Raw genomic sequence first — 115,343 nt, forward strand, 5'->3', positions numbered from 1 at the left:
TCGAGGGCTTCTCGGCGTCATTGTCGCAAGAAGTTGCCCCGCTTGGTATACGGGTCACCGCGATCGTTCCGGGGCAGTTCCGGACGGATTTCCTAGACGACACGTCCGTCCGTAAGAGCAGTAGTGAAGACACGGCTTATGACAACACCGTGGGTGCGACCATGGCGAAGCTGGCACAGGTCAACCACAAGCAGCTGGGCAATCCCGACCGTGCGGCGCGTGTCATCGTCGAAGCCGTCAAATCCGACAATCCGCCGCTGCATCTACTGCTCGGCTCTGATGCCTTGCAGCGCGCGCGGAGCAAGCTGGAGGCGGTCGTCCAGGAGATGGAGGATTGGGAAGCCCAGACCGTCAGCACGGACTTTGCCGCTTCGTCGTGAAGGCTCGCCAAAGCCTGCGGCAGGTCGCACTCGCGGTCCGTGACCTGATCAGTCATTTGCCCAACGTGTGGGTCGGGGTCCGCATCCGCCGTCGAAACGAGCGCGGACTTTCGCCGGTCTGCATCGAGAAAAACCGCGTAAAGTAAGAGGGTGTTGAGAACTTCAACGCGTAGGCGATCTCCGAGATGGAGGTGTCGGTGAAGACGAGTTGCCGTTTCGCCTCGAGCATCACCCTGTCGTGAATGATCTCGCCCGCCGTCCGGCCGGTAACCGACTTGACCGTGCGCGACAGGTGGGTCGGCGTTACCGATAGCATGTCGGCGTATTCGGCGACCGAACGCAGCGTGTTCACGTGGCGGTCAAGCCGCTCCTGGAACTGGTTGACTAGATGCTGCCGCCGGTCGGTGATGCCAGTCTTCGCATTATGTGCAACTGCAAGCCCGCGATGGAGGTTCACCAGAGCGAGCAGAAATAGCGACTCCAGAACAATGTTGCGCTCCTCGCCATGGCTTCGGTGCTCGCGCTCGATCCTTCTGGACAGGCGTTCGGCTTCGGCTAGTTGCTCGCTGTGTTGCTCCCCGCACAGCATCTGTGGTCGGATGATCCATCCTTCCAGCCAAACACGCCCGGCAGCCAGCCGGGACACATCGGCAGTGGGAACTGTGATGACCCAGCCTTCCATATCCTTCTGGTAGCTGAAAGCATGGCTGCAAAGCGCGGGAAGCCAGGCAATGGCGGGGGCGTCGATCGTGCGCGGCGTGTAGTCAATGCGGCTCTCGACATGACCCTGACCGAAGACGAACAGTTGCGACAGGCCCTCGTGGTAATGCGTGTCGACCTCCCATCCGTGAATGTGGCTGCGTTCGGAGATTCTCTCGCAGTTCAAAAATCCCACATGGGCGGATGCATCCCCCAACACATATTTGTCGCGATCGAGTTTGGTTTGGTTCATCGCCGGCACGAAAGTTGAAATTGTGCTATTTTATATCATGGGTGTGGATTGTTTTCGCGCCTGAAAGTCGCAGAATCCCAATGAGAGCAACAGGCACAGCAATGCCCTTCCAATGGCGGCTAGTGTCAGCTCTGTAGTACACAAGGGAGGACGCGCGGTGATCAGGATCGCGATCGCGGGCGCCGGTATTGGCGGCTTGACGGCGGCTCTTTGCCTGCATGAAGAAGGTTTTGAGGTCAAGGTTTTCGAGGCGGTGCCGGAGATCAGGCCACTTGGCGTCGGCATCAATGTGATGCCGCATTCCTCCAAGGTGCTGCACGATCTCGGCCTGGGCCCGGCTCTGGACAAGATTGCGATCCGAACCCGCTGCATCGAGTACCGCACCAAATACGGGCACCTGATCCAGTCGGACCCACGCAGTATCGAGGCGGGTTTTGCGGCTCCGCAATACTCGATCCACCGTGGCGAGTTTCAGTTTCTGCTGCTCGATGCCGTCCGTGAACGCCTCGGAGCCGATGCGATTGAAACGGGAAAGCTCGTCGAGGGCTTCAGCCAGACGGATGACAAGGTCACTGTTAGGTTTGCCGATGGCAACACCCATGAGGCCGATCTTCTGTTCGGGGCGGATGGGTTGCGTTCAAAGGTGCGCGAGCAGTTGCACCCCAATGAAGGACCGTTGTGCTACGAGGGCACCATGATGTTTCGTGGCGCTGTCGAGATGGATCAAATCGGCGACGGTCGCACGATGGTGATCGCCGGCAACCACGACGTCAAATTCGTGATGTATCCGATCAGCGAAAAGCTGCGCAAACAGGGCAGGGCGCTGACCAATTGGGTGGCGGAAGTGCGCATCGACAAGCCGCGGCACATCCAGGACGCCGATTGGACCCGTGGCGCGACGCTCGATTATATCACGCCGTTCAAGCAATTTCGGATGAGCGACATGGACCTCGTCCAGATCATGCAGGCGAGCGAAGGCGTGACAGAATTCCCGATGATCGATCGCGACCCGCTGCCGTTCTGGACGCAGGGCCGGGTTACGCTTCTGGGCGATGCCGCGCATCCGATGTATCCGATCGGCGCCAACGGCGCGAGCCAGGCGATGATAGACGGCCGCGTTCTGGCCGATTGCCTGGCCGAGAATGCCGCCCCTGAAGGGCTGAAAGCCTACGAGGAAATCCGCCTGCCGGTGGCCACCAAGGTGGTGCTCACCAACCGCAAAGGCGGTCCGGAGCAGGTGCTCGACATTGCCGACGCGCGCGTCAAGGGCCCTGACGACAAAATCGAGGATTTGATCACGGCGGAGGAGCTGGAACAGGTCGCGGCCTCTTACCGCGACATTGCCGGCTTCCAGAAGAAGACGGCCTGATCCGATGCCGGTCTTTCACGCTGGTTTCGATCCTGCGGGGCAGGTTGTTCGTGTCCGCTTTGAACGGGGCGCACGCCGCGATCTCGGGCAGGAAATGGACGCTCTGGGCGTTTCGCGCGCATTGATCCTGACAACGCCGCAGCAAGTCGCTCAGGGACAGGAAATCGTTCAGTCGCTGGGTGACCGCGCCGCGGGCCTGTTCTCGGGTGCGGCCATGCATACACCGGTGGAGGTCACGCAAGAGGCGATGGCGGAGATCCGCGCCAGCAGGGCGGACTGCACAATCGCGATCGGCGGCGGATCGACCATCGGGCTTGGCAAGGCCATCGCGTATCGCACCGACCTGCCGCAGATCGTCCTGCCCACGACCTATGCGGGTTCCGAGGCGACGCCGGTGCTTGGCCAGACCGAGAACGGGGTGAAGACGACCCTGAAATCACCAAAGGTCCAGCCGGAAGTTATCGTCTACGACGCCGATCTGGTGGCGACGCTGCCGGTGGACATGACCGTGACGAGCGCGCTCAATGCCATGGCCCATGCCGTCGAAGGCTTATATGCGCGGGATGCCAACAGGCTTTCCTCCACCCTGGCGCTGCAGGGCATCCGCGCTTTCGCGGTGGGCTTGTCTCGTGTCATCGCGGCGCCGGCGGACGTGGCTGCGCGCGAAGAAACATTGTTTGGAGCCTGGCTCTGCGGAACCGTGCTCGCCCAGGTCGGGATGGCGTTGCATCACAAGCTCTGCCACACGCTCGGCGGCGCCTTGAACCTGCCCCATGCGGAAACGCATGCGATCGTGCTGCCGCATGCCACGGCATTCAACGAATTCGTTGCGGGCGACCGCCTCAGGCCGGTCGCCGATCTTCTGGGGAGCGATACCGCCGGCGGGGGGCTGTTTGACTTGGCCGAGAAGCTGGGGGCGCCGCTGGCGCTCAAATCGCTGGGCGTGTCGGAGAGCGATCTGGATCGTGTCGCCGAGCTTGCCGTGCAGAATTCCTACTGGAATCCGCGTGCCATCGAGCGAGACGCGGTGCGCGCGCTGCTGCAAGACGCCTACGAGGGCAAGCGTCCGTAACGGGAGGTTTGAGATGACACAGTTTTTCACCGAGGAAGGTTCAGTCGACGCCGTGAACGCGCGCATGGGCAGCGATGTCGATCCGCGGCTGAAGGAGGTTATGGCGTGCCTGGTCAAGCACCTGCACAATTTCGCCAAGGAGATTCATCTGACCCAGGAGGAATGGGAGATTGGGATCGATTTCCTGACGAAGACCGGCCAGATCTGTTCGGGCGAGCGACAGGAATTCATCCTGCTATCGGACGTTCTCGGCTTCTCGATGCTGGTCGATGCCATGAATAATCGTCGTCCGATGGGCGCGACGGAGAATACCGTCTTCGGCCCATTCCATGTGGCCGGCGCGCCGGAACGGGCGATGGGGGAGAACATCTCGCTCGACAAAAAGGGGGAGACCTGCCTCTACGAGGGGCGCGTCGTCGATCTTCAAGGCGAACCGATCGAGGGCGCCAAGATCGATGTCTGGTCCGACAACGCCGAAGGGTTCTACGACGTACAGCAGCCGGGCATCCAGCCAAAGTGGAACAACCGCGGCATCTTCACCACAGGCGAGGACGGCAGGTACAGCTTCATCGGCATCAAGCCTGTCAGCTATCCGATCCCCGATGACGGACCGGTCGGCAAGATGCTGAGGGCGCTGGGACGGCACCCCTATCGGCCAGCGCACATGCACTTTCTGGTGACCGCCCCCGGATACCAGAAACTCGTGACCCACACATTTGTCGGCGACGACCCCTACATCACCTCCGATACGGTATTCGGCGTGAAGAAGACGCTGGTCGCTCCGTTCGAGGATATTGGCGGTGACACGGAATGGCGCTCGCATTTCAATTTCGTCCTGACGCCGATTGCTCGGGACTCCTGATGCCGAACGCCATCGTCATGGCAATCCATCGGGAACAGACCTGCCCAGCGGGGCAGCAAAACATCTATATTAGATTTGTGTATTGCTAATATAGATGGCTTCGATTAGATCATGTTCGAGCAGATCTGGGGCGCTCCTACCCCGGCCATCTGCGACCAAAGGGAGGAAGCGATGAAAATCGATATGCTTTTAGGTGGTGAGTTCGTTGCTTCCAGCAACTCGAACTACTTCGAGCGCAGGAACCCGGTCTCGGGCGAAGTCGTCACGACTGCGCCGACGGCTACCAGAGCCGATGTGGACAAGGCCGTTGCGCGTGCGTCCGAGGCATTCAAGACGTGGTCGAAGGTTGGTCCAAGCGCGCGGCGGGCTATCCTCCTCAAGGTCGCGGACGAATTCGAGGCGGCAGCTTCCGAGTTCATGGAAGTCGCAGCCAGGGAAACCGGCGCCACGAAGATCTGGCTCGGCTTCAACGTCAAGCTCGCGGCAGGAATGATCCGCGAAGCGGCGGCGATGACGACGCAGCTGAAGGGTGAGGTCATCCCCAGCGACAAGCCGGGCAGCCTGGCCATGGCGGTGCGGCGTCCGGTCGGCGTTCTGGTGGGCATGGCGCCCTGGAACGCGCCTATTATTCTCAGTGTCCGGGCCGTCGTCATGCCGATCGCCTGCGGAAACAGTGTCATTCTGAAGGCATCGGAACGTTGCCCGCACACGCACCGGATGATTGGCGAAATCTTCGAGCGGGGAGGGCTGCCGAAGGGGGTGCTCAACGTTATTACCCATTCAGCTGAAGGTGCGCCCGAAGTCGTTTCCGCGCTCATCGCGCATCCGGATGTCAAACGTATCAACTTCACCGGTTCGACCCGTGTCGGGCGCATCGTTGCGGAACAGGCCGGAAAGCATCTGAAGCCAGTTCTGCTCGAACTCGGTGGAAAGGCGCCGATGGTCGTGCTCAAGGATGCAGATATTGGAGCGGCGGTGAATGCGGCGGCGTTCGGCGCATTCATGAATCAGGGCCAGATCTGCATGTCGACCGAGCGCGTGATCGTCGACGAAGCCATTGCGGGCGAGTTCGTCAAGCGCTTCGTTGAAAAGGCCAAGTCGCTTCCGTACGGAGATCCCGCCCAGAATGTGGTGCTTGGCTCGGTGGTCGATGCCGACATCATCGAGAACGTTCGCTCTCTTGTCGAAGATGCTGAGAACAAAGGGGCGAAGGTCGTTACGGGCGGCGTCCCCGAAAGCGGAACGATCATGCCGGCGACGATTGTCGATGGTGTCGTCAAGGAGATGGAGCTTTACAGCGAAGAAAGCTTCGGTCCGGTCGTGGCGGTCTTGCGTGCAAGGGACACCGAACACGCCATCGAATTGGCCAACGACAGTTCCTACGGCCTCGCCGCCTCGGTATTCGGATCCAATATCAACGAGACACTTCGTGTTGCCGAGTCGATCGACTCCGGCATCTGCCATATCAACGGTCCGACGGTTGCCGATGAGGCCCAGATGCCGTTCGGCGGGACAAAGGCGTCCGGTTACGGAAAATTCGGCAGCCAGTCCGGGGTGGAACAGTTCACGGAATTGCGTTGGATCACCATTGAAGATCCTGATCAGCACTATCCGTTTTAGCCATTTACCTGGCCGGTTGGCTCGGCGGCGCCATCATCCGGTTCGCCGGCCGCCCGTTCGTGGCTGCAATTCCAAACTCATCCAGAGAATCCCATCGTCCATGAATCTTCAAAGTGCATCTGAAATGCGTTCCACCTGGACAAGCGTCCGGGAAGCGACCTTCGATTTCCTTCGCTCGGTTGGCGTGGATACATTTTTCGGGAATCCGGGTTCGACGGAGTTGCCGATGCTGGACCGCTGGCCGAGTGACATACGCTATGTTCTAGCGCTGCAGGAAGCATCCGTTGTCGGCATGGCCGATGGCTACGCGCGGGCTACCGGGAAAGCTGCATTCGTGAACCTCCATTCCGCCGCGGGTCTCGGCCATTCTTTGGGCAATGTGTTTACCGCGTACAAGAACCGCGCGCCGATGGTGATCATCGCCGGTCAGCAATCGCGTGACCTGTTGTTAAACCAGCCTTTCCTCGGTGCTACCGACGCACCGAGCTTCCCGAAACCCTATGTGAAATACAGCATCGAGCCGGCGCGGCCCGAGGACGTTCCAGTGGCGATCGCGCAGGCCTACCGGATTGCGATGCAACGTCCGTGGGGCCCCACATTCGTATCCGTTCCGGTGGACGATTGGACGGCACGCTGCCGGCCGGTAAGGGACCGCGAAGTTTCGATCGACACCGCGCCGGACCCATCGCTTGTCGAGAAGGCCGCAGCCATGCTGCTCGGCGCCAAGGCGCCCGTCCTGGTCGTGGGGCCCGAAGTCGACGAAGAGAATGCCGGGCCGGCATTGGTGGATCTTGCCGAGCGGATGAACATTCCCGTTCTTGCGGCCCCGTTCGCGGCCCGGGTCGTGTTTCCGGAAGACCATCCTCTTTTCGCGGGCTTCCTGCCCGCGGCGCCCGAAAGGGTCTCCGACGCGCTGGAGAAATACGACGCCGTCGGTGTCATCGGCGCGCCGGTCTTCACGTATCACGTGTCCGGGCAATCCCGGCTGGTCGAGAGCGATATATCGCTTTTTCACTTGACGACCGACCACATGACCGCCGCATCCGCGCCTTTGGGCCTGAGTATTCTCGGCAGCCTGAAATTCAGCGTACCCGCGCTGGCGGCGCTTCTGCCCGAGACCACAAATCCGGCGGGCAGCAGGAAAAGTCCGCCAACAAGCCCAAAGGTCGTCAAGGAAATCACGCCGGCGCATTTCTTCTACTGTCTGGGAAAACTTTGGGCGCCTGGAATGGTCATGATGGAGGAGTCGCCGTCCACCAGGCCCATCATGCAAGACTTCGTCCGCATTCGAGAATGGGGCGGCTTCTACACGATGTCGAGTGGCGGCCTTGGTTATGGTCTGCCCGGCGCAGTCGGCCTCGGTCTTGCCAGGCCCGAGCACAAGATCGTGTGTGTCATCGGTGACGGCTCGTTCATGTATTCACCCCAGGCTTTGTGGACCGCCGTCCAGCACAATGTGAATCTCACCGTTCTGGTCCTGAACAATGGTGGCTACGGCGCCATGCGCTCGTTCAGTCGCACGCTGCAGGTGCGGGATGTCCCGGGTATCGATGTGCAGGGATTGGATTTCCTCCACCTTGCGAAGTCCATGGGGTGCCCCGCGCAACGGGTACGGACTTCCGCCGAGTTGGAGGACGCCTTGAAGAAAAATTTGGAGAATACGGGGCCGGGGCTTTTGGAGGTCGTCGTCGATCCGGAAGTCCACATACTCTACTAGGCCGTGTGGAGGAACCGTACGCAACGTGTTGAACAAAGGGAGGAAGAACATGTCTAGCTGCATATCGAATGGAACAAAATCAAGGTGGCACCCTTCGCTGACGGGCTGGTTACAGCGTAAGCTGGGCCTTGTCTTGGGCGCCTTCGGGGCGGTGGCCCTGATGGCGATGCCTTCGGTGGCGCAGGAGTTCACCTTTAACCTGCATCACTTCCTCGGTCCCAAGGCGCCCGCGCATCATGCGATGCTGGAGCCTTGGGCGAAACGGATAGAGGAAGCGTCCGACGGACGGGTGAAGATCGAAATCTACCCGGCTATGTCCCTCGGTGGGACGCCCCCCGAACTGATCCGGCAGGTTCGCGATGGCGTGGTGGACTTGGTCTGGACCCTGAACGGATACACGCCGGGCCTGTTTCCACGCACGGAAGCCTTTGAACTGCCGAATGTCCACTTCAATGACCCGGTCGCCACGAACCTGGCGCTCGCAGAGCTGTTCGATGAGCATCTTGCCGAAGAGCATGTCGGCGTGAAGGTTCTATTCCAGCATGTGCACGCCGGGCAGGCCATTCACACCGCGGACACCGAGGTTCATTCGCCGTCCGACCTTCAGGGCAAGACGCTCAGGACCCCGACCAGAACCGGAGCTTGGGTCGTCGAGGCGTTGGGTGCGAATCCTGTTTCCATGCCAGTTCCCGATTTCCCTCAGGCTCTATCGCGGGGCGTGGTCGATGGCGGTCTGGTTCCGTTTGAAATCGTGCCCGCCCTTCAGCTGCAGGATTTGACCGATTATCAGATCGAACTTGCCGATGGCGGACGGCTAGGCACCAGCGTCTTCCAGGTTTCAATGAACCTCGATCGCTGGAACAGCCTACCCGAGGATATTCAAAAGGTATTCCTCGACAATTCCGATGAGGAATGGTTGCGCGAAGTCGGCCAGATTTGGGCCAGTTTCGAGACGGTGGGCCAGAAGATCATCGGGAATGCGGGCAATAGCCACATCAATTTGACCCCGGAGGAAAGCGCGGCGTTCACCGTCGCCATGGACACCGTGGTCAATCGTTGGATCGAAGAAGCCGGTTCAAAAGGCATTGATGCTGAGAATCTGGTCAAGGCGGCGCAGGAAAAAATCGCTGCACATTCGAAATAGGCTACCCAAAGCATAGGTGTTCCAAAATGGCGGCCGCGACTTCCCGACAGGATCTCTTCGTCTCGTTGACGCGCAATATCTGTAAATGGTGGGCGCTCGGCGGTGGCGTCGTTCTCTTCGGGCTCGTGGCCGTCAATGTGGTAAGCGTCATGATGGCTGCGCTGATCAACAAACCCGTACCAGGCGTCTATGAACTGGTACAGATGGGGGCGGCCATCTCAATGTTCATGGCGCTGCCGTATTGCCAGGTTTCGGGTTCGAACGTGACCGCGGATATTTTTACCGCCGGCCTCAAGAGGCGTGTGATTGTGTTTCTTGGCGGTATAGGCGCGCTGTTTGGATCGGCTTGGGCTCTCTTTCTGCTTTGGCGCATGAGTGCCGGGTTTGAAGACGTCTATGAATATCAGGAAACGACGGCAATCTATCAGATTCCTATCTGGTACGCCTATGTGCCGGTCCTTGTTTCATTGCTGCTGTTCGCTTTGGCTGCAATAGCGAATCTCATTCAGGCAAAGCAGGGAAAACTGCCCGAGGAAGTCGAGGCAGGAATGAGCGGCTAGCCCACAGGCGTTGCGTCAACTGTTCGCACAGATTTTGGGAGGGTGTTGTGGCCGGCGAATTTCTGGTCGGAATAACGGGGCTTGTTGCTCTTGTTGGGCTCATCGCAGTCCGTGTGCCAATTGCCTACGCGATGACGGCGGTTGGACTGGCCGGCATTTGGATGCTGTCCGGGCCCGCAATATTGCTCTCGCAGATGAAGTCGCTGGCTTACGGCACCTTCTCAAACTACGATCTGTCAGTCGTGCCGCTGTTCATCCTGATGGGGCACCTCGCATCCAGAGCCAACTTGTCCTACGGCCTGTTCAGGGCGGCAAATGCATGGCTTGGCCATTTCCGGGGCGGGGTGGCGATGGCTGCGATTGCCGCTTGCGCAGGCTTTGGAGCCGTTTGCGGTTCTTCACTGGCCACCGCATCGACAATGGGCAAGGTCGCGCTGCCCGAATTGAAGCGTTACAACTATTCTTCCGCGCTCGCGACCGGCACATTGGCGGCAGGCGGCACCCTGGGCATTCTCATCCCTCCCTCGATTGTCCTCGTCGTCTATTCGGTGATCGTCGAGGCCAACATCATCCAGATGTTCTCCGCGGCGATGTTCCCCAGCCTGCTCGCGGTGCTTTTCTTTGTCGCGACAATCTGGCTCTACACCTTGTTTGTCCCAGATGCGGGGCCGAAAGGCAGTGTCGTCACTCGGAAAGAACTGGTTTCGGCGACGCTTGGAGCTGTACCTGTTACGCTTGTCTTCGGGATCATGCTGGGCGGCATGTATGCCGGTTTCTATACCGCGACAGCCGCGGCCTCGATCGGCGTGTTCCTTGTTCTCGCTTATGGCTTCGCCGCCAAGCTCCTGACGCCGGAAGACATACTCGAGGCCATTCTCGCTACGGCGAGAAATGCGGGTATGATTTATCTCATCGTCCTGGGTGCGGAGCTTCTGGAAATATTCATGTCGCGAGGCGGCGTGCCGCAGGCGGCGGCACAAGTGATGCTCGAGTCGGGACTGCCTCCGTACTTCCTGCTTCTGCTCGTTCTTATTGCTCTGATCGTTCTCGGAATGTTTATGGATTCCCTCTCGATCGTCCTGCTGACCTTGCCGTTTTTCTGGCCGGTGATTTCCGAATTGAACTTCGGGCTGACCGAGAATGAAACCAAACTTTGGTTCGGCATTCTCGCGTTGATCGTGGTTGAGTTGGGGTTGATAACGCCACCGGTTGGGATGAATGTCTTCGTCATCAACGCCATGGCCAAAGACGTTCCGATGATGGAGACCTTCAAGGGTGCATTCCCCTTTTTTTCTGTCGAGCTCTTGCGTGTTGCAATCATCCTTGCGTTTCCAGCGCTTGTGCTGTTTTTCCCTGCCTGGATAGGCTGATCAATGTTCCTCGGGACAGGAGCAAATCGTTGCCGCGCGCGACCGTTCAAAGACATGAGATCGCCTGCATCTATCTTTGAACGGCGTTCTGCGGATGGTTGGAAGGCTGTCTGCGTTGGAGTTCGGATCGCCTTTGCTTTTACGAAGGGCCGTCGCATAGTTGGGCCAGGGATACATGAGCGAGCAACTGAATAACTCTGTTTTGACGGCGTTCGAGATCCTGTCGCTGTTCTCGAATGGGCGCCAAAGCCTGACCAGTCAGATTGTCTGCAAGGAGTTGGGACTCAAGCCCATAACCGCACATCGTTTTCTTCGCACTTTGGAGGTGGCCGGCGCCCTGGTATCCGAACGTCGCGGCCAGTACCGGCTTGGGCTTGCGCTTGCCCACCTGGGTTCGATCGCCGCGTCATCGGACGTTATTGCGAGAATTGCGCAGCCTTATCTTGACGATCTGGCCTCCCGTTTCCGGGAGACGGCGATCGCCACCACCTACCGCAACAATCGGATGGTCGTGATTGCGAGCGCCAATTCCTCGCGGTCCTATTCACTCAACATGGGCGTGGGCGAGCCACTGGAGATGCATTGCACGGCAAATGGCAAGCTGTGGCTCGCCAGCCTGACGAATGAGCAAGTGGAGAGCTTTCTTTCCAGCCAGGAACTGCAAGCCTACACGCCCCGAACTGTGGTCGATGCACAGCGCTTGAAAGTCGAAATTGAGCAGGTCCGCAAGGACGGCTACTCGTTCTGCAAAGGGGAGCGCGAAGCGGAGATTACGGCGATTGGAGTGCCTGTACTGTCGGGCGTCGGGCGCATGATTGCAGGAATCTCCCTCGTGGGCGCCAACTCGCACTTCGGTGAGGAGTTCACCAGGGAAGCCTTGGAAGCGCTCCGAAAGACGGCGGAGGGAATTAGTGCCTCCGTGGCCGGTGAGTCGGATTCTTACGAGCATGATTAGCGAGGCTGTCGCGGCCGATGCTCACGTCCTCGCGGAACACATCAGTTCGCCATCGTTTGCGATGTGACAGGCCAAGGTGAACCCTGCTGAATGGCGGCTAGATGAAACCGACTTCCTAGGGCCTCGCGACAGTCCGGAAAACTTCCTTTAGCCGATAGTGGGAAGCTTCGAGGTCGGCAAGCATGATGCCGTCAGATGCCGACAGTACTTTCCGTGCAGCCATATGGTCCCCAGGTCTATTTACAGTCTCGACTGCACAAAGGCGTTCGGCGCTAAATCCGAAAACGGTAAGACGACCGGTCTCATCATCGCGCTTTGCTACGAGCTTGTCGGCGTGTTCAATTAAACCCGCAATCTGGAGCTTGTCGGCGCCCTGATCGCTCCAGAACCACGGTAACTTGTCATAGGGCTCGACAGCGCCTGTCAGGCGCCTGGCGACGCAACGCGCTTGGTCCGCTGCATTCTGCACGGATTCAAGCCGCAGGCGCCTATCGCCTAGTGGGAACGACACGCAGTCCCCAACGGCGGAGATGTTCGGCGCACTGGTCAACATGGTGCGGTCAACCGCAATCCCATTCTCTATCTTCAGGCCCGCCGCGTAGGCGAGCTCACAATTCGGCACCACCCCGGCTGCGACGAGGATAAGGTCACTGAAAACCCTCTCCCCCGTCGAAAGCCGGACCGCGAAAGCGTTTCCAGAGGAATCGGTTTCGACTGCAAGAACCGTTTGGCGAAGCCGTATATCAACTCCGTTCCGTCGATGTGCTGCCAAAAAGAACTCTGAGACCGGCTCCGAGACAGCACGGGCCATAAGCCGGTCCTGTGCCTCGACGACGGTCGGCTTCTTACCTAGCTGTTTGGCGGCGGCGGTAAACTCGAGACCGATGAAGCCTCCACCGATAACGACGATTTCGCTGGTCATCTCCAAGCGATCGCGAATGCGCGACGCATCCTCGAGCGTGCGCATTCCGAATACGTTCGGGGCATTGAACCCGGGAATGGGAAGTTGCCTGTTGCGCGTACCGGTTGCGAGGACAAGGTGGTCGAAATGATAGGTATTTCCTCTTTCTGTGGTCACAGATCGCTCGCTCGGGGACACTGAAGCGATCGGCGTGTTCGACTGGATCTCGATCCCATTTGCAGCGAAGAAATCGGCGTTGCGAAATAACAGTCGTTCGGGATGACCTTCTTTGAGGAAGGTTTTCGACAAGGGGGGGCGCTGATAAGGGAGCCCGGCCTCATCCCCGAACATGAGCAGGCGACCCTCATATCCTTCCTGCCGAAGACTGGCCGCGACCTGAAAACCTGCTTGTCCTGTTCCGATAATTACGATGTCGCGAAGGCTCACGCCTGAGTCTCCGGCAACTCTACGACAAGTCCCTCGAGCTCACGGCTTAGTCTTATCTGGCACGAAAGACGACTGGAGGCTCGGCGTGTCGATACCGTGCATTCGAGCATTTCGTTCTCGACGTCATTCATCGGTGGCAGGAGGTTCACAAACGCTTCGTCCACGTACACGTGGCAGGTAGCGCACATGGCCGACCCGCCACACTCACCGACGATTCCGTCGATGCCATTGCTAAGGGCTGTCTGCATCAGGCTGACGCCTAATTCGCCGTTGACCTGTACCGTGCTTCCATCGTGGCTGCGAAATGTCACTGACGTCACTGTTTGGTATCCTCCAACCTCACCGCCTATTGAAGCGGACGCGCATGCTGTCCAATGCGTGAATGGCGTGATTCGGGCGCCAGACTGGTTCGCCGATGATGTCTATCGAGTAGACCTTCTGCGCGATCGCAGTCAGAATCGCCTCTGCCTCAGCTCTCGCGACGATCTGCCCGACACAGCCATGGATACCTACGCCAAACGCCAAGTGCCCCGTGGGGCGCCGTTCTATGTCAAAGCGATCGGCATTGAGCCATTTCCGCTCGTCAAGATTGGCTGCGCCCAGGACACAAAGGATCTTCGTGTCCCTAGAAATGGGAACACCGCCGACCGTTGTGTCAACGCTCGCGGTTCGGCAGAAGGAATGGACAGGGGACGTGTACCGAAGAGCCTCCTCGAAGGCCGGACGCGCCAATTTTGGGTCGCGTTTCAGTTTCTCAAACTGTTCGGGGTTTCGCCCCAGGCACCAAATGGTGTTTCCGATGCCTGTCACTGTCGTGTCGATCCCTGCGGAAAGCAGCGAGCGGACGAGCATTCCCGCTTCTTCTTCGGTCAGTTCGTCAGCGTCGGCGGCCGCGTAGATGGTCGCGCCGAAGCCTCCAGGACTAAGGGACTCGCGCTTGCATTGCTCCATGATCCACGGAACAATCTCGGATGCCTTTTCAAGCCACTTTGATCGGCGCTCGTTTTCGGGTCCGAGCGCGTTGAAGGCCATCGCTCCGTAATCAACGAGCATGCGCTTGCTGATTTCCCGCATCCCGACAGCAGCCGGAAACACACTTACTGGAAACGCTTCCGCCAGGTCGTCTACGGCATCGAACTCGCCGAGATCGAGCAATTCCGTGATGAGGGCATCGGCTTTTGCAGCAAATGCGTCCTTGAGATCATTTACCGCGCGCGGAGACAACGCCCGCGAGATGACCGTGCGCGTTCGCGTGTGATATGGCGGATCGACCTCAAGGACGATAGATGGCGCTCGCCAAGGCTTAGCGACGTGGAAATCCGCTAGCCCTACACCTCGCGATGAGACGAAACGCTCCCAGTCGGAAAAGACCTCTCTCGTCTCATCGTAGCGCCCGCATGCCAGCAGGGCATAGCGGGGGATATAGACGAAGGCACCTTTTTCTCTCAACTCAGTGTAATACGGCTCCGGGGTTTGCAGAACCTCGGTCGCGTATGGATCGACATCCCAAATCGGAATGTCTGCGGCTATCAGGGTCCTGATGTGATCCTCGACGAGTTGCATTGCCAAGCCTCCCAGGCTTACCGTCGTTCAGTGTGCGACCGCGATCCCAAGATGGCGATCGAGCATTGCCCTGTTTGCTTTGAGTTCCCCCGCACTTGCCTCCAGAACGATTGCGCCCTGCTCGACAACCAGGATGCGATCCGCAAATTCGAGTGCAAGAGCCGTATGCTGCTCCACCAGAATGATCGTGTGACCTCTCCTTGAGAGTTCGTGAAACACCTCGACGAGCATCTCGCAGATCACTGGCGCCAGACCTTCCAGCGGCTCGTCAAGCAAGACGATATCCGGCTTTCCCATAAGCGTCCGCGCGATGGCGAGCATCTGTTGCTCTCCACCCGAAAGCTGTCGCCCACCGTTTCGCCTGCGTTCCTTCAACCGTGGGAAAAGGTCATAGGCTTCGTCGATGCTTGAGCCATTGCGTACGCCGGCGACCAGGTTCTCTTCGACAGATAGCGACGGAAAGATGTCGCGCGTCTGCGGTACGAGGCCGATACCAAGGCGCGATCGTTTATAAGGAGGGAGACGGTCGATTAACTCGCCCTTCAACCGAATGGCGCCCGAATGCTGCCGTGTTAGCCCCATCACGGTCGCCAGCGTTGTGGTCTTGCCGACGCCGTTGCGTCCTACGATCGCGACGCGTTCACCTTTGCCAATCTTCAGCGACAGGTGGTGCAAAATATGCGTGTCGCCGTAGCCGGCAACAACGCTGTCCATCTCCAGCATTGTTTCAGGCATGTCCGGCTCCGAGATACAGTTCGCGGACGCTGGGATCGCTGCTGATCTCATTAGGAGCTCCCTCGACCAGTATTCCACCATTGACGAGTACGATGATCCTGCTGGCCACCTCGAACACAAGCTTCATGTCGTGCTCGATAACCAGTACCGTCAGATCGGCGGGCAGCCGCTTGATCGCGTCGATGACCAGATGACTGTCGGATGACGGCACGCCTGCCGCGGGTTCGTCGAGAATCAGGATTCTTGGCTTGAGCGCCAGCGACAGCGCGAGTTCCACGAGCCTTTGTTGCCCATAGGCAAGGCTGCGGACTTCCTGGTCCGCGAGTTCAATGAGCCGGAAGTCCGACAGCAGTCGTTCAATCTCGTCCTCGATGGCCTCGTCGTCATCATACCGTCCGAACAGTCTCGACGTTCTTCGCTCTCTCTCCAGAACGGGCAGGCGAAGGTTGTCCCGAACCGTGAGGTGCCGGAACAGGTTGGTGATCTGGAATGTCTTGGCGATGCCAGCGCGTACGCGTGCGGCCTCCGATAGAGAACTGATATCTTTTCCATCCAGATGAATGCTGCCTGCGCTTGGCTGAAGTGCCCCGATGACAAGGTTCGCGAAGGTCGTTTTTCCGGCTCCGTTCGGGCCGATGAGGGCCGCCCGTGCGCCGGTTGGGAGGTCGACCGAGATGTCACGCGCGACCTGCAGTCCGCCGAAATTCTTCGATAGGTTCTTGATCTGGAGGCCTGCAGTCATCTTACGGCTCCGATCATGCGTCTGATGCGTTTAGGCAGCGAGATCAGACCGTCGGGCAGGAAAAAGACAATGCCAAGAACCATGAAGCCGATAGCAAATAACCAGTTGAAAGGGTCGATGCTTGCAGCAACATGATGAACTGTCATGAACACCAGCGTGCCGATCAGGGCTCCGTAGAGACGCCCGCTGCCTCCCAGGACAAGCATGACCATGACTTCTGCCGACAGGGCAAAGTTGAACACCTCTACACTGACGAGGCTGGTGATCTGCGCGGACAGCGCGCCGGCGATACCTGCGATCGCTCCGGCGATCACATAGGCAGTAACCTTCCGCCAATAGACCGGCGTGCCGATTGCACGCATGCGGCTTGAACTGTCCTTTATGCCTCGCAGAGCGAGCCCGAACGGCGACGCGACCAATATCCGCAGGAGCGCCAGTATTACGAACAATGCGCAGAACGCGTACCAATATGCCGTTTTGCCGATGAAATCGAATTCGAAGACGCCGAGAATGGGACCCATCGATATCCCTGTCAGCCCATCGGCACCACCTGTCACATCGCGTGCTTTTGAAGCGATCTCCTGCAGCACCATCGTCACCGCGATCGACAACATCAGGAGGGATAATCCGTGAGCACGCATCAGGAGAAGGCCTGAAACGAAGGCGATCAAGGCGCCCATGGCGGCACCGGAAGCAAGTCCCAAGAGAGGATCGGGCGAGATATGAACTGCAAAGAGGCCAGCTGCATAGGCACCGCACCCGTACATCGCCGCATGGCCCAGAGTGGCGATACCCGCATATCCGAGGATCAGGTCGAAAGAGATCACGAACACCATCATAATCAATATTCGGGTCATGAACCCAAGATCGTAGGGAAACAGCAAGAATGCGGCACAAGCGCCGAGGGTCAGGAACACAAGCGGCCAGTGCGTCTTCGCGATTGGCAGCGATGTGCGCACGTTATCGATGGTAGATTCCCTGCTCACGACGGCTTTACCAGCAATCCGTTGGGCCGTACTGCTAGGAGCGCCGTGATCGCGAGAAAGAAGAAGATCGTACCCATATCAGGGAGCAGGTACCGACCGGCCGTGTCTAGGATGCCGAGGCTCAGCGCTGCCAGGAAGGATCCTACTATGCTTCCCAGACCGCCGACAGCAACGACGATCAGAAAGAGAACCATGTAGCGAAGCGGGTAGTAGGCCTCGATCGGTAGCAGTTCCGCGCCAAGAATCCCACCAATCGCCGCCAAAGCGGCTCCCAGCGCGAATGCCGCCAAATATACCTTTGAGGTATTAATGCCGAGAGACGCAGCAGTGTCCTGATTGTCGACGGCAGCGCGCAGGTAGATCCCGAACCGCGTTTGCTCCACGAGTAGATAAAGAGCCGCCACGACCGCCAGCCCAGCAAGAATGACGATAATCCTGTGGAGGGGCAGCACCTTAAATCCGATATCCACCGGGCTGCTGACTTCCGGCGGCATTCGGATCGGCAGAAGCGTGGAGCCGAGGAAAAGATTGACGCCAGCTATCACGACAAAGACGATTCCGATCGTTGCAAGGACCTGTTCCAATTCGCCGAAACGATAGATTCGACGGTAGACAAGCCGCTCGAGGGGTATCGCCAGAAAGGTTACCGCCGTTACGGATATCGCAAGCGCCGCGATGAACGGCACCGAATACCAGACCGTCAAAACGTGGGCGAAGGCGCCGCCAAGCAGTGCGAAGCCGCCATGCGCCAGGTTGACGATCCGCATCAAACCCATCGTTACCGACAAACCGACAGAGATCATGAAAAGGATCATGCCGTAGGCGACCCCGTCGACAAGAATACTGAGCGCAATCGTCATGCGATTTCTACCGTCCAGAGAACAAGTTAGAACCCCGCACCCCGGCGGACAGTTGGTGCGCGCCGGGGGGGTGGGGCAGTGCTCTACCGACTGAACCCGAGGTCGGGGACGTTTTCGACTGTGTCGAACTCACGGTTCACCAGGGAACCGTTCTCCGCACGTTCAACCCGTCGGATGTAAACGTTCTGGATGACGTGCCGCGAGTCTGGATCAATGCTGATCAGGCCACGGGGACTTTCCCAGGAAAGTCCTTTTGATGACTCAATCGCCTTCTCGCCGTCTGTTCCTGCAGCCTCGATCATCTTGTAGATGAGGTGCACACCATCATAAGCGCCAACCGAAGCAAGGTTCGCCCTGGATTGCGGAAACATTTCTTCAAGTTTGGCCGTGAACGACCGGTTAAGGTCGGAGTCATGTACGCCCGAGTAGTGATAGGCCGTCGTCAGCCCGATCGCTTGATCACCAAGAGCGTCGATCGTCGTCTCGTCAGTCTCTCCGGTTCCATAGAAAGTTATTCCGGCTTCTTTCAAGCCGTTCTCATTATATGCTTTTGTGAACGCGAAGGTGGCTGGTCCGGCTGGTAGAAATGCAAACACCGCATCAGCACCCGAATTCTTGATCCGCTGCATGAAGGGTGCGAAATCCGTTGTCTGAAGCGGCATTCGAATCTTGTCGACAATCGTGCCACCTTTCTCCTCAAAGGCGCTGACGAAGGCGCTCTCGGCGTCAACACCCGGATTGTAATCAGTGACCGCCGTGATCACCTTCTTCGCGCCGTTGTCCGCGGCCCACTGGGCAATCGGCACCGTTACCTGCCAAAGAGTAAAGCTGGTCCGCAGGAAGTATTCCGACTGCTCGTTGATCGCAGATGTGGCGGCGTTGAATATGACCGCCGGCACCTTCGCCTGATTGATAAGCGGGGCGACCGCCATTGCGTTGGGTGTGAAGTCGAAGCCGGCTAGGTACTTTACGCCTTCCCGGATGAGCAACTCCTGTGCAGCCGCCTTGCTGGCATCGGGGTTCGGACCACCAACATCTTTGTAGATGAACTCTACCGTGTTGCCGTTCACCTCGGTGCCGTGCTCGGCCGCATAGACTTGTATCGCCTCCCGGAACTGCTTTCCCCAGATGGCATTCGGACCGGAGAACGTGGCAATCACGCCAACCTTGATCGTTTCCGCTGACGCCGCTCCCGCAAAGGCAAGCACAGCGAACGAAGACGCAAATAGCCCCCAACGCAATTGTCTCATTTGAGCTCCTCCCTAGAGCGATGGACACTGACAAGTCTGCATCGGTGTTGCCGAACACTTGTCAACTGTTCCTCCAACAATATTGGTAAGGAAACACGACTAATATGTCAAGCTGAGTGGCGGCAGGTTTCGGGGTGCGCTCATGTACACGAAGGAATACGAGTTGCGTAAAAAATTGCATAATAGTGAAGTGGACGTTGCTCTTCCTCCGGTTCAGAGGCGGTGCCTCTCTTACGGAATAAGTCGAAAGATAGTCAGGCTATAGAACTAAATATAGATTTGTGTGGGACATTTCCCCTGAGAGACGGAGTCGCTACGCCGAGGTTGGAATCTCAACAGCGAGGAAGCCGGCATACGCCCTGATCGTGTTGACCATCAGCACCAAGCGTTTTGCCGGTCGAATGAGAAAAATATCGTTACACAAACCGCGCGCGGTATTTGTCTAACCACTCGGCGGTTTTCGCAATGCCGCCGAATGGATAGAAATGTATATAGGTTTCTCCGTGCACGGCTCGATCTATAAGTTGCGAGTAGTCGTCGATTAACTTGTCGGGCCCTGCACTGGAAAGCAACTGCCTGAGAGAAAGCCCATACTTCATCAGCACCGAAGTCGAGGCGCCGACGCCGCACACTGCCGCGAAACGCACAAGTGTACTTACATTCGCCGGACCGGGAACGCCGATGCGAATGGGAGCCTCTATGCCATTCCGTCTCACGGCCTCTATCCAGCTCAGGACGGGCTCCGCGCCAAACGCGAATTGCGTGATGATCGAGCAGTCGATGCCGCTATCCGCCAAAACGGCCTGTTTCTCACGAAGTGCGGCAGCAAGGTTTACCTTTTCGAGCCTCGGATGACCCTCGGGATGGCCCGCAATGGCGATATGCCGGACGCCGTACTTCTCCATCAGGCCGCTTCGAAGCAATGTTGACGTGTCTGGAAACGGGCCGAGTGGTCGCTCAATATCTCCTGCAAGAACGAGCAAACTCTCCACCTGCGCTTGCTCTGCCAGCTCTGCAAGGAAACTCTCCAGTTCCATGGCCGATTCGAAGCGACGCGCTGCAACATGCGGTACCGGCTCGTAACCCATATTCCGGATCATACGTGCTGCTCCAACTCTCGCATCACTCTCTTGAGAAGGCAGATGAGGGATCGACATGATGGCGCGTTCTGAAACGATGCCTTTGAGAAGGTGAAGCCGATGGGCATCACGCGCGGTTAGCTCCAGCGAAAATCCGTCAAGGACGCGTCGTTGTGCATCTTGATGATCACCAAGTATGGAAGCTGTTGTCATAACACCGATCCTGATCTTGATCCGTGCGGCCTTGCTGCGTCGGTTCAGCTAAACACCACGGTCTTTCGGCCGTTGAGGAATATGCGGCGCTCTGCTGCCGCACGAACCGCTCGGGCAAGTACGAGCGCTTCCGTATCGCGCCCAATCCTGATGAGATCCTTCGCCGTGGCGCGAACCGACTGCAACGCGATCTTTGGCGCGGAAGGTCAAACAGGTAATTGGGTCGAGATACCACGCGGAGCCCCTACTGCAGAGTGTTCAGGTAGCCGTATCCTCCCTTGTTGGGGAGGATGCGCGGCGCTTGGAGGGGAGGCGGCAGCTAGCTGATAGCCGCGCGTTTCAGCTTCTGCACCGACTGAGCGTAGGGAACCGGTGCCACCGTTGCGCGAACCTGCAACTGCTCGTGACGTTCGACATTCGGCTTGCGGGAGCCGCCTGCAGGCTCACCCCAGATTAGCAGGACCTGGGTGCCCAGTTCGGCGCTTGATGTTTCAAGCATCGCGAGTGACAGCATTTCGCCTTCGTTCGCGCTGTATCCGCAGTGACAGGAGTGCCCTATCAGGCGGCCATCGGCAGTTCTGACCTCGTCGAACTGCGGCCATCCGTAATATGCGACCGGAAAGTCTAGGGCCTTGTATCTTGGCCCATCACCAAGCTGCGAGGCGAATATCTTCGCGACATCTTCTCTGTTCCAGACAAGGGTAACCTTCTTGCGCCGCTTCTCCAGGGGCAACGCCTCCAGCGCGTTGCGACCGATGAAGTCATGATCCAATTTTAGGATGTGCCCGTACCCGAGATCCCAGGGCGTCACATAGTAGTCTTCGATGTTGTCGACCAGGAAGCTGCCCGCGAGCTGCGCGTTGGCCTCCCACCCATTGCCGGAAAGCCATTCGCGGTAATCGCGAAGTTCCTCGCCCGTATAGATTCCCGGGAGAGGATACGGCATCCAGCCGAACTCGAAAATCGTACTGAAATAGGTCTTGGTGCCTCCCTGCTTCAGGCCATACTTCTTCCCTGCGGTGAGCAGGGTGGATCGCACCGTGTCCATCTCGTCGTAAGGGCCGGAAAGCTCTGCTCCGAGATGGCCGGCCATGCCATGGCGCAACACAAGAACTTCGCAGCCCCCGATCTTGACCTTCGCAGTCCGAAAGAACGGGATCTCAGGCGCGCCGCCCTCTACGGCATCGTGGAAGATCTTCCCGGCGTGGGGACCTTCGAGCTGGAACCGATAGAACCACCGCCTTCCAGCAGGATTGTAGGGGGTCGGATCGTCGCGCTCGATTGTGACGTCGTAGCCGTCCCGCTCGGCATTGTACTGAACCCAGTTGAGCACCGGCATCCCGCTGATGAGCTCGAAAGTCTGATCCTCCAATCGATAAATCACGCAATCGCCGATAACGTGTCCGCGTGGCGTGCAGGCGACGAACTGCTTGGCGCGATCCGTCGTAAAGTTCGACAGGCTATTGATGCCCAAACGCTCAAGGAGGCGAAATGCATCGGGACCCTTGAGCAGCATCTCCGGCATATGGTGCGACTGGTCGAACAGGATCGCGGACTCTCGCCATGCTCTCTGCTCATCACGCCAGTTCGTGAACTCGGGAGGGATATATGCCGCCGTCAGGCTCGTCCTAGCCCGGTAGTGAGGAGCCAGCGTGTCGTTGTAAAAGAACTCGACGAGGTTCGGTTTTTCGTCGATCAGATTCTGCAGCGACTTCCCGCCGTTTGCCTTTACCATGATGATCGATCCCGCTCGATGTGACTAGTGCCTTGCCAAGGCCCATCAGGACAAGAGATCCTGACGGGATGATTTGACGCCATGGTCCACGGATCGGGAGGCTGTCGAAGCCGAAAGGCTGAGACGCTTTTGCGTCCAGCGGACCAGACGAAATCAGATGAGCGCACGCGTCTGAATGAACGCACCTGTTCGGCGCGGGATCTATGGCGATGCATCTCTCCTCCCGTAAGCAACAGTTAGGTTGCATATCCGATTTCGTTCGGATACCTGACTATATCGTTGTCGGAATCGACGTGTCAATCCTTTCGCCGCCGGAGTGGAAAAATCCGCACGATCGGCCTATCGGTAAAGTCGGAGCGATCGAATTCGGCGAAACCTGATTCAAGAAGAGCAGCGATGAAACTTAGGAATTCCTGGCGTCGTAACAATATCGGGCGTCGAATGAATGAAGCCGTTCGGATATTTGAAGCGCGTATTGTGGAAAACCTGCGCGCAAATGGGCATGACGAACTTACGGTTGCGCATATCAACCTGACACGAAACCTCGACGAGGAGGGCACGCGTCTTACGGAGTTGGCACGACGTGCATCGATGACGAAGCAATCCATGAGCGAACTCGTCGATCAGGTCGAACGAACCGGCCTCATCGAGAAGAGACCAGATCCCACGGATGGCCGCGCAAAACTCGTTTGCTTCACCGATAAAGGATTTGCATGGCTGGAGGTGTTCCATCGCAGCCTTGAGGTTGCCGAAAGTGAAATGCGCGCTGAACTTGGCTCCGCGATGGTCGATGTGATGGTGGAAGTGCTTGCCAAGTATGTCGAGTCTCGTGAGAGCCAACCAGAGGAGGGGATCGAGCCCTGACAAATAATCCGGTACCCTTACCAACTCCGCGGAGCTTGGGGGGAAGTGTTGTTGACGGTGACCATGTTCGATCTCGCTGTTTCGGGAGGCGAGCGTTTGGTCTCACGATGGGTTCCACGATGCCCAACAACAGCACAAAGCCAGCGCAATTGATGAGGGCATCAATCCCGAGTGTCTGAAACGCTTCGATTGATAATGTAGTTTAGATTCAATAGTTTCGTGACCTTTCGGACACTTCGTCCTTGAAGATTTTATTGCTGCTCAACGCGGCGCGATGGCCGCCGTGGTTGGCTTCATGAACAGGACCGGATTTGCGGGCTGTTCCTTGCCCGTCTCGTCGGTGTGCGCCTTATAGTTATACGCCACCCTGAAAATTCGTGGACGTTCGACCGGGCAAAGAACCTTTACGGAACTTGCCTCGTCTAGCTCACCTGTTCGGCTTATCTTGTCGAAGGGTGACCCTTCGAGCCGTTCAAGGGTTCCGTCATTTCCCACAACGCCATAAGAGACACGCCCCGCGACCTATATCTGACAATCTTCACTTTTCGCTCAAGGAGCGGGATCACCCAGGACCGCCGATCGCGGAGCGCGATCACTCCCACGACCGCGCCGGAAGGATCATGGAGCGGCCTACATCAGCAGTTGCGGCACGATCAGAACGATCTGCGGGACGAATGTCAAAAGGAACAGGATACCGAGCAGAGTGAGGAGGAAGGGCCAAGCCTCTCTGACATAGTCCTCCAGCTTCACATTGGCGATGGACGTGGTGATGAACATCATCGTTCCGAAGGGCGGCGTGAAGCCGGCGATCGTCAGGTTTATGGACATGACGATGCCGAAATGCACCGGGTCTATGCCCGCCGCCTTTATGACGGGAACGAAGATCGGCGCCAGCAGGATCATCGCCGCGCCGCCCTCGAAGAAGCAACCCACGACCAGAAGGATGAGGTTGATGACGAGAAGAAGCATCCATGGATTTTCGATATTCTCCACCAGAGCGGCGGAGATTGCGTTTGGGATCCCCTCCCAGGTCAGATAGCTGCCGAAGGCGGCAGCCGCGCCAATGATGAACATGACGCCGGCCGTCGCCACCACCGATTCCAGCAGGATGGCCGGGATGTGTTCCCATTTCAGCTTGCGGTAGACGACGATGCCGACGATGACGGCGTAGAGCACCGATACGGCACCAGCCTCCGTCGGCGTGAAAGCGCCGAAGCGCAGCCCCATGAGAATGCCGAAGGGCAGGAACAGCGCCCAGATCGAATCGAGCGCCTGGCGGCCTATCTGGGCAAGGCTGGTCCTCTTGTCGCGCGTGGCCGCATAGTTGCGCCGCCGTGCGACGATAGACACGGTGATCATCAGGCCGGCGCACAGGATCAGGCCGGGCAGGTAGCCGGCGAAGAACATGCGGGCGATGGAAACGTCCGACACGAGCGCGTAGAGAATGAGAATGATGCCGGGCGGAATGATCGGCGTGATGCAGGACGACGCTGCGGTGACGACCGTGGAGAAGCCCCTGGAATAGCCCAGCTTGGTCATTTCCGGCACGACGACCTTGGTCTGCATGGCAGCGTCGGCATTGGCCGAACCCGACAGGCCGCCCATCAGCGCGCTCAACAGTACGTTCACCTGTCCCATGCCGCCGCGCATGTGGCCGACCAGCATTTCCGCCAGTTTCATCAGCTTCTCGGTGATGCCGGCATAGTTGAACACCACGCCGGCGCAGGCGAAAAAGGGAATGGCCAGATAGGGAAAGGACTCCGTCGACGCCACCAGCCTCTGGATGACCAGTTCCACCGGGAAGGTCGTGTTGATGAGCGCAAAATAGAGGGCCGTCGAAATCACCATCGCGAAGGCGACCGGGATGCGCATGAAGAACAGGACGAACAGGACGATTGCCGGGATATAGGGGGTCATGGCCTTGCCGGATGCGTGTGGAATTTCGACGGTGTACACCGGTTGAATGGGACGGACCTAAACATTCAGACGGCTCTCGGTTTCATCCGGTTCGGCCAGCGCCAAATCCATTTCTGCGCCGCCGCTAATTGCCTGAACAAGGAATACGGCGCTGTAGACGGTCATGAGGCCGAAGGCGGTGGTCGGCGCGATGTTCACGTAGAAATAGGGGTACTCGAGAAAGGCCGAGCGGCGCACCCAACTGCCCTGTGAAAGGTACCAGCCCAGATAGCAGAAATAAGCATTTGCGGCAGTCAGCAGGGCGAAATTGAACACCATTACGGCATGGCGAATGCCTTGCGGCAGACGGTCGACAAGCACGGTCACCGAGATCAGCCCGTGGCGGCGGTAGAGCCAACTGGCGCCAAAAAACACGGAGTACGCGAAACCCAGATAGGCGATCTCCTCGGCGAAGGGCAGGGAGATCAGGAGGAAATAGCGCAGAAGCACGTTGACGATGATGATGCCGAGCATCAGCACAAAAGCGATTTCGCTGATCATCAGATCAAAGTTGCGCAACATCCACTTCATCGTTCGCCCAATCCTCGTCATAACCGTTCTGCCTGCGCGCGAACGAACCACCCACAAGCCATCTCCCGCCGCCGCGACGGGCGGCGGGAGAGTGCATTGTCAGTTTGATTTGATTGCTTCAAGCATCTGGTCGTACAGGCCGGGCGTCCACTCGGGGAAAGCCTCGCTGACATTGGCGGCCGCTTCGATGAAGCCGGACTTGTCCACATCATCGTGGAAGGTGACGCCTTCGGCTTCGAGCTTCTCGCGGTATTCTTTTTCGATACCCCGGATTTGCTCCGCGCGCACGGCCGGGTAGGAGCGACCCACCGTGTCGAGCGCTTCCTGCGCCTTGGGCGGGAGCGAGTCGTAGAGCTGCTGCGACATGATGATGGAGGTGCTGGCCACCAGATGCTCCGTCATGTTGATGTGCTTGCGAAGCTCGTGGAACTTGGTGGAATAGAGCACGTTAAGGGGAGATTCTGCGCAGTCGGCCACGCCTTGCGACAGAGCGGTATAGACCTCGGTCCAGGCCGTGTTGACGGTGATGCCGCCAAGCACCTTGCCGACCTCGTTCCACATCTTGGTGGGCGCATTGCGCACTTTCAGATCGGCCGCCTCCTCGCGCTTCAACACCGGCTGGTCGCACATCAGGTTGCGCGTGCCGAAATAGACGAGTGTGAGGATGCGCAGGCCCTTCTCGTTCAGCTCCTTTTCCATGCGCTGGCCGATTTCCGACTTCCATGCCTTCTCGATGTCGCGGGGTTCCTTGAACAGATACGGATTCATAAAGACCGCGTAGTCCGCCACATAGTTGGACAGGTGGCTCGGGTCGGAATCCTGCAGGACCGGCGCGCCGCGCGAGATCGCCTCGATCATGTCGGTGGTCTTGCCGAGCGTTTCAGTCGGGTAGACCTCAACCTTGAGTGTGCCTTCGGAGGCTTTCTCGATGTCCTTGGCGAAGTCCTGCCAGTAGGCAAAGACCGGGTCCTGATTGGAGATCACCAGGTTCATCTTGAGCGTGGTGGGCTCCTGTGCCTGGGCGGCAAAGCCGCCGAAGGCGACGGCCAGGCAAAGGCCGGCTGCGGTGGCCATGCGGCCGAACATACGTCGGGTATATTGCATTCTTCTCCTCCACAAATGTCACGCAGCTCACGATTGGAACGGCGCTGTTCCGGTTCATTCCGTCAACTTGGAAAGACATGTCGGGCCATAGGCCTGCGAATGTACAATTCCTCCCATCCGGCGCCAGAAAGACTGTTGGCCTTCTTGCGTCTCGGTGCCCGTTCATACGCAAAGCAAGACAGGGCGATCCAGCGACGATGCGGGTCTTATTGAATCCTTTTCACCGTTCGCCTTGTGATGACGCCGATGCGCTCCCACCCGACATCAATGCATCATGGAGGATATATGATGCATGATATTCCCTTGAGTCAAGGAATAATGCGCACCCTTATGGGCAAGTTGCGATGCGGCTTGCGGAGTGATGGTGGCCCGTACCGCGCCTGCGCGGAAAGCCGTCAGGCAGGGAAGCGCGTATTTTCCATGGAAGGGCGCGCGGCGAAAGCGCTGTTCCATGCAGCCAGTCTGGGTCGCGTCGCCGACCAGTCGTCGCCGGGATGGCGAAACGCGACATAGTGGAGCGCGCAGGAAATCGCGATGGTTCCCAGATCGACGCCGGCAAGCCGGTCCGTCGACGCTTCGAGATGGTCGAGTATCTGCGTCATCGAGCGGATATAAAGCGCCAGCCTTTCCGGCGATTGCTGTTCAGCCGGCCGCATTTGCTCGCCGCGGCGCGGCACGGCGGCATCCATCAGACCATCGCCCAAGGCTTGCAGTGTCAGAACTTCCCAGCGTTCCTCGCCGGAGGCGGGCAGCAGGCGCGGGCCATAGGTTACGTCGAGATATTCGCAGATGACCGGGCTGTCGAAGAGCACGCGTCCCGTATCGAGCTGGAGCGCGGGAACGCGATGCACCGGATTGATTGCGCCGTAATTACTCTCCGGCGCGGCCGCGTTGGTTTCCACCAATTCCAGATCGACGCCCAACTCGGCGGCGGCAACGCGCACCTTGCGCACATAGGGCGATGTCTTTGCATAAAAAAGCTTCATGAAGTCTCCTGCGGGTTGATCGGCAGGCCTCAGACGGCCGTTGTGCCTTCAACCTCGAGTTCGGCTTCGAGCGCGCGGACGAGTTCCTCGCCCCATTTGATGTCTTCCTGCATGGCGTGCCGGCTATCCTCCGGATTGCGGGCCTCCAGCGCGGCCAGAAGGTCGAAATGCTTGTGATTTTCGCTGGAAAGCTGCCTGACGGGCGTGCGGTCGTGGAACATGCGCAGGAACGGCCCCATGAGCACCCACATGTTCTCGCAGATTCCCTCCAGAATCGGCATGTCAGCAACTTTGAGGACGGCGAAATGGAAATCGCGGTTGAGAATGCTGGCCTGGGCCGGGTCCTTGGCCGCGGCCTTGATGAACTTGGCATTGATCGCTTTGAGGTCGGCCAACTGCCGCTCGGTGATGACCTCGGCGGCGCGATAGGCGGCAAGGCCTTCGAGCTCGATACGGATCTTTTGAACCTCGCGCAGCCTCTTGGGGTCCATGCTGGGCACTTGGACGGAGGTCGCGGCGCGCATGTCGAGCGCTCGCTCGCTGACCAGACGAAAGATGGCTTCGCGCACCGGCGTGATGCTGGTGCCGTATTCCTCGGCGATACCGGAGATCGTCAGCCTCTGACCCGCTGCATATTGCCCGTCCATCAATGACGTGCGCAGATTGTCGTAAAGCTGCGTCGACAGGCTGGCTCTGGAAATTGGCTTGGCCACCATGTGTATGTCTCCCGAACCGTTCACCCCTTGCTGAGACCAGCCATATGTCAGTTACCGCGGTAGTTCCACTAATTCGATCATGATTCCATGCGGATCGCGCATGTATAGGCCGCGCAGTCCCTTGGCCACGCCTTCCGTGATTGCCACGAGTTCTCCCTGCAAGCCGCCTCCGCCCGCCAGCATTCGCGCGCGCCAGTCTTCCACGTCGGGCACGCGCAAGCAGATATGCGCCACGCTCGGCTGGTTGGCGGCCGGATTGACCGGCTCGCCGACGGGGCACTTGAATTCGATGAATTCGATATGGGTGCCCAGGCCGAACAGGTGGACGAGCTCCACGTCGGCACCGGGCACGCCCATGAATGTCGAAACCCATTCCTGCCGGCGTGTACCCACCGGCTGCGCCTCGAAACCCATCACCTTGGTCCAGAATTCGACCGAGCGCTCGATCGACGGCGTGATGAAGCCCACGTGATCGAAACGCGCCTCCGCCCGTGATTTGCTCATCGCATCAGCCTCTCATGTCGTGTCTTGAATTTCGCCAGGTCCTCCCAGTTCACCGCGAGGCCCGCGCCCGGCGTTTCGTCGGCGCGCATCATGCCGTTCTCGATGGCGGGGCGGTGGAGGAAGAAATCGTCGATGGGGTCGGCGCCGACCTCCGGCATGATCATCTCGATGGCCTGCACATGCGGATGGGCGAGGGCGAAATGCAGGTGCAGGAACGGGAAGACGTGCGGAATGACGCTTCTGCCATGCGCCCTTGCGAGCGCCAGGGCCTCCAGCGTTCCGCCTATCCCGCCGCTCACCGACGCATCGACGCGCAAGATGCTCGCCGCCTCCGTCAGGTCGCGGAAACCGTTGATGTCGGTCACGTCCTCGCCCATGGCGAGCGGCGTGTCGAGACGCGCGGCGAGGCCTTTTGCCACGCGCCATTCGCTCGGCGCGAACGGGTCCTCTATGAAGACCGCACCGAGCCTTTCCGCCAGCCGGCAATGGGGTAGAGCCCCGGCCTCGGTCGTCCACGACCAGTGCGCGTCGATGCCGAAGCGGCAGCTTTCCGGCAGGGCACCGGCGAGCGCTTCCATCACCTTTTCGTCAGTCGCGTAGTCTCGCCCGTCGATCATCAACTTGATAGTCTTGAAACCTTGCGCGGAAAGTTCCGCCGCTTCCGACGCGGCCTTGTCCGGCGTCATGCCGTAGCCGATGACGGGCATTACCGGTACCGCCTCGCGCGCTCCGCCGAGCATGGCCCAGAGCGGCAGTCCGAGCGATTGGCACCAGGCGTCCCACAGCGCGACGTCGAACAGGCTGACGCCACGGGTCATCGCCGCGCGCGGGGCCGGCGTCGATCCCATGGCGATCCGGCGGGTCTCGTTGCGCAGCGCCGGGGTCGTGCCGAGATAGTGCCGGCCAGCGACGAGGGCCAGGTCGAAGAGCGGCAGGCCCCGGTCATAACCAATGGCGTAGCCTTGCGCGCCGCTCTCGAGATCCAGCCGCACGACGACATAGTCGCGCCGTTCGATGGTTTGCGCGCCGAGTTGCACGGGCTCGCGCAGCGGCACACATGCCTGCATGACTTCGATTTCGGTGACGCTATAGGGTGTCGTCATCTAGCTCGCCAATCCCAGGTCTGCGGTCGGCACTAGGAGGGCGTTCGACGTCATGCCGCCGTCCACCATCAGCACGTGACCGGTGACAAAGCTCGCCGCGTCCGAAGCGAGGAAGATCGCCGCTCCCTGCAACTCGTGGGGATCGGCCCAGCGCGCCAGCGGCGTGCGGTCGATCACCTGCTGCTCAAAATCGCTGCCCAGCACGTGCTTGTTCATGTCGGTCAGGATATAGCCCGGCCCGATGGCGTTGACGGTGATGCCGTCCGGCCCCAGTTCCGCCGCAAGGCCGCGTGTCAGGCCGACCACGCCGTGCTTGGCCGCCACGTAGGAGATCACGCCAGGCCGCGAACTGACGCTCATCACAGAGCCGGTGTTGATGATGCGACCATATTTCTGCTTGCGCATGTGGCGGGCACACTCGCGCGCCACGCCGTAAAGCGAGGACAGGTTGATGTCGATCACGCGCTGCCAGTCATCCATGTCATGGGTCTCGACGGGCTTGCGGATCAGGATGCCAGCGTTGTTCATCAGGATGTCGAGACGGCCATGCCGCTCGACGAGCGTGTCAACGGCCTTCGCGGCAGTTGCATTGTCCGTAACGTCGAAGGCGAGTGCATCGGACTTGCCGCCGGCTGCCGCAATGGCACTGCTGGCCTCTTCGGCGGCTTCCGCTCGGATATCGTTGACGACCACCGTCGCGCCGGCTTCAGCCAGCCCCTTGGCAAAGGAAAAGCCGATGCCGCGCCCCGCGCCGGTGACCAGCGCCACGCGCCCTTCAAGCGAGAATCTATCCAAGTTCATCTCCTCCCGCGGCAGCCGTCAGGCCTGCTCGATTTCGATAATGGCGCGGACGATGTCGTCCTTGCCGACAGGCTTGTCGAACTTCACCATATGCGGAGCCGCGGCGGAAAGCTCGGCGATCGTCTCGATGTCCGAATTGCTCTGGCCCTTGCGGCCGAGATCGACGAGCTTGAGCGGTAATTTCGCATCGCGGTAGAACTGGCGCATGTCATCCATGAACGCTTCGTCGCGCCCCTCCAGCACCAGTTGGACCAGCAGCCCGTAAGCGACCTGATGCCCGTGCAGAGCGCTGGCCACGCCGTCGATCGCCGAGAGCCCGCGGGTCATGCCGTGCGAAACCGAAAGGCCGCCGCTCTCGAAGGCAAGGCCGCTCATGAGGATGCAGGCCTCCACCAGCTTTTCGAGATGGTCGTCGGGCTCACCCTTCTCAAGCGCCTTGTAGGCGTCCACGGTGTGGGCGCGGACCGTGTCGTAGCATGTATTGGCGAGCGCCAGTGCGGACAGCGGGGAGGTCGCGCCGAAAACGTTCTTGCCCTTTGCATTGATGCACTGCTCGACCTCGAACCGCTTGACCAGCGCGTCGCCTACGCCCGCTGAAAGCAACTCGAGCGGCGCCTTGGCGATAATTGCGGTATCGACGAGGACAAGCTCGGGATTGGCCTTGTTCTGCTCCACGCCGACCAGCTTGTGGTTCTCGTCGTAGACTACGGCAATGTGGCTGGTGGGCGAATCGTTGGAAGCCACGGTCGGCACCGAGACGAAGCCGGCGCCGATCTTGCGGCTCAGGAGCTTGCCCGTGTCGATGGTCTTTCCACCACCAGCCGCCACGACGATGTCCACCGGCTTGCCATCGAGTAGATTGTACAGCCGGTCGACCTCGGCATAGGTGATCTCGCCGCCGAACGTCATGGGCATCAGCTTCAGTCCTGCCTCCGCACAGCTCTTGCTGACAGAGGGCTCGACAATCCGCATGACGTGGTCGTCGGCGATGAGGACGATGTTGCTGCCGAGCCCGGAAAGCTCCTTGCCGATGGTCTCGATGAGGTTGGGCCCTTGGATGTAGCGGCGGGGCGCTCCGAATACGATCATTGGTAACTGGTCTCTCGTGGTTATCGACCCGCAGGCGGGCCCGTTGTTCCTCAGGCGGCTGCAACCGCCTGTTCGGGAAGCAGGAAATCGATGAATGCGTCGATCTGGCCGGTGAGCATATGCCGCCCGGCATGAGGTATGGCGCCGCGCCGTGCCGCCTCCTGCAGAAGCCGTGTTTCGGCCGGCTCCATGATCACTTCCGCGACGATGGCTCCGCTGGCAACGGTCTCGATATCGAGCGGAAGGGAATCGGTTTCCTTCATGCCCAGGCTGGTTCCGTTGACGATCAGGTCGCAGCCGGTGGCGTCCGCCGTGCCTGCCGATATGGCGGCTTCGGGATAGATGCGGCGAAGCCGCTCGGCGAGTTTCTCGGCGCGGTCGCGGGTGCGGTTGGCGATTGTCAGGGAGGCGACGCCTTCGGCAAGCAGAGCCTCGGCGATGGCGACGGCCACGCCACCCGCGCCGGCGAGCAGCGCGTTTCTGCCCTTCACCGGCAGGCCCTCCGCTTTCAGCCCGGCGACGAAACCGACGCCATCCAGAGCGCGTCCGTGCCAGAGCCCGCCGTCATCCTTGCGCACCACATTGGCGACGGAAAGCTGTTCGGCGGCGCCGTCGAGACGGTCGCACAAGGCGGCCACGGTTTCCTTGTGGGGAATGGTAACGATGACGCCGGAAACGCTTTCGCTGACGCGCAGGGCCGCCATAACTTTGGCCAGATGATCCGGATGCACCTGCCAGGGCACGAGAACAGCGTTGATGCCGCGCTCGCGGCAGCGCGCGTTGAAAAGCTGCGGTGTTTTCACATGCGCGGAGGGATAGGCCAAATGCACGACCACGCGCGTCAGGCCGTTGATCTCCGTGACGGGGACCTCCACGATGTCCTCCTCCGATTTTCAGCGATACGCTGGGAATTGTTATCGCATATGATGCATGATATTTGATTGTGGTCAAGCGGCTGTGCGTGGCCCGTACCGTGTTCATTTGCCATCGGCTTTCCGGCCCGCCGACAGATTTCAGAGAGGATCGATGAAAGCGTTAGTTCTACTGCAACCGGGAAGGCTCGCCATCGAGGAGCGGGAGGCTCCCGAGCCTGGGCCCGGCGAGGTACAGGTCCGCATCGTCAATGGCGGCATATGCGGTTCGGATATCCACTACTTCCTGCATGGCGGCTTCGGCACGGTGCGTATGAGGAGCCCGATGGTGCTTGGCCATGAGATTGCCGGCATCGTCGAGCGCGTGGGCGCGGGCGTGACGGCGGTCCGCGAGGGCCAGCGCGTGGCCGTCAATCCCAGCCTGCCATGTGGCAAATGCGGATACTGCCGTGCCGGGGCGGAGCGTCAATGTTCCGACATGCGCTTCATGGGCAGCGCCATGCGCGTTCCCCACGTGGATGGCGGCTTCCGTGAGCTGGTGGTCTGCACACAGGCGCAGGCGGTGCCGGTCGGCGACGCGATTTCCTTGGCGGAGGCCGCTGTTTGCGAGCCCTTGTCCGTCTGCCTGCACGCGGTCGACCAGGCTCCGGAATTGTCCGGCAAACGCGTGCTCGTAAGCGGTTTCGGCCCCATCGGTGCGTTGACGCTGCTTGCCGCGCGTCAGGCGGGTGCGGAGGAGATCGCCGTCGCCGACATCGCGGCGGGGCCGCTTGCGCTTGCCGAAACGCTGGGCGCGTCAGCGGTCCATGACGTTTCAGATCCTGCCGCGCTGGATGCCAAGAAGGCCGATCGCGGCGCTTTCGACGTGGTGTTCGAATGCGCCGGCCATCCCTCGTCCGTGCAGCAGGCGATCGAGGTGACGAAGCCCGGCGGGACGATCGTCCAGGTTGGCATGCTGCCCGACATGGTGCAACTGGCGCTGAACCCGCTCGTCACCAAGGAGATCGCCTACAAAGGCACGTTCCGCTTCGATCGGGAGTTCAACCGCGCGGCGGAGTTGATCGGCGGCCGCACGATCGATGTCAGGCCCATCATTTCCGACACGTTCTCCTACCGGGAGGCGGCGGCGGCTTTTGCCAGCGCCCAGGACAGGCGGAAATCCATCAAGGTGATGCTCGATTTCGCCTGATCAAATCGTCAAGAAAAAAGGACTTTCAACGTGGGCAACCAATTGCTTGTGCGGTTGATCAATTCCGCGCTTCTGACGTCCAAGGCCTATGTCGCCGGAGAGTGGGTGGAGGCCGATAGCGGCAAGACCCTGCCGGTGATCAATCCGTCGACCGGAGAGGAAATCGCCACGGTCCCGGACATGGGTCGCGCCGAGGCCGCGCGCGCCATCGATGCCGCATATGCGGCGCAGAAGTGTTGGGCCGGGAAAACCGCCGGCGAGCGTGCCCGGCTGCTGCGCCGCTGGTACGATCTCATCGTCGCCAATCAGGACGATCTCGCGGCGATCCTGACCGCGGAGATGGGCAAGCCGCTGGCCGAGGCGCGGGGCGAGGTGCTTTATGGCGCGTCCTTCATCGAATGGTTCAGCGAGGAGGCGCGCCGCGTCTATGGCGATGTCATTCCCGCGCATGCCGCTGACAAGCGCATCGTCGTCATCAGGCAGCCGGTCGGTGTGGTCGGCGCGATCACGCCATGGAACTTTCCCATCGCCATGATCACGCGCAAGGCGGCGCCGGCATTGGGCGTCGGCTGCGCCTTCGTCTGCAAGCCAGCCAAGCAGACGCCGCTTTCGGCGCTGGCGCTCGCCGTGCTGGCGCAGGAGGCCGGGATTCCGAAGGGTGTCTTCAGTGTCCTCACCTCCGCATCCAGCAGCAAGATCGGCGCCGAGTTCTGCGAGAACCCGAAAATGCGCAAGATCAGCTTCACCGGCTCGACGGAAGTCGGGCGCATCCTGATGCGGCAGTCGGCGGACCAGATTAAGAAGCTGAGCCTCGAGCTCGGCGGCAATGCTCCCTTCATTGTCTTCGAGGACGCCGACATCGATGCAGCAGTGGAGGGGGCCATTCAGTCCAAATTCCGCAATGCCGGGCAGACCTGCGTGTGCACAAACCGAATCTATGTACAGCGAAGCGTGCACGATGCGTTTTGCGAGAAACTGGCCAGCGCGGTCTCCGACCTCAAGGTGGGCGACGGCTTTGTTGACGGAACGGTCATCGGGCCGTTGATCGATGGTTCCGCCATCGGGAAGGTCGAGGAGCATATTGGGGATGCGGTCGGCAATGGCGCGAAGATCGTTGCGGGGGGCCGGCGCCATGAGAGGGGAGGGAATTTCTTTACGCCGACGGTGCTGACCGGTGTTACGCAGGAGATGGCCGTTGCCAAGGAAGAGACCTTCGGGCCGCTCGCGCCGGTCTTTGTTTTCGACGACGAGGCCGATGTGATCGAGAAGGCGAATGACACGATATTCGGCCTTGCCGCCTACTTCTATGCACGGGACATGGCGCTCGTATGGACCGTGGCCGAGGCGCTCGAATATGGCATTGTCGGCGTCAACACCGGGCTCATTTCCACGGAGGTGGCGCCGTTCGGCGGTGTGAAGCAGTCCGGTATCGGCCGCGAAGGCTCGAAATACGGCGCCGATGATTATCTGGAGATGAAGTACATCTGTATGGGGGGCGTCGGCTGACGGAGTTGCGCCTTGCAAGACAAAAAGACGGCGGCATCCGGATGGAGCCGCCGTTTCAGTTTGCGCGGGCCTGAGATGCCCGCGGTGGGAGGAGGTTAAAGCAGGGACGCCGCTACGTCTTCGATGCCCGCGGCATCGAGCTTGTAATGCCTGTAGAGATGGGTCGGCGGGGCGATGAGTGCGTATTCGTCCATGATGCCATGGCGCTTCAGCCGGGCCTTGGCCGGGTTTTCTGCCAGGACCTCGGCAACCGCCGATCCCAAGCCTCCAAGGATGTTGTGCTCTTCGACGGTCAAGATGACCTTCGACGCTTTCGCCGCCTTGAGCACGGCTTCCTCGTCGAGCGGCTTGACGGTGTGCATGTCGATCAGCCCCACCGAATGCCCCTTGGCGTTGAGGGTTTTCATGGCCGCCTTGGCGCCGTGCACGCAGTAGCCGCAGGCGATGATGGTCACGTCTTTTCCGATGGCGTGGGTCTTCGCCTTGCCGATCTTGAAAGGCTCTTGGCTGTCGTAGACGGCGGGATCGTGGCCGCGCCCAATGCGGAAGTAGATCGGCTCTTCGTAAGTGGCCGATTCACGAAGAAGCTGAGCAAACTGCGCGCCATCGGCCGGCGAAATCACTGTCAGGTCGGCGATGGCACGCGTGGTGGAAATGTCCTCGGTTGCGTGATGCGACGTGCCGTAAAAACCGAGCGAGATGCCGGTGTGATGGCCGATCAGGCGCACAGGCTGGGCGCAATAGGCGACATCCATGCGGATCTGCTCACAGGCGAGCAATCCCAGGAAAGAGGCGAAGGTGGCCACATAGGGGATCATGCCCGTGGTGGCGATGCCGGCCGCCGCCGAAACCATGTTCTGCTCGGAAATGCCGAACTGCACGAAACGTTCGGGAAATTTCCGGGCGAAGCCGACAAGGCCATTGGAATGCTGCAGGTCGGCCGTTCCCGCCGCAACCGGATGGCCGGCCTCCGCCAACTCAATCAGAGTGTCGGAAAGCACGGAAAGGGAAGGCGCGCGCGTGTTAAGCTCGCGATACTGCCAGGAATCCTTGCTGTCAGGGGCGTTCATTGACGGGCTCCTTTCGCGGAGAGAATGACTTGACGCGCGCGCTCGGAATCTTCGGGCGAGAGATAACCCAGATGCCATCCGGGCTCGGTCTCCATAAAATCGATGCCCTTGCCCTTCAGTGTCTTCGCGATGACGCAGCAGGGCTTTCCCCGGCCCTTGTCGGCCTTGACCTTACGCAAGAGCTCGGTGAGCGCCACGACGTCGTGCCCGTCGACCACATGCACTTCCCAGCCGAAGCTGCGCCATTTCTCGTCCAGCGGCTCGATGGCGATCACGTCGTCGACCTTGCCGTCGAGCTGATAGCCGTTGCGGTCGACAATGGCGATGAGGTTGGAAAGCTTGTGGCTGGCCGCGTTGAGCGCGGCCTCCCAGACCTGCCCTTCCTGCATCTCGCCGTCGCCGAGCAGGACGAAGGCGTTGAAATCCAGCCCCTGCATGCGCGCACCGTGCATCATGCCGACGCCGTTCGACAGCGCATGGCCGATGGAGCCGGAGCTGAAATCGACGCCAGGCACTTTGCGCATGTCGGGATGGTCGCCGAGAGGGCTGCCGAGGCGGGTGTAGTCGTCGAGCCAGGATTTGTCGAAATAGCCGAGGTCGGCAAGGATCGGAAACAGGCCGACCGCCGCATGGCCCTTGCCCATCAGGAAACGGTCGCGCTCCGGCCATGCCGGATTGTCGCTGATGTTCATCACGTCGTAGTAGAGAGACGCGAATATCTCGGCGCAGGAGAACACTGAGGAATAATGCCCCACCTTGGCGATCTCGATCAGGCGGATTGTCTCCAGGCGCACGAACTGCGCGCGGTCTTCGAGCAGGTCAATCCGCTCCTGTGAAAGTGTCGTGTTCTGCATGTCCTTGGCTCCCAGGCGCGCCGTCTGCTTCTGCTGTTCGCAGCACCCGCATCGGCAAAGTTGGCACATCGCGAGCATTACCTGTGCGTTCAATTCGTGAGTACACAAAGCAAAGATGTGCGTCAAGGTATCATGCATCATATATGATATGGCGGATGATGTTGTTGACACTGGAGAGACGGGAGATGTGCATTGAGATTCCGCAAGGGTAGCCGACTTTGCTGCTCATCGCCGCCAGCGCGACCTTGACCCAGCGGACCTCCGCGCTGACCGCGAGAAAGCCGCGTCGGCGAGGCCGACATAGATCCATTGCGAGGGCGGACAGACCCGACCCGCGCAAACGACAACCCCCGTCACTTGAAGATGTTGGGCAGGGCTGCCGAATTGTTGCGGCCTTGCCCGCGGCTACATTTGGTCAATGGTACCGCTGCGTTCTTCGAAAAGAAGGAAAGAATTCAGGAACGAACGTCGACACTATCAGACTCGGTGAGGCTAGCGCCGCTACGCCTGCGTGTAGGCCGCCTTCACGGTTGTGTAGAACTCGGCGGCGTAGCGGCCCTGCTCGCGCGGGCCGTAGCTCGAGCCCTTGCGGCCGCCGAAGGGCACGTGGAAGTCGACGCCCGCCGTCGGCAGGTTGACCATCACCATGCCGGCCTCGGCGTTGCGCTTAAAGTGGGTGGCGTGCTTGAGGCTCGTCGTGCAGATGCCCGACGACAGGCCGAAGGGCGTGTCGTTCGCCACCGCAATGGCTTCCTCATAGTCCTTGACGCGGATCACCGAGGCGACGGGGCCGAAGATCTCCTCGCGGTTGATGCGCATGTCCGGCTTCGTGTCGGTGAAGAGCGCCGGCTGCAGGTAGAAGCCCGGCGTTTCCCGGTTCAGCCGCTCACCGCCGAAGGCCAGCGTTGCCCCCTCGTCGCGGCCGACGGCGAGATATTTCTCGTCCTGGTCGAGCTGGTTCTGGTCGACCACCGGGCCGATATGCGTGCCCTGCTTGAGGGCGTTGTCGATGACAAGGCTCTTCAGCTTTTCCGTCACCGCATTGACGAAGCGGTCGTGGATTCCTTCAGTCACCACCAGTCGCGAGGAGGCAGTGCAGCGCTGGCCGGTGGCGAAGAAGGCGCCGTTGACCGCGCAATCGACGGCAATGTCCAAATCGGCGTCGTCGAGCACAACCAGCGGATTTTTGCCACCCATTTCAAGCTGCACCTTGCGCATGTGTTCCGCGCAAGCCGCCGCCACGCGCTTGCCTGTCGAAACCGAGCCGGTGAAGGTGATGGCGCTGACGTCGCGGCTGTCGAGGATGGCCTGTCCGACCACCGAGCCCTTGCCCATGACAAGGTTCAATACGCCCTTGGGCAGGCCCGCCCGGTGCAGGATGTCGACGATGGCCCAGGCGCATCCGGGTACCAGTTCGGCCGGCTTGAAGACGAGCGTGTTGCCGTGGCAGAGCGCCGGCGCGATCTTCCAGGCGGGAATGGCGATCGGGAAGTTCCACGGCGTGATGATGCCGACGACGCCGACCGCCTCGCGCGTCATCTCCACCCCAATGCCGGGGCGCACGGACGGCACGGTCTCGCCGGACAGCCGAAGCGCCTCGCCCGCGAAGAAATCGAAGATCTGAGCCGCGCGCACCGTCTCGCCGATGCCTTCAGCCAGCGTCTTGCCCTCCTCGCGGGCAAGCAGCGTTCCCAGTTCCTCCTTTCGCGCAAGAATCTCGTCGGCGGCCTTCCTCAGGATCCCCTGACGCTCGAGCAGGCCGGAGCGCGACCAGGCAGGCAGAGCGGCCTTGGCCGCGGCAATGGCTGTCTCGGCGTCGGCCTTCGAAGCGAGCGCATACTCGCCCACCACCTCGTTCGTGTCCGATGGGTTGATGTTGGGGACGGCCTCTCCGACGACCCATTCGCCGTCGATCAGGTTCTGATGAAGCATTCCACGCTCTCCCTCATACCTCAACGCCATGCAACGCGCTTGAAAGGCAGGATTTCGATATCCTTCCAGACGCCCTCACGAGCGTAGATTTCGCTCTCCAGATACGCGTCCAGCGCTGCCCTGTCGGGGAAGTCGCACAGAACGATCGAACCTACCATCTCACCAGTCTCGTCGAGAATGGCGCCACCGTCGACGATCGTCCCCTCGGCCTTCATGGAATGGATGCGTTCAAGATGCTCATCACGCGCGGCAAGCCGTTTTTCCAGCGTGCCGGCTTCCTTCGAGTCGCGGCAGATGAGGGCGAAATGCATCACTCCACCTCCGGCGCTGGGGAGGGCGGCGCCATGTGGTAGCCGCGGCTTTCATAATCGAAACCATACAGCTTGTTTTCCGGCTCGGCCTTGTTGACCGGCGCCGCATAGTAGGCGCGGATTTCGCGGATTTTCGTGATGTCATCGCTGAAGATGTACCACTCGTCGCCGCGCAAAATTTCGCCGATGCCCGTCTTCCAGTGGGTCCATTCGATAACGGCTTCCTTGCCATCCGGTGCGGCAAGGACCTTCTCGATGGTCCAGCTCGATCCCATTGTCCTCACACACCGGACCCAGCCGTCGGCAATTGCCTCGGCGCTGCGCCAAGGCGCGCCCGGCAGGCCCGGCGGGAAATAGTGCACCCCGTCCTCTGTAAAACAGCCGACCAGGCCCTGGCGGTCGGCGGCATTGCACATGTCGAAATAGTGGCGGATCAGCTTTTCAGCCTTCTCTGCAGGTGTCATTGTCGAGAACCCCTCTTACTCGGCGGCCTGCCTGGCCCGCCATTCGGCATATTCCTTCAGCGTTTCCTCATTGGGCGGGTAGGTGCCCCAAAGCGGCGCGCCGGCGTCGATCTTGGTGAACAGGAACTTCTCCCGCATCTCCTGGTCGAAGGAATCCGCGGCCACTTCGGCGGCGATCTGGCGAGGGATCACGACGACGCCGTCGCTATCGCCGACGATGATGTCTCCCGGGTAGACGGCGACGCCGGCGCAGCCGATCGGCAGTTGCATGTCGATGGCGCGATGGAACGCCGGCCGCGTCGAGGCAGTGTTGGCCGCGCAATAGGCGGGAAAGTTCATCTTCGAGATTTCGGTGCCGTCGCGGAACGCGCCGTCCGTAATGGCCGCGGCAACGCCCTTGCGCATCATGCGCGTCATGAGCATGTTGCCGGCGGATGCCGCGCGCGGATCGCAGCGGCTGTCGATCACCATCACCTGTCCGGCCTGGATCGCCTCGACGGCTTCCCACTGGACGTTGTCGTCACCGCGTTTTTTCAGGTCGCCGAGATCCCAGTCCTTGTCCTCGCGCGAGGGTATGAAGCGCAGCGTGAAGGCTTCGCCGGCAAACGGCTCGATGTCTCGGCTAACCGGTGTCAGCCCGACCAGGAACTGCTGGCGATAGCCCCGCTTGAACAATTGCGTTGTCAGCGTTGCGGTGCTCGCCTGCTTCAGCTTGTCGAGGACATCCCCCGTGGTTTCAACGTCGTTTCCGGTCACAATTGTCTCCCTGGCTTCTGTCCGGGTGGCATTCACCCTTGTTGCCGGTCTCACATGCTGCGCTTGCACGCGACCCGATCAGCGAATGCTTCGCCCCATCAAACGCCATCCGAAACCTTTCAACAATCGCAAGCTACGAAGACTCCCTTGCGCTGTCTCACGATGTGAGACGGTGGTGGTGCCGCTGATCGTTTCGATGTGGTGCGTGAAAACGAACCTGCCTATGGTTTGCGCATTCCGCCGGCAGCTCGTGCCGGTGCCAAAGGGAGGAAAGCATGAGAACCAAGCTGTACAAATCGGCCAAGCTCGGCCGCTTCGCCACGCGGCCGCTGATGAATGTCCTGGCCGCCGGCGCTGCCATGGCCGCGATGGCCATGCCGGCTTTCGCCGAACCGGTTCAGATCAACGTGATCGACGTCGCTGGCAATCTAGCGCTGACGCAGCCGATCTTTGACAACTACCTGGAGGCCAACCCGGACAAAGTCAGCCGCTTTACCTTTACCAAGGCGCCGGCGCCGGAGCTCGCTGGCAAGGTGAAGGCCATGCAGGGCGCAGGCCGGCTCGATATCGACATCGTGCTGACGGGAACCGACGGCCTTGCCGCCGGCATGGAGATGGGCCTTTGGGAGAACCTCGAGCCCTATACGGACGTCTTCGGCAAGCCTGACGCGCTTCTGAGTGAGGGGGCGCTGGCCTTGCAGGAACAGGCGCAGATGAACGGCATGCTGATCGCCTATTCGCCACAGGGGCCCTTCATCGAGTATGCCCCTGACCGGGTCAAGGTGGTCCCGTCAAATACCGATGAACTGCTTGCCTGGTGCAAGGAGAACCCGAACAAGCTGATCTATGCCCGTCCGGCGAATTCGGGCGCGGGCCGCACCTTCCTGATGGGGCTTCCCTATCTGCTCGGTGACAAGGATCCGAAGGATCCGATCAATGGTTGGGACAAGACCTGGGCCTATCTGTCGGAGCTCAACGATTGCATTGAGTATTATCCCTCCGGCACGACCGCCAGTATGAAGGAATTCGCTAGCGGGACTCGCGACATCATCATCACGACGATGGGATGGGACATCAATCCGCGCGCCCTCGGGATCGTGCCTGCCAATGCCGAGGTGAAGATGCTGGAGGGTACCAGCTTCGTCTCCGACGGCCAATTTCTGGTCATACCCAAGGGGCTCGACGAGGAAAAGCGCGCGGTGGTGCTCGATATCCTGAAATTCATGCTGGAGAAGGACCAGCAGGCGATCATTTACGATTCCGGCTACCTCTATCCCGGTCCGGTCGTCAAAGGTGTCACGCTCGAGATGGCGCCGCAGGAGAGCCAGGACGTGATCGCCGAGTTCGGCCGTCCGGCCTATGACGAACTGATCGAGACGAGGCCCATCGAGGTGTTGCTCGAGCCGAAGGCGATGGTTGCCGCGTTCCGCAAATGGGACGAGGAGATCGGCGCCCACAAGGGCCAGTAAGCAGCTTTCGACCAAAATAAAGGCCACGTTGTGCGGCGTATCGGCGCCGCACAGCACAGCCGGAGAGTACTCCATGTTCCAGACGCTCGAATTGAAATCTGTCACCCGTACCTTCGGCTCGCACAAGGCACTTGCAAGCCTTGACCTGTCGATCAAGGCCGGCGAGTTCGTCTCACTGCTCGGTCCCTCGGGCTGCGGCAAGTCGACGGCGCTCAATTGCCTGTCGGGCCTTTTGCCGCTCAGCTCGGGCGAGATCTGGCTCGACGAAAGGCGCATCGACACGCTGCCGCCCGAGCGGCGTGGCTTCGGTATGGTCTTCCAGAACTATGCGCTGTTTCCGCATATGTCCGTGACCAAGAATATCGGCTTCGGCCTTACCATGCAGAAGGTGCCCGCAAGCGAGAAGGTAAGGCGGGTCAGGGACGCATTGTCGCTGATCAAGCTCCAGGCGCATGCGGACAAGCTGCCGGGACAGCTTTCCGGCGGCCAGCAGCAGCGGGTGGCGATTGCGCGCGCCATTGTCATCGAGCCGCCGCTGGTTCTGATGGACGAACCGCTGTCCAATCTGGACGCGACTCTGCGCATCGAAATGCGCGAGGAGATCCTGCGCATTCATCAGACGCTCGGCCTGACCACGATCTACGTCACGCACGATCAGGACGAGGCGCTCGCCATGTCCGACAAGATCGTGGTGATGAAAGACGGTGTCATGCAACAGGCGGGGCGGCCGGAGGAACTCTATTCCCGGCCGGTCAATCTCGATGTGGCGCTGTTCATGGGCTACCGCAATCTGCTCGACGTAAAGCCGGAAGCACAAGCCGGCGAGGGCAGTGTGACCGTCGGTATGGGCGGTGTCAGCCTGGATGCTACGGCGATGCAGGCGTTCAACGGAGAAGCGCTGATCGCGGCGTTCAAGCCAGATGATGTGGTACTGGCGGACACCGGCCTGGGCGCGACTGTCGAGAGCGTCATCTATGGCGGGCGCGAGAGCATCGTGAAGATGAGGCTCGACGCGGGTCCCGTGATCCATGGCCGCCTAAAGGAGGCGCCCGCACCGGGCAGCCACGTGCATGTCCGCGTGCCAGCGGAGAATCTGTTGGTCTACAGGAAGCCGCCCGCGGCAATCGGGAGGCACTGAGTCATGGCTGCCGTCGATACAACTGCCGAAGCAGGAACCATCAAAGCGCCGGGGCGTGACGAGAGCGCGGCCGTGGCCGGCCGGGACCTGCGTCTTGTGATGCTGCTTCCGGGCGTAGCCGCAATCGTATCGCTGTTTGTCTATCCGTTCCTCTATGGTTTTTTGCTGTCGTTTCAGCCCAATGTCGGTCCCGCATTGGCCAACTACACGCGCTTTTTCTCGGAGCCGAGGCTTTTCGAGACCATCGGCAAGACGCTCTGGCTGTCGTTTCCGATCACCGTCTTCAATGTCGGGCTGGCGGTGCCCTTCGCCTTCATGCTGCGGCGGCCTTCATCGGGACAACGTTTCCTATCGACCGTACTCGTCATCCCCATGACGCTCGGCACGGTGTTGGTGGCGGAAGGCATGCTGCTCTACCTCGCGCCCAATGGCTGGCTGAACCGGACGCTGATCGAGCTCGGTCTGCTCGATCAACCGGTGCGGCTCATCCACAACTACTGGGGCGTGGCCCTGTCGCAGGTGGTGATCGGCTTTCCCTTCGCCTTCATGATGATGCTGTCCTACACGACCGGCATCGATCCCAACCTGGCGCGCGCCGCCGCCACGCTGGGCGCGCCGCCGGCCAGCCAGTTCCGGCACATCTATCTGCCGCTCCTGGCGCCGGGGCTCGCCATCACCTTCTGCCTCACCTTCGTGCAGGCCTTCGCCGTGTTCCCGTCTGCCGTTCTGCTGGGAGCGCCGGCCGGGGCGACGCGCGTCATCTCGCTAGCGGCCTATGAGGCAGCGTTCGAGGACTTCGATTATTCCATGGCCTCGACCGTCGCCATGATCATGGGCGCGGTGCAGCTCATTATCGTCGCGGCCGTGCTTGGCCTGCGCAATCTGGCCTATCGCGGCCCCGCAGTAGGAGGAAAGGGATGATGGCCGTCCTGCGAGACCGTTTTCTAACAAACGCCTGGCGCTGGTTCGTCTATGGCGCGATGGCGTTCTTCGTCGTCAACGTGTTCCTGATCATCGCCTCGGTGGTGGTAAGCTCCCTCGGCACGAGCTGGTTCACCGGCTGGCTGCCGGAAGGCTATACGGCCAAATGGTACGGCGCGGCGTGGAAGGAATTCCAGCTCTACTACGTTCTCATCGCCACGGTGCAGATCACGCTCGCCGTGGTTGCCATCTCGCTGATGCTCGGCGTGCCGGCAGCCTATGTGCTGGCGCGTATTGACTTCCGCGGCAAGCGCCTCGTGCTGCTCACTTTCCTCGTGCCCCTCCTCGTCCCGCCGATCACCTACGGTATTCCCATGGCGACCGTGCTCTATCAAGCGGGTCTGGGCGGCACGATCTGGGGCGTGATTCTCGCCAATCTGGTGCCCAGCGTCCCGTTCGTCGTCCTGGTGATGACGCCATTTATCGAGCAGATCGATCCAAGACTCGAGTCGGCCGCCCGTGTATTCGGCGCCTCGGCCTTCACCACCTTCCTGCGCATCCTGGTGCCACTCCTGACGCCGGGCATCCTGGCTGCCGGCATACTGGTCCTGATCCGGACCATCTCGATGTTCGAGCTTACCTTCCTGACGGCAGGGCCGGACAGCCAGACGCTTATCGTGGCACTCTACTACTCGGTCTTCGCCGCCGGCGTGCGCGCGCAGCAGTCCATCGATGCCATGGCCGTAATGTATATGGTCACGACAATGACCGGCCTCCTGATCGCCTTGCGTTTCGTGGACCCCTCGCAGCTTGTGGGCCGCGTGGACAGCAAGAAGGCGAGTGCGACATGACGGCCCCGGTGCGCTCCGTCGATACCATCAGGCTCTCCATTCCGTTCGAGGACGGGGGTAGGGGCGAGGGCATCACACCCTCCCGCTGGCACCGGTTCGACATGGTGCTCGTCCGTATCGAGGATGCGGACGGTATGGTCGGCTGGGGCGAAGCGTTCGGCTATTTCTGTTCGACCGCCGTGGCTGCGGCCGTCGATGAACTGATTGCGCCGCAGGTAACCGGCAGGGTCATCGAAGACATTCCGGCCTGGAACCTCGCCACCCAGAAGGCGATCCACCTGTTCGGTCGCTACGGCATCGGCATTTTCGCTCTGTCGGGCGTCGATATTGCCCTTTGGGATCTTCAGGCCAAGCGGGAGGGCAAGAGCCTTGCCGAAGCGCTGGGCGGGCGGTCGCGCGCATCCGTTCCCGCCTATGCTAGTCTTGTACGCTATGGCGACCCGGAACTTGTGGCGCGCTATGCCGCCGAAGCCGTGATGCAGGGTTTCGGCCATGTGAAACTGCATGAAATCGCCGCGCAACCCATCGCTGCTGCCAGGCCGGTCATGGGTAATGCCGGTCTCATGGTCGACGTCAACTGCAATTGGAGTGTTGACGAGGCACAGGCCATGCTGCCCCTGCTCAGGCAGCATGAGGTCTTGTGGCTGGAGGAACCCGTGTTCCCACCGGAAGACTATGCTTCTCTCGCCGAACTGGAACGGCAGGGGATCGCCGTCGGTGCCGGCGAAAACGCCTGCACACAATTCGAGTTCCGGCGCATCGTCGATGCGATCGCCTATCCGCAGCCCAGCGTTACGAAGGTTGGCGGCATATCCGTATTCCGCGAAATCGCCGCTGATGCAGCCGCCTCCGGAAAGACGATCATGCCGCACTCTCCCTATTTCGGGCCGGGCTACTTCGCCACATTGGGATTGTTCTCCCTGCTTCCGGAAGAAAGCCTGTTTGAGTTCCTCTATGTCCATCCGAAAGCATGGGCGGGGCGCTCTACGCCCATGCCGGATGGTGGCCGCGTACCCGTTCCCGCCGGCCCCGGCCTCGGTTTCGAGCCCGACGCGGACGTGCTCGCCCGATACGCAACCGGCGGACGATGATCTCGTCTCCGCCTGCCGGAGTCTCGCTATGTGGGCCCTTTGCAGGCATGATGCGTTGTCAGGAGAAAGTTGGGGAGGCTGATGTGAGCATCGGCGATCAGAACTGGTCGGGGGATGAGGTAGGCCGCAAATCGGTGGCTGGAACCGCGCTCATCGGCAAGGCATGTGACATTCTGGAGATCGTCGGTGCTGCGCCCGGCCGTGTGGATCAGGCGGAACTTTCGCGCCAGACCGGTATTCCACGCGCCACGCTTTACCGCATTCTGGCGGCGCTCACCGCACGCGGGATAATCCGGTCGGATCCCGTCACCCAGCGCTATTCGCTCGGCTTCCGTCTGCTGGAACACGCGCAGAACGTCTGGGGTTCGAGCAATCTGGTTTCTATCGCATCGTCTGAACTGCGGCTCTTGCGCGACATGACGGGCGAAACCGCCTATCTCGCCGTGCTTCACCATGGCGAGGTGCTGGCGCTGGGGCGTTTCGAGGGCGCGCACTCAAAGCGCTCCTCGGCGCAGTTGGGTGCGCTCAAGCCGGTCCATTGCACATCCCAGGGCAAGGCCATCCTTGCGCATCTGCGCGACGATCAGGTGGACGGGTTGCTGCGGGAACCGCTCGAACGATATACCGAGCACACGACCACCGATCCTGCCGCCCTCAAGGCGCAGCTTCAGATTGTCCGGGCACGCGGGTACGCCATCGATGACGAGGAAATTCTCTACGGCACGCGCTGTGTCGGCGTCGCGATATTAGACGAAAACGGCCATCCCGTCGCCGCCATCAGCGTTGCTGGTCCTAGTTTCCGCATGCATCATGAGCGAGCGGAGCAACTCGGCCATGAACTCGTTGCTGCCGCGCGCCGCATCTCGAGCCAGCTTGGCGCCTCGATCCGACCGGCTGCCACGAGCAGGGAGGGCGCCAGGGTCGCATCGCAACGTTTCGCTTTTGTCGGTGCATCACCGTTCTGGGATCAGGCGCGGCAGCAACTCGTCTGGATCGACCGGCTCGCACCGGCCATTCACCGGGTCGGCGAAACCTCTTCGGACATGTCGCTCGAGCATTTGGGCGGCGAGATCGACTGCGCCTTTCCCTGTGGGGCGGGGCTTGCCGTGACGATGCGTGGGCGCATCATCATCCTCGCCGAGGAAGGCGTCATCGCGGAAACGCACATGCCGGATGGCTTCAGGGCAAGCGCCGCCCGAGTCGACCGGGAAAGAAAAGTGTGGCTCGCCGTGTACAGACAGGACGGCGGCAGCGATGTCGGAATGCTTGGAGAGGGCGGGTCGTTCGAACCCATTTGGGAACTTTCAGGCGAAGTCACAAGCATGGTGTTCGACACGCAAGGCGAAACGCTTTTTGCGGCGCAGCCCCAACAGGGCGTCATCCATGCCCTGGAATTGGCAAGCAGACGCAAGCGGGTGCTGAACCATTTCCCCAAGGCTGCCGGCCAACCGGTGGGCCTCGCCATCGACCGCGAAGATCGCCTGTGGGTGGCGGCCAGCGACGGCTGGAGCGTCGTCCGCCTCAATGAAGACGGGGACTTCGAGCAGATCCTTTCCATACCCGTGTCCTCGCCGACAGGGATCGCCTTTGGCGGACCGGACATGTCGACGCTTTACGTCACCACCGCCCGCGCCGGAATGTCGCGCGAGCAGCTTCAGAACGCGCCACAGTCGGGACATCTGCTCGCCATCGACACTTTGCGCCAAGGCTTGCCGGGGCCCATTGCCGATTTGCCGTTTGCCGCGGTCGTCGTTTCGCCGAGACGGTAGATATTATTGGGAGCAAGACATGAAGATTTTAATGACAGGCGCGGCCGGCGTGGTCGGCACGGCCTTGCGGCACGAGCTGAGACAACGCGGATATGCGCTGCGTTTGCTCGACATCCGTGAGCCGGCAATGCTGGACGGTGAAGAGTTCATCCGTGGAAGCATCGCCGATGCAGCCGTCGTTGCGGAAGCGGTCTCCGGCGTCAACGGCGTGGTCCATCTTGCCGGCTGCACGACCGATGCGTCGATGCCCGAGCAGATCGAAGGCAACATCGTAGGTGCGACCAATGTCTTCGAGGCCGCCCGTCTCTCCGGCGTAGAACGGGTCGTCTTTGCGAGCTCTCATCATGTGGTCGGCTATTATCCGCGCCGGCGGCGCATCGGCACGAACGTTCTTTTGCGCCCTGACAGCCGCTACGGCCTGACAAAGGCGTTCGGAGAGCAATTGGGGGCGCTATATGCTGACAAATACGGGCTCAGATGCCTTGCGATCCGCATCGGTTTTGCCAATAACAGGCCGGCGGACCGTCGCCGCCTCGCCGTCTGGATTAGCTGGCGCGATCTTGCGCAACTGGTCGAGATCGGGCTCAGGCACGAGCAACTGCGCTATGCGGTCGTCTACGGCGTATCAGATAATGAGCGCTCCTTCTTCGACAACAGTACAGCCTTCGACCTGGGTTATGCGCCACAGGACAATGCCGAGGCATTTGCCGCGGAAATTCTGGCTGGAGTGCCGGCAGAGGACCCCGACGCCGTTGGCAGTCATGTGATCGGGGGCCATTTCGCCAATGGCGAATATGACGGTTCCGTTTCGCGGGTCTATGAATGGTGATGCTGGAGAAACAGCAAACCACCCGGCCGGCAATCCGATCAGACATACTGCGAGCGGAATTCGCACCGGAACTGGGCGGGCGGCTGAGCCGGCTTGTGCACTGCGGCGGCACCGACGTCGTTGTCCCATTGCCCCCAGCGCTGCATGATCCGCTAGTCTGGCCGAAAGCTGGCGCTTACCCGATGTTGCCTTATCACAACCGGATTGCCGAAGGGCGGCTTTACTTTGCCGGTGAAACTATACCCATCAGACCGCACCCCGACGCCGCGCCGCACAGCCTGCATGGTCCGGCCCATCTGTGCCCCTGGCGCGTTGTCAACGCTTGTGACGCCGGTCTGGAAATGGCAATCGACTATCCGGCAGACGACGATTGGCCCTGGCCGTTCGAGGGGCGTCAACGCTTCGCCCTGGAAGGCAATCGCATGACGATAACCCTTTCAGTGACAAACCGGTCCGACCGGCCGATGCCTGCTGGGCTCGGCTGGCATCCCTATGTGGCGCGCTGTCGCCAAATCGACCACGATGCCGCCCGCTGGTGGCCGCACGCACCCGATTACCTGCCCACTGGAGAGGTTGTGAGTGGCGACATGCCCAACCCTCTGGAATGTAAGGCGACTGCCTATCTATCCTCATGGTCGCACCTGACCGCACGGCTTGCAGGTGGGCTGAGGCTCGATATGCAGACACAGCCGGTTTTCAGTCATCTCGTCGTACATCGCTCGGAGGGTGATTATGCCTGCATTGAACCCGTCACACATCTGGCCAACGGTTTCAATCTGGCCGAGCGGGGAATTGTGGGAACCGGCACACGCGTGCTTAGGTCCGGCGAGATGTTGAGTGGGGATGTAACGCTTGTCGTTGCGCAGGGGTGAACGGCTGAAACCGGTTCGTTCTCACCATGTGAGACGTTTCCCGGCGCGTCGGCGCACGGTCTCTGGGGTCGCCGCGGTGCTGCGCCTATGGTCCGGCCGTCCTGGAAGTCTTTGCATTGCTCTGCGAGAACCGGCACGGACGCTTGCATTTCCCTTGTCGTAGGGAAGAATAGCGGACTTTCGGATGAGCGCTATGCCGCTACCGAAAGAGCGAACCGTGTTTATGTGAGGTGGTCATGAATTGGATTCGCTCGGCCAATTCTGTCATAAGGGACAATGGCAAGCAGCGACCTCCGCCTGTGGCGAAACCCGCAACCATCATTACTTGCGGTGATCCCGCCCCACCGGCGGGGTTTTTGCGTTCCGCCGAAAGCGTAAGGATTCCAGCGAGATCGCCGCGCACGTCGATCTCCACCTTGCCGTCCACCGGCGTCAGCACGATGTCCTCTACCAGCGAACGGATCACATCGGCGGCCTCGACGCGCCTCTCCTCGGAATCGGCCTGAAGCGTCTCGTAAAGCTGCTGCACACGGATGCGGTATTGCTGGGCCATCGCCGGATGCAGCAGGGGAGGAGGCTCGTCGGCCGTCGCCAGGAAGTCGGTCAGTTCCGCCTTGCGCGCCCTTAGCTTGTCGCCGCGTTCCTTCACATCGTCGACGGACAGGCGTCCTTGAGATAGAGGTCCATCAGCTTCTGAACTTCCCGGTCGATCCGGTCTATCTCGGCCTGGGCCGCATTGATGTTCGCTCGGCTCTCCATCCGCAGGCGGTTCGTCTCTTGCGTATAGGCGTCGCAAAACTCGGCGAAGATAGCAGCGTGGAGGCGTTGTGCGGGCAGCCGGAGCAGTAGTTGGGCTGCCGCCGCAGCTCGAAGCGCTTCGGGCCTGGTGCGCCGGCCTGCCGAAGCCGACGACGATAGGACCTCGTGACCCCATGGTGTCGGGCCTCCCGAACGGCCGCGGCGTCCCGGCTCGGCTGGGGGAGTATGCGGCGACCAGAAGCCGCCGCGTCAGAGATTTGAGCCGAACTCGTTGGCGATGATCGATCGCAGCCAGCGATTGCCGGGATCGTGATTGTACCGCTCGTGCCAATGCTGCTTGAGCAGGTATTCGTCCATCTCGATGGGCAGCGCGAACGGTGCGACGCGGTCCATGGCCTCGAAATAGTCAGCGATGGCCCAGGGAACCACGGCGATGAGGTCGGAGTGTTCCAGCATCGCTGGCACGCTGAGGAAATGCGACACGGTGAGGCTTACGCGCCGCCTTAGGCCTTGGCGCAGGAGGTGCGTCTCCAGGAGTTCCTGGCTTCGGCTCGGCGGATTAACCGCTACGTGGAGCGCATTGAGGAATCGTTCGAGGGATATGGTCCCGGACTTGACGAGCGGGTGGTCCTTGCGCGCCACCCCGACGAAATGGTGGCGAAACAGGCTCTGAACGAAGTAGCCCGGCTTCTCCAAGTCGGGGAAGTACCCCAGTGCAAGATCGACGGCTCCCGAGAACAGCGCCTCGTCCAGGTCCTTCGTGTTGATGTTCTGGGAAACCAGGGAACAATTCGGGGCGAGGGTGACGACGCGGGAAGTGATCTTCGGCAGGAACACCATCTCGCCCACATCGGATAGCGCGATCGTGAAGGTGCGTCCCGCCACCGCAGGGTCGAAGACGTCGTCCCGCAGGATGGCGGAATCCACAATCTCCGAGATAGTTTCCGCTGCCTGCACGATCTCTGCCCCACGAGGTGTTGCCACCATGCGCTGCGCCGAGCGGACGAAGACCTGATCCCCCACCGACTGACGAAGCCGTTTCAGCGCGAGGCTCGTCGCCGGCTGGCTCAGCCCGAGCAACTCGGCAGCCAGGGATACGCTACCCGCCAGATGAATGGCGCGCGCAACCCTCAGCAGATTGAGGTCGAGATTGTCGGCTAATCTGTCGTGAGATGACCGCCCGCTTTTGCGCACGTCTTTCTTGCTCCGAAGGTGTGGTGCCTGGCCTCTTGAACACAAATATAAGTTTTGCAAATCAATACTATTGGGTCAATTGGATTGATAAATCTCAATAGAGGCTATTAGGTCGCTCCATCGGATCAATTTACCCGACCCACCGCCGTGTCCGCACCTTCGACGCCGGGCGGCGAAGATGGAACCGGGGCCGGCCCGAGGAGCCGCCGGATGGGCGGGGCCTCGCCAAGGAGGAGAAAGCGCGTTGGTACCCAGATTCCCGCTGGATGACGTCGTCTACCCACGTCGCGAACGGGCGGCGGAGTATCTTGCCTGGGGCGCGTGGAGCAGCGACACAATTCCTCAGTTGCTTGCCCGGTGTGCCGCCGCATATCCCTCCAAGGTCGCCTACATCTGCGAAGGTCGGGAGTGGACCTTCGCGCAGATCCGCAAGGCCAGCCTCTCCGTCTCCAAGGCGCTGCTCGCTGCAGGCTTGCGTCCCGGTGATCGGGCGTTGTTCCAGATGGGCACAATCGCGGAGACGCAGATCGCGCTGCTCGGCTGCATGAACCTCGGCATCCTACCCGTCTGCACTATCCCCCAATATCGCGAGCTCGAGATGCGCGCGATCGCCGATATCTGCAAACCGAAGGCCTATTTCGTGCAGGCCGATTTCACCGAAAGCATGGACCTTGGCGCGTTCGCGAGCGAGATGTGCGCGAAGCTTGGCATCGACGTGCTGCTGACGGCGCGGGCGGCCAGCGGTGCCAGTAAGCTGCGCTTGGAGGACCTGATCGAGGCGCCGGGCGAAGATGTCGATACCGCGCCCTACGAGCCTAACGTGGCGGACGTCGCGGTCCTGCAGCTTTCGGGCGGCTCCACGGGCCTGCCGAAGATCATACCCCGCTTCCATGGCGAATATCTCGGTCACACCAAACGGTGGTTGGACAGTTATTCCAGCGACGAGAGGGATGTTCGCATCTGGGCGCTGCCGCTGCTGCACAACGCGGGGATGATGTTCACCCTTCTCGGCACCCTGATCTACGGCGCCACGACCATCCTCCTCCCGCGCTGGAAGGTCGATACCTATTTCGGCCTGATCGAGCGCCACGGCGTGACGCAGGCCTTCACCATCGGGCCGCATGCGCCGATCATCGCCGCCTATGAGGGCATTCAAAATCATGACCTCTCCTCGCTCCGCTGCTTCCTTACGCTGATAGGAGCCGAAGGGATCGAGGCGGCGACCGGTGTGACCGCCATCAACATGTTCGGGATCACCGAGGGACTGGTGCTGACCAGTGCGCCCGACGACCCGGCGGACCTGCGCCACAGCACGATCGGCTCTGTGTGCACCCCCTTCGACGAGGTGCGACTGCTGCAACTCGATTCGGATGCCGAGGTCCCGGTCGGCGGCATGGGCGAGCTCTGCTTCAGAGGACCTTCCAGCCTCTCCGGCTACTTTGGGGCCCCGGACGCCAACGCGGTGAGCTTTACCCGAGACGGGTTCTTCAGGACCGGCGACCTGGCGCGCTCACAGCTCTCCGACGACCGGGTCACCTATCGCTTCGAAGGCAGGGTCAAGGACAACATCAATCGTGGCGGGGAGAAGTTCGGGACGGAGGAGCTTGAGCGCCTGCTGTGCCAGCATCCCGCGATCTCCGACGCGAAGGTCGTGGCCATGCCGGATCCGATTTATGGCGAAAAGGCCTGCGCCTTCGTCATTCCTCAAGGCGGCGCTACGCTGCCGTCCCTGCGGGAGCTGCAACAGTTCCTCACCGGACGCGGGTTGGCGAAGTTCAAGGTTCCGGAGCGGCTGGAGACGATCGATGGCTTCCCGACGACCCGGGTCGGCAAGCTCGACCGCGCCCGGCTCCGGCAGATCATCGCCGAGAAAATTACTCTGGAAACCGCAGGGGGTGTGTGATGGACGGGGGGGGCAGCGAGACTATCCGCCGCGCGAATCTCGGCCGCGCCCTTAAGCCGCGCTCGATTGCGGTGGTGGGTGCTACTAACGCACTGGAGAAGGCCGGCGCCCAGGCGATGGCTGCGTTGATGCCGTTTCCCGGCACGGTCTATCCCATCAATCCGAAGGCGGACGAGGTGATGGGGCGCAAATGCCATGCGTCGCTTGCCGCCTTGCCTGACGCTCCAGATCTCGTCATCCTGGCAGTGCCCGGGCATGTGGTGCCCGCGGTCGCCGCGGAAGCCGCCGAAGCCGGCGCCGGCGGACTGCTCGTCGTGTCCGGCGGCTTCGCCGAGTCCGGCGAGCAGGGCAAGCGCCTGCAGGACGCATTGCTGGAGACGTGCTGCCTGTCGGGAATGCGCCTGCTCGGACCCAACACGTCGGGCTATGTCGCGCCAGTCAACCAGTGCATCGCCTCATTCGCGCCGGGGCTCGACGTCCTCGCCGCCGGCCCCGTCGGCGTGGTCGCCCAGTCGGGCGGCATCAACCTGTCGATCACGCTGCTGCTGCACCAAATGGGGGTGGGCGTCTCCTACGCCGTCGGCCTCGGCAACGCCGCCGACGTTACCGCCATCGACGTGATCGACTTCCTGATCGACGATCCCGAGACCCGCTGCATCGCCCTCCATCTGGAAGGTGTTGCCGACGGCCGGCTGCTGTTCGAGGCGGTGGCGCGCGCCGTGCACAGGAAGCCCGTCGTCGTCTTTCCGGTTGGCAAGGAGGATGTCGGCCAGTTCGCGCAGTCGCATACCGGCAATCTGATGGGCTCGCACGCGACCACGGTCGCGGCGATGCGCCAGGCCGGCGCCGTGGTGGTCGATGGCTGCGAGGCTCTTGCCCTCGCAGCCGCTGCACTCGCCTGCCGCCGGCTTCCCCCGCTGTCGAACCCGGGCGTCGCCGTCATCACGGGGCAGGCGGGTCCGGGGCTGGTGATCGCAGACCGGCTGAAGGCAGCCCGCGTCGATGTCCCCCAGCTTCGCCCGGAGACGGTCGCCAGGCTCGGCGAACTGCTTCCGCCGCTCACCTTCGTGCAGAACCCGGTCGATACGGGTCGCCCGGGCCCCGCCTTCGGCGACGTCGTTCGCACAGTTCTCGACGACGATCGCATTGATGCAGCGCTCATATTCGCATTGGACGAGCCCAGCGCTCTCGACGCGGAGGCGGTCTTGAAGTCGGTCGCGGCCGGCACCGAGAAGCCGATAGTATTCGCCAGCATGGGCACGCGGGACCTCTCCGGTACCCGCGCTGCCCTCGCGAAAGAGGGTGTCTTCGCGACGGATAGTCCCGATGCCCTCGCCGCCGCCGCGATCGCTCTGGTGCGCGACAGCCAGACGCGCGGCAGAATTGCGGCCCGCCAGGGCGGCGCGAGCTCCGCACGTCGATCGAGCACGTCTCCCGTCGCATTGCCCAAGAGGCTCGACGAGGCCACGGCCAAGGAGCTTCTCGCCGGCTATGGAGTCAGGACGCCGCGACGCCGCGTGTGCGAAACGCGTGAGGCGGCACGTGACGCGCTCGACGCGTTCGACCGGCCCGTCGTGGTCAAGGTGCTCGACCCGGAGATCCTGCATAAGTCCGATGTCGGTGGAGTACATCTCGGCATCGACGGCATCGACGGCCTGGAGCGCGCGCTGGACGCGATCGATCGGATACCCGGTGCTTCGGCGCGCCGCTATCTCATCGAGGAGATGACGCGGTTCGACACCGAGCTGCTGGTAGGCGGGATCAACGACGCGTCCTGGGGTGCGTGCCTGACCGTCGGAATTGGCGGTGTCTTCACCGAAGTGATGGCCGACACGGCGACACGCGTCGCTCCGCTGACGCCGGTGGATGCGAGGGAGATGCTTCTGTCCCTCAATGGCGCGCCGCTCCTTACCGGCTATCGAGGCAAGCCCGCAGCAAACATTGACGGCATCGTGGATACGCTGCTGGCGCTACAGTCGATCCTGACGGATTTCCCGCAGATCCGGGAGATCGAGATCAATCCGCTGGTCGTCCGCAACGATGAAGTGATCGCTCTCGATGCCCTTATTAGAACAGCAATCTGATGGAGATAGGCGATCATGGATACACGTACCCCATCAAGCCTTGACGACTACTATGAGACACTGAAGCCCCTGAACCTTGCTCCCCTGTGGGTCCGGCTAAAGGGTCTCGTGCCGAGCGAGCCGAAGCCGAAGGCCGTCCCGTTCCGGTGGCCCTGGGAGCCGACGCGCGAGGCCCTTCTGGCCTCGGGCTCGCTGATCTCCGCAAAGGAAGCGGAACGTCGCGTGCTGGTTCTGGAGAACCCGGGACTGCCGGGACAATCGCGGGTGACGGACACACTCTATGCCGGGCTGCAACTGATCCTGCCCGGCGAACTGGCGCCGGCCCATCGTCACACCCAGTCGGCGCTACGTTTCTGCCTGGAGGGCGAGGGTGCGGTGACCTCCGTCGATGGGGAGCGTACCCGGATGCACCGAGGCGACTTCATCATCACACCTTTCTGGACCTGGCACGACCACAAGCATGAGGGGGACGAGCCGGTCATCTGGCTCGACGGTCTCGATGTGCCGCTCGTCTCGGCCATCGGCGCGGGCTTCCGCGAGGAGCACATGGAGGAGGATCAGGAGATCACGCGGCCCGAGGGAGACGCGCTCGCCCGATACGGCAACGGACTGCTGCCGCTGAACCAGCAGGCGACCCACACTTCTCCGGTCTTCAGCTATCCCTACGAGCGCACCCGCGAGTCACTGCACGTCCTGGGGCGTTCGGGACCCGTCGATCCCCATCATGGATTGACGATGCGATACATCAACCCGACCAATGGCGACTGGGCCATCCCCACGATCGGCACCACGATGAAGCTCGTTCCCGCCGGCTTCGAGACGAGGCCGTACCGCGCGACCAGCAGCGAGGTGGTCGTCCTCCTGGAAGGTACGCTCGAGGTGGCCGTGGGCGACGGCGACTTCGAGCGTCTGTCACGCAACGACGTCTTTTCGGTCCCGGGCTGGCAGACTGTCAGGTATCGCGCTGTCGGAGAGGATGCCGTCGCATTCTGCTTCTCCGACCGGCCGGTGCACGAGAAGCTGGGACTGTTCCGCGAATGGCAAGGATGAGGCGCCTATGAAAATTTGCACTTTCGACGGAGGCCGGGTTGGCGTCGTCCACGACGAAGCTGTTTTCGACGTCACCGACATCTTCTTTCCGGACGGTCTGAACGTCCCTTGGCCCTATCCGAGGGGCGATGTTGTCGTCGAGCGCCTGCCGCAGCTTCGCGACCGGCTTGCCGAGCGGGTCGAATCAGGCGCGGAGCGGAAGCCTCTCGAGGCGGTGAAACTCGGTCCGAGCGTTGCCACACCGGGCAAGATCATTGGCGCGCCGATCAACTATCAACCGCATATCGACGAAGCAAACGCCGACAAGGAAATCAACCACGGCAAGACCTACACCCGCATCGACGATTTCGGCCTCTTCCTGAAGGCCAACAGCTCGCTGGCGGGTTGCGACACGCCCATCGACATCGGCTTTACCGATCGCCGGGTCGATCACGAGATCGAACTGTGCGCGGTGATCGGCAAGCAGGGGCGGGCAATCTCCTACGACGATGCCCTAGATCACATAGCCGGCTATACGATCGGTCTCGACATGACCGTGCGCGGCAAGGAGTTCCCGGATTTCCGCAAGTCCCCCGACACCTTCGCCGTGCTGGGTCCCTATCTCGTCACGGCCGACGAAATCGCGGATCCGAACGCGCTCGATTTCGAGCTTACGGTCAACGGGGAGGTGCGGCAGAAGTCCAACACGCGGGACCTGGTCTTCAACGTCCAGCGGCTAGTCGAATACGCGTCCCACATGTACACGCTCTACCCGGGCGACGTCATCATGACCGGGACACCGGCTGGCGTGGCGCCTGTCAAGTCCGGCGATCGGCTCGTTGCCACCATCGAAGGGCTCGGAACCCTGGCGACGGCGGTGAAATGAGATTCCCGGGCACGCCGCGCGCGGTCGCGCCTACCCGCCGGCTTCCACGAAGTGGGCCCGCAGAATTCCTAACGTACCGGCCAAAGCCGTTCGCTTACACATCTTGAGGGAGGAATGACAATGCTGAAGATCGTTGCAAATCTATTTGGAGCCGCAATTCTGTCGCTGGGATTGTCCGCTCCCGCCGCCGCCGCGGAATTCACTCTAAAGGTTTCATCACCGGCTCCGCTCACCGACATCGATCCGTTCTCGGCCTGGCTGAAGGCATTCGAATCCGGCGTCGAGGAAAGGTCTGGCGGGCGCATCGACGTCGAGCTGTACCCGCTGAGCCAGCTTGGGCCGATTCCGGCGACGGTCGAAGGGGTCGCGATGGGGACCATCGAGATGACCACCCCCATCATCGGCTTCCTCAACGCCGTTGATCCGCGCTTCCAGGTGTTCGATGCGAACGGCCTGTTCGATGACGAACACCACGCGCTGCGCACCATGGCGGATCCGCGCGTCAAGGCGATGATGGCGGAACTTGGCGCGCAGGCCAATGTCGAGCCTCTCTTCATCCTCACCAGCGGGCAGATCGCCGTCGTGACGCGCGACCGGATCTCGAGCGTCGATGACTTGCAGGGCAAGAAGCTGCGCACCGGCGGTTCCACGGACCTGATCAACCGCCCGATGCAGGCGCTCGGTGTCTCGCCCGTTGCAATGCCGTTGGGAGACGTGCTGCCGGGCATCCAGACCGGCACCATCGACGGCGCTGCGACCAACATGCCCGTGATCGTCGGCTCCAAGTTCGCCGACGTCGCCAAGCACGCCACCTATCTGCCGGGCAACTTCCTCATTGTCGGGGGCATCGTCAGCAAGGATTTCCTGGCCCGCATCGGGCCGGAGCTGGAGGCCATCATCCGCGAGGAAGCCGACGCCTCCAAGTCGGCCTACAAGGCCAAGCTCGACAGCGGCCCGGCGGCACTGGAGGCAACCTTCGCGTCGCAGGGCGGCACCATGACGGTGATGGACCATGAGCAGCGCCAGCGTTTCCTCGACAGCGTGGTGCCGGTGGTCGAGGAAGTCGTGGCCAGCAATCCGCAATTGAAGGCCGACTACGAGCTCCTGAAACAGGCTGCGGAAGACGCTCGCCAGTAGCTCGCGAGAACAAGGCGGCCGCTCCGGCGGCCGCCCTTGCGGCTTCAACCGTGTGGTGGACCACCATGAAACACGCCGTCGACAAGCTGATGCAGTACCTGCTGGTTGCAATCGCGCTGGGGCTTATCGCAACGGTGTTCCTCAGCGTCTACAACGTCGTGGCTCGCTATGTCTTCGGCGCCGCGCTGCTGTGGGCAGACGAGGCGGCCGTGTTCTACATGATCGTCATGACCTATGTGGGCGCGGTCGTGTGCGCTTGGCAGCAGGTCGATATCCGCATGTCCGTCGTCATGGACATCCTGCCACCGCGCGCAAGTCTCGTGCTGCAACTGGTGCAGGAGATCGCGGTGGCCGCTGTCCTCTATTGGGTGGCATGGCTGTCATACGGCTATGTCTCGCGGCTCTTCGCCTTCGGAATGACCAGCGATGCGCTGGGGATTCCGTCGTGGGTCGTCCACAGCGCGATCACGCTCAGCATGGTTGCGATGGCCGTGATCTCGACCGCTCGGGTGATGGCCGGACTGGCCGACATGCGCAGACCCGGCAGAGCGCGGAAAGCGGAGGCCGACATATGAGCTTGGTCCTCGCCGCATTGCCGGCACTTCTTCTCATCGGCGGCTTCCCGATCTTCGTGGTGCTGCTGACGGCATCGGTCTTCGCGCTCGCGTTCTACATGAACATGCCGATGTCGGCCGTTCAGCAGAACATGTTCGGGTCCGTCAGTTCGACCGGCCTGCTTGCCATTCCCTATTTCATCTTCGCCGGCGAATTGATGTCGCGCGGGACCGTTTCCCTTCGCCTGGTAGATTTCGTCCGTGCGCTGGTGGGCAGGTTGCCGGGCGCGCTCGGCGTCACCACGGTCGGCACCGCGACGGTCTTTGGCGCGATTTCCGGATCCAGCGCAGCGGCGGTGGCGTCCGTGGGCAGGATCATGCATCCGGCAATGCTCAAGGACGGCTACCCGATGCGGTTCGCCGTCGGGCTCGTCACGTCCGTCGGCGCCATTGGGATCGTCGTTCCGCCCTCGATTCCGATGCTGGTCTACGGCGCCGCATCGGAGACCTCGATCCCCCGGCTCTATGCCGCCGGCGTGCTGCCGGGGCTGCTGATTGCACTGATACTGGTGGCCTATATCCTCGCAAAGGCTCTGCGGCTCGGCCTTCGAACGAGTGACATCACGGATCGTTCGGGATTCCTGAATGCCGCGCGTCGCGCGTTCTGGGCGCTGGGCATGATCGTCGTCATTCTCGGCGGTATTTATGGCGGTGTGTTCTCGCCCACCGAGGCGGCGGCGGTCGCCTGCGTCTATGCCCTAGCGGTGACGCTCTTCGTCTATCGCGAGATGGGATTTCGCGACATACTCGATGCGGCCTCCAGCACGGTCATCTTCTCCGCGCAGATCCTCATCATCGTGGCGGCAGCCGGCCTCTACTCGTGGATCCTCGCGGTCAACCAGCTTCCGCAGAACATGGCGGCCTGGATCGTCTCAATGGAGGTTTCCCCGTGGCTCTTCCTCCTCGCGGTCAACATACTGCTGCTGCTGCTCGGGTGCGTGATGGATCCGATCTCTGCGATCCTGCTGCTGACGCCCGTCCTCGCGCCGGTCGTGGACGCGCTCGGCATCGACAAGGTCCATTTCGGGATCGTCATCACGCTCAATCTGGCGATCGGCATGTTCACGCCGCCCTTCGGGATCAACATCTTTGTGGCGCAGTCCGTGCTCAAGACGCCCACGGGCGATATCTACATGGGCGTGCTGCCGTTCTTCTACGTGTTTCTCGCGGCGCTGATCATAGTGACGTTCATTCCTGCGGTTTCGCTTCTGAGCGCGGATCTCTTCATGTTCGGCGGTTGATCCGGAACTGGCGGGAGCGGCTCGCACGTATGGCCTCTGCACGAAGCTCCGGATCCGGCGGATCCCTCGGAACTCATGCAGAAGCCCATGGAAGGATCATTTACACCAGCCGGAGCGAGGGGCGGGACCGGTGGGGAAGACGCCCGCTGAAGGCCCTGACCTTTCTCGCCCCGTAATACAGAGGACAATTTGATGACCCGCATATCCAGAGTCGAGATCATCGGCGGGGGGCCGGCCGGCCTGTACACGGCCATCCTGCTGCGGCGATTGCTGCCCAGCATCGAGGTGCGGGTGACGGAACAGAACCCGCAGGGCGCGACCTTCGGGTTCGGCGTGGTCTTCTCGGATCAGGCGTTGGAGTTCCTGAAGAAAGACGATCCGGAGACCCATGCGCTCGTCACGCCCCAGATGGAACGCTGGACGAACATGACCCTCAACCTGCCCGGCGACCGGATCGTGATCGACGGCGTTGGCTTCACGTCCATCGGCCGCTTGGCTCTCATCGAGATCCTGCGGGAGCGGGCGGAGAGCCTGGGAGCCTCGATTGAGATGGAACGGCGCGTGGAGTCTCTCGACGAGGTGGACGCAGATCTGGTTGTTGGGGCCGACGGATTGAATTCGCTGGTCCGACAGAGCCTGGAAAGCGAGTTCTGCCCCTCGATCGAATATCTGAACAACCATTTCGCCTGGTTCGGCGCCGACCGGCCCTTCGACACCCTGACGCAGACATTCGTCAGGACGGACAAGGGCGCGCTCAACGCACACCACTACCGCTACAATCCAGGAATGAGCACGTTCCTGGTCGAATGCGACGACGCCACGTTCCAACGCTACGGCTTCGCCTCGATGGATGAGCGGGAGAGCGTGGCCGTTTCCCAGGAAGTCTTCGCGGATGTGCTCGAAGGCGCGTCTCTGATTACGAACCGGTCGAACTGGCGCCAGTTCCCGAAGCTCTGGTGCGAGAAATGGACCTCGGGCCGCTATGCCCTGATGGGTGACGCCGTCCATACGGCGCACTACTCGATCGGGTCCGGCACCCGGCTCGCCATGGAGGATGCCATCGCGCTGTCGCGGGCGCTTGCCGCGCATGACGATCTCGAGGCGGCGTTTGCGGCCTATCAGTCCGAACGCGCGCCCATCGCTCGCAAGATATTCAATGCCGCGAACACCTCCGCGCACTGGTACGAGAACTATGCGGAGCGGATGTCGCTTCCGCCGCTCGAATTCGCCTACGAGTACATCAACCGCTCCGGCCGGATGGATCTCGAGCGCCTGCGTCGGACCGCCCCTAACTTCATGAAGCGCTATGAGAGCCAGGGCGGGTGAGCGAGACGAGCGGGCAGGCCGGCACATTCGGGTGGGCTGTATTTCGCAGGCGCATATTGCCTATTAACGAAACATAATTGTCAGGGCTGCCCGCCACCTTAGAATCGCTTGGGCGACGCAACTGATTTAGGAGCGGTGGGGTGGGCTTGTACGCTGAGCCGCACCGCTGAAGATCGAATATCGAACCCGGTCACGACCCGAAAACCGACGGTTGTCGATTGGTAAATGCACCTCGAGGTGAAGCGGGGCAGTGGGAGGAGAATGATGCTACGCAGAGCAGGACTTTGTGGCTGCTTCGGTTTATGCATGTCGGTGCTCACGGCCGGCAGCGCCCCAGCCGACGAGGTTACACTGAAGGCCGTCGGCGCCTTCAACACCAGCGCAGGGGTTTCTGCGCCCTTCAGGAATTTCATCGACTGGGTGAACGAGAATGGCAAGGGCGTTGTCCAGATCCGTTTCCTCGGCGGCCCGGAAACCATCCCTCCCTTCGAACTCGGCGGCGCGATTTCCAGCGGTGTTGTGGATGTCGGCTTCGCGCCCCACGCTTTCTACGCAAACATCCTGCCCGGCGCCGCCATGGTCAAGCTGGCGACGAACACCGGACAGGAACAGCGCCGGAACGGCTGCTACGAGAAGCTCGACACGCTCCACCAGGAGCGAATGAACGTGAAATATCTCGGCAGGACCGGCGACCGCATCCAGTATCATCTCTACCTCAACAAGAGGCACGATAGCGCGGATCTATCCGGGCTGACGATCCGTGTCACGCCGATCTACCAGGCGATGTTCGGAAGCCTCAACGCCAACATGGTGAACACGCCACCCGGCGACGTGTACGCTGCACTCGAGCGGGGTGCGGTGCAGGGATATGGCTGGCCCTCGATCGGCATTTTCGACCTCGGATGGCAGGATCACACGAAGTATAGAGTGGATCCAGGTTTCTATCAGCAGGACGTCAACATCCTCGTGAATCTCGACAAGTGGAAATCCCTCACGGATGAACAGCGCGCCGTTTTCGGAGAGGCGATGGACGTTGCCGAGGCAGCCGAAGCGAACAACGAAGCGCTTGTGAAAGCCGAGAAGAAGAAGCACGCCGAGGCTGGCATAGAGACGATCGAACTGACCGGCGATGACCGAGGGACTTGGCTCGCCGCTGCGGCGGAAACCGCGCGGACGGAGATCGCCAAGTCCGACGCGGCCGCAGTCGAGCTCTTGATAGATTGCCTGACGAGCGCTCGGTAGATGGCCGCACTGGAGAGGGTGCACGACACCATCCTGATGGCGCTGGCTCTCGTAGCCGTTGCCATCGTCGCTCTGATCACGGTAGCCATTCCCGTCGATGCAACTCTTCGGTTCATCTTGGCGAAATCGCTCTACGGGCTGAACGACCTGGCCGAGAACGGCCTGATGACGGCGATCCTCATCAGCGTGCCTTGGGTTCTCAGCAGGGGAGGCCATGTCAGTGTCGAATTGCTGAGCGCCAACCTGCCTACGCTAGGCAAGGACCGTCTCCTTCGTTCGGTCTGTATGGTGGGGCTCGTCGCGTCCCTGGTCTTCGCCTGGGCGGGCATGTCGGCGCTGCTCACCGCCTATCATCAAAACCTGATCGTGCGGAAGGTGCTGAACTTCCCCGTATGGTGGACCTTCATCCCCATCGTCACCTGCTTCGCTCTCTGCACCTGCGAGTTCATGCGCCAACTCGTCCGCGGATCGAGCCCCACCCATATAGGCAATCTCTGAGGCATGGACTGGGGGCTCGTACTGATCCTGATGCTGGGCAGCCTCGTGGCGCTTCTCGCCGCCGGTCTGCCCGTCGCGTTCGCCTTCATCGTAGTCAACACGATTGGCGCCTATTTCGTTTTCGGCGGAGAAGCCGGACTCGTGCAGATGGTGCGCAACTCGGTCAGTTCGCTGACCAGCTTCGTGCTCCTGCCAATCCCGCTCTTCATCTTGATGGGCGAGATAATGTTCCAGTCAGGTGTCGCGCAGAGGGCGATCGGCGCCATCGACCGGGCCATCACGCACGTTCCTGCCCGCCTGTCCGTCGTGACGATCGCCGGCGGTTCCGTGTTCGCGGCGTTGTCGGGCTCCTCGATCGCAAACACGGCGCTGCTTGGCAATACCCTGATGCCGGAGATGCTGCGTCGCGGCTATCATCCGACGCTGGCGATGGGGCCGATACTTGCCTCGGGCGCGATTGCGGTGCTCATTCCTCCGTCCGCCCTTGCGGTTCTGCTGGGCAGCATGGCGAAGATATCGATCGCACAGTTGTTGGTCGCGGGCATCGTCCCCGCGCTCATCATGGCGGTGGGCTTCCTCGCGATCATCATGCTGTCCGCATGGATGCGGCCCCAACTCGCGCCGACGGACGATCTGGCCGCACGGGGCATGCGCGAGCGGCTGATGCCCCTGATCGTGGACGTGTTGCCGCTTTCGGCCATCCTTATCGCGGTTGTGGGATCCCTGCTGGCGGGGCTGGCGACGCCGACCGAATCGGCCGCCTTCGGCTGCGTCGCATCCCTGGTCGTCGCCATCTTCTATCGCTCGGTCAGCCTGCTGGTCGTCAAGCGCGCGCTGATGGCAACGGTACACCTCTCGACGACGATCCTGTTCATCGTGGCCGCCAGCCAGACCTTCAGCCAGATCCTGGCATTCACGGGCGCGACACAGGACTTCGTCGCCGCGATCTCCGGGGTTCTCACCACACCCGGAACCGTCATGTTCGGTGTCATTCTCGTCCTTCTGGTGCTCGGGTGCTTCGTCGATCCAATCAGTATGATGATGCTGACGCTGCCGTTGGTGATGCCCCTCGCACAGCACGTGCAACTCGATCTGCTGGTCCTTGCGACCGCCTACCTGCTGACGATGGAGATCGGACTGCTCACACCACCGGTCGGCCTGCTGCTCTTCGTCATGAAGGGGATAGCCCCGCCGGAAATCCGCATGCGCCAGATCTACGCGGCCATCGCGCCGTTCCTGGCTGTCAAGCTTCTCGTGCTTCTCCTGATCGTCACGGTCCCGCCCGTCGTGCACTGGCTGCCGCGATTCGTCGGCCGATGACGAAGGGTTTCGATGTAGGCGCCGGAGCCGGGCGAGGGCGCATCGCGGTGAGCGGCTGACCAACCGGGATGACCGGACTGGGCGTCTGCACCTCGAACGATAGAAATACAACAAGGTGTCATGGGCATGCTCACCCACACATCACACAGGGTCATCGAGTGGGGCGATTGCGACCCCGCCGGGATCGTCTTCAATCCCAACTTCTTCTCCTTCTTCAACCAATGCACGACCGAGCTTTGCGAGCTGGCCGGCTGGAGGAATCAGGATCTCGGCGAGCACGGGTTCGTGGGCTGCCCTCTGGTGCAGTTGCGCGCTGAGTTCAAGGCGTCGTGCACCTATGGAGACAAGATCACCATAGCGACCGGCGTGGTTGAGGTTCGAAGGTCCAGCTTCGACATAGAGCACCGGTTATCGTTGGGGCAGAACCTCTGCGTATCGGCGTATGAGACCCGCGTCTGGTGTGTTCGCGACGCTGCCACGGGCAAGATCCGCTCCGACAGGCTACCGGAAGATCTGGCCGCTCGGCTGAGGGGTGAAGCTCCCGAGGCTCGTGCGGATAAGCGCTGACGCCATAATCAAGCGACGCTTCGCCCGGATCGGGTGAAGCTGACCGAATGCGATGTTGATCGCGTGGCTACGACCTCCGCCTCAGGTTACGGGGCCGGCGGAACGATGTATACCCGCTCTTAGCCCTTGTGGCGGCTGTCCCACGACCGTGATCGAACTGCGCTGCCACGGAAACACGATCTAGAGGGCGCCGCCCTCTAGCCACCTGCGACCGCGTGCATAGAGCGCCTGAACCACCTTGTAACTTCTCCTCTGCCGAATCCGCTATAAGGGCGGGTGCGGTGGCGGACGGGAGCACGCACCACCTCTGGGCGGTTGAGCCCGCGGGAGAGCCAGTGTCGCCGTCCGCCGGCGACGACCCGGCCGGAGTTCCTGACGACGCATCGGCCGACCGGGAATCGTGGGAGCGCACCTGCCTTCGTGACCAGGCGAGCGGGCGTCCCGTTCGCGCTTTGACATGACTCCAGAGCTGTGCACGACTGCACCGCCTGCTGAGGACTACTGCATTGCCGTGGAAGCCACGAAATGAAGCGACACTGGCGGCTCGACAATATCGGTTGGCGGCTGCACGAGGCCGTCAACAAGTTCGACGCACGCGTTCTGGAACTGCAGCAGCAGAGCGGCTACCGGCCCCTGTCCCTGTCTCAGCTTCATGCCACCCGCAATCTCGACGACGACGGGACGAGGCTCTCGGAGTTGGCCAAGAGAGCAGGCATGACTAAGGCTGCGATGGGTGAACTGGTGAACCAGGTGGAACGCAACCAGTCATACATTTGCCTCGTCGAAGCTTCGGCGCGCCTCAACCACGCTGGTGTGGTTGTTTTCGGCCCATTGGAACAGGTGCTCCATAGCCGCATGGATCGAACGCCCTGAGTCGGTCAATGAATATTCGACGCTCGGCGGCGTGGTCGGGAAAACTTCGCGATGCACGAAACCGTCGCGCTGCAGGTCGCGGAGAGTCTGCGTAAGCATGCGCTGCGAGATGTCTGGCACCAGCCGCCGCAGTTCGCCGAACCTGTAGGGTTGCTCTGCTAGTGCCATGAGCAACAGCGCGCTCCATTTGGCCGACACATTCTGCACCACGTTGCGGATCGGGCAGTTGGCGATGCCGCCGCTTATCACGTCGGCGCGGTAGATCTCGATCTTCTGGCGGACCGAGGCGGTGCGAGCATCCATCAATGTTTCTCCCGGACTGGGTATTGTTCAGGTAACTACCTGATCTGAAACTACCTCCTTTACGAGGCGCAATTCATATACAATCTAGTGCTTGTCTCGAAAAGAGAGCACGTCTCGAATCGCGTAGGAGCCAGCAGCATGTCTGATACCCTTTTCGTAACCGGCGCATCCGGCCAGCTCGGTCGCGCCATCATTAACAGCCTTCTTGGCGCGCAGAAGGTCGCGCCTTCGCGAATCGTCGCCGGTACCCGCAACCCCGGCAAGCTCGCCGACCTTGCGGCAAAGGGTATCAATGTTGCCAAGGCCGATTTTGACGATCCTTCGGGCCTGGAGAAATCATTTGCCGGGTCCGGCACGGTGCTCATCGTTTCCACCGACGCCATGGACGCGCCGGGCAAGCGCCTGCGCCGGCACCAGGCCGCCATCGCCGCCGCAGCCAAAGCCGGCGCGAAGCGCATCGCGTACACCTCGCTGCCGAAAGCGGAGAACTCCGCTATCAGCTTCGCGCCCGACCATCTCGGTTCCGAGCAAGCAGTGAAGGCGACCGGCCTGCCCTACCTGATCTTCCGCAACAGCTGGTACGCCGAAAACCTGTTCATGAGCTTGCCGCAGGCGTTGAAATCCGGCCAGTGGTACACCTCTGCCGGCGAGGGCCGCATCGCCTACGTCCCCCGCGCAGATCAAGCAGCTGCAATCGCCGGTGCGCTAGCCAATCCGCCTACGACAAGCACGACCTACACGCTGACCGGCACGGAGGCGCTGAGCAATGCTGAGATTGCCGTGCTCGCCAGCGAGATCACCGGCAAGCCCATCCAGGTTGTGAACCTGACCGACGAGCAGCTTGCTGGCAGCATGAAAGCCGCGGGCATGCCGGAGCCGGCGATCCCGATGATCCTCTCCTTTAACGTCGCGGCGCGCGCCGGCGACCTCGCCACGGTCACTTCCGATGTCGAGAGGCTGTCGGGTCGCAAGCCGCTGTCGGTCAGGGACTGGCTGACAGCCAATAGGGCGGCGTTCGCGGGCTGATACCGGCACAATCCCCGGAGGCGGCGATGATTTTTTCGTCAAGGCGCGGCGAACCAAGACCCTTTGCGAACCGGAGCGGAGCGTGCGTTCAGGCACGTGAGCATCAGAGCGCGAGGAGCCGAGTTGCAGCCCGCCTTATGGAAAAGGCCAACGCTTCTCAAAAATGCTCATGTCCTTGCCGAAAACAGGCACAAGGTAGCTCGCCACGGGAAACGGCAGCGCTACTGTGACCTTGTCAAGCGAGTTGGTCTCTTGGGCGAAACCCTGGTTGTCCAGCCCAACGGACATGGCCAGCGCCAGCCCCGTCAAGGAATACAGACGCAGTGTTAGTTTGTCTATACGAAACATACTCTCCTCCCTCCAGCGCAACCTTTCTCGCTGCGATTTCAAGTTCGTAGCTGCCGGCAAACGAAATCGGCCGCAACGATCGTCGCTCCTGCTCCTGCGAAGCTCTAAGAGTGCACTGCAGTCTCCTTCGATGCCGGATCTGTCTCGGCAGCTCGGTGGCGCCGCCGGGCAATATCCGTGGTATCGTGGTAAATCGTCCCCGCGAGTTTTTCCTCGCCAGCCAACTCCGACGTTCCTGATGCTAATTCCGGGTTACCGCAGCCATTTGCGGCCACCAGCCGGTCTGCCCGCCGCCTTGCGTTTTGTGCGGCGCGAGCCTTGATGTGCTCGTATCCCTTGATTGTTTCGGGCAGGTCGAGGAGGTCTGCGGCGGGGCCAGCGGTATCAGGACGCAAACGGTGCAGGGTCTCGTCGACGAGTTGGCCGTACCAGGCGATGAGTTCGCGCTCCTCGCGGCGTGCTGCCATACGGCCGAAGGGGTCCAAGGGGGTGCCGCGGAGGGCCTTGAGACGCTTGAGGACAAGCAGGGCGGGCCGGAACCAGGGTCCGAGCCTGACCTTGCGCTTCATGCCGAGGCGGCGGATCAGCGGCGGCTGCAGGTTGTAGCTGATCCTGACCTTTCCGGTGAAGCGGCCGCGGATGCGGGCCTCGAAGCCGGGCTGGGTGAGCAGGCGGGCCACCTCGTACTCGTCCTTGTAGGCGAGCAGCTTGTGGAGGTTGCGCGCGACGATGTGGACGATGCGCGCCGCGGCCTTCGGGTCGAGGACGGCATGGGTGCGCCGGGCGACGCCGGCGACCTTGTCGAGATAGGCCGTGGCGTAGCGCAGGTTCTGGTAGCCGATGAGATCCTTGAAGCGCGGCTCCAGCAGGCGGGCGGTATCGGGGTCGATCCAGCCATGCGCGGCGCGCGCCGCCTGCCAGGCCGCCTCAAGGGCCGGGGCCGCGGCCTGCTCGCAGACGCGGTCGGCCAGCAGGCGCGGCGCGCCCGCGTAGAGGACTTCCAGGGCCTGCGGGTCGCACTGCGAGAGCCGTCCGGCGCGGAAGGCGGTCAGGTTGTTGTTGACGCTGACGCCGTTGAGGCTGATGGCAGCCTCGATGGAGGCCGCGCTGATAGGCAGCCTGCCGGCCTGGTAGGCGGCGCCGATGGCGACCATGTTGGTCATCAGATAGTCGCTGAATAGCTCCTCGGCGATGCGGCGGGCGTCGAGTACGACCATGTCGGCGACGCGCGTCGCCTTGGCGATGGCTTCCACCATGGCGTCGCGGGGCGGCTTGCGGCGCGGATCGCGGATCGTCTGGCCGGTAGGCAGCACCCCGGAATTGACCAGCGCGACCGTCCTGTCGGCGGAGCAGCGGGCCAGGTTGGCCGGCTCGATTGCGGCCAGCAGGTCGAGCGCGAGATAGAGGTCGGCCTTGGCGTAGCCGACGGTGTTGACGCTGGGGGCCATGCCCTTGGGCGCGACGATGAGGCTGGACAGGACGGGCCCCCACTTCTGCGAGGCGCCAGTCTGGTCGTAGGTGCGCACGTCGAGCCCGTCGAGGGCGGCGGCCTGGGCGAGGATGGCATTGGCGGTCAGCACCCCCGTGCCGCCGAGGCCCGGAATGTAGATCTGATAGGGTCGTTCCAGGCGCGCCATGACCGGCTCGGGCAGCCGGGCGGCGTCGATCTGCGGCGGGCGCGGCCTGGCCGGCTCGACCCCGGCCGCGATGTCGACAGTGACGAAGGAGGGGCATTCCCCCTCCAGGCACGCGCGGTCCTGGTTGCAGGAGGACTGGTGGATGCTGGTCTTGTCGCCGAACTCCGTCTCGACCTTCTGCAGCGACATGCAGTTGGCCTTGGCGCCGCAGTCGCCGCAGTTCTCGCAGACGTCCTCATTGACGAAGGTGAAGCGGGTCGGCTTCGGCAGCAGGCCGCGCTTCTGGCGTCGGCGGCGCTCGTTGGCGCAGGCGCCGTCGTAAATGACGATCGTCACCCCCTTTAGCGCGGCCAGCTCGCTCATGGTCGCCTCCAGCGCCTCGAGCGGACGCAGTTCCACGCCGCGGGGGAGCGCGCGCGCATCGTAGCGGTCGCGCTCCTTGGTGATGACGACGATCTTGGTCACCTTCTCCAGAGCCAGCCGCGGCAGCAGTTCCATGACGGTCGTCTGGGTCACCGGAACCTGTCCGCCGGTATTTGCCAGCACGCCGTTGATGAGCAGCTTGAACGTGATGTTGACGCCGGTCTCCACCGCATAGCGTATGTTCTGCAGGCTGGAGTGGAAGAGGGCGCCGTCGCCGACGTTCTGGACGATGTGCTGGCGGCTGGTGAAGGGGGAAAGCCCGATCCAGGGCAGGCCCTCGCCGCCGAGCTGGGTGGTGCCCTCGACCCGCTTCTGCGGCTTGTCCATCAGGGTGGCGAACAGATGGCAGCCGGGCGCGCCCCAGGCGATCTGGCCCGGCGCCAGCAGCGTGGAGGCATTGTGCGGGCAGCCGGAGCAGTAGTTGGGTTGCCGCCGCAGTTCGAAGGGCGTGGTCATGGCGATGCCGGCCAGCCGCTCCAGCCTCATCCGGCCAGCCGCGGGAAGCTCGAGCGATCCGGCAAGGACCCGGCCCAGCGTCGCCGCGACGGCGTCGCTGGACAGGCCGCCATGCATGGGGAAGAGGACCTCCCCTTGCGGCCCGGTCTTGCCGTAGATGCGCGACACGCCGGTGCCCACCAGCGCGGCGGCGACCTGGCGCTCCAGGAAGTCGCGCTTCTCCTCCACCACGATGACGGTGTCGAGGCCCTCCGCGAAGTCGCGCACGAACTCCTTGTCGAGGGGGCAGATGAGCCCCGCCTTGGCCAGCCTGATGCCATACGCGGCAAGACCGTCGTGGAGGCCGAGATCGGCCAGAGCCTCCATCGTGTCCGACCAGCTCTTGCCCGCGCTGATGATGCCGATGCGGTCGCCGGGTGCCCGGGCAACGACCCGGTTGAGCCCGTTCGCCCGCGCATAGGCCAGCACCGCCGCGTGCCGCTCGTGATACAGCGCGCGCTCCGTCTCGATATTGACGACCGGGAAGAAGCGGTGGTTGGCCTTCTTCTCGAAGGGGCGGCCGTCGATCTCCACCGGCGGCGTGGCGACCGGCAGCCCCGCCTCGTGCATCTCCACGACCTGTCCGCCGTCGCATAGCGTTCCCACCAGCTTCAGCGCGACCCAGCAGCCGGAAAAGCGCGACAGGGCGGCGGCGTGAAGGCCATAGTCGAGGAACTCCTGCACCGAGGCCGGATAGAGAACCGGCATCCCGTGATGCTCGAAGAAAAACTCCTGCTGGTAGGGAACCGTTGAGCTCTTGGCCTCGTGGTCCTCGCCGCTGAGGATGACGACCGCACCGTGCCGGCTCACCCCGGCGAAATTGCCGTGCTTGAGCGCGTCGCCCGACCGGTCCAGCCCCGGCCCCTTGCCGTACCAGTAGCCCACCACCCCGTCCACGTCCGGATGCGGGTGCTCGTCCAGCATCTGCGTCCCCATCAGCGAGGACGCCGCGAACTCCTCGTTCTGCGCCGGGCGGTGCGTGATCCCCTCCGCCTCCAGCAGCGCTTGCGACTGCTTCAATGCAAGGTCGATGCTGCCCAGCGGAGAGCCCGGATAGCCCGTCGCAAAGGCCCGCGTGCGAAGACCCGCAGCACGGTCGCTGCGCATCTGCTCCACCATCATTCGGATCAAGACATGGTTGCCGCCGAGAAACGCCCGCCGCGTCGTCTCCAGAAAACGATCATCGAGCGAAAGCGAAGGGCCGTTGGCAGAAGACATCGCTATCAACTGAATGCCTCCGCGCCATGCGAAGCGCTGAGCGATGGCTGCGATGACCTGTTCCGTTGACGGCCTGTCAACGAACCTTCGGCCGCCAGGCGGGTGCAAATAAAGATTCTGGACCAGAATGGTCTGTGATGCGACAAGCCTAGCCTCCCTGTCGGTCTCTCACGGAATTACCCCAGCTCCTCCCAGGCAATTCTAGTCCCTCGGGTTCTTTCATACATACGTTTGGTCGTCAAGACTCCTGATCAATTGCCCAAGGGTCATTTCGATAACTTAGGTCGAGTCCGATCAGTCTCCGGAGGCCGCCCAACCATGAACGTGCGAGCGAAGTTAGACACTTCACGCTGATCGGCTGAGGGGCGGCCTTCGACGTCGATCCACACCAATTATATTCTTACTTCGCATACCAACCCCTCAACTTGATTGGGGTCATTGCGGCACAGGGGGCATCGTCAGCGGTTGCGAGGGTAGCCGAGACCGCGGCAATGCCGCCCGGCCAAGCACCATATCGGCGCCCTTTTCCGCGATCGCCAGCACCGCAGCGTGAATGTTGCCGCTTATGAGATCGGGCATCGCTGAGGCGTCGATGACGCGGAGACCGTCGACACCGCGCACGCGCAGTTCGCTGTCCAGCACCGCGCCGTCGTCCGCTCCCATGTGGCAGGTGCCGCAAGGATGCTGGACCGGCTGACAGGTGGCGCGGACATAGGCATCGACCTCCGCGTCGTCGTCGAAGTTGGGCCCGCGCTCTGCCGCGATATACGGGGCGAGTGGCGCCTGGCGCAGCACGTCGCGGACGAGCCGGACACCGCGCCGGATACCCTCGATATCTTTCTGGGTAGACAGGAAGTTTTGGCGCAGACGCACCAGTTTGCGCGGATCGGCCGAGGCGAGTTCGATCCGACCGCGGCTTTCGGGATGGAGCAGCACGGCATTGGCGCCGATGCCGTCGATCCAGGGCGGTTTGATTCCGGGAAACCAGAGGTGCGCGTCGTACGACGCGAACGCATAGAGAAACTGGATGTCGGGTACGTCGAACGACGGATCGGTTTTGATATGGGCGATGAGGCCGGCGGGGAAATCGGTCGCAGGCCCGGTACCAGTAAAATAGGCGCGGGCGATATTGAAAAGCATCTTGTCGGCGCGGGTGTTGCGAACGAAGGGGCCGGCCTGGGTGCGCTCGAAGACAACGCCCGCTGAAATGTGCTCCTGCAGATTCCGGCCGACGCTCGGCAGATCGGCAACGACCTTGATCCCGTGTTTTGCAAGTTCGTCAGCGGGCCCAATTCCCGACAGCATGAGAAGCTGCGGCGAGTTGAGAGCGCCTCCCGACAGGATCACCTCACGCCCTGCGCGCGCGGTCCGCTTTTGGCCGTCGATCTCATAGGCGACGCCGACGGCGCGACCGTTTTCGATCACGATGCGGGTCACCAGCGCGCTTGTCTCAAGCCGCATGTTCGGCCGCGCGAGAGCGGGTCTGAGATATGCGTCAGCCGCGCTCCACCGCCGGCCATTCTTGATGGTCTGCTGCACCCGGCTGACGCCAACGTTCTGTTGCCCGTTATAGTCAGGGGTCCGCGGAATGCCGGCTGCGACGGAGGCGGCGAGCATCGGCTCCATCATTGGATCCTCGTAGGTCGAGACCCGCACGTCCATCGGCCCCTCGCCGCCGCGATAGTCGTCGGCGCCGCCCTCCCAGCTTTCGGTGCGCTTCATGTATGGCAGCAGATGTGCAAACGACCAGCCGTCGAGCCCGCCCGCCGCCCAGCGGTCGTAATCGCCTGGACTGCCTCGCACATAGCCCATGGCGTTGACGGACGAGCAGCCGCCGACGACGCGCGCGCGGATGCAAGGAATACGGCGATCGTCGACACCTGGTTCCGGTTCGGTGTCGTATCCCCAGTCGAGTTGGCGCTCGACAACGAACCTCGTAAACCAAATGAGCGGAACCTTGATCGTCGGGTCTTTGTCATGCCCGCCCGCCTCAATTACCAGGACGCGCTTGGAAGGATCTTCGCTCAACCGGTTGGCAAGCACGCAGCCCGACGACCCGGCGCCGATCACGATGTAGTCGAACTCACGATCGTTTGGCATATTTGGCCGATATCCCCCCGATGACTCCCGGTTCGGTCTCTCACCGAACTACCCCAGCTCCTCCCGGGTAATTCCAGTCCTACAGGACTTTCATACATACGTTTGGTCGTCAAGACTCCTGATCAATTCCAAGGGGATATTTCGACCAGTCGCTGGAGGCCGCCCAACCATGAACGTGCGAGTGAAGTCGGGCACTTGATGCTGATCGGGTGAGGGGCGGCCTTCGAGGTCGATCCACACCAATTACATTCTTACCTTCGCATACTGACCCCTCGACTTGATTGGATCATTGCGGCACGGGGCGCATGGTCAGCGGTTGCGAGGATAGCCGAGACCGCGGCAATGCCGCTGACCTTTGCCGTCGCCCTCCTGGAACGCCGGCAAATGCCCGCCCACTCTCAGAAGTGCTCCATCGGGCCTTTGCGGGCGTCCGTTCTATGAGGCGCCGGCGCGGTCATGCCGTGCACGAAAAACGCGACGAGTTCATCAATTAAGTGAACAGGGTCATCCACGGCGCAAAGCCCGTCGGACAGACGCCACAAGCGCTGTGGGCCCTGAACGTCTGTCACCAGTTGTAGGAATCCGCCGATGACAATGTAGTAGCGCCAGCATATCTCTTCACGGGGTATGCCAGGAGCGGTACGAGCAAGCGCATCAATGAAACGCTTAGCCACATGATCGCTCTGCTCGGAGAGTTTGTCGTCGAGAAAGGGCCGCGAAACCGCATATGCCTGAAACATCAGGCGCGGCAGGTAGTTTGCGGGCTCTTGCTTCCCGATAGCACGCCGTGCGGCCGGCTCAATCAGCGCACGCAGAACGCTTTCCATATCGAGCGGATCATCTCCGGCTTGCGCCTCAAGCTGATCGAGAAGGGTGAGGCGCTCACACTGCACGGGGCCGAGCAGCGACTCGTAGATCTCGCGAATCAGGTGTTCCTTGGAGCCGAAATAGTAGTTGACGGCGCCTAGGTTGACCTGCGCGGTGCCTGTAATGTCGCGCACTGATACGGCGTCAAGCCCACGCTCGGCGAACAAGCGAACGGCGACATTCAGAATATGGCTCCTGGAGTCCCGGTCGGCGCCCTTCTCAGCGCTCATCGCGTCTATTGATGTGGTCATCTGGTTCGTCTACCTGCTTCGGCCCGGCTTGACAAGAAAAACGAACGTATGAGCTTGTCGGATGGAAATCTGTGTCTTCGTAGCAAGGAAGCTGCCGTGATGCAGGAGTTTCGAGATCCACCCGGTCACGCTTGGATGTGGCAGCCGATCGCCGCGTCGCTTCAAGGTGCGCGCGCCGATTTGCATCTATGCGGGCGTTCTGCCTTTCTCTGGCGTGTTTCTGGCGGCGCTGATCGTGTTGACCTTCATCCCTGCGGTTAAGCTCATGAGTGCCAATCTGTCCATGCTCAATGACTGAATGGCGACCGCCGTCAACGCCGTCCGGCCGCATGGATCCGGAGCGCCCGATTTGTTCAGCAGCCTGCTAGTCTTACTGTGTCACAAATGGTGTCGGCAGCATGGACATCGTGGCAGCGTTCGCGCCAGGGCGTGGGCGAGCCTAATCCTGATGGTGGCGATGGAGTTGGCGACGTGGCGTTCCGGGCGGAGCGGCGGCACCGCGGGGTCGATAATCTTCGGGTAGCGCAGGTGCCTTGAGGATCGGCGCGCCTGAGGCTGAGGGGGGAATCAGACTCCGCTCGAAGACCAGGAACCCGTAAGCGGCGATCGACAGCGTGGCATGGTGATGGAAGCCGCGCCAACCTCGGCCCTCATAGTGGCCAAGGCCGATCTCCTGCTTGAGTTCCTGATAATCCCGTTCAATCCGCCATCGCAGCTTGGCCTGATCGACGAGCGTGGCGAGCCCGGTGTCTTCCGGCAAGGTCGACAGCCAGTACTTGGTCGGCTCGACCTCGCCCTGCGGCCACTCGATCAGGAACCATTCCTCGGCTCGTGGTGCGGAGCGCCAGTAATCGCGATGGGCTGGCCGGACGCGGACTGCGGCAAAGCGCGAGGCGAGTGGGCCCCTGGTGCCCTCGCGCCAGGTGACGCGGCGCCAGGCGTTTTCGGGCAGCGCTTGCGCCAGTTCCTTGGCGGAAACCGGCGCGTGCCCGGGCTGGCGCCGGACGAGCGAAGGCGGGCGACCGCGTCCGCTCCACGGTTTGGGCGGCAGCGGTTGCGTATCCGGCGGCCACAAGCGGATCGAGGACTGGACACCGACGACATAGGTCAAGCCCATCTCCGTCAGCCCGGTGCGGAAGGCGGTGTCGTTGCCGTAACCGGCATCGGCCAGCACCACGCCCGGCGAGACGCCGGCGCCCAGCGTCGCCCGGATCTGAGTGAGCGAGATTTCGGGCTTGGTGCGGAAGATAACGTCCTCCGGCACGCCCGCCTTTTCCCGCCGGCCAGGGTCGTTCGCCCAGTCTTCCGGCAGATAGAGCTGATAGGCGACCGGCAGGCTCGCCTGTTCGGTGGCAACCGACAGAGAGACCGCGACCTGGCAGTTGTCCTGTTTGCCGAGCTGGCCGCAATACTGCCGCGCCACACCGACCGAATGCTTCCCTTTCTTGGGAAAGCCGGTGTCGTCGACGATCCAGGCGCGGATCGGCCCCTGACGCTCAAGCGCCGGCAGAACCTGCGCCCGCACGACGCCAAGCACGGCATCATCCGACCAATCGGCTTTCGCCACGAAGTGATGCAGAGACTGGTGCGCTGCCTGAACACGCCCAGGCTCCACCCGCGCCGCCATCGGCTCCACGCTCTTGCGCTCGCCCGGCAAAAGCAGCCCGGTGCAATAGGCCTTAAGCGGCGCTACGCGGTCGGCATGACCCAAGGCCGAGGCGAGCGTCTCGACATAGGTCGCAAAACGCGATTCACTCGTTTCGATTCCGTCTTGGAGATCCATCGCTCCCTCCATTTTGAAGCTGGAATCTCCATTCTCGCAATCAATCGTTAACGAAGTTTATGACACAGTAAGACTAGATCACGTTTATGATTTTGGATTGAATCAATCCAAAATCATAAACGTGATCGCTCTCAACAGGTTGGAGCGGGATGCGGGCGGAAAACCGCTTCATACTTTTCCTCATCCCGCTCTAAGAGGACATTCTCCGGCTTGCACCCCGAGATGGTCCAGAAAGGCCAATCGCTTGCTTTTTGCAGCGGTCCCGGCAGGGTTTCGAAGGCCTCCCGGATGAGGTGTTCCTTCGATCCGAAATGATAGTTGATTGCGCCGAGGTTCACGTATGCCGCTCTTGTGGCGTCGCGCACCGCAATAGCATCGACGCCATATTCCGCAAAACAGACGCATGGCGACATCGAGGATGTGACCTGAGATCCCGGACGCGTGTCTTTCGGCTCAACGGATCTCCGGCTTGCTGGTGGCTCTGCGTCGCTTCATGAACGAGAGTTGACAAGCAAACGTATGTATGAAATGTATTGAAACGATCGTTTGGCCTGATTGAGGAAGCAGTTCGACGATGGTTGCTAACCTGCCCGTTCGATCGGGAGGAAGCGACTCTGTACACGGTGTTAAGTCGCCGATCAGTTCGAGTTGTTCGCCCGCGCCGAAGATGAGCGGGGACGTCTCGGATCTGGCCTGCGGTCACGCATCAAGTCGGGAGGAAATGATGACTTACAGGCTGAGCCGCCGCATGGTGCTCGGCAGTGCGGTTGCGGCGAGCGCTGTGACGGCATTGCCGATCGGAGCAGGTGCGGAGCAGGGCGGGATATCCCGCAAGGAGATCGAGGTCGAAGGCGAGGGCGGCAAGTTCGATGCTTATCTCGCCGCGCCTGAATCCGGCAGCGGACCAGGCGTAATCATGATTTCGACGATCTTCGGCGTTGATCAGGGCCTAAAATCCTATTGCGACGAACTCGCCGGACGAGGTTGTGTCGTGCTGGCGCAGAACTTCTTCTGGCGCGATCCGGAGGACAAGGGTGTGCTGCCCGTGCCGGCGGCCACGCCGCGTGCTATCGCCCGCGCAATGCGCATCGATTTCCAGAAGTCGATGGACGATCTCGGGCGGGGCGTTGCGGAGTTGAAGCGCCATCCCAGCTACAACGGCAAGATGGCCGTGCTCGGCTTCTGCTTCGGCGGCCCCTATGCATGGCGGGCTGCCTGTGATGGGCTTGGGGTCGATGCGGCGGTCTCGTTCCACGGCACCTTCGTTTCAAAGTCCATGCAGCCCGGCGACAAGCCGAGCTGCCCGGTCTCTTTCCACTACGGTGACGACGACGAGCTTGCGCCGCAGGAGGAACTGGCGGCGGTGGGGGAGGTGGCTCATGCGACCGGCAGCGAATTCATCGTCTATCCGGGCGCCAAGCATGCCTTCATGGTCAAAGCCGACGCGGCACATTACGGCGCAGGCGCTGCAACCCAGGCCTGGGGCCGTACGCTGCAGATGATCGGTGCGCTGTACACCTGAGCCGCGTCCAACAGACCAAGCAAGCGAATACGAAGAACAGTTCGAAGCGATTGTTCGAACGATCATACATGCAAGGAGAATGCAAGCAATGAGTGCCAGCCTCGCTACATCGGAACGGAACGACACTGCGGCCGAACTCGACGTCGGTCGGTTGGTGGAGCCAGAGCGCATTCACCGCCGGGTATTTACCGATCCCGACGTGTTCGAACTCGAGATGGACAGCATCTTCGGGCGGTCATGGATCTATGTCGGCCATGAGAGCCAGATCCCTCAGCCGGGTGACTATTTTACAACGCAGGTTGGCCGCCAGCCGGTCGTGATGACGCGCCACACGGATGGGCAGATTTACGTGCTGGAGAACCGGTGCCCGCACAAAGGTGCGCTCGTTTGTCCCGAACGCTCCGGCCATGCGAAGCGGTTCATGTGCATGTATCACGGCTGGCGATTTGACGGCGACGGTTCCTTGGTATCGGTGCCGGTTCACTCGGGCTACGACGGCACGAGTTTCGACCCGAAGGATCCGGGAAACGGCATGAAGCGCCTGCCGCGCGTCAAGAACCACCGGGGCTTTGTGTTTGCCTCGCTGTCGGCGGACATCCCCGATTTCGACGCCTGGGCTGGCGAAGGTTTGCGCGGACTGGACAATATGATCGACCGCGCTCCCGACGGCAGCGTCGAGGTCGTCGGCGATTGCTACCGGACCGTGCAGAACAGCAACTGGAAAATTTTTGTCGATAATATGAGCGATGGGATGCACACGTCTTTTGTGCATCACCAGATGGCGCGGGCGGCACAACGTACGCTCGAGAAGTTCAAGGGCCAAGGCCGCCCCGGTGGTTTGGACGTGGCGGCGATGCTGGCCGGCGAGCCGGACCAAATGGCGAAGGTCGATCTTGTGGCCCATCCGAATGGGCACTTCGACATGGCGGCCTTCGCCCCGGAACTGAAAGGCCCCGAAGCGGACCAATACAAAGCGGCGTTGATCGCCCGCCACGGGAAGGAGGGTGCCGAGGTCGTCCTTCAGCGAAACTACCACAACGTCCTGATGTTCCCAACGATCGTTATGCAGGCGTCGCTTCAACAAATGCGTGTCATTCGCCCCCTTTCAGTCGATAAGACGCTACTTGAAATTTGGGCGTTTCGCCTGAAGGGGGCCCCAGAAAGTTTCCTGCGCCGAGCTGTGACAGGTGCCAACCTTGCAAACTCTCCCTCGAATGTCGTCGCGGCTGATGATTTCGAGGCCTATTTCCGCGTCCATGCTGGTCTCAAAGGGCCGCAATCGGAATGGATCAGTTTGCACCGTGAGGCGAACCGGGACATTCCGGTCGGCACAAGCCTGAAGGGGCATAGCGGCAACTCGGAGGTCTGTATGCGCAATATGTACAAGGCGTGGCATGCGTACATGACGGCGCAATAGCACCGCTAGCGATATTGGGAGTAACCAGAATATGTTGACGACTTCTCATAAGTTGCGCCTCAGCCGGAGCGAGGTCGAGGATTTTCTTTTCCGGCAGGCCGAATACATCGACAGTCGCGATTATGAATCGTGGCTCAGCCTCTTCACACCTGACGCCCTTTACTGGATTCCGGTGCGGCCCACCGATACCGACCCTGAGACGCAATTATCGTTTATGTACGACGATCTGCCGACGATGGTTGCGCGATGTGAGCGGTTGCTGGCTTTCGGCACCGCCGGGCAGCAGCCAATCACGCGAAGCAGTCATGTTGTTAGCAACGTGCGAGTCAACGATGCGACAAGCAACGGGGAGCTCGTCGTCCACTCGCGCTTTCATGTGACGCAATTCCGGCGCGATGTGCTGAAGTCCTATGCGGGTGCTTATACACACCATCTCGTTGCGACGGACGAGGGCGTCAAGATCCGCCTGCAACGCGTGGATCTTATCGATTGTGACGGCATTCACGACACGATCCTGCAAATCTACCTATAGAAATTCTTTGATCGGGAGGATGGAACGGATCACGCAGGGATTCGTCATCGTCGCAATTACTTCGGCGGTCTTGCCAAGCACCAGCGAACCCACGGCATTTGTCGATGCCGATTGGTTTGACGTCGAGGCGAGGCCGGCGATTTCTTGAAGTCGCAAGATCGTTTCGCATCTTTGGGTGGCGGTTCGCGTTTGCTCTGGACGTTGGCAGGAGCGCGGTTACACGCTCCAGCTGCTGCGGACAGTGGACCAATTCAATATTCAATCGGCTGGTCGCCGATTTTCTGAAGTACTGATCGCATCTCTATCAAAGCACGAGTGCCATAAAAGCCATGGGAGGAGAAAGTGGCTAACAGCGGTAATATAGATACCCCCTTGGACGAGGCAAACCCCAGCCGATTTATGATCGGTGTGTGGGCTTTGTGCGCCCTGGTGTTGCTTCTCGATGGCTATGACCTCACGGTCATTTCTTTTATTGCACCAGAATTGGTCAAGGAATTCGGCTTCGACAAGTCCGCGCTTGGGCCGTTGTTCGCGGCAAGCCTGGTCGGTTTCGCGTTAGGAGGGCCCTTGGGCGGATTGATTGGCGATCGTTACGGACGAAAGTTCACGATTGTCGCCAGTTGCTTTATCTTTGGCCTTGCAACGCTCGCGATGTTGCTGTCGACGACAGTGGCGCAGATGGCGGCCTGCCGCTTCATCGTAGGAGTCGGATTGGGCGGCGCCTTGCCCACAGCGACTGCGATGACGGCCGAGTTCACACCCAAAAGGTTGCGAAACCGGGTGCTGGCACTGGTCTCAACGGCTGTCCCCCTTGGTGCAATCATTCCGGGTGTGATCACTGCAGCTCTGGTTCCCACTTATGGCTGGCGCGTGTTGGCAGTTGCGGGCGGAGTTTTGCCCGTGCTGTTGGCTATAGTTCTCATTTGGGCAATGCCGGAATCCTTCAAGTATTTGGCGTTGCGCCCTGAGCGGAGCGCTCGACTTGCGGCGCTGCTCAAGCGGCTCGATCCAGATCTCCAGTGGGTCCCGGGCTCCGGAGGTTCGGCGGAGCAAACGGCTCGAAGCGCCTCGCTCACACGATTGTTCGGCGATGGGCTGGCCGGGATCACGCTCTTGATGTGGGTGCTGTTCTTCATGAACGCGATGGCCCTTTACCTCGTGATAAGCTGGCTGCCTCTCGTGCTGCAGAGTCTAGGCATGAGCATTCAGCAAGCGGGTCAGTTTTCGGCCATGTTCGCCGCAGGCGGACTGATCGGTGGCCTGGCAATTGCTGCACTTATCTCTTGGGTAGGAATCGCGCTTCTGCCTGCCATGTTCATCATAGCTGTTCCTTTCCTCTTGATGTTTGCAGCGTTTGATCTTTCGCACGCTGCTATCGTCCTATGTGTTCTGGTCCCCGGGATATCGGTCGGAGCGCTTCAAGTTGGCTGCTCCACGATTACCGGACTTCTCTATCCGACCGCGGTTCGCGCAACCGGCGTGGGCTGGGGGCTGGGCATGGGACGCATCGGCGCTATCCTCGGCCCCCTTGTCGGGGCTGCTGTGTTCACGATGCAACTGCCACCGCAACAGATGTTCGCATTCGCAGCGGCCCCGATGATCGCAGGGGCGATCGGCGCGGTCATACTCGCTGTTCTCTGCTATCGGCGCTTTGGCAGTCTTCAGGTTGATGAGACGGCCGTGAAGAACGAAACCGTTCCGGTTGGAGATTCAAACCCGGCCGAGCAAGTATCCTAAGTATTCGCAAGTTCCACAACGGCATGATCGAGCCGTTTTCCGGCTTGAAACTTGAAGATTTGAAAGAAGACTGAAATGACCAGGACCACAAATCCCACTGTTGATGCCGATCGGACGAACGCAGCGGACGTGCTGGTTCACACAGACATCGCTTATGCCACGCACGACGGTGTTGATTTGCGGGGTGACTTGTATGCGCCCCGCGGTGGCGGCCCGTTTCCGGTTGTCGTCGCGGCCCCCGGGGGCGGATGGCTCTTCTGCGACCGCAGTGCGCTGAAGTATTGGGGCAACTATCTCGCGCAGCACGGTATTGCGCTGTTTGCCATCCAGTATCGTGTTGCCGGTGCGTCCAAGATGTTTCCCGAAGCGATATGCGATGTCGTCAGCGCGGTCCAGTTCGTGCGCGGTTCAGCGAACGAACTCGGCATCGATCCCGACAGGGTGGCGCTGCTCGGCTCATCGGCGGGGGCGCACGTGGCATCACTTGCCGCCCTTGGCGGCGACACGCCGCTGTTCAGGAACTCCCGTCCAGCGAACGTGCACGCCGCCGTCAATACCGATGTGAAGGCTTTCGTGGGCATCTATGGCGTGTACGATCTCTTTGCGCTCTGGCAGCAGGAGATCGCGGATTTCGCGACGTCGAGCGAGCGGCGATCGGAACGTTTCATCGGCGTGCCCCCCTATGCGGATAGGCAACTCTATTTCGACGCTTCGCCGCTGAGCTACGTGCGCTATTCAGCGAACAAGCTTTCCGTATTTTTGGCATATGGGACGGCGGATGATGTGGTGAACCCGCACCTGCAGTCGGAGCAGTTCTTGCGTGCGCTCAAGCAGGCGAATTTCCCTGTGCGCGCCTACCCGGTGAGCGGCGCGGGACATTTCTGGTTCAGCGAGGAGCCAATTGGCGAGCCCGGCGGCTTTGTGGGCTTTCTCGCGCCGCGGCTCCTTCGTTTCCTGCAGCGGAACCTCTAGTGACACTCGCCATGAGCTCGTCCGCTTACATCGAAGCGTGCGGCATCGCGCCATCGAATCTCGCTTGCGCACTCGGTCGCGGCACTGCCCATGCGGTCTATCGAGTGCATCTCGCCGGAGTCATGGCAGGACGCGCAGGCGCCGTGCGAGTGGATGACGCGCCCATTTCGCCCTGCGGCAATGCGTTCAGGTCAAGCAGAATCCGATTGAAAGCTAGGACCTAGAGCAATTCCAGGAAAAGTGGGAACCGGTTTTCCGTCCGGAATTGCGTAGAAACAAGAGGTTAGAGCGACTTCGCGACTCGGAGAAAAGCGAAAGCGCTCCAGAGGAGGAGCAAAGCATGGGGAGCGAGTTATCATTCAATCGGCGGAGTGCTCTAAGAATCTTGGGAGCGACTCTTGCCCTAAGCGTCACCTGTGTCGGCGGCCCATACGCGGCGATGTCGGAAGGTAAGCCGCCAAACGTAATTCTGATCATGTCCGATGACATGGGGATGAGCGATATCGAACCGTTCGGGCAAACAATTGTCAGGACACCGGCGCTCATGGAGTTAGCACGGGAGGGAGTCCGCTTCTCCAATTTTCATGTGTTGCCGGTTTGCTCGCCCACTCGCGCGGCGCTTTTGACCGGCGTCGACATCCATCTTGCAGGTCTTGGCACGATGGGCGGCGTCCGCCCACTGGAAGCCCAGCAGGGAGAAGGCTATCTTGGGATGTTGAACGATGGTGTCAAGACGATCGCCGAGGTGCTGGAGGAAAGTGGATACACCACCTTCATCAGCGGCAAATGGCATCTGGGGAGCACCCCAACGACGATTCCGCCCAGCCGGGGTTTCGATCGTTCCTATGTCATGCTTGACGGGGGCGGGAGCCATTGGGACCATCTCGGGCTCCTCTCGGTCAAACCTGAGACGACCTTCCAGGAAGATGGCAAGGTTGTGGAGCGCCCCGCAGGCGTTTTTTCATCTGACCTGTTCACCGACAAGTTCCTCTTCTACCTGAAAGATGCGGTTCAGCAGGGGAAACCGTTTATGGGCTACCTCGCGCTTCAGGCGGTCCATGACCCACTCCATGCCCCGAAGGCACTCATCGACAAATACAAGGGCAGGTTCTCGGCAGGATATGACGTCCACCGGCGCGAGGTCTTCGAGCGCATGAAAGAGATGGGGGTGATCCCGGCGGCGACGGAACTCGATGCCACCCCGCCGTTGTTCAAGCCGTGGAGCGAACTCACCCGAGCCGAGCGCGCACATCAGGAACGGCTGATGGAAGTCTATGCCGCAATGCTCGAGAATATGGACGCCAATATCGCGCGTGTGCTCGATGCGTTGCGCGAGGCTGGCGTCTATAATGACACCATTATCATTTTTCTGTCCGATAACGGACCCTCTGCAGCCTACATGGATGCCTACTTCCCCAATGCGGACGGCAAGTGGATCGCCGAAACCTTCGATATGTCTTTCGATAATATCGGCGCTCCGCGCTCATTCGTCGGTGTTGGTCCTGGCTGGGCGAGCGCCAGTGCAACGCCTTTCCGCCTGTTCAAGACGTTCCTAACGGAAGGCGGGACGCGCTCACCGCTAATTGTGAAGATGCCGGCGGTAAAGAATCCCGGAGGCATGTACGCTTCGTTCGTGGGCGTGGAAGACCTCTTTCCGACGTTGATGGAACTGACCGGAGCCGAGCGTGGTGATACCCGGAAGGGCGTCCCGCTCGCGGTGCTGAAGGGCGCCTCGATTGCCGCCTCGCTCCGCGGTGAGCGGAACCTTGTACATGGCCCGGACTATGAGCGCGCGGAAGAGTTCTGGGGTCAAAAGACCTATCGCAAGGGAAACTGGAAACTCATTTGGCTGCCGGTACCCTTTGGTACTGGACAATGGCAGCTCTATGACACAAGCACCGATCCTGGGGAAACACAGGACCTCGCTTTGAGACAGCCGGATCTGCTCGCGGAACTGTCGCAAAAATATGAGCGTTGGGCCGATGAGCACAATGTGGTGCGATGGGACTACAACTACCTGAATGCGATGGGGTTTGACCATTACAATTGGGCCAAGGGTATGCGTAGCCAGGCTGGCTTTGACTTGAGCGGCCACCAGTGATGCTCCTGAACGGAATCGAGCGGCGTCCACTTGCGCCCGAGGAGGAGAAGGATTCCCTGAACCTCGCGCTCGGCGGTCGCGACCGCGAGGCTTTTTCGGAATTCTATGCCGGGTACGACAAGCGGGCGACCGAGACGGTGCATCTCGCGCCCCCAATTAGGCGGATGTCGTTTGAGAAGACGTGCAACCCCAGGGAAGAGGCCTTGATAAGGGAGGAGCGATTTGATGCTCAGATTTCCGATGCCTGACGGTGAAAGAGAACTCCGCGGTCGCAGTACCGCTTCTCCCCTCAGGTCTTCGCACGCATTGGGAAACGAGGACGAACGATCGAGCACGAGCATCGAGCAGATCGTACGCGAGGCGGGTTTGCGTCCTACCAGGCAGCGCATGGCGCTGGCTCGGCTGCTGTTCGCCAAAGGTGACCGCCATCTCTCCGCTGAGGAACTCCACGAGGAAGCGCTCGCCGCAGGCGTTGCCGTTTCACTGGCGACCGTCTACAACGCGCTGCACCAGTTCACGGATGCTGGGCTCCTGCGCATCCTGGCTGTTGAGGGCGCGCGCACCTATTTCGACACTAACACGTCCGACCATCATCATTTTTTCGTTGAGGGCGAGAAACAGGTGATGGACATCTGCGGCGGTTCTCTGACGGTGGCCGGTCTCCCGGAGCCTCCAGAAGGCACTGAAATCGCCAATATCGACGTCATCGTCAGGTTGCGCAGAAGCAATCGGTCTGGAACAGGCGACGAGGGTCCGAAGTCATCCGGCTCGGCCTGTGGGCGAATTCGATCAAGCAGAGTCCAGCAGAAAACAGGGGTCACGATTGATCTGTTCACGCCAAACGCCCTCACATCGGCCGACCGCTCTCCGCGTTAAGTCCTGTCCGGATGAATCAGGGAGTGGAGGCCGCCAGTAGCGTTATGCGTTCCCGGCTGCTTGCCCCCTATTCAATGATCGAGCGGACTTGTTCGATCGTGGCCAGGAGCGCCCGCTCGACGGCGTCGCGTTTCTCGCGGAAGCGGGTGGATGGGATCGGGACCGAGATCGCATGGAGTTCCCCGGTCATATCGGCAAAGCCCGCGCCGACTGCCGAAATGCCGACCGTATGATCGTCGAGGTCGTAGGCGATCCCGGTGGCAGCGGCCTCATCGAGCATTGACGCGAATTTGTTCCAGTCTCCCTTGACGTCTCGCCGCTTCCATTCAGCCTCGACCAGTTCGCGCGCCTGCCGGTGGTCCATCATCGACAGGACCGCGCGGCCATTCGCGGTGGTCGTTAGCGGGAATACATCGCCGATCGCCGAGACCGTGCGCAGGCGGTGTGTACCCGGCACCTGATCAAGAAAGATCATGGCCGATCCGCGCAGTACCGACAAGTCGACCGTTTCGGTCACCTTCTGCGACAGTTCCAATAGATGCAGACGGCACATTTCAACGATGCTGTAGCGGGTGGCTTCCGACAGCGCCTTGATTTCAGGCCCCAGACGAATGCTCCCGCCGCCGCCGGAACTGATCACCAGACGCTCGGTCTGCAGCGCACTGATGATCCGCTGGACCGTGGACCGTGGAAGGTCGACTTTCTCGGCGATCCGGCCGAGACTCATCCCCGAGGTATCTTCCCGCAATACGCGCAGAATAGCCGCGGCGCGGGCGATCACCTGTATGCCTCCGTTCCCGGAACCGCTTTCCTTCACTTTTTTGCTCTCCGTTCGTGACACTTCCACCCACAGCTTCTACGGCGGCGCGGGCTGCGCGGCAACCCACGATACGGTTCAGGCGTCCCAGAAACGATTGACATAACCCACATTGTGATGCACATGTATCGAAAAGCAGGACGTGAACTCGCACCAAGAGTGGCGCGGGAAGGGAGGACGCAAATGGTCGTGATCCGTGGCATCGAGTTTGAATCGAATACCGACAACGAGATGGGGCTGGAGTTCTACAATCTGTCCCATCGCTTCGGATTCCAGCATCCGAACTGGCCGTATTTCCAGGATGTCAAGATCGAACGCATCCACTACATGGCCAAGTCCGGTGTGCTCAGCCAGCGGATTACGACGACCATGCACGCCACCACGCATATCGACGCGCCGGCACATGTGGTCCAGGGCACCCCGTTCATTGACGAAGTGCCGCTGCCCCACTTCTTCGGCTCAGGCATCGTCGTCTCGCTGCCCAAGCAGAAATGGGAGCCGATCACCGGTGACGATCTAGAGAAGGCCTGCGGTCACACCATCCGCAAGGGTGACGTGCTCATCATCAACACTGGTTGGCACAAGCAATATGAGGACGGCGACTATTTCGCCTATTGCCCGGGCTTCGTGCCGTCGGCAGGCGAATGGATGGTTGAGAAGGGAATTAAGGTGGTCGGCCACGACACCCAGGCCAACGACCACCCGCTGGCCACAGCCATCGGCCCGCAGCGCAACGGTCCGCTGCTGCCGCATCTCGCCGAAGAGTACAAGGAATGGTCCGGCGGCCGCGACTGGACGGACGACTTCCCCGAGTGGGAACCAGTGCACAACATCCTGTTCAAGAATGGCATCCTCGGGATCGAGAATGTGGGCGGCGATCTCGATGCGGTAACGGGCAAACGCTGCACCTTCGCTTTCTTCCCGTGGAACTGGGATCGTGGCGACGGGTGTATCATCAGGCTTGTCGCGATGATCGACAAGAAGCAGCAGTACAGGATCGAAGCCGGCGAGGCATTCTGATGCTTGTCAAACGCTTCGATGACGCCAAGCCCTACGAAGCGCCCGAGCATCACGGCGTCGTCGGGCTGCGGCTGCAGGGTTTCGAAAAGGGCGGGCCCGCCAACCAGTGGGTTGGCCTTTCGCAGTTCCTCCCTGGCGGCGGCGCCGGCCCTGATTCCACGCCGTTTGAGAAGGTCTACATCGTGCTGGACGGCGAAATGACCGTCATGATCGACGGCAGAGAGACTGTCCTCGGCAAATATGATTCCTGCACTATTGCGCCGGGAGAGGTTCGCAAGATCGTCAACCGCCGCAACGACGTGTGCATCATGCTCGTGGTCATTCCGTACCCCGAAGGCGTCAACTGGGAGGGCGTATGATGGCTGATGCCTTCGAGAATCCACTCCGCCTGTTCGACGTCAGAGGCAAAGTGGCGCTGATCACGGGCGCTTCGGGCGCGTTCGGCGTGGTGGCGGCGAAGACCTTGGCCGGTGCCGGCTGCACGCTGGTTCTCGCCGCCGGCAGCGCCGATGCTTTGGCCGAGACCGCCGAGGCGTGCAGAGCGCTTGGTGCCAGGGTGAAGACTGTCAACGCTCGTCCCTCTGACGAGAACGCCTGCGCCAACATGGTCAAGACCGCGGTCGATACCTTCGGCAGCCTCGATATCCTCGTGGTGGCCTCGGGCATGAATAAGGTCGCAAAGATCGACGAGATGGAACCCAAAGACTTCTTCTCGGTCCTGGACGCCAATGTGAACCAGTCCTGGCTGATGGCGCGGGCTGCGACGAAGCAGATGAAAGCGCAGGACGCCGGCGGCAAGATCGTGCTCATGTCCTCCGCCCGCGGCCTGCTCGGCCATCCCGCGGGCTACACGGCCTATTGTGCGTCCAAGGCCGCAGTGGACGGCCTTACCAAGGCGCTCGGGTGCGAACTCGGTCCGACCGGCATTACGGTGAACGCGATCGCGCCGACGGTCTTCCGTTCGCCGCTGACAGCCTGGATGTTCGAGGATACCGACAATGCGAAGGCGGTCAGGCAGGGATTCCTGGCCCGTGTGCCGAAGGGCCGTCTCGGAGAGCCGGAAGACCTCGCCGGCCCGCTGCTTTTCCTTTCTTCATCGGCGTCCGACTTCTACACCGGTCATATCCTGTACGCCGATGGCGGCTATACGGCGGGCTAGGAAATGGCTGTTCAGCGCTACATGGCAGTGATCGGAGCGGGCCTGATGGGGCACAGCATCGCGCTGACCTTTGCCCGTGCCGGCAACTGTTTGCGCGTCTTCGATCCGTCGCCGGAAAGCCTTGCAAGCCTGCACGAGCGGGTTGGAGCGAGCCTTCGCGCGCTTGGCGCGGCCGAGATCGACGCCGTTTTGGACAGGATCAAACTGGCAGACAGCATCCCCGGCTGTGTGAAAAACGCGAGCTTCGTCACCGAAGCGACACCCGAAAATCTGGAGCTGAAGCGATCAGTCTTCGCGGCGGTTGAAGCCAGTGCGCCAGCGAACTGCATACTGGCCTCCAACACCTCTGTCATTCCGATCACCAAAATTATGAAGGGGCTGAAAGACCCTTCCCGTGCGCTCGGCACCCATTGGTGGAATCCCGGCCACCTCATCCCGCTGGTCGAACTCATCAGGACGGAATGGACGTCCGAGGAGGCCGTGCAGAGGACGTATGCCCTCCTGCGCGAGGCCGGCAAGACGCCAGTCCGGGTCGAAAAGGACGTCCCCGGATTCATCGGCAACCGGCTGCAGCATGCGCTGTGGCGTGAGGCAATCAGCCTTGTCGAGCGCGGAATTTGCGACGCGGAATCGGTCGATACTGTCATCAAGTCGTGCTTCGGCAGGCGACTGGCTGTTCTGGGGCCGCTCGAAAACGCCGATCTCGTGGGAACCGACCTGACATTCGATATCCATCAAAACGTGCTGTTCGACCTGGAGTCGCGGCAGGGGCCATCGCCCTATCTCGAACGCCTCGTCGCTGAGGGGAAGCTGGGAATGAAAACAGGTCAGGGATTTCGCCGCTGGACACCGGAGGAGGCGCAGGCGGTACGCGATAAGGTGGCCAGCCATCTGGTCAAGCTCGATGGCATTTTGAGCGATTAGATCGGTCTGGAGACCGGTCATCAGGGAGGAGACAATGGGGTCCGAACGAAGAAGTCGCCGCGCATCCATAGATATTTCAGCTAACCATGGACTGGATCGCCGCCGTGTGCTCGCCGACCCTGCTGCCACGAGCCTCACGGCTGCAGCCATCCTGAGACAAAACCGCGCCGCCGAAGTGGCGCCGGACCTGATTCTGCGTGAGGACGTCGAGATCGTCATCACGTCCACGCCGGACACGACGATGGTGGAATCTCTGAGCGAGCGTGGCGACAAGCTTTCGTCCGAGGTCTGGTGGTCGCCGCACCGTCCCTTCAAATTTTCACTCACCGGCGCGAGTGTGAGGGCGCTTGCCTCGAGTTACATGAACGCGACCGGACGGCCCTGGACGCAGCCTATCGGCTTTAAGCATGCGCTCTTCGAGGGCGAGATTTCGCGAGCCCAGGATCCGGAAAATTCCGACGGGCTGGTCGCGGCAATCGCACATACCAAGCTCGACACCATCGTCGGGGCGGCGAATTTCTCGAAGGGTCCGGTGAAGAACGTCACCAAGACGCCTCTTGTGGGCGGGCCGCGGAGAGAGGACGGAGATCTCAACCTAGAGATATTAGCCAACGCGCCTGCGCCCGAGATCCCCGTCACGGCAGAGATGAAGCTGCTGTGACTGTGCGCTCCGGCACCGGGTGGCCACCTCCCGCCACACGGCGCCGGAGCGAGAATCGCTAGGAAAGGGACCAATTGGGCGAGATACTCAGCCTTGCGAGTGTGACCAAATCCTTCGGCGCGGTGACCGTGGCCGACGCGCTCACCTATTCGCTTGCGGAAGGCGAGGCGCTGGGGGTAATCGGGCCGAACGGGGCAGGCAAGACCTCCATGTTCAACCTGATCACGGGCACCTTGCCACTGGATGCCGGCCGCATCACCTTTCTCGGTCATGATGTCACCCGCCAGAACGCGGCTCAGCGCTGCCGCGCAGGCATGGCGCGCAGTTTCCAGGTGCCGCAGTCCTTTGGTGGGCTGACCGTCTTCGAGAACGCCATGATCGCCGCCACGCAGGGGGCTAACCTGCCCGGGCAGGAGGCCGAGGCGCTGTGCCTCGACGTGCTGGAACAGACGAAGCTGATGAGCAAGGCCAACGTGCTTGCCAGTCGGCTTGCCCTTCTCGACCGCAAGCGGCTGGAGCTGACGCGGGCCCTTTGCGCCAGGCCGAAGCTTCTGTTGCTCGACGAGATAGCGGGCGGGCTGACGGACGAGGAGTGCCGGTCTCTGATCGAAATGATCCGGGCGATCCACGTCTCAGGCATGTCGATCATCTGGATCGAGCACGTGGTCCACGCCCTGACCGCGGTCGTGGGCCGCCTCATCGTTCTCGACTTCGGGAAGATGATTGCCGAGGGCAACCCGAAGGCGGTGATGGAGAGCCGGGAGGTGAAGGAGATCTATTTGGGGATCGAGACCGATGCCTGAGCCCATCCTCAGGACGAACCGTCTCGACGCCCGATACGGCGACTTCCAGGCGCTGTATTGCGTCGACATGGAGCTCGGCGAGGGCGAGGTCGTCGCCATCATCGGCGCCAATGGAGCGGGCAAGACCACGCTGATGCGCTCCGTCTCTGGCTTGATGAAGAACGCGGCCGAACAGATCGTCTATCGCGGCCGTCCTATTGGGGCACTTCGCGCCGACCAGGTGGCGGAGCTGGGCATCGGGCTTGTGCCCGAGGGCCGGCAACTTTTCCCGTCCCTGTCGGTGGAGGAGAACCTGATCATCGGCGGCCGGGTCGGACGCAGCGGGCCGTGGTCGCTCGCCGCGATCTACGCGCTCTTCCCCGTTCTCGAAGAGCGCCGGCATCTTCCGTCCACCTCTCTGTCGGGCGGGCAGCAACAAATGGTGGCCATCGGCCGCGCACTGATGGCCAATCCCGACCTCGTCATGTTCGACGAGATCAGCCTTGGCCTCGCGCCTGTCGTCATCAAGCAGATCTACGACGCTCTGCCGGGTATCGTCGGAGAGGGGATGAGCGCGGTGGTCGTGGAGCAGGACGTCACCAAGGCGCTCTCCGTCTCCTCCCGAGTCTACTGCCTGCAGGAGGGCAGGGTCTCCCTTGAGGGGTGTTCGGACACAGTTACGCGCGAGGAGATTTCCCGCGCCTATTTCGGGCAGTGATCGGCATGGACTGGGTCAACGCCATCCTTCAGGGAACTTTGCTCGGCGGCCTCTACGCGCTGTTCGCCGCTGGTCTCAGCCTCATTTTCGGTGTCATGCGCCTCGTAAACATCGCCCATGGCGACCTTATAGTGCTGGCCGCCTATCTGGCGCTGACCGTGATTATGGCGCTCGGCATCCATCCGTTGATGTCCCTTCTGGCCGTCGTGCCGGTGATGGCGGTTGTGGGGTATGTCTTGCAGCGGAGCATCCTGAACCGGACGCTCGGCGACGACATCCTGCCGCCGCTGCTGGTGTCTTTCGGGCTCTCGGTCATCATACAGAACGCGCTTCTGGAGACTTACACGGCCGACCCGCAGAGGCTCAGTGCCGGGCCAATTGAGGTGGCGAGCCTCAATCTTGGCGGGCTGGCGGTGGGCTACCTGCCGTTCCTGATGTTCGTCACCGCCGTCGCCATCATCGGGGGCCTTCAAATCGTCTTCTACCGTACCGGGCTCGGCCGCGCGTTCCGCGCCGTCTCCGACAATCAGGACATCGCCCAGCTCATGGGCATCAATCGCCGCCATGTCTTCGCTCTCGCCATGGCACTGTCCCTGGCGGTCACCGCGGTGGCAGGCATATTTCTCGGCATCCGGACGTCCTTCGACCCGGCGACCGGACCGGCTCGCCTGATCTTCGGCTTCGAAGCGGTGATCATCGGTGGGATGGGTAGTCTCTGGGGCACGCTCGCGGGTGGCGTGATCCTTGGAGTGAGCCAGGCGATCGGCGCCCAAGTCAACCCGGGATGGCAGATCCTCGCCGGCCATGTCGCTTTCCTGGTCATTCTGGCAGTCCGCCCGCGCGGCCTGTTCCCGAGGATGGACGGATGAGCGCACGCGACAACTACCGTGTCTTCCGAGCCACGCGTGCCAGCCGCGTCGCGGCGGTTCTGGGGCTCGCCGTGCTCGTTCTGCTGTTCGCGGCTCCGTGGTGGGCCGGCCGGGCCGAACTCAGGCTCTTGGGCGAAATCTTCCTCTATCTTTCGCTAGCCATGCTCTGGAACCTGCTTGCGGGCTACGCCGGCTTCGTCTCGGTGGGCCAGCAGGCCTATGTCGGCCTCGGCGGCTATTTGCTCTTCGCGCTGACGATCTTCCTCGGTCTTCATCCCGTCGCCGCCATCGCGGCCGCCGGACTGGCCGGCGCGCTTGTGGCGATGCCGGTGGCCCTTCTCATTTTCAGGCTTCGAGGCGCGTATTTTGCCATCGGAACCTGGGTTATTGCCGAAGTCTTCCGCTTGGGCTTTGCACAGCTCGGCGCGCTGGGCGGCGGCTCTGGTATCTCGCTGCCGGTGGACGCAGCGAGGTCGCTCGCCGAAGGACGGGACGCGCGTGAAGCTGTGAGCTACTGGCTGACGCTGGGCGTTGCAACCGCTGTCATCACGATCGCCTGTCTCTTCCTGCGCTCACGACGCGGGCTCGCGCTGACCGCCATTCGCGACAATGAACTGGCCGCGGGCTCTCTGGGCATTGACATCTGGCGCACGAAGTTCCTCGTCTATGTCATCGTGGGCGGCCTTACCACGCTCGTGGGCGCGCTGATCTTTCTGCAGAAGTTGCGCATCTCGCCCGAGGCGGCCTTCAGCGTCAATGACTGGACCGCCTTCGTCATTTTCATCGTCGTGATCGGCGGCATCGGCTCACTCGAGGGGCCTTTCGTCGGCACTATCGTCTACTTCCTCCTGCGCGAGATGCTGGCCGATCTCGGCGCTGCCTACCTCATCGTGCTGGGCGCGGTCGCCATTGCGGTCATGCTCGTCGCGCCCAAAGGGCTCTGGGGGCTTGTGCGCGACAGCACTGGGTTACGGCTCTTCCCGCTAGGCTATCGGACGGAACCCAAGGAAAAGAAAGGAGCCTGACCATGGCAAGGCAGACGAAGACCATCATTACCTGCGCGGTCACGGGGGCCATCCATACCCCCACGATGTCAGACGCGCTGCCATACACCTATGACGACATCGCCACCCAAGCGATCGAGGCGTCGGAAGCGGGAGCCTCGATCCTCCATCTGCACGCGCGCAACAATCAGGACGGCAGGCCGTCCGTAGATCCGGACGATTTCGCGCCCTTCCTGCAGCGCATCAAGCAGGCGACGAATGCGGTCGTGAATATTTCCACCGGTGGTTCGCTCACACTCTCCATCCAAGACCGGATCAAGCCAGCCAAGACCTTCTCGCCCGAGATGTGTTCGCTCAACATGGGGAGCTTGAATTTCTCCTTTCATCCGCTGGCTGGGCGTTATGAGGAATGGAAATTCGACTGGGAGAAGGATTATGTCGCCCGCTCGGAAGGAAACATCTTTCGCAACACGTTTCACGACATTCGCGAGGCGGCGGAAACTCTCGCTCCCCACGACATCAAGTTCGAGCATGAATGCTACGATGTCGGCCATCTATACAATCTGAAGTTCTGTATGGATATCGGTCTGTTCAGGCCGCCGATCTTCCTACAGTTCGTTCTCGGTATTCTGGGTGGCATCGGCGCCGACATTGACAATCTCATTTTCATGAAGCGAACCGCCGATAGGCTTTTCGGCGAGGACTACCGCTGGTCCGTTCTGGGGGCAGGAGGTGCGCAGATGCCTCTGGCGGCGGCGGCAGCGCAGATGGGCGGCAATGTGCGTGTAGGGCTGGAGGACTCGCTTTACATCAGCCGCGGGAAGCTTGCGGAATCGAACGCCCAACAGGTCGCCAAGGTCCGCCGCATCGTGGAGGAGCTTGGTTCCGAGGTGGCCACGCCAGACGAGGCGCGGGAGATCCTCGAACTCAAGGGTGGCGACAATGTTGGATTTTGAGGCCGCCTTATACGCGCCGAACAACCGCCGCGCTCGGCGTCACCTTCTCTGGGGACGTGGTCGATGAAGAAACGAAAGACCGTACTGGTCCGCCACGAGCGCTTCGACTGGTCAGAATGGTACGTGCGAAAACTTTCGCCGCTCTTTCCGGATTTCGAGTTCCGCCCCACCAGATCCGAAGCCGAGGCGATGGCCGAAGCGCACGAGGTGAATGTTTTCGTGGGAATTGGTCCAACGACCACGCCGCGGTTTGTAGCGGCGATGCCGAATCTCGAATGGGTGCAAACCCTTACGACCGGCGTCGACAATCTGCTGGTGATGAAGGAGATGCCTGCGCATGTCGCGATCACCAGGGTCGCGGGCGTGCATGGACCGCAAATGGCAGAGCTTGCCATCCTCCTCATGTTGAGCCTGCTTCGGGATTTGCCGCGCTTCCTGGAGAAGCAGCAGAAGAGGCAATGGGATCGAAGGCCCCAACCTTTGTTGTCCGGCAGGACGGTCTGCATTCTCGGCCTGGGCCTGATCGCGGATTCCTTGGCACTCTACTGCAAGACCATGGGCATGACGGTCGTCGGTGTTTCGGATGGCCGCAAGGAAGCACCGCATGTCGATCGCATCTACCGGCGGGCCGACCTCAAACAGGCGGCGGCCGAGGCGGACTTTCTCGTCGTCCTCGTCCCGCTGTCCGCGGAGACCCGACATATCATAAATGCCGACGTTCTCTTGGCTATGAAGCCGTCTGCCTACCTGATCAACATCGCCCGTGGCGGTTGCGTGGATGAAAATGCACTGCTCGACGCGCTGAACAAAGGTCAGATTGCCGGCGCGGGGATCGATGTGTTCGAGGCGACGCCCCTGCCGGCGGAAAGCCCGCTCTGGCATGCACCGAATGCGATCGTGACGCCGCATGTCGGGGGCTATGCGGATGTCTATCACGAGCAGTGCTTTCCGATTGTTGTCGAAAACTTCAGGGTCTACGCACAAGGCGGCCCCGACGCGCTCAAGAACGCCATGAGGCGACAGGGAGATTAGGGTGCAAACAAACTCGCCGATTTCTATTGCCGAGATGGAGCGACGTTGGGCTGCTGCCCGCGCCGTGCTCGAAGACAATGGCGTGGACGCGCTCGTGATGCAGGCGCGTGAGGACTGGATGGGCGGCTACGTGCGCTGGTTTACCGATATTCCGGCGAACAACGGATATCCCCGCACTGTCGTGTTCTTTCACGATCGACCGATGACCGTGATCGAGATGGGAGCCTTCGGAATGGATCGTCGCGTTTCAACAGATGACGGTGTCCACCGTGGTGTGGAACGGATTCTCGGCACGCCTTCCTTCCATTCGGTCGGCTATACAGTCGAGTATGATGCAAGGCTACTTGTCCAGGTACTCAGCGAGGCAGGCTGCCGGCGGATTGGACTGCTGACACCTGGCGCGCTGCCGCACTCGCTGGTGCAGGCGCTGGGAGCACTGGACAACGGGTTCGACGTCGTCGACCTGACGGATCCGATCGACGTGATGAAGGCCGTCAAGAGCGCCGAGGAGATCGAGCTCATCCGAAAGACCGCTTTGATACAGGATCAGGTCTTCAGCGAAGTCTGCGATTTCATTCGGCCCGGCATTACCGACCGAGAGGTGGCGGCTCATGCCGAATCGAAGGGACGCAGGCTTGGCAGCGACCAGGGAATTTTTCTCGGCATATCAGCGCCGCTGGGCAAACCGTCGCGCTTCCTGAACCGACCGTTCCAAACGCGCACTCTTCAAGCGGGCGACCACCTGTCGCTTCTGATCGAGATCAACGGGCCTGGCGGGCTCTATCTGGAGATTGCTCGAACCATTGTCCTCGGCGAGCCGAATGTCCGGCTGCTTCAGGCTTTCGAGAACGTTCGTCTTGCTCAACAGCATACACTGTCACTGATGCGGGCCGGCGCGGCCCCGGCGGAGATAGCGGCCGCCCACGACGATTGGATGATGGCTCGTAATCTGCCGCCCGAAGCCCGGCTCTACGCGCATGGACAGGGCTGCGAGATGGTGGAAAGGCCGCTGATTCGCAGGGATGAAACCATGAAGCTGGCCGAGAACATGTGTCTGGCGGTGCATCCTGGCTATGACGACGGCGAGGTATTCGCCGTCATCTGCGACAACTACCTGATCCAACGAGACGGGGTCGGGCCCTGCCTGCACAAGACGGAGAAGAAGATATTCAGCATCTAAGTGAACGGGTCGCGTTAACCAGGTGAGGAGCCATTGACAATGCGCCTGCAGGGCCCGGCCCGATGAGACTGAAGGGCACACAACGCAAATCAAAGGGAGAGTCTGTCATGAAGCATGACGTCGTCGTGATGGGTGCAGGGCATAATGGGCTCGTTGCAGCCGCCTACCTGGCCAAGGCCGGCAAGAAGGTTCTGGTGCTTGAGCGCCAGGGTTGGCCGGGCGGCGGCGTGGTCACCCGCGAAATCAATACGCCGGGATACAAGCACGATATCCACTCGACCGCCCATGTCATGATCCAGGCTAATCCCCTGCTGACCGAGGATGAACTGGGGCTGCTGTCGAAATACGGGCTGAAATATTCCGTCTCGGACACGCCCCACGTCTCGATCTTCCCGGGCCAAGAGGCGCTCATCACCTACAAGGACGTCGACAAGACCTGCGCTCAGATCGCCAAATTCAACCAGCGGGACGCGGAGGCCTATCGCCGGTTCGCCATGCAGTCGATCGGCATGCTGCCCATGTTCGTCTCCGGCCTGTATGCGCCACCGTTGCCGTTCGGCCCGTTCATGGCGACGCTCGATTCCTCGGAAGAAGGCCGCGAAGTCATCAGCATGATGGGCCGGTCCTCGCTCGATGTCGTCAACGGCCTGTTCGAGGATGACCGCGTCAAACTGCACCTGCTCAAGCTCACCGCCGAACATCTCCAGCTTCCCGACGATCTCGGCACCGGCATGGCGGTCTTTCTCATGCCCGGCGTCATGCACACTTACGGCGTCGGCGTGCCGATCGGCGGCTCGGGCAAGCTTGCCGAGGCGCTGGTGAAATGCATCGAGGCCAATGGCGGAGAGGTCCGCTGCAACGCCGAGATCGCCAAGATCAAGGTCTCGGGGGGCAAGGCGTCAGGCGTCGTGCTCAGCGATGGCGAAGAGATTGATGCGCGCGACGCAGTCATAGGCTCCATGCATCCGCATATGCTCGGCAGGTTTGTCGACGGGATTGCCGAACCGGTTCTGCGGCGAGCGATGATGGTGACGCCGTCGAGCTTCAGCCTGTTCTGCAGCTGGTACGACCTGAAGAAACGGGCGACGTTCCACGCCGGTGACGAGATCGGCAAGTGCCCGTTCGTGGAGATGCTGACGTCCGATCGGCTGTCCGACTTCCTCGACGATTTCGCCGAGTTGCGTCGCGGGCGTTTGCCTGCCCGCCCCCTCCTGACCGGCGTTGACCAGACCCATTCCGATCCCTCGCGCGCGCCGGAGGGCGCCGGCACGTTCTATTCGACCGTCATGACGCCATACGATGTCGGGGGAAAGGGTGCGGCATATTGGGATGAGATCAAGGAGGTGGAGGCTGACAGGCACCTCCAGTTCTATCGCAAGTTCGTCTCCAATCTGACCGACGACAATATCATCATGCGCTCGAGCGCTTCACCGCTCGATGTGGAGCGTTCGTCGCCCAACTCGTTCGTGAAGGGCGACATTGGCGGCTGTGCGCCGTTCCACTACCAGACCGGCAGCCACAGGCCGAATGCGGATTTGGGGCAATACACGGTGCCGGGAATCGACGGGCTCTACCTCGCCGGACCGTTCTTGCATCCGGGTGGCGGCGTGTTCGGCGGCGGCCGCGCAACCGCCATCAAGATGTTCGGCGACATGGGCATCGACTTCGAAAAGGTCGCCGGTCGATGATGCCCGAGAATCAACCGCGTCCGGACGAGTGCATGCGATGAAGATTTTCGACTCCACCAAAAAGGAGCTGATGAATGTCAGCTCCATCGAAACGGATGGAAACTTGCTGGTCATCAAGGGCAAGATCTTCGGCACCATGCCGATGACCGCAAAGCTGTCACCTGAAGAAGCCCGCAATGGCTTGAGGTTATTGTCTCCGAAGCTCGTCTGGTTCATCGTGACGTTCCTCTTCCGCAGTTCCCGCAAGCGCACCAGCGCACCGTAGAAACTCCACCCGGAGGAAGCATGATGTCGGCGATAACTCGGAAGATTGCACTCGAGGAGCATTTCATGATGCCCGAGTTCATCGAATACTTCCAAAAGGTAGCAGCAAATATCGACCCCGGACTGTACGACAAGGCTGTGGATGTACTGCAGGATTTCGGCGAACGTCGGCTCGCGGCGATGGACGCGATCGGCATCGAAAGGGCGGTACTGTCGCTTTCTGGCCCTGGCGTCCAAGCCGAATTCGATACCGCAAAGGCGGTACGCCTGGCGAGAAGGGCGAACGATTTCCTTGCGGAGCGTCTTGCCGAGTCTCCGTCGCGCTACGATGGCTTTGCTCATTTGGCTCTTCAGGAGCCCGGCGCGGCTGCCGACGAACTGGAGCGCGCGGTCCGTGAGCTTGGTCTTCGTGGCGCCATGATCAATGGTCAGACCAATGGGGCCTATCTCGATGATGACCGGTTCTCGGTTTTGTGGGAACGGGCCAGCGATCTCGATGTGCCCATCTATATCCATCCGTACAATCCGCCGGATGTCCCCTATATGTATCGCAATCACCCGGAGCTATGGGGGCCGCTTTGGTCCTGGACTGTGGAAACCGGCAATCACGCGCTGCGCATCCTCTTTGCAGGCGTCTTCGACCGCTATCCCAACGCCAAGCTGATACTTGGCCATATGGGCGAGGCGCTGCCGTTTCAGCTCTGGCGCTTCGACAGCCGCTGGCCGATCTCCAATTCAGGGCCGGCGGCACTCAAATTGAAGCCATCCGAATATTTCAAGCGTAACTTCTGGTGCACCACGGCCGGTGTCTGTTCCGACGCATCATTGCGATGCGCGATCGATGCCCTGGGCGCGGACCGCGTGATGTTTTCGGTGGATTATCCCTTCGAGCGCCCCGCGGTAGCGGGCGAATGGATCGACGCAGCACCCTTGACGGATGAAGAGCGTGCAAAGGTCTGCAGCGAAAACGCCAAGTCACTGTTGAAGCTGTGACGAAGCCTTGCCTGCTTGATCAGTTCAGCATCCGACAATGGCATCTGTCATCTGTTGCGAATGGCCCAGCGCCGTCGAGAGTTCCCGGCGCACCAGTATCGCCGCCTCGCGTCTGAACTGGGCCAGATGATCGTCTGCCGTCTGCCCCCAATAGCCGCGCAGACCGGACGTCACTGACGAACCGGACAACGACAGCTTGGCAACGGCGCTGTCTTCGATCTCGATGCTGCCGAGACCCCCTACGCAAGCACTACCGGATGCGCAGCCATCTGGAACGGCTGGGCATGGGCCAGGCGCTTTATGTTTCAATGAGTTCGAAGTCGAAGTCGATTTCCATTTCCGGATATGGAGGAAGCGGAGCTGCCGAGACCCTCCTTGCCAGGTCCTGATTGACACCCATGACCCTCATGACGGCTTCTGCCATCAGTCGTTCCGTGCTTGCCGGACGGTATCCCTCAACAATGTCGGTTATACTTCCCGCCAACAGCCAGATCACGAAACTCCACGCCGTCTCGAGGTCGCCGTCGGTAATTTCGTAGGCGCCGGCTTCGATCGCCACCTTCATGTCGCGGATTCCGAAGGCCTTGAAGCCAGCGCGCATTCGTTGAACCATGAGGTCAGTTCGCTTCAGCCACCACCGCCACATCGGGTTTGTCATCATTTCCCGGGCGACGAGGCGAACCGAGTTGGCGATAATGAAGACGGGGTCGGTCACACCGGCCGAGCGGTTGGCGAGGTCGTTGCGCCGGCCAAGCGTATGTATCACGCAATCGAGCACGCGGGTGGCGATCTCATCCTTCGATGAAAAGTAGTTGTAGAATGTTCCGAACCCGACATCGGCCGTGTTCGTGATCTCGTCGATTGTGGTTTCGTCGATGCCCTTGGTCGACATGAGTTGACAAGCCGCCCTCAGAAGCTTCGTGCGTGTCAAGGCACGCCGCCTCTGGACGCGCCCCTTTGCGGCTTTCGTTGTCGTTTGGTTCAAAACAGATTCCTTCCTGATCGCCCCACAACCTAATCACGATTGGCACGAAATCCAGAAACGATTCTTCATCATTTATGAAGGAACATCAGCCCGATTGTTGTCGAAGTTCTGCCGGATAAAGCTGTCCAGAACGGCTCTTGGAGGAACGAGACGATAGACAAGCGATTCGAGCCGGTTCGAGAAATCTCCATCCCCGTTTGCATGGCGGCGTGCGAAGCCGCCTCAGACTGACGTGAGGGTGCCATATGCGCCTTATGATCAACGGCCGAGCGGCTCTGCCGGATCATGTCCGTCCACGCGCTTCTGAGAAAGATCGCCGACCCTGTTGACGAGGAGATCGACGAAGCCGAGCGCGGCAACATATGCCGCCGCAGTGCCCCATCCGCGATCCGCGCCGCGGCCAGGATCGCGGCGGCGTTCAAGCAGGCGAGGTTATGACGTTGCCTCGCATTGGCAAGACAACCAGGCGCGTCTCCCTGGTCGGTGATTCCGCCCGATCCTGATCGCATTCGTCGATTGTGCGCCTCCTGCATAGGCGGCGCCGCATCCAGGTAGCGCTCCTTGGATGTCAGATCGGCATTCTCGGGCGGCCGATCGGACTTGGCGAGGTGTCGAAAGTCCGCCCGCCATTTGATCAGGAGTCTTGACGACCAAACGTATGTATGAAACATCTGCCAGAGAAGAGTTGTCACGATGTTATTCAGGCGATTCCCTGGGAGATCACCAGGGAGGGGTAGGCTTGTCGCGTCACAGCGACGCGCTCGATTACGGCAGATTCGCCGGCATCAACCTCAGCGGCGAGGGTCACAAAGCCACCTCAGACTGAAGGGAGGGGAGCCACATGAACCTTACGATCAACGGCCAAGCAATCGAGATCGATGCGGACCCGGACATGCCGCTGCTCTGGGCTTTGCGTGACATTGTTGGCATCCTCGGCCCGAAATTCGGCTGCGGCATCGCGGCTTGCGGCGCCTGCACCGTGCTGGTCGGTGGGACCCCGGTGCGCTCCTGTTCGCTGCCGGTCGGCCTGGTCGAGGGAGCGGTCACCACGATCGAGGGCTTGGTGAAGGGGGGCGTACTCTCGCCGGTCCAGCAAGCGTGGCTTGACGAGCAGGTGCCGCAATGCGGCTATTGTCAGTCCGGCCAGATCATGAGCGCCCACGCGCTCCTGGAAGAAATCGCCGACCCTACTAATGAGGAGATCGACGACGCCATGGGCGGCAATATGTGCCGCTGTGGCACCTATCCGCGCATTCGCGCCGCGATCAAGAAGGCGGCGGCGCTCAAGTTGGCGGGTAAATGACCATGTCACGCCTTCGCAAGATTACCCGACGCGTCTTCCTGATAGGTGCAGCGACGGTCGCGGGCGGCGTTGCCGTCGGCTATTGGTACGTCACCAGGCCCTATGCCAACCCGCTGGAGGAGGGCCTTGCGGAAGACGAGGCCACCTTCAATCCCTACGTCAAGATCGGTTCCGACAACACGATAACCGTAATCGCGCCACGCGCCGAAATGGGGCAAGGCATCTCGACCACCCTGGCCGCCTTCGTCGCCGAGGAATTGGACGTCCCTCTGGAGTTGCTGACGGTCGAGCACGGACCGGCGTCGTCGGCATACTACAACGAAATAATGATGGAGGAATCGGCCCCGTTCCCCTGGTGGGATGACGGGGTTCTCGCCTCCCTTGCACGTGGTGCGTTCGGGACGGTGGCCACGGTGCTCGGCATCCAGGCCACCGGCGGGTCAACATCGACCCGTGACGGGTTCGACCGCATGCGCCAGGCCGGCGCGGCCGCACGTCATATGCTCGTCGAAGCCGCGGCGAAACGACTTGGCGTAAGCGCTTCCGAACTGAGGACGAAGAACGCGACTGTCGTTCACGACGCTTCCGGCCGCTCTCTTACCTATGGCGAAGTCGCGCTCGATGCCGCCAAGGTCAAGCCGCCCTCCACGCTGCGGCTGAAGGACAGGGCCGACTGGAAGCTTCTCGGCAAGCCGCAGAAGCGTGTCGACATGTTGGCCAAGGTCACCGGAGCGCCCATCTTCGGGGTAGACGTGCTATTGCCAGACATGCTGTTCGGCACGGTTAAGATGAACCCCGTCTATTGGCAGAAGCCGCGTTCTGCCGACCTTTCGAAAGCCGAGGCGGTCAAGGGCGTGGTGAAGATCGTTCCGCTTGAGACGACCTATGGCCATGGCTTCGGAGTTATCGCAGAGAATACCTGGGCGGCGTTCCGTGCGGCCGAGCTTATCGAGGCCGATTGGGGCACGCCGGACTATCCGGCAGATACGGCAGCAGTCGACAAGGTGCTCAGCGATGCAATCGCCAGCGGAGCCGCGACGGCGATGCGCGACGACGGCAATGTGAATGCGGCTTTCGCCGACGCGCCGCAGGATCGCGTGATCGAGGCGGATTATTCGGTTCCCTTTCTTGCGCATACATGCATGGAGCCGCAATGCGCGACCGCTCTCTTCAAGGACGGCAGGCTGGAGATCTGGGCACCGGCCCAGTTGCCGACGCTCGTGGAATATCTGTCGGGGGCTGCCATCGGGGTCGAGATGAAGGATGTTACCACCCACACGACCTCCATGGGTGGCAGCTTTGGCAGGCGAGAGGTGGATGCGACGATCTATGCCGCGATCATGGCCAAGGCCGTCGAAGGCAGGCCGGTCAAGGCAATCTGGACCCGCGAGGAGGATGTCCGCCACGACACTTTCCGTCCCGCAGCCAGAGGCCGGTTGCGCGCACGTCTTGGCGAGGACGGCCTGCCAACGGCGCTCGACATCCGGGTTGCGGTGCCTTCGATCTTCGCCAACATGATGCGTCGCACCTTTCCATCCATATCGCCCCTCGGTGCTGACGTCACGGTCACACAGGCGCTGCGCGATCAGCCCTACGCGATCCCGAACTATCGCGTCTCGGGCATCGAGACGGATCTCGGTGTGCCGGTGGGCTTCTGGCGGTCCGTTGGCGCCTCCTTCAACTGCTTCTTCCACGAATGCTTTCTTGACGAGATCGCGCAGCAGGGTGGATTCGACCCGATTGAGCTGCGCCGCCGGCTGATGAAGGACTTTCCCGCGGCGCTTGCGGTCGTCGACAAGGTAGCGGAGATGGCGAGATGGGGTGAGAAGCTGCCCCAAGGCACCGCCAAGGGCTTCGCCTTCTCGTTGTGCTTCGGCTCGTGGGTCGGTGAGGTCGTTCAGGTGAAGGACACGCCGGCTGGCATCCGCATCGAGAAGGTCTGGATCGCCGCCGATGTCGGCACCGCAATCGATCCGGGCATTATTGAGGCACAACTGACATCGGGCGCGGTCTACGGACTGTCCGCCGCTATGGGGCAGGAGATCACACTCTCGGGCGGTCAGGTGGAGCAGTCCAACTTCCACGACTTCGATGCCATGCGCATCAACCAGTGCCCGGACTTCGAGGTCGCGATCCTCGAGAACCACCACAAGATGGGCGGCGTCGGCGAATCCGGCACGCCGTGCGCCATTGCCGCGCTCGCAAACGCCGTCTCGGCGCTCAAAGGTGAGCGGATTCGCGCGCTGCCGATTTCGAAGGATCTGGCTTTCGCGTGATCCGGACATTTGTCCGGTGTGGCCCTGATGGCCCGTCGGGCTTGTAACTCACTGACTGCCCAAATCCGATGCTCGATGTGGAGATCGGCCTTTAGAGCGAGAATATCGATTGACACATGCCATAAACTGATTAAACATCATGTTTGATTATAAATCATATCTTTTGTGATCTCGAGCCGCAGTTTGAGGAATCTGGTCGGCATGGCCGATGTGCCCGTGGAGGGAGGGAGCGATGAAGACCGAGCGATCCAGCCGGCTTGCGAAAGGGCCGACCCGGCGTAGCTTTCTGGAGTTCGCGGGGGCGGGTGCCGGCGCGGCGGCACTCTCGGTGTTTCCGGCGCCAGCGATTCGCGCTGCTGAAAACACCGTCAAGATAGGATTCATCAGCCCGCAAACTGGCCCACTGGCGGCATTCGGCGCCGCCGACGATTTCGTCCTCCAAGGCGTTCGCAAGGCGATTGCCGGCGGATTGGAGATCGGAGGCACGACCTATTCGGTCGAAATCCTGGCCCGGGATTCCCAGTCCAATCCGAACCGGGTCGCAGAGGTGGCATCGGAACTGATTCTAAGAGACGAGGTGAACATCATGGTCGCCTCCTCCACCGCGGACACGGTCAATCCGGCGGCGGATCAGTGCGAAATCAATGAAATTCCGTGCGTGACGACGGATACGCCGTGGGACGCCTATTACTTCGCGCGCGGCGGCAAGCCGGATCGGGGATTTGACTGGACCTATCATTTTTTCTGGGGCCTGCAGGATCTCCTGCAGGTGTTTACAGACATGTGGTCGACCGCCGATACCAACAAATCGGTCGGCGCGCTGTTCGCCAATGATGTCGAAGGCAATACTCTCGCCGACGAGAATCTCGGCTTCCCCAAACCCATTCGGAACAAGGGCTACAAGATCACGATCCCGGGGCTGATGTCTCCAGGAGCGGAGGATCTGACATCCTTCATTTCACGCTTCAAAAGCGCCGATTGCCAGATATTGACGGGTGCGGTGACGCCCCCAGATTTCGCGGCTTTCTGGGCGCAGGCGGCGCAACAGAGGCTCAGACAGAATCTGCAGTTCGCGACCGTTGCCAAGGCTATGCTGTTTCCCGCTGCGGTCGAAGCGCTGGGCGAGGGCGGGCTCGATATCACCACCGAGGTTTGGTGGTCGCCGTCCCATCCGTTCAAGTCCGGTCTCACCGGACAGTCGGCGGCGGGTTTTGCCAAGCAGTATACCGCTGAAACCGGCAGGCAATGGACGCAGCCACTGGGTTTCAAGCATGCGGTGCTGGAGGTTGCGGTCGATTGTTTGAAACGCAGTGGCGATCCCGCGGATAGGGAAGCGGTGCGTCAAGCAATTATCGAAACCAACTACGAATCCTTGGTCGGGCCGGTGTCTTGGAACTTCGGCGACCACCGGAATCCGGTGAAGAATGTCTGCACGACGCCCCTCGTCGGCGGGCAGTGGAAAAAGGGGCAGGATTTCCCGTTCGATCTGCAAGTCGTCAATAATGTGCGCGCTTTGGAAATTCCGATCACCGGCACGCTTACGTTGCTGAACAGATGAACAAAGGCGAGCCATCGGGTTGTCGCCCACGACGACCTATCTGTGTGGCGCGGAGACATGAATGAACTCAAATGTGGAACCAGCCAAAGGCGCGGTCTGTTCAAAGGCCCGCCTGTTCGATGAGGAATACCTTTTAGATCCGTATCCGCTTTATCAGGAGTTCAGGGACGCTGGGCCGGTCATCTGGCTGGAGGCGTACGGGTTGTACATGCTTCCCCGTTACGTCGAAACGCGACGGGCGCTCGAGGACTGGGAAAGCTTCTCGTCGGCCGGCGGCGTCACGATGAACGACATCATGAACGAGAAGCTGAGCGGCGGACTCTTGTGCTCGGATCCGCCGAGGCACGACTCCCTCCGCAAGGTGATCGAGCGGCCCGTCCTGCCACGTGCTCTTAGCCAGCTGCGTGAGCGCGTTGCTTCGGAAGCAAAGGGGTTGATCGAACGGCTATGTCGACAAAAAAAGTTCGATGCGGCGACGGAGCTGGCGCACCATCTGCCGATCACGATCGTGTCCGATCTGGTCGGCCTTCCCGAAGAAGGTCGCGAACGGATGCTGGTCTGGGCGCCTGCCAACTTCGATTGCTTCGGCCCCATCAACGCCCGAACCAATGCGGCTTTCCCGGTTGTTGGGGAGATGGTCGAGTATGCATTTTCCCAATGCGTTCCGGGCAAGCTGAAACCGGACGGCTGGGCGCAGATGATCTGGGAGGCAGCGCATCGCGGCGAAGTCAGTCTCGAGGACGCTCCCTTCATGATGAACGACTATATGGGACCTTCCCTTGATACGACCATCTTCGCGACGACCTGGCTCATCTGGCTGTTCGCGAACAATCCCGAGCAGTGGAGGAAGCTGCGCGAAAACCCGGCCATGATCCCGGCCGCTATCAACGAGGCAGTGCGCATTGAAAGCCCGATCCAGAACTTCTCGCGCCATGTCGCCAGAGACGTCGAAATAGGGGGTGTGATCCTGCCGAAGGGTTCTCGTGTGATCGTCTCTTACGGCTCCGCCAACCGGGATGAGCGCAAGTGGGGAAATCCTACGGAATTCGACATCATGCGAGAAGACAGCAACGAGCATCTCGGCTTCGGCCATGGTGAACACAATTGCGTCGGCAAAAACCTCGCAAGGTTGGAGATGCGCGCATTGCTGACAGAACTCATCCCGCGGGTCGAACGCTTTGAGCTGCATGAAGCCAAACCGGCGATCAACAACGTGCTGCATGGTCTTAAGACCTGCCGCGTCACGGTGCACTGAACGACAACCAGGGAGAAGCTATGCCCCGGGTAACCTACCGACTGCCTGATGGCAGAGACTGCGAGGTCGAACTATCGAATGGACAGAGCCTGATGGAAGGCGCCATCCGTAACGGTATCGGAGCCATTCTGGGCGAATGCGGGGGATCCGCAATGTGCGCCACCTGCCATGTCTATATCGAGGGCGGGCCGGTGGGGGCTTTGCCATCGATGTGTGACGACGAGGATGCGATGCTTGAAGAGGCGGCTGCGGAGCGTCTCGGTAACTCACGCCTGTCCTGCCAAATCCGCATGAATGCGGCTTTGGACGGGATTGTCGTCCGCGTGCCCGAAGAGATGTAGGCGCCATGCCGGACCGAACGGGTATTGTTGTCGTCGGGGCAGGGCAGGCAGCCGTTCAGTTGGCAATATCCCTGCGCCACAAAGGCGTGAATCGCCCCATTACACTGTTTGGTGACGAGGTTCATCCGCCCTATCGCCGCCCGCCATTGTCCAAGAGCTTCCTCAAGGGCGATACGCCGCTGGAAAGTCTCTATTTCAGGCAGAAGGAGTGGTTTCAGCAGAATGATATTCACCTCCGCGTGGAATCCCGGGTGGAAGCCATCGACCGGGAGCGCAAAACAGTCCGCCTCGCAAATGAGGAAGTGCGTTACGGAGACCTGATTCTGGCAACCGGAACTCGGCCGCGTATCCTGCCTGATCTTCATCCGTCACTGCCCAATGTTCTCTATCTCCGCGGTATTGATGACGTTCAGAAGGCGATGACACTGCTGCCGGACTGCAGCAGCGTCGCCGTGATCGGCGGCGGTTTCATTGGACTGGAATTTGCTTCGGTGATGCGCGGGCTAGACCGGGACGTCACCGTCGTTGAATCGGCGCCGCGCCTGCTTTCGCGGGCGGTCTCGCCGATGATGTCGGACTGGTTCCTGTCGCTTCACCAGCGTCATGGCGTCGATGTCCGCCTTTCGGCGCGGTTAAAGGAGGTGGTGAAGGGGGGTGACGGCCGGGTGCTCGCGATCCGGCTCGAGGACGGAAGCCCGATTTCCGCTGACCTCATCGTAGTCGGTATTGGCGTGGTCCCCAATGATGATCTCGCCGCTGACGCCGGCACCGATACCGACAACGGGGTTCGGGTGGACGCGAGGCTGCGCACCAGTGATCCCAATATCTATGCAATCGGCGACTGCTGCAGCTTTCCGCTGCGGGACGGGCGCCACGTGCGGTTGGAATCGGTGCAGAATGCGGTCGATCAGGCGAAACATCTGGCTGCCTGCCTCGCTGGCCAGCCAACGCCATATGCAGCCGTGCCGTGGTTTTGGACCGATCAATTCGATACCAAACTGCAAATTGCCGGTTTGCTCAGATCATATGACGAAGCGCGCATTGTCGGCGACCAGGGTGCTCCAAGCTATTCCATTGAATATTTGCGGGACAAGCGTCTCGTTGCTGTCGATTCCCTCAACGACGCACGGACCCACATTGCTGCGAGAAAGCTGCTTGCCATGGAAATGGGGGCGGCTGCGGCCTGACAAATCAGGATCGGCCCTCTTTTGTGGCAGAAAATGATGAATCATCAATATTGACATGGAATCGTATCTCGTGGAGAGTGGATTTCATAAGACGCTGGTGCCGTCGTGACGGCATGCCCTTATCTGCAACATCTGGGAGGAGTGCAGATGAAGGTGATCGCAATAGCTTTGGCGACCCATGCTGGTCGCGAGCCGGTGCCGACGAAGCAACTATGGGGAGGGGATTGAAGTGAAAAGAATACATCTTGTTGCCGGGCTTTTCGCCATGGTTTGTCAGTCGGCCCTTGCGGCTGATATCGACGGTGGGCCGCCGAGTTTGCCCTTGGGAGTGCAGGCGCAGATAAATCTCGACCGGGCCGGTCTGTTATGGAACATTTATTCCAACGACCAGTACGGCACGGTGCAGGCCCGGAGCGCTGATGCCCGCGCAACCTACACCACCGCGGCTCTTCCTGGCCCGACCAGCGGCTATGAGGATGCGAACAGCATGTTCATTCCGGGTCTGAATGTGGTCAAGGCGCTCCCCGGAGGTGAATCCTATCTGCGCTTCCAGCTCAGGGGCGCGACTAAGGATGCAGCCTCGAACCTGGTCGAGGTTGACGGAGGTGTCGGCGAGTTTCTCGTGACCTATCAGCGCTTCCCCACTGTGAATTCGATGTACGCCATCGGCGCCTTTGTCGAGGGGGCCGACTTGGACATCGCCGGGCTGGGCAACGTCAAGCGCACGGGTTATGGTGTGCGACTGGACGGCGCCTACGTGTTCAGCGATCATTGGGGGGTTGCCGGGCGTGCTCGATACTCGCTGGGGGAGTCCAAGTTGAGGGCTCCGATTCCGTTCCCCCCCGGTATGCTGACGCGGGATCAGGGCAACGACATATTCTACACTCAAGTGGATTTCGTAGGACAATTTCGGAATAATGATCTGGGCTGGATACCCGAAGGATGGGTGCTGCACCCGATCATCGGCGGGCAATATCAATATACCTCTATCGAGACGGTCACCGACAATCTGAATACTACCATGGCGGGTGTGAATGGTTCCACCGAGGAATACGGCACCGCCTGGGTGAAGATGCAATTCCAGAAGGAAGTCCCTCCGGGACACTGGGCACCCAACGTCACGCTCGGGCTTGAACAGGAATGGGTCAACAGCCTGAACGCCTATGTTGACGAGCCCACCTTTGGCTTTGTCGAACTCGGCCTGTCGAAAATGTGGCAAAATGGCACCCGCGTGGACTTCGTTTACGGCCGACACCAGAGCCTGAACGGAAATCGTTCCAGCCAGTCTCTGGTCACGTCAATCAGCTTGAATTTCTAAATCCTAGGTTTGTCTAGGACTCTCAATTAAGCTGATATCGTCAGGCAACAGCGGAAGGCTGGTCGCATCCGCAATCGCAGATGTTAATGTGAGCTCTGCTTCTACGCTGCGGTACGAAATAATGCGCTACGGTTTCCGGCAAGAAGATTTTCCAGAATCTCATAGGATGTCTTCGTCAGTCGCAAGTAATGATTAAATCCTACCCCCGCAACCAAATCCTACGCTGCACTATCCCACAGTAGCCGAAAACTGCGATCTAGTTCACCAGAGCACTACGCTCTGCAGAACGCAGCGATTACATAGTAGCTCATAGCAGCCTTTCCGCTTTGCGCCCATGCCGGTCGTTGGTGTCGAGGCCGGGCATCCTAGAAGCTGACGGGCTGGTTTCCCGCGTGCGCGCAACGTCGCACGAGCATCGGTTGTGACGGTTTCCGGGCAGGATGGGCGAAGAGCCGATCTTCGCCTTATACTCAACGTCCCACAGAGGGCGGAATGCGGAGCGACGCATACGTAGCGCGTCGTTCACAGTGACCAATCGAAACGGCCTTTCATCTTGAATGGTGTTCTCCGCTGAACTGCCAGAGCATTGTGAGATCGGGCCGCATCAACAATGATGAATATCACTCAGGTGCCGTCCTTGATCATCTTGATCAGGCTGGCGACCTGGTTGTGATCGATGCCGATTTTCTCAGTCGTGGTGATAAGCGTTGCGACTTCACCGCCGCCTTCCTCGGGGGGCTTCACCCCGTTCTTTCGATACCATTCCTGTTTGTAGCCCCATTTCTCGTCGTATTCGGGGTTGCCGAGCATACCGAGATGTTCCCACAGCCAGGTGACACCGGTATCCGGGTCCTCGATCGTAAAGTCAGGGTAGCGGCGGCTGCCGTCTTTACCGATGAACGGCAACTCGTAAGCATATTCGATCCCGGAGGCGCTTAGTTCGTTGGCGATAATGACCTCCGATTTGGAAATCATCAGCTCCTTGCGTCGTGACATATGAATATGCTTGCCGTCATAGACATGCTGGCCTATCTGCACCGGCTCCGGAGCTTCGAACAGGTTTGTCAGACGACGCGCTGCGTCCGAAAGATGCCGGTACTCAAGGAGCTTGTGCGGTTCGCCCTGGCAGAACAGAACAAGTCGTTCATTCTGGCGGGTCAGCGCTGTATAAAGCAGCTCGCGCGAGAGAATCCGGCAGGGGTTCGGTAGCACCACGAACACGGTGTCAAACTCGCTGCCCTGGGCCTTGTGAACTGTCAGCGCATAGGCGAGTTCGAGCAGGTTTTTGTCCTCGCCAAGATCGCTTTGCCAGTAGGTGTATTCATAGCCCGGCTGCGATGAGAGCGTGACCTTCAGATTGTTGAGCTTTGTATTCTTGCCCTTTTTCTTAAAGGGACCGGTGACAATGCCGATCTCGCCATTCGCCACATAGAGCAGCGGCTCGGTGCCATCGTCGAACTCTTCGGGGAAGACCCACCGCCTGCGATGGTTGCCGAGATTGATCACCTTGTCGCCATAGATTATCCCGTCGCCGCCCATCGGTGTCGGCACCTTGGCGAACCTCCGATCTGCAAGCGCCGCCTTGCGTTTTGTCTCGCCACGAAAGCCTTGCTGGATTAGGCGATTGAGCGTGATCGTGCCCGCTGCCTCGCCCTTGATGGGCGAGAGGATTTGCCATCGGTCCGCCGCCGGTCCCGAGCTCCAGAAGTTGAAGTAGACCGATGCGTCGCTCAAATTACCGCCGAGAGCCTGCGCAGCAAATGACTGCTCAAGGTTTTTCGGATCGATGCCGAGCTCCTCGCCGATCACCAAGGGCAGCATCGTCGCCAGCGCTGCAGGGGAAGACCAGGAACAGATTCTTAGGTGCGGGCCGATTTCACCGTCAGTGACACCGGCAATGATCTCGTCTTGCGCCGGTCCCGCAGGGCGACCGCTGAACAGTTCGGCAAATTCCAGATCGCGCCTCTCTTTGCCCTTCTGGCGGCTGCCGATAGTCAGTTCGGCATAACCTTTGCCGATGCGCGGCTCTTTGAACGCGAAGTTTTCCGGCTGCAGGAGTTTGACGATATCGATAAATGGCCGTCCCGCTCCGATGGGCGGAAGCTGGCTCGGGTCGCCGACCAGGATGATCCGCTCAATGCCGCCAAGGCCGTCAAGCAGCGCGGCAAGCTGCTCTTCGGTCAGCATCGAGGCTTCATCGACGATCACGGTCTTGCAGGCAGAGTAGCGCTCCGTATCGCCGATGACATGATAGCTTTGGGTCGCTTCGTGATAGCGCTGTGGGCGCAGGAACTGCGCCAAGGTCTTTGCCTCCAGTCCCGTCGAAAGCTGCAGACGCACCCGTGCCTTGCCGGTCGGGGCAAGCAGAAGAATGCCGCGATTTGCTATCGGCTCGGCTTCACAAAGAAATTTCAGAAGGGTCGTCTTACCCGTGCCCGCAGGGCCGATCAGCACAGAAAAGCGCGAGGCCGCGAGCTCTTCGAGAGCGGCAGCCTTTTCCTTGCGGCGAAGATATTCGCTTGACCCCTTCGACGCCTTCTTGTCGTCTGGAAATGTTTCGTCCAGCTTGTCCAGCCAGTTGATCTCTACAGTGTGGCGCTTTCCCTGATTGACGCGCTTTCTGACCGTGATCCCGATCAGCTTACGGGATATGACCAACCGGTCGAGCTGGTAGGCGGCTTTGCCGTTCTCCAACTGACATTCGGTGATAATCGGTCCGAGCTTGTCGGCATGGATTTCAAACTGATCATCAGACGCCGGGAGCGGCGGGCTCAGGGGCTTATCGCGCAATATTGCAATAATATCCGCCCGCGACATTAAGGTGTGACCGTTGATCGCGGCATCTTCCAGCACAGCTGCAGTTGCTGCACGGAGGCGTCTGCCATCGACAGGACCGGTGATTTTGGATGGTGCTGGCAAAGGATGTTTCGAGGCGATCGCCTTCTCCGGAAACGCGCCTTGATCGATCGTTTCGAACGCGATCGATTCCGGCTGGTCGCGATCGCATTCATAGAGCAGGTAAGGGTTATCCAAGATGGCTGCATCGCTCAGTTCGGCGCCGGACAGGTCGATTCCTGCATTGCTGCGGGATGACTCGTCCCACCAGCGCATCGCCTGCGGCAACGTGATATCAAAACGGGCGAGTAGCTTGCCGAAGGCCAGCCGGTCACTGCCGCGCTTGCCGGCAAGATAGGCCCATGTATCTGAGAACCCCTCGACTTGGTCTTTCAGATCACCCGGCAGCTCTTTTGGGTCTTTGACCAGAGCCGCAAGGACCGGCCACGGGTCGCCGTTTTCGCCTGCTTTCTCCCAGCAATGATAGGCGAGTTGATAACCGTGCTCGACGCCCATGGCGCACAGAACCGCCCCCATTCCCGGAAAGGGGCCGCGCATGGTCCAGAGCTCGCCGAGTTGTTGGTCGATCCATTTTTGTTGCTGGCTCCAGTCGCCCCCGAAATGCTCTTCGTAGTTTGCCAGCGCCGTCTTGACGCTCAGCAGGGCAGCGATTGCCGTTCCCGGCGAGACATGCTCGCTCGCAAACAGGAACTCCTCGCGATATGCATCGGGAATGAATGCCATATAAGGCGACGAATCGAGCGTTGGGTTGTTGTCGCAGCGCTCAAGTAGATCGTGATAGGGCAGCAGCACGCCATCCTTGCCGTTAGGCCGGATGGAATGACCGACCGAGCGCTCCCACAGATATGAGCGTAGCCCGTCATGTTTGGGTGGATCGTAGTCCCATTCCTGCAACTCTCCGACTGAGGTGATCCGGCCAACGCCGATCAGCATCCACTTGTCATCGTCGACTAGCGGAGTGCGCTTGGCATAGGCAAAGATCAGGCTTTGCTTGGGCTTGAGTGCGCCGAAGAAGGCATCAAGTAATGCCGCCTGATTTTTCTCGCCCTGAATCCAAGGCCGACCGGCAAGCCATCCCGGTTCATCAGGTTCGTGCTCGGGCGCGGATTCGATCCCATAGCGCTCGACCAGGGAATAGTTATCGAGCTTGCCTTTGCTCCAGTCCTTACCCCAGGCGCGCTCTTTTAACAGCCAGCCGAACGGCGTTGCCGCCGCCGAGTAGGCGGGATGGATGAAAGCGGTGTCGGCGATGTGGCTATGGTGCTCACTCGTGCTCGAATAGGCATGGTGAGCAATCCGGCGCTGCGGGCGTTTCGACAGGAAGTTCACGCGCTCGGCAAAACAGGGCGGAACGTCCTTGACCGGAATATCGTCAAGAAACTCGCCCGCATAGGTTTCTTCCAGATCGCCATCCTTGCTTGCGCCGATGCGGTTCAGCGCAAGACAGCTCGCATTCTCGCGCGGCGCGCGGCAGACGGTGCCGTCCCATCCATTGTCATGCCAGGGAACGCGGATTGACAGGTGGCGTATCGGAATGCAGGGGGATGATTTGTTGATGTTTTTCATTCTCCAACGAACTCTTATTCTAGCTAACCTAAGCCCCGACTTCCCTCCAGGTGTTTGGAGAGTCCTGGGTTTCATTGGTCAGCGTGTCCATCCCACCTAATGAGAGACAATGCCGATCTAGCGCCGGCCCGTCTCGGCGAACAGGCACTAGCGCCCTAAGCACTAGTCAGCCATTGAGCCTTGGCCGCCCCGCCACGCTGTGCGTAGTCCAACCCATAAACCATCAGGTCGGCGAGGTGTGCATTCACGGCTCCCCTTGATATGCCTGGCTGCACACCAAAGATTTCAAA

Annotated in this window: 108 protein-coding genes and 1 pseudogene (2 of these 109 cut by a window edge); 65 read left to right on the forward strand and 44 right to left on the reverse strand. The window is 61.0% G+C overall.

Features of this window, described 5'->3' with window-relative positions; all coding sequences use genetic code 11:
* A protein-coding gene (locus GPJ75_RS12305) for an SDR family NAD(P)-dependent oxidoreductase (RefSeq protein ID WP_163268495.1) crosses the window boundary here: on the forward strand, positions 1-380 show its 3' portion. It extends 451 nt beyond the left edge of the window; only the last 380 of its 831 coding nucleotides appear in the window; its start codon lies off the left edge, out of view; the stop codon is at positions 378-380.
* 52 nt (positions 381-432) lie between these two features.
* Here GPJ75_RS12305 and GPJ75_RS12310 read toward each other — a convergent pair whose 3' ends face one another.
* Both GPJ75_RS12310 and GPJ75_RS27350 read right to left on the reverse strand, forming a co-directional pair.
* Positions 433-1,332, reverse strand: coding sequence for an AraC family transcriptional regulator (locus tag GPJ75_RS12310; RefSeq protein WP_163268497.1), 900 nt, complete (start codon positions 1,330-1,332; stop codon positions 433-435).
* A gap of 25 nt (positions 1,333-1,357) precedes the next feature.
* The gene (locus tag GPJ75_RS27350; protein WP_246249043.1) at positions 1,358-1,633 is read right to left on the reverse strand and encodes a hypothetical protein; all 276 of its coding nucleotides are present in this window, start codon (positions 1,631-1,633) and stop codon (positions 1,358-1,360) included.
* On the opposite strand from GPJ75_RS27350, the gene GPJ75_RS12315 reads away from it, so the two are divergent.
* The 9 genes from GPJ75_RS12315 (at position 1,529) to GPJ75_RS12355 (ending at position 12,001) form a co-directional block, all read left to right on the forward strand.
* Positions 1,529-2,701 (forward strand): flavin-dependent oxidoreductase, encoded by a 1,173-nt coding sequence (locus GPJ75_RS12315; RefSeq protein WP_246249039.1) that lies wholly within the window; start codon positions 1,529-1,531, stop codon positions 2,699-2,701. The two genes, GPJ75_RS27350 and GPJ75_RS12315, sit on opposite strands and share 105 nt — an antisense overlap.
* Before the next feature lie 4 nt (positions 2,702-2,705).
* Entirely contained in the window at positions 2,706-3,773 is a 1,068-nt protein-coding gene (locus tag GPJ75_RS12320; RefSeq protein ID WP_163268710.1) for a maleylacetate reductase, read from the forward strand.
* A 13-nt stretch (positions 3,774-3,786) separates the two neighbouring features.
* A complete protein-coding gene (locus GPJ75_RS12325; protein WP_163268499.1) occupies positions 3,787-4,635 on the forward strand; it encodes an intradiol ring-cleavage dioxygenase in 849 nt (282 codons plus the stop codon).
* 171 nt (positions 4,636-4,806) lie between these two features.
* On the forward strand, positions 4,807-6,255 hold the full coding sequence (locus tag GPJ75_RS12330; RefSeq protein ID WP_163268712.1) for an aldehyde dehydrogenase: 1,449 nt from the start codon (positions 4,807-4,809) through the stop codon (positions 6,253-6,255).
* A 100-nt stretch (positions 6,256-6,355) separates the two neighbouring features.
* Positions 6,356-7,972, forward strand: coding sequence for a benzoylformate decarboxylase (mdlC, locus tag GPJ75_RS12335; RefSeq protein WP_425483149.1), 1,617 nt, complete (start codon positions 6,356-6,358; stop codon positions 7,970-7,972).
* Between the two features lie 160 nt (positions 7,973-8,132).
* Positions 8,133-9,116, forward strand: a complete 984-nt coding sequence (locus GPJ75_RS12340) for a TRAP transporter substrate-binding protein (RefSeq protein WP_163268716.1) — start codon at positions 8,133-8,135, stop codon at positions 9,114-9,116.
* 26 nt (positions 9,117-9,142) lie between these two features.
* The gene (locus GPJ75_RS12345) at positions 9,143-9,676 is read left to right on the forward strand and encodes a TRAP transporter small permease (RefSeq protein WP_163268501.1); all 534 of its coding nucleotides are present in this window, start codon (positions 9,143-9,145) and stop codon (positions 9,674-9,676) included.
* Positions 9,677-9,723: 47 nt separating this feature from the next.
* Positions 9,724-11,046 (forward strand): TRAP transporter large permease, encoded by a 1,323-nt coding sequence (locus tag GPJ75_RS12350; RefSeq protein WP_163268503.1) that lies wholly within the window; start codon positions 9,724-9,726, stop codon positions 11,044-11,046.
* 175 nt (positions 11,047-11,221) lie between these two features.
* The gene (locus GPJ75_RS12355; protein WP_163268505.1) at positions 11,222-12,001 is read left to right on the forward strand and encodes an IclR family transcriptional regulator; all 780 of its coding nucleotides are present in this window, start codon (positions 11,222-11,224) and stop codon (positions 11,999-12,001) included.
* Between the two features lie 115 nt (positions 12,002-12,116).
* On the opposite strand, the gene GPJ75_RS12360 is transcribed toward GPJ75_RS12355, so the two are convergent.
* From GPJ75_RS12360 to GPJ75_RS12405, 10 genes are all read right to left on the reverse strand, one after another.
* Positions 12,117-13,349 carry an NAD(P)/FAD-dependent oxidoreductase gene (locus GPJ75_RS12360; RefSeq protein WP_163268507.1) on the reverse strand — a complete coding sequence of 411 codons (1,233 nt, stop codon included), beginning with the start codon at positions 13,347-13,349 and terminating at the stop codon, positions 12,117-12,119.
* Positions 13,346-13,669, reverse strand: coding sequence for a 2Fe-2S iron-sulfur cluster-binding protein (locus tag GPJ75_RS12365; protein WP_163268510.1), 324 nt, complete (start codon positions 13,667-13,669; stop codon positions 13,346-13,348). The genes GPJ75_RS12360 and GPJ75_RS12365 overlap by 4 nt, the downstream gene beginning before the upstream one ends.
* A 19-nt stretch (positions 13,670-13,688) precedes the next feature.
* Entirely contained in the window at positions 13,689-14,912 is a 1,224-nt protein-coding gene (locus tag GPJ75_RS12370; RefSeq protein WP_163268512.1) for a cytochrome P450, read from the reverse strand.
* Positions 14,913-14,939: 27 nt separating this feature from the next.
* On the reverse strand, positions 14,940-15,647 hold the full coding sequence (locus GPJ75_RS12375) for an ABC transporter ATP-binding protein (RefSeq protein WP_163268514.1): 708 nt from the start codon (positions 15,645-15,647) through the stop codon (positions 14,940-14,942).
* A complete protein-coding gene (locus tag GPJ75_RS12380) occupies positions 15,640-16,389 on the reverse strand; it encodes an ABC transporter ATP-binding protein (RefSeq protein ID WP_163268515.1) in 750 nt (249 codons plus the stop codon). Before GPJ75_RS12380 ends, GPJ75_RS12375 begins: the two co-directional genes overlap by 8 nt.
* Entirely contained in the window at positions 16,386-17,375 is a 990-nt protein-coding gene (locus GPJ75_RS12385; protein WP_205602517.1) for a branched-chain amino acid ABC transporter permease, read from the reverse strand. Before GPJ75_RS12385 ends, GPJ75_RS12380 begins: the two co-directional genes overlap by 4 nt.
* Positions 17,372-18,235, reverse strand: a complete 864-nt coding sequence (locus GPJ75_RS12390; RefSeq protein ID WP_163268517.1) for a branched-chain amino acid ABC transporter permease — start codon at positions 18,233-18,235, stop codon at positions 17,372-17,374. The genes GPJ75_RS12385 and GPJ75_RS12390 overlap by 4 nt, the downstream gene beginning before the upstream one ends.
* 83 nt (positions 18,236-18,318) lie before the next feature.
* Positions 18,319-19,485: an ABC transporter substrate-binding protein gene (locus tag GPJ75_RS12395; protein WP_163268519.1), complete on the reverse strand. Its 1,167-nt coding sequence runs from the start codon at positions 19,483-19,485 to the stop codon at positions 18,319-18,321.
* A gap of 416 nt (positions 19,486-19,901) precedes the next feature.
* The gene (locus GPJ75_RS12400; protein ID WP_163268521.1) at positions 19,902-20,777 is read right to left on the reverse strand and encodes a methylenetetrahydrofolate reductase; all 876 of its coding nucleotides are present in this window, start codon (positions 20,775-20,777) and stop codon (positions 19,902-19,904) included.
* 319 nt (positions 20,778-21,096) lie between these two features.
* Entirely contained in the window at positions 21,097-22,512 is a 1,416-nt protein-coding gene (locus GPJ75_RS12405; RefSeq protein ID WP_163268523.1) for an aminomethyl transferase family protein, read from the reverse strand.
* Between the two features lie 441 nt (positions 22,513-22,953).
* On the opposite strand from GPJ75_RS12405, the gene GPJ75_RS12410 reads away from it, so the two are divergent.
* The gene (locus tag GPJ75_RS12410) at positions 22,954-23,376 is read left to right on the forward strand and encodes a MarR family winged helix-turn-helix transcriptional regulator (protein ID WP_163268720.1); all 423 of its coding nucleotides are present in this window, start codon (positions 22,954-22,956) and stop codon (positions 23,374-23,376) included.
* Positions 23,377-23,637: 261 nt separating this feature from the next.
* Here GPJ75_RS12410 and GPJ75_RS12415 read toward each other — a convergent pair whose 3' ends face one another.
* The 11 genes from GPJ75_RS12415 to GPJ75_RS12465 form a co-directional block, all read right to left on the reverse strand.
* Entirely contained in the window at positions 23,638-23,871 is a 234-nt protein-coding gene (locus GPJ75_RS12415) for a fumarylacetoacetate hydrolase family protein (protein WP_246249033.1), read from the reverse strand.
* A gap of 135 nt (positions 23,872-24,006) precedes the next feature.
* A complete protein-coding gene (locus GPJ75_RS12420; RefSeq protein WP_163268525.1) occupies positions 24,007-25,293 on the reverse strand; it encodes a TRAP transporter large permease in 1,287 nt (428 codons plus the stop codon).
* 57 nt (positions 25,294-25,350) lie between these two features.
* A complete protein-coding gene (locus GPJ75_RS12425; RefSeq protein WP_246249040.1) occupies positions 25,351-25,914 on the reverse strand; it encodes a TRAP transporter small permease in 564 nt (187 codons plus the stop codon).
* 48 nt (positions 25,915-25,962) lie between these two features.
* On the reverse strand, positions 25,963-26,967 hold the full coding sequence (gene dctP, locus GPJ75_RS12430) for a TRAP transporter substrate-binding protein DctP (RefSeq protein WP_163268530.1): 1,005 nt from the start codon (positions 26,965-26,967) through the stop codon (positions 25,963-25,965).
* 395 nt (positions 26,968-27,362) lie between these two features.
* Positions 27,363-27,953, reverse strand: a complete 591-nt coding sequence (locus GPJ75_RS12435; RefSeq protein WP_163268531.1) for a glutathione S-transferase N-terminal domain-containing protein — start codon at positions 27,951-27,953, stop codon at positions 27,363-27,365.
* A 29-nt stretch (positions 27,954-27,982) separates the two neighbouring features.
* Positions 27,983-28,669 (reverse strand): GntR family transcriptional regulator, encoded by a 687-nt coding sequence (locus tag GPJ75_RS12440; protein WP_163268533.1) that lies wholly within the window; start codon positions 28,667-28,669, stop codon positions 27,983-27,985.
* A 51-nt stretch (positions 28,670-28,720) separates the two neighbouring features.
* Positions 28,721-29,173, reverse strand: a complete 453-nt coding sequence (locus tag GPJ75_RS12445) for a VOC family protein (protein ID WP_163268535.1) — start codon at positions 29,171-29,173, stop codon at positions 28,721-28,723.
* Positions 29,170-30,276 (reverse strand): mandelate racemase/muconate lactonizing enzyme family protein, encoded by a 1,107-nt coding sequence (locus GPJ75_RS12450; protein ID WP_163268537.1) that lies wholly within the window; start codon positions 30,274-30,276, stop codon positions 29,170-29,172. The genes GPJ75_RS12445 and GPJ75_RS12450 overlap by 4 nt, the downstream gene beginning before the upstream one ends.
* A complete protein-coding gene (locus GPJ75_RS12455) occupies positions 30,277-31,077 on the reverse strand; it encodes a glucose 1-dehydrogenase (protein WP_163268539.1) in 801 nt (266 codons plus the stop codon).
* 18 nt (positions 31,078-31,095) lie between these two features.
* A complete protein-coding gene (locus GPJ75_RS12460; RefSeq protein WP_163268541.1) occupies positions 31,096-32,166 on the reverse strand; it encodes a glycerol dehydrogenase in 1,071 nt (356 codons plus the stop codon).
* Between the two features lie 50 nt (positions 32,167-32,216).
* Positions 32,217-33,041, reverse strand: coding sequence for a shikimate dehydrogenase family protein (locus tag GPJ75_RS12465; protein ID WP_163268543.1), 825 nt, complete (start codon positions 33,039-33,041; stop codon positions 32,217-32,219).
* Between the two features lie 151 nt (positions 33,042-33,192).
* On the opposite strand from GPJ75_RS12465, the gene GPJ75_RS12470 reads away from it, so the two are divergent.
* Positions 33,193-34,227, forward strand: coding sequence for an L-idonate 5-dehydrogenase (locus tag GPJ75_RS12470; protein ID WP_163268545.1), 1,035 nt, complete (start codon positions 33,193-33,195; stop codon positions 34,225-34,227).
* A gap of 30 nt (positions 34,228-34,257) precedes the next feature.
* Entirely contained in the window at positions 34,258-35,733 is a 1,476-nt protein-coding gene (locus GPJ75_RS12475; RefSeq protein WP_425483147.1) for an NAD-dependent succinate-semialdehyde dehydrogenase, read from the forward strand.
* A gap of 95 nt (positions 35,734-35,828) precedes the next feature.
* Here GPJ75_RS12475 and GPJ75_RS12480 read toward each other — a convergent pair whose 3' ends face one another.
* The 6 genes from GPJ75_RS12480 to GPJ75_RS12505 all read right to left on the reverse strand — a co-directional run bounded on the left by GPJ75_RS12480 (position 35,829) and on the right by GPJ75_RS12505 (position 41,120).
* Positions 35,829-36,803 carry a transketolase family protein gene (locus GPJ75_RS12480; protein ID WP_163268547.1) on the reverse strand — a complete coding sequence of 325 codons (975 nt, stop codon included), beginning with the start codon at positions 36,801-36,803 and terminating at the stop codon, positions 35,829-35,831.
* Entirely contained in the window at positions 36,800-37,657 is an 858-nt protein-coding gene (locus tag GPJ75_RS12485; protein ID WP_163268549.1) for a transketolase, read from the reverse strand. The genes GPJ75_RS12480 and GPJ75_RS12485 overlap by 4 nt, the downstream gene beginning before the upstream one ends.
* A gap of 501 nt (positions 37,658-38,158) precedes the next feature.
* A complete protein-coding gene (locus GPJ75_RS12490) occupies positions 38,159-39,589 on the reverse strand; it encodes an aldehyde dehydrogenase family protein (protein ID WP_163268551.1) in 1,431 nt (476 codons plus the stop codon).
* A gap of 20 nt (positions 39,590-39,609) precedes the next feature.
* Entirely contained in the window at positions 39,610-39,900 is a 291-nt protein-coding gene (locus GPJ75_RS12495; RefSeq protein WP_163268553.1) for a YciI family protein, read from the reverse strand.
* Positions 39,900-40,364, reverse strand: coding sequence for a nuclear transport factor 2 family protein (locus tag GPJ75_RS12500; protein WP_163268555.1), 465 nt, complete (start codon positions 40,362-40,364; stop codon positions 39,900-39,902). The genes GPJ75_RS12495 and GPJ75_RS12500 overlap by 1 nt, the downstream gene beginning before the upstream one ends.
* Positions 40,365-40,379: 15 nt before the next feature.
* Positions 40,380-41,120, reverse strand: coding sequence for a ribonuclease activity regulator RraA (locus GPJ75_RS12505; protein ID WP_163268557.1), 741 nt, complete (start codon positions 41,118-41,120; stop codon positions 40,380-40,382).
* 275 nt (positions 41,121-41,395) lie between these two features.
* Here GPJ75_RS12505 and GPJ75_RS12510 point away from each other — a divergent pair, with 275 nt between their 5' ends.
* From GPJ75_RS12510 to GPJ75_RS12545, 8 genes are all read left to right on the forward strand, one after another.
* Positions 41,396-42,589: an ABC transporter substrate-binding protein gene (locus tag GPJ75_RS12510; RefSeq protein WP_425483148.1), complete on the forward strand. Its 1,194-nt coding sequence runs from the start codon at positions 41,396-41,398 to the stop codon at positions 42,587-42,589.
* Between the two features lie 73 nt (positions 42,590-42,662).
* Entirely contained in the window at positions 42,663-43,727 is a 1,065-nt protein-coding gene (locus tag GPJ75_RS12515; protein WP_163268559.1) for an ABC transporter ATP-binding protein, read from the forward strand.
* Between the two features lie 3 nt (positions 43,728-43,730).
* A complete protein-coding gene (locus tag GPJ75_RS12520) occupies positions 43,731-44,648 on the forward strand; it encodes an ABC transporter permease (protein ID WP_163268561.1) in 918 nt (305 codons plus the stop codon).
* Positions 44,648-45,499, forward strand: coding sequence for an ABC transporter permease (locus GPJ75_RS12525; protein ID WP_163268563.1), 852 nt, complete (start codon positions 44,648-44,650; stop codon positions 45,497-45,499). The genes GPJ75_RS12520 and GPJ75_RS12525 overlap by 1 nt, the downstream gene beginning before the upstream one ends.
* Positions 45,496-46,590, forward strand: coding sequence for a mandelate racemase/muconate lactonizing enzyme family protein (locus GPJ75_RS12530; RefSeq protein ID WP_163268565.1), 1,095 nt, complete (start codon positions 45,496-45,498; stop codon positions 46,588-46,590). The genes GPJ75_RS12525 and GPJ75_RS12530 overlap by 4 nt, the downstream gene beginning before the upstream one ends.
* A gap of 83 nt (positions 46,591-46,673) precedes the next feature.
* Entirely contained in the window at positions 46,674-48,359 is a 1,686-nt protein-coding gene (locus tag GPJ75_RS12535) for an IclR family transcriptional regulator domain-containing protein (RefSeq protein WP_163268566.1), read from the forward strand.
* 31 nt (positions 48,360-48,390) lie between these two features.
* Positions 48,391-49,188: an NAD-dependent epimerase/dehydratase family protein gene (locus GPJ75_RS12540; protein WP_281354784.1), complete on the forward strand. Its 798-nt coding sequence runs from the start codon at positions 48,391-48,393 to the stop codon at positions 49,186-49,188.
* The gene (locus GPJ75_RS12545) at positions 49,182-50,060 is read left to right on the forward strand and encodes an aldose epimerase family protein (RefSeq protein ID WP_163268570.1); all 879 of its coding nucleotides are present in this window, start codon (positions 49,182-49,184) and stop codon (positions 50,058-50,060) included. Before GPJ75_RS12540 ends, GPJ75_RS12545 begins: the two co-directional genes overlap by 7 nt.
* A gap of 199 nt (positions 50,061-50,259) precedes the next feature.
* Here the strand turns inward: GPJ75_RS12545 and GPJ75_RS12550 are convergent, their stop codons facing one another.
* Entirely contained in the window at positions 50,260-50,709 is a 450-nt protein-coding gene (locus GPJ75_RS12550) for a hypothetical protein (RefSeq protein ID WP_205602518.1), read from the reverse strand.
* A gap of 359 nt (positions 50,710-51,068) precedes the next feature.
* Positions 51,069-52,013, reverse strand: a complete 945-nt coding sequence (locus tag GPJ75_RS12555; RefSeq protein ID WP_163268572.1) for a LysR family transcriptional regulator — start codon at positions 52,011-52,013, stop codon at positions 51,069-51,071.
* A gap of 178 nt (positions 52,014-52,191) precedes the next feature.
* On the opposite strand from GPJ75_RS12555, the gene GPJ75_RS12560 reads away from it, so the two are divergent.
* From GPJ75_RS12560 to GPJ75_RS12615, 12 genes are all read left to right on the forward strand, one after another.
* Complete coding sequence (locus GPJ75_RS12560) at positions 52,192-53,916, forward strand: AMP-binding protein (protein ID WP_163268574.1); 1,725 nt, start codon at positions 52,192-52,194, stop codon at positions 53,914-53,916.
* Positions 53,916-56,000: an acetate--CoA ligase family protein gene (locus tag GPJ75_RS12565; protein ID WP_163268576.1), complete on the forward strand. Its 2,085-nt coding sequence runs from the start codon at positions 53,916-53,918 to the stop codon at positions 55,998-56,000. Before GPJ75_RS12560 ends, GPJ75_RS12565 begins: the two co-directional genes overlap by 1 nt.
* Before the next feature lie 15 nt (positions 56,001-56,015).
* The gene (gtdA, locus tag GPJ75_RS12570; protein ID WP_163268578.1) at positions 56,016-57,050 is read left to right on the forward strand and encodes a gentisate 1,2-dioxygenase; all 1,035 of its coding nucleotides are present in this window, start codon (positions 56,016-56,018) and stop codon (positions 57,048-57,050) included.
* A gap of 7 nt (positions 57,051-57,057) precedes the next feature.
* The gene (locus GPJ75_RS12575; protein ID WP_163268580.1) at positions 57,058-57,915 is read left to right on the forward strand and encodes a fumarylacetoacetate hydrolase family protein; all 858 of its coding nucleotides are present in this window, start codon (positions 57,058-57,060) and stop codon (positions 57,913-57,915) included.
* Positions 57,916-58,035: 120 nt separating this feature from the next.
* Entirely contained in the window at positions 58,036-59,052 is a 1,017-nt protein-coding gene (locus GPJ75_RS12580; protein WP_163268582.1) for a TRAP transporter substrate-binding protein, read from the forward strand.
* A gap of 65 nt (positions 59,053-59,117) precedes the next feature.
* Positions 59,118-59,627: a TRAP transporter small permease gene (locus tag GPJ75_RS12585; RefSeq protein WP_163268584.1), complete on the forward strand. Its 510-nt coding sequence runs from the start codon at positions 59,118-59,120 to the stop codon at positions 59,625-59,627.
* Positions 59,624-60,907: a TRAP transporter large permease gene (locus GPJ75_RS12590; protein WP_163268586.1), complete on the forward strand. Its 1,284-nt coding sequence runs from the start codon at positions 59,624-59,626 to the stop codon at positions 60,905-60,907. The genes GPJ75_RS12585 and GPJ75_RS12590 overlap by 4 nt, the downstream gene beginning before the upstream one ends.
* A gap of 192 nt (positions 60,908-61,099) precedes the next feature.
* Complete coding sequence (locus tag GPJ75_RS12595; protein ID WP_163268588.1) at positions 61,100-62,233, forward strand: FAD-dependent monooxygenase; 1,134 nt, start codon at positions 61,100-61,102, stop codon at positions 62,231-62,233.
* Between the two features lie 306 nt (positions 62,234-62,539).
* Entirely contained in the window at positions 62,540-63,475 is a 936-nt protein-coding gene (gene dctP, locus GPJ75_RS12600; RefSeq protein ID WP_163268590.1) for a TRAP transporter substrate-binding protein DctP, read from the forward strand.
* Positions 63,476-63,973: a TRAP transporter small permease gene (locus GPJ75_RS12605; protein WP_163268592.1), complete on the forward strand. Its 498-nt coding sequence runs from the start codon at positions 63,476-63,478 to the stop codon at positions 63,971-63,973.
* A 3-nt stretch (positions 63,974-63,976) separates the two neighbouring features.
* Positions 63,977-65,293 carry a TRAP transporter large permease gene (locus GPJ75_RS12610; RefSeq protein WP_163268594.1) on the forward strand — a complete coding sequence of 439 codons (1,317 nt, stop codon included), beginning with the start codon at positions 63,977-63,979 and terminating at the stop codon, positions 65,291-65,293.
* A gap of 120 nt (positions 65,294-65,413) precedes the next feature.
* Positions 65,414-65,860, forward strand: a complete 447-nt coding sequence (locus tag GPJ75_RS12615; protein ID WP_205602519.1) for an acyl-CoA thioesterase — start codon at positions 65,414-65,416, stop codon at positions 65,858-65,860.
* A gap of 498 nt (positions 65,861-66,358) precedes the next feature.
* Here the strand turns inward: GPJ75_RS12615 and GPJ75_RS27170 are convergent, their stop codons facing one another.
* Both GPJ75_RS27170 and GPJ75_RS12620 read right to left on the reverse strand, forming a co-directional pair.
* On the reverse strand, positions 66,359-66,514 hold the full coding sequence (locus tag GPJ75_RS27170) for a hypothetical protein (RefSeq protein ID WP_205602520.1): 156 nt from the start codon (positions 66,512-66,514) through the stop codon (positions 66,359-66,361).
* Positions 66,515-66,625: 111 nt separating this feature from the next.
* Positions 66,626-67,036 (reverse strand): winged helix-turn-helix transcriptional regulator, encoded by a 411-nt coding sequence (locus GPJ75_RS12620; protein WP_163268598.1) that lies wholly within the window; start codon positions 67,034-67,036, stop codon positions 66,626-66,628.
* A 138-nt stretch (positions 67,037-67,174) separates the two neighbouring features.
* Between GPJ75_RS12620 and GPJ75_RS12625 the strand changes: the two genes are divergently transcribed.
* Positions 67,175-68,062 carry an NmrA family NAD(P)-binding protein gene (locus GPJ75_RS12625; RefSeq protein ID WP_163268600.1) on the forward strand — a complete coding sequence of 296 codons (888 nt, stop codon included), beginning with the start codon at positions 67,175-67,177 and terminating at the stop codon, positions 68,060-68,062.
* 135 nt (positions 68,063-68,197) lie between these two features.
* On the opposite strand, the gene GPJ75_RS12630 is transcribed toward GPJ75_RS12625, so the two are convergent.
* From GPJ75_RS12630 to GPJ75_RS12655, 6 genes are all read right to left on the reverse strand, one after another.
* Positions 68,198-68,410 (reverse strand): hypothetical protein, encoded by a 213-nt coding sequence (locus GPJ75_RS12630; protein ID WP_163268602.1) that lies wholly within the window; start codon positions 68,408-68,410, stop codon positions 68,198-68,200.
* Between the two features lie 104 nt (positions 68,411-68,514).
* A complete protein-coding gene (locus tag GPJ75_RS12635; protein WP_163268604.1) occupies positions 68,515-72,183 on the reverse strand; it encodes an indolepyruvate ferredoxin oxidoreductase family protein in 3,669 nt (1,222 codons plus the stop codon).
* Between the two features lie 435 nt (positions 72,184-72,618).
* Positions 72,619-74,283, reverse strand: a complete 1,665-nt coding sequence (locus tag GPJ75_RS12640; RefSeq protein ID WP_163268606.1) for a GMC family oxidoreductase — start codon at positions 74,281-74,283, stop codon at positions 72,619-72,621.
* Positions 74,284-74,681: 398 nt separating this feature from the next.
* Positions 74,682-75,401 carry a TetR/AcrR family transcriptional regulator gene (locus GPJ75_RS12645; protein ID WP_163268608.1) on the reverse strand — a complete coding sequence of 240 codons (720 nt, stop codon included), beginning with the start codon at positions 75,399-75,401 and terminating at the stop codon, positions 74,682-74,684.
* Between the two features lie 439 nt (positions 75,402-75,840).
* Positions 75,841-77,184, reverse strand: coding sequence for an IS701 family transposase (locus tag GPJ75_RS12650; protein ID WP_163268610.1), 1,344 nt, complete (start codon positions 77,182-77,184; stop codon positions 75,841-75,843).
* 131 nt (positions 77,185-77,315) lie between these two features.
* Positions 77,316-77,597, reverse strand: coding sequence for a TetR/AcrR family transcriptional regulator (locus tag GPJ75_RS12655; RefSeq protein WP_163268612.1), 282 nt, complete (start codon positions 77,595-77,597; stop codon positions 77,316-77,318).
* A 311-nt stretch (positions 77,598-77,908) separates the two neighbouring features.
* Between GPJ75_RS12655 and GPJ75_RS12660 the strand changes: the two genes are divergently transcribed.
* The 9 genes and pseudogenes from GPJ75_RS12660 to irrA form a co-directional block, all read left to right on the forward strand.
* Positions 77,909-78,706, forward strand: coding sequence for a dienelactone hydrolase family protein (locus tag GPJ75_RS12660; protein WP_163268614.1), 798 nt, complete (start codon positions 77,909-77,911; stop codon positions 78,704-78,706).
* A gap of 88 nt (positions 78,707-78,794) precedes the next feature.
* Positions 78,795-80,123 carry an aromatic ring-hydroxylating oxygenase subunit alpha gene (locus GPJ75_RS12665; protein WP_163268616.1) on the forward strand — a complete coding sequence of 443 codons (1,329 nt, stop codon included), beginning with the start codon at positions 78,795-78,797 and terminating at the stop codon, positions 80,121-80,123.
* A 31-nt stretch (positions 80,124-80,154) separates the two neighbouring features.
* On the forward strand, positions 80,155-80,655 hold the full coding sequence (locus GPJ75_RS12670; RefSeq protein ID WP_163268618.1) for an aromatic-ring-hydroxylating dioxygenase subunit beta: 501 nt from the start codon (positions 80,155-80,157) through the stop codon (positions 80,653-80,655).
* Between the two features lie 19 nt (positions 80,656-80,674).
* Positions 80,675-80,803: a hypothetical protein gene (locus GPJ75_RS27585; RefSeq protein ID WP_281354777.1), complete on the forward strand. Its 129-nt coding sequence runs from the start codon at positions 80,675-80,677 to the stop codon at positions 80,801-80,803.
* Between the two features lie 194 nt (positions 80,804-80,997).
* The gene (locus tag GPJ75_RS12675) at positions 80,998-82,392 is read left to right on the forward strand and encodes an MFS transporter (RefSeq protein WP_163268620.1); all 1,395 of its coding nucleotides are present in this window, start codon (positions 80,998-81,000) and stop codon (positions 82,390-82,392) included.
* A gap of 75 nt (positions 82,393-82,467) precedes the next feature.
* Positions 82,468-83,364, forward strand: a complete 897-nt coding sequence (locus GPJ75_RS12680; RefSeq protein WP_163268622.1) for an alpha/beta hydrolase — start codon at positions 82,468-82,470, stop codon at positions 83,362-83,364.
* 439 nt (positions 83,365-83,803) lie between these two features.
* Positions 83,804-85,465 (forward strand): arylsulfatase, encoded by a 1,662-nt coding sequence (locus GPJ75_RS12685; protein WP_163268624.1) that lies wholly within the window; start codon positions 83,804-83,806, stop codon positions 85,463-85,465.
* Positions 85,462-85,713 carry a hypothetical protein gene (locus GPJ75_RS12690; RefSeq protein ID WP_163268626.1) on the forward strand — a complete coding sequence of 84 codons (252 nt, stop codon included), beginning with the start codon at positions 85,462-85,464 and terminating at the stop codon, positions 85,711-85,713. Before GPJ75_RS12685 ends, GPJ75_RS12690 begins: the two co-directional genes overlap by 4 nt.
* Before the next feature lie 58 nt (positions 85,714-85,771).
* Positions 85,772-86,185 (forward strand): annotated as a pseudogene (gene irrA / locus GPJ75_RS27360) (iron response transcriptional regulator IrrA); the annotation flags it as partial.
* A 223-nt stretch (positions 86,186-86,408) separates the two neighbouring features.
* Here irrA and GPJ75_RS12700 read toward each other — a convergent pair.
* Positions 86,409-87,122, reverse strand: a complete 714-nt coding sequence (locus tag GPJ75_RS12700) for an IclR family transcriptional regulator (RefSeq protein ID WP_163268628.1) — start codon at positions 87,120-87,122, stop codon at positions 86,409-86,411.
* A gap of 219 nt (positions 87,123-87,341) precedes the next feature.
* Between GPJ75_RS12700 and GPJ75_RS12705 the strand changes: the two genes are divergently transcribed.
* From GPJ75_RS12705 to GPJ75_RS12775, 15 genes are all read left to right on the forward strand, one after another.
* Positions 87,342-88,178, forward strand: coding sequence for a cyclase family protein (locus tag GPJ75_RS12705; RefSeq protein ID WP_163268630.1), 837 nt, complete (start codon positions 87,342-87,344; stop codon positions 88,176-88,178).
* Positions 88,178-88,537 carry a cupin domain-containing protein gene (locus GPJ75_RS12710; RefSeq protein WP_163268632.1) on the forward strand — a complete coding sequence of 120 codons (360 nt, stop codon included), beginning with the start codon at positions 88,178-88,180 and terminating at the stop codon, positions 88,535-88,537. Before GPJ75_RS12705 ends, GPJ75_RS12710 begins: the two co-directional genes overlap by 1 nt.
* The gene (locus tag GPJ75_RS12715) at positions 88,534-89,337 is read left to right on the forward strand and encodes an SDR family NAD(P)-dependent oxidoreductase (protein WP_163268634.1); all 804 of its coding nucleotides are present in this window, start codon (positions 88,534-88,536) and stop codon (positions 89,335-89,337) included. Before GPJ75_RS12710 ends, GPJ75_RS12715 begins: the two co-directional genes overlap by 4 nt.
* Before the next feature lie 3 nt (positions 89,338-89,340).
* On the forward strand, positions 89,341-90,261 hold the full coding sequence (locus GPJ75_RS12720; protein ID WP_163268637.1) for a 3-hydroxyacyl-CoA dehydrogenase family protein: 921 nt from the start codon (positions 89,341-89,343) through the stop codon (positions 90,259-90,261).
* A 34-nt stretch (positions 90,262-90,295) separates the two neighbouring features.
* Entirely contained in the window at positions 90,296-90,922 is a 627-nt protein-coding gene (locus tag GPJ75_RS12725) for a type 1 periplasmic-binding domain-containing protein (RefSeq protein ID WP_163268639.1), read from the forward strand.
* 74 nt (positions 90,923-90,996) lie between these two features.
* Positions 90,997-91,725: an ABC transporter ATP-binding protein gene (locus GPJ75_RS12730; protein WP_163268641.1), complete on the forward strand. Its 729-nt coding sequence runs from the start codon at positions 90,997-90,999 to the stop codon at positions 91,723-91,725.
* Complete coding sequence (locus GPJ75_RS12735; RefSeq protein ID WP_163268643.1) at positions 91,718-92,422, forward strand: ABC transporter ATP-binding protein; 705 nt, start codon at positions 91,718-91,720, stop codon at positions 92,420-92,422. The genes GPJ75_RS12730 and GPJ75_RS12735 overlap by 8 nt, the downstream gene beginning before the upstream one ends.
* A gap of 5 nt (positions 92,423-92,427) precedes the next feature.
* Positions 92,428-93,291: a branched-chain amino acid ABC transporter permease gene (locus GPJ75_RS12740; RefSeq protein ID WP_163268644.1), complete on the forward strand. Its 864-nt coding sequence runs from the start codon at positions 92,428-92,430 to the stop codon at positions 93,289-93,291.
* The gene (locus tag GPJ75_RS12745; protein ID WP_163268646.1) at positions 93,288-94,316 is read left to right on the forward strand and encodes a branched-chain amino acid ABC transporter permease; all 1,029 of its coding nucleotides are present in this window, start codon (positions 93,288-93,290) and stop codon (positions 94,314-94,316) included. The genes GPJ75_RS12740 and GPJ75_RS12745 overlap by 4 nt, the downstream gene beginning before the upstream one ends.
* 2 nt (positions 94,317-94,318) lie before the next feature.
* The gene (gene kce / locus GPJ75_RS12750) at positions 94,319-95,251 is read left to right on the forward strand and encodes a 3,5-dioxohexanoate:acetyl-CoA acetone transferase (protein ID WP_163268648.1); all 933 of its coding nucleotides are present in this window, start codon (positions 94,319-94,321) and stop codon (positions 95,249-95,251) included.
* A 63-nt stretch (positions 95,252-95,314) separates the two neighbouring features.
* Positions 95,315-96,283 carry a D-2-hydroxyacid dehydrogenase gene (locus GPJ75_RS12755; protein WP_163268650.1) on the forward strand — a complete coding sequence of 323 codons (969 nt, stop codon included), beginning with the start codon at positions 95,315-95,317 and terminating at the stop codon, positions 96,281-96,283.
* A gap of 1 nt (position 96,284) precedes the next feature.
* On the forward strand, positions 96,285-97,463 hold the full coding sequence (locus tag GPJ75_RS12760; protein ID WP_163268653.1) for a M24 family metallopeptidase: 1,179 nt from the start codon (positions 96,285-96,287) through the stop codon (positions 97,461-97,463).
* 107 nt (positions 97,464-97,570) lie between these two features.
* The gene (locus GPJ75_RS12765) at positions 97,571-99,151 is read left to right on the forward strand and encodes a phytoene desaturase family protein (RefSeq protein WP_163268655.1); all 1,581 of its coding nucleotides are present in this window, start codon (positions 97,571-97,573) and stop codon (positions 99,149-99,151) included.
* A gap of 37 nt (positions 99,152-99,188) precedes the next feature.
* Positions 99,189-99,416: a hypothetical protein gene (locus GPJ75_RS12770; protein WP_163268657.1), complete on the forward strand. Its 228-nt coding sequence runs from the start codon at positions 99,189-99,191 to the stop codon at positions 99,414-99,416.
* Between the two features lie 65 nt (positions 99,417-99,481).
* Positions 99,482-100,408, forward strand: a complete 927-nt coding sequence (locus GPJ75_RS12775) for an amidohydrolase family protein (RefSeq protein WP_205602524.1) — start codon at positions 99,482-99,484, stop codon at positions 100,406-100,408.
* Between the two features lie 298 nt (positions 100,409-100,706).
* Here the strand turns inward: GPJ75_RS12775 and GPJ75_RS12780 are convergent, their stop codons facing one another.
* Together GPJ75_RS12780 and GPJ75_RS12785 are read right to left on the reverse strand one after the other, a co-directional pair.
* Positions 100,707-101,393, reverse strand: coding sequence for a TetR/AcrR family transcriptional regulator (locus tag GPJ75_RS12780; protein ID WP_343036194.1), 687 nt, complete (start codon positions 101,391-101,393; stop codon positions 100,707-100,709).
* A gap of 68 nt (positions 101,394-101,461) precedes the next feature.
* Positions 101,462-102,085, reverse strand: a complete 624-nt coding sequence (locus tag GPJ75_RS12785; RefSeq protein WP_163268661.1) for a hypothetical protein — start codon at positions 102,083-102,085, stop codon at positions 101,462-101,464.
* A 149-nt stretch (positions 102,086-102,234) separates the two neighbouring features.
* On the opposite strand from GPJ75_RS12785, the gene GPJ75_RS12790 reads away from it, so the two are divergent.
* From GPJ75_RS12790 to GPJ75_RS12820, 7 genes are all read left to right on the forward strand, one after another.
* Complete coding sequence (locus tag GPJ75_RS12790; protein ID WP_163268663.1) at positions 102,235-102,696, forward strand: (2Fe-2S)-binding protein; 462 nt, start codon at positions 102,235-102,237, stop codon at positions 102,694-102,696.
* On the forward strand, positions 102,693-104,972 hold the full coding sequence (locus GPJ75_RS12795; protein WP_246249035.1) for a xanthine dehydrogenase family protein molybdopterin-binding subunit: 2,280 nt from the start codon (positions 102,693-102,695) through the stop codon (positions 104,970-104,972). Before GPJ75_RS12790 ends, GPJ75_RS12795 begins: the two co-directional genes overlap by 4 nt.
* 232 nt (positions 104,973-105,204) lie before the next feature.
* Positions 105,205-106,530: an ABC transporter substrate-binding protein gene (locus GPJ75_RS12800; protein WP_163268665.1), complete on the forward strand. Its 1,326-nt coding sequence runs from the start codon at positions 105,205-105,207 to the stop codon at positions 106,528-106,530.
* Positions 106,531-106,591: 61 nt separating this feature from the next.
* Positions 106,592-107,785 carry a cytochrome P450 gene (locus GPJ75_RS12805; protein WP_163268667.1) on the forward strand — a complete coding sequence of 398 codons (1,194 nt, stop codon included), beginning with the start codon at positions 106,592-106,594 and terminating at the stop codon, positions 107,783-107,785.
* A 20-nt stretch (positions 107,786-107,805) separates the two neighbouring features.
* Positions 107,806-108,126: a 2Fe-2S iron-sulfur cluster-binding protein gene (locus tag GPJ75_RS12810; protein ID WP_163268669.1), complete on the forward strand. Its 321-nt coding sequence runs from the start codon at positions 107,806-107,808 to the stop codon at positions 108,124-108,126.
* Between the two features lie 5 nt (positions 108,127-108,131).
* Complete coding sequence (locus GPJ75_RS12815; RefSeq protein WP_163268671.1) at positions 108,132-109,313, forward strand: NAD(P)/FAD-dependent oxidoreductase; 1,182 nt, start codon at positions 108,132-108,134, stop codon at positions 109,311-109,313.
* A 229-nt stretch (positions 109,314-109,542) separates the two neighbouring features.
* Positions 109,543-110,631, forward strand: a complete 1,089-nt coding sequence (locus GPJ75_RS12820) for an autotransporter domain-containing protein (protein WP_163268673.1) — start codon at positions 109,543-109,545, stop codon at positions 110,629-110,631.
* A 624-nt stretch (positions 110,632-111,255) separates the two neighbouring features.
* Here GPJ75_RS12820 and GPJ75_RS12825 read toward each other — a convergent pair.
* Together GPJ75_RS12825 and GPJ75_RS12830 are read right to left on the reverse strand one after the other, a co-directional pair.
* Positions 111,256-115,053: an AAA family ATPase gene (locus GPJ75_RS12825; RefSeq protein ID WP_163268675.1), complete on the reverse strand. Its 3,798-nt coding sequence runs from the start codon at positions 115,051-115,053 to the stop codon at positions 111,256-111,258.
* 155 nt (positions 115,054-115,208) lie between these two features.
* A protein-coding gene (locus GPJ75_RS12830; protein ID WP_163268677.1) for a DEAD/DEAH box helicase crosses the window boundary here: on the reverse strand, positions 115,209-115,343 show its 3' end. The gene runs 2,796 nt beyond the window's last position; only the last 135 of its 2,931 coding nucleotides appear in the window; the start codon falls outside the window, past its right edge — the gene reads right to left on this strand; it ends in the stop codon at positions 115,209-115,211.

The sequence above is a fragment of the Chelativorans alearensis genome (assembly GCF_010993735.1).
GTDB classification, from domain to species: Bacteria; Pseudomonadota; Alphaproteobacteria; order Rhizobiales; family Rhizobiaceae; genus Chelativorans; species Chelativorans alearense.

Coding starts and splice junctions, on each gene's coding strand:
- GPJ75_RS12310 (WP_163268497.1), bottom strand. CDS start 1,332: ATGAACCAAACCAAACTCGATCGCGACAAATATGTGTTGGGGGATGCA.
- GPJ75_RS27350 (WP_246249043.1), bottom strand. CDS start 1,633: ATGCGGCATCACATTGATGCCGACGCCAAGTGGCCTGATCTCCGGCAC.
- GPJ75_RS12320 (WP_163268710.1), top strand. CDS start 2,706: ATGCCGGTCTTTCACGCTGGTTTCGATCCTGCGGGGCAGGTTGTTCGT.
- GPJ75_RS12325 (WP_163268499.1), top strand. CDS start 3,787: ATGACACAGTTTTTCACCGAGGAAGGTTCAGTCGACGCCGTGAACGCG.
- GPJ75_RS12330 (WP_163268712.1), top strand. CDS start 4,807: ATGAAAATCGATATGCTTTTAGGTGGTGAGTTCGTTGCTTCCAGCAAC.
- mdlC (WP_425483149.1), top strand. CDS start 6,356: ATGAATCTTCAAAGTGCATCTGAAATGCGTTCCACCTGGACAAGCGTC.
- GPJ75_RS12340 (WP_163268716.1), top strand. CDS start 8,133: ATGGCGATGCCTTCGGTGGCGCAGGAGTTCACCTTTAACCTGCATCAC.
- GPJ75_RS12345 (WP_163268501.1), top strand. CDS start 9,143: ATGGCGGCCGCGACTTCCCGACAGGATCTCTTCGTCTCGTTGACGCGC.
- GPJ75_RS12355 (WP_163268505.1), top strand. CDS start 11,222: ATGAGCGAGCAACTGAATAACTCTGTTTTGACGGCGTTCGAGATCCTG.
- GPJ75_RS12370 (WP_163268512.1), bottom strand. CDS start 14,912: ATGCAACTCGTCGAGGATCACATCAGGACCCTGATAGCCGCAGACATT.
- GPJ75_RS12375 (WP_163268514.1), bottom strand. CDS start 15,647: ATGCCTGAAACAATGCTGGAGATGGACAGCGTTGTTGCCGGCTACGGC.
- GPJ75_RS12380 (WP_163268515.1), bottom strand. CDS start 16,389: ATGACTGCAGGCCTCCAGATCAAGAACCTATCGAAGAATTTCGGCGGA.
- GPJ75_RS12390 (WP_163268517.1), bottom strand. CDS start 18,235: ATGACGATTGCGCTCAGTATTCTTGTCGACGGGGTCGCCTACGGCATG.
- GPJ75_RS12395 (WP_163268519.1), bottom strand. CDS start 19,485: ATGAGACAATTGCGTTGGGGGCTATTTGCGTCTTCGTTCGCTGTGCTT.
- GPJ75_RS12400 (WP_163268521.1), bottom strand. CDS start 20,777: ATGACAACAGCTTCCATACTTGGTGATCATCAAGATGCACAACGACGC.
- GPJ75_RS12405 (WP_163268523.1), bottom strand. CDS start 22,512: ATGGTAAAGGCAAACGGCGGGAAGTCGCTGCAGAATCTGATCGACGAA.
- GPJ75_RS12410 (WP_163268720.1), top strand. CDS start 22,954: ATGAATGAAGCCGTTCGGATATTTGAAGCGCGTATTGTGGAAAACCTG.
- GPJ75_RS12420 (WP_163268525.1), bottom strand. CDS start 25,293: ATGACCCCCTATATCCCGGCAATCGTCCTGTTCGTCCTGTTCTTCATG.
- dctP (WP_163268530.1), bottom strand. CDS start 26,967: ATGCAATATACCCGACGTATGTTCGGCCGCATGGCCACCGCAGCCGGC.
- GPJ75_RS12435 (WP_163268531.1), bottom strand. CDS start 27,953: ATGAAGCTTTTTTATGCAAAGACATCGCCCTATGTGCGCAAGGTGCGC.
- GPJ75_RS12440 (WP_163268533.1), bottom strand. CDS start 28,669: ATGGTGGCCAAGCCAATTTCCAGAGCCAGCCTGTCGACGCAGCTTTAC.
- GPJ75_RS12445 (WP_163268535.1), bottom strand. CDS start 29,173: ATGAGCAAATCACGGGCGGAGGCGCGTTTCGATCACGTGGGCTTCATC.
- GPJ75_RS12450 (WP_163268537.1), bottom strand. CDS start 30,276: ATGACGACACCCTATAGCGTCACCGAAATCGAAGTCATGCAGGCATGT.
- GPJ75_RS12455 (WP_163268539.1), bottom strand. CDS start 31,077: ATGAACTTGGATAGATTCTCGCTTGAAGGGCGCGTGGCGCTGGTCACC.
- GPJ75_RS12460 (WP_163268541.1), bottom strand. CDS start 32,166: ATGATCGTATTCGGAGCGCCCCGCCGCTACATCCAAGGGCCCAACCTC.
- GPJ75_RS12470 (WP_163268545.1), top strand. CDS start 33,193: ATGAAAGCGTTAGTTCTACTGCAACCGGGAAGGCTCGCCATCGAGGAG.
- GPJ75_RS12480 (WP_163268547.1), bottom strand. CDS start 36,803: ATGAACGCCCCTGACAGCAAGGATTCCTGGCAGTATCGCGAGCTTAAC.
- GPJ75_RS12485 (WP_163268549.1), bottom strand. CDS start 37,657: ATGCAGAACACGACACTTTCACAGGAGCGGATTGACCTGCTCGAAGAC.
- GPJ75_RS12490 (WP_163268551.1), bottom strand. CDS start 39,589: ATGCTTCATCAGAACCTGATCGACGGCGAATGGGTCGTCGGAGAGGCC.
- GPJ75_RS12495 (WP_163268553.1), bottom strand. CDS start 39,900: ATGCATTTCGCCCTCATCTGCCGCGACTCGAAGGAAGCCGGCACGCTG.
- GPJ75_RS12500 (WP_163268555.1), bottom strand. CDS start 40,364: ATGACACCTGCAGAGAAGGCTGAAAAGCTGATCCGCCACTATTTCGAC.
- GPJ75_RS12510 (WP_425483148.1), top strand. CDS start 41,396: ATGAGAACCAAGCTGTACAAATCGGCCAAGCTCGGCCGCTTCGCCACG.
- GPJ75_RS12515 (WP_163268559.1), top strand. CDS start 42,663: ATGTTCCAGACGCTCGAATTGAAATCTGTCACCCGTACCTTCGGCTCG.
- GPJ75_RS12520 (WP_163268561.1), top strand. CDS start 43,731: ATGGCTGCCGTCGATACAACTGCCGAAGCAGGAACCATCAAAGCGCCG.
- GPJ75_RS12525 (WP_163268563.1), top strand. CDS start 44,648: ATGGCCGTCCTGCGAGACCGTTTTCTAACAAACGCCTGGCGCTGGTTC.
- GPJ75_RS12530 (WP_163268565.1), top strand. CDS start 45,496: ATGACGGCCCCGGTGCGCTCCGTCGATACCATCAGGCTCTCCATTCCG.
- GPJ75_RS12540 (WP_281354784.1), top strand. CDS start 48,391: ATGACAGGCGCGGCCGGCGTGGTCGGCACGGCCTTGCGGCACGAGCTG.
- GPJ75_RS12545 (WP_163268570.1), top strand. CDS start 49,182: ATGGTGATGCTGGAGAAACAGCAAACCACCCGGCCGGCAATCCGATCA.
- GPJ75_RS12560 (WP_163268574.1), top strand. CDS start 52,192: ATGGAACCGGGGCCGGCCCGAGGAGCCGCCGGATGGGCGGGGCCTCGC.
- GPJ75_RS12565 (WP_163268576.1), top strand. CDS start 53,916: ATGGACGGGGGGGGCAGCGAGACTATCCGCCGCGCGAATCTCGGCCGC.
- gtdA (WP_163268578.1), top strand. CDS start 56,016: ATGGATACACGTACCCCATCAAGCCTTGACGACTACTATGAGACACTG.
- GPJ75_RS12575 (WP_163268580.1), top strand. CDS start 57,058: ATGAAAATTTGCACTTTCGACGGAGGCCGGGTTGGCGTCGTCCACGAC.
- GPJ75_RS12580 (WP_163268582.1), top strand. CDS start 58,036: ATGCTGAAGATCGTTGCAAATCTATTTGGAGCCGCAATTCTGTCGCTG.
- GPJ75_RS12585 (WP_163268584.1), top strand. CDS start 59,118: ATGAAACACGCCGTCGACAAGCTGATGCAGTACCTGCTGGTTGCAATC.
- GPJ75_RS12590 (WP_163268586.1), top strand. CDS start 59,624: ATGAGCTTGGTCCTCGCCGCATTGCCGGCACTTCTTCTCATCGGCGGC.
- GPJ75_RS12595 (WP_163268588.1), top strand. CDS start 61,100: ATGACCCGCATATCCAGAGTCGAGATCATCGGCGGGGGGCCGGCCGGC.
- dctP (WP_163268590.1), top strand. CDS start 62,540: ATGTCGGTGCTCACGGCCGGCAGCGCCCCAGCCGACGAGGTTACACTG.
- GPJ75_RS12605 (WP_163268592.1), top strand. CDS start 63,476: ATGGCCGCACTGGAGAGGGTGCACGACACCATCCTGATGGCGCTGGCT.
- GPJ75_RS12610 (WP_163268594.1), top strand. CDS start 63,977: ATGGACTGGGGGCTCGTACTGATCCTGATGCTGGGCAGCCTCGTGGCG.
- GPJ75_RS12615 (WP_205602519.1), top strand. CDS start 65,414: ATGGGCATGCTCACCCACACATCACACAGGGTCATCGAGTGGGGCGAT.
- GPJ75_RS27170 (WP_205602520.1), bottom strand. CDS start 66,514: ATGAAGCTGAGACAGGGACAGGGGCCGGTAGCCGCTCTGCTGCTGCAG.
- GPJ75_RS12620 (WP_163268598.1), bottom strand. CDS start 67,036: ATGGATGCTCGCACCGCCTCGGTCCGCCAGAAGATCGAGATCTACCGC.
- GPJ75_RS12625 (WP_163268600.1), top strand. CDS start 67,175: ATGTCTGATACCCTTTTCGTAACCGGCGCATCCGGCCAGCTCGGTCGC.
- GPJ75_RS12630 (WP_163268602.1), bottom strand. CDS start 68,410: ATGTTTCGTATAGACAAACTAACACTGCGTCTGTATTCCTTGACGGGG.
- GPJ75_RS12635 (WP_163268604.1), bottom strand. CDS start 72,183: ATGTCTTCTGCCAACGGCCCTTCGCTTTCGCTCGATGATCGTTTTCTG.
- GPJ75_RS12640 (WP_163268606.1), bottom strand. CDS start 74,283: ATGCCAAACGATCGTGAGTTCGACTACATCGTGATCGGCGCCGGGTCG.
- GPJ75_RS12645 (WP_163268608.1), bottom strand. CDS start 75,401: ATGACCACATCAATAGACGCGATGAGCGCTGAGAAGGGCGCCGACCGG.
- GPJ75_RS12650 (WP_163268610.1), bottom strand. CDS start 77,184: ATGGATCTCCAAGACGGAATCGAAACGAGTGAATCGCGTTTTGCGACC.
- GPJ75_RS12655 (WP_163268612.1), bottom strand. CDS start 77,597: ATGTCGCCATGCGTCTGTTTTGCGGAATATGGCGTCGATGCTATTGCG.
- GPJ75_RS12660 (WP_163268614.1), top strand. CDS start 77,909: ATGACTTACAGGCTGAGCCGCCGCATGGTGCTCGGCAGTGCGGTTGCG.
- GPJ75_RS12665 (WP_163268616.1), top strand. CDS start 78,795: ATGAGTGCCAGCCTCGCTACATCGGAACGGAACGACACTGCGGCCGAA.
- GPJ75_RS12670 (WP_163268618.1), top strand. CDS start 80,155: ATGTTGACGACTTCTCATAAGTTGCGCCTCAGCCGGAGCGAGGTCGAG.
- GPJ75_RS27585 (WP_281354777.1), top strand. CDS start 80,675: ATGGAACGGATCACGCAGGGATTCGTCATCGTCGCAATTACTTCGGCG.
- GPJ75_RS12680 (WP_163268622.1), top strand. CDS start 82,468: ATGACCAGGACCACAAATCCCACTGTTGATGCCGATCGGACGAACGCA.
- GPJ75_RS12685 (WP_163268624.1), top strand. CDS start 83,804: ATGTCGGAAGGTAAGCCGCCAAACGTAATTCTGATCATGTCCGATGAC.
- GPJ75_RS12705 (WP_163268630.1), top strand. CDS start 87,342: ATGGTCGTGATCCGTGGCATCGAGTTTGAATCGAATACCGACAACGAG.
- GPJ75_RS12710 (WP_163268632.1), top strand. CDS start 88,178: ATGCTTGTCAAACGCTTCGATGACGCCAAGCCCTACGAAGCGCCCGAG.
- GPJ75_RS12715 (WP_163268634.1), top strand. CDS start 88,534: ATGATGGCTGATGCCTTCGAGAATCCACTCCGCCTGTTCGACGTCAGA.
- GPJ75_RS12720 (WP_163268637.1), top strand. CDS start 89,341: ATGGCTGTTCAGCGCTACATGGCAGTGATCGGAGCGGGCCTGATGGGG.
- GPJ75_RS12725 (WP_163268639.1), top strand. CDS start 90,296: ATGGGGTCCGAACGAAGAAGTCGCCGCGCATCCATAGATATTTCAGCT.
- GPJ75_RS12735 (WP_163268643.1), top strand. CDS start 91,718: ATGCCTGAGCCCATCCTCAGGACGAACCGTCTCGACGCCCGATACGGC.
- GPJ75_RS12740 (WP_163268644.1), top strand. CDS start 92,428: ATGGACTGGGTCAACGCCATCCTTCAGGGAACTTTGCTCGGCGGCCTC.
- GPJ75_RS12745 (WP_163268646.1), top strand. CDS start 93,288: ATGAGCGCACGCGACAACTACCGTGTCTTCCGAGCCACGCGTGCCAGC.
- kce (WP_163268648.1), top strand. CDS start 94,319: ATGGCAAGGCAGACGAAGACCATCATTACCTGCGCGGTCACGGGGGCC.
- GPJ75_RS12755 (WP_163268650.1), top strand. CDS start 95,315: ATGAAGAAACGAAAGACCGTACTGGTCCGCCACGAGCGCTTCGACTGG.
- GPJ75_RS12765 (WP_163268655.1), top strand. CDS start 97,571: ATGAAGCATGACGTCGTCGTGATGGGTGCAGGGCATAATGGGCTCGTT.
- GPJ75_RS12770 (WP_163268657.1), top strand. CDS start 99,189: ATGAAGATTTTCGACTCCACCAAAAAGGAGCTGATGAATGTCAGCTCC.
- GPJ75_RS12775 (WP_205602524.1), top strand. CDS start 99,482: ATGATGCCCGAGTTCATCGAATACTTCCAAAAGGTAGCAGCAAATATC.
- GPJ75_RS12790 (WP_163268663.1), top strand. CDS start 102,235: ATGAACCTTACGATCAACGGCCAAGCAATCGAGATCGATGCGGACCCG.
- GPJ75_RS12795 (WP_246249035.1), top strand. CDS start 102,693: ATGACCATGTCACGCCTTCGCAAGATTACCCGACGCGTCTTCCTGATA.
- GPJ75_RS12800 (WP_163268665.1), top strand. CDS start 105,205: ATGAAGACCGAGCGATCCAGCCGGCTTGCGAAAGGGCCGACCCGGCGT.
- GPJ75_RS12805 (WP_163268667.1), top strand. CDS start 106,592: ATGAACTCAAATGTGGAACCAGCCAAAGGCGCGGTCTGTTCAAAGGCC.
- GPJ75_RS12810 (WP_163268669.1), top strand. CDS start 107,806: ATGCCCCGGGTAACCTACCGACTGCCTGATGGCAGAGACTGCGAGGTC.
- GPJ75_RS12815 (WP_163268671.1), top strand. CDS start 108,132: ATGCCGGACCGAACGGGTATTGTTGTCGTCGGGGCAGGGCAGGCAGCC.
- GPJ75_RS12825 (WP_163268675.1), bottom strand. CDS start 115,053: ATGAAAAACATCAACAAATCATCCCCCTGCATTCCGATACGCCACCTG.